The organism is Streptomyces sp. NPDC002787, assembly GCF_053592095.1.
Window position 1 is genome coordinate 183154 of sequence record NZ_JBSFVC010000009.1, and the last position, 115343, is coordinate 298496.

General features: G+C 69.8%; 96 protein-coding genes, 3 tRNA genes and 3 pseudogenes (1 of these 102 running past the window's edge). 49 read left to right on the forward strand and 53 right to left on the reverse strand.

The genetic code is table 11. From position 1 onward, the window contains the following. The 9 genes from ACWD26_RS14895 to ACWD26_RS14935 form a co-directional block, all read right to left on the reverse strand. On the reverse strand, positions 1 to 838 hold the 5' portion of the coding sequence (locus ACWD26_RS14895; RefSeq protein ID WP_451269910.1) for a DUF1932 domain-containing protein. The gene continues 20 nt to the left of window position 1, outside the view; only the first 838 of its 858 coding nucleotides appear in the window; the start codon lies at positions 836 to 838; its stop codon lies off the left edge, out of view. Continuing rightward, positions 835 to 1509, reverse strand: a complete 675-nt coding sequence (locus ACWD26_RS14900; RefSeq protein ID WP_451269912.1) for an HAD family hydrolase — start codon at positions 1507 to 1509, stop codon at positions 835 to 837. Before ACWD26_RS14900 ends, ACWD26_RS14895 begins: the two co-directional genes overlap by 4 nt. Before the next feature lie 357 nt (positions 1510 to 1866). Continuing rightward, a complete protein-coding gene (locus ACWD26_RS14905; RefSeq protein ID WP_451269914.1) occupies positions 1867 to 2349 on the reverse strand; it encodes a hypothetical protein in 483 nt (160 codons plus the stop codon). Positions 2350 to 2765: 416 nt separating this feature from the next. Continuing rightward, positions 2766 to 3575, reverse strand: coding sequence for an uL30 family ribosomal protein (locus ACWD26_RS14910; RefSeq protein WP_451269916.1), 810 nt, complete (start codon positions 3573 to 3575; stop codon positions 2766 to 2768). 2806 nt (positions 3576 to 6381) lie between these two features. After that, positions 6382 to 6690, reverse strand: a complete 309-nt coding sequence (locus tag ACWD26_RS14915) for a hypothetical protein (protein ID WP_451269918.1) — start codon at positions 6688 to 6690, stop codon at positions 6382 to 6384. A gap of 212 nt (positions 6691 to 6902) precedes the next feature. Beyond that, positions 6903 to 7988 carry an AAA family ATPase gene (locus tag ACWD26_RS14920; protein WP_451269920.1) on the reverse strand — a complete coding sequence of 362 codons (1086 nt, stop codon included), beginning with the start codon at positions 7986 to 7988 and terminating at the stop codon, positions 6903 to 6905. Continuing rightward, entirely contained in the window at positions 7985 to 8878 is an 894-nt protein-coding gene (locus ACWD26_RS14925; RefSeq protein WP_451269922.1) for a bifunctional DNA primase/polymerase, read from the reverse strand. Before ACWD26_RS14925 ends, ACWD26_RS14920 begins: the two co-directional genes overlap by 4 nt. 72 nt (positions 8879 to 8950) lie before the next feature. Then, positions 8951 to 9856 (reverse strand): hypothetical protein, encoded by a 906-nt coding sequence (locus ACWD26_RS14930; protein WP_451269924.1) that lies wholly within the window; start codon positions 9854 to 9856, stop codon positions 8951 to 8953. After that, the gene (locus tag ACWD26_RS14935) at positions 9819 to 10013 is read right to left on the reverse strand and encodes a helix-turn-helix transcriptional regulator (protein ID WP_451269926.1); all 195 of its coding nucleotides are present in this window, start codon (positions 10011 to 10013) and stop codon (positions 9819 to 9821) included. The genes ACWD26_RS14930 and ACWD26_RS14935 overlap by 38 nt, the downstream gene beginning before the upstream one ends. Positions 10014 to 10158: 145 nt before the next feature. Here ACWD26_RS14935 and ACWD26_RS14940 point away from each other — a divergent pair, with 145 nt between their 5' ends. The 3 genes from ACWD26_RS14940 (at position 10159) to ACWD26_RS14950 (ending at position 12872) form a co-directional block, all read left to right on the forward strand. Continuing rightward, a complete protein-coding gene (locus tag ACWD26_RS14940; protein WP_451269928.1) occupies positions 10159 to 10656 on the forward strand; it encodes a helix-turn-helix domain-containing protein in 498 nt (165 codons plus the stop codon). Beyond that, the gene (locus tag ACWD26_RS14945) at positions 10640 to 11794 is read left to right on the forward strand and encodes a tyrosine-type recombinase/integrase (protein WP_451269930.1); all 1155 of its coding nucleotides are present in this window, start codon (positions 10640 to 10642) and stop codon (positions 11792 to 11794) included. Before ACWD26_RS14940 ends, ACWD26_RS14945 begins: the two co-directional genes overlap by 17 nt. A 325-nt stretch (positions 11795 to 12119) precedes the next feature. Then, the gene (locus ACWD26_RS14950; RefSeq protein WP_451269932.1) at positions 12120 to 12872 is read left to right on the forward strand and encodes an MBL fold metallo-hydrolase; all 753 of its coding nucleotides are present in this window, start codon (positions 12120 to 12122) and stop codon (positions 12870 to 12872) included. A gap of 94 nt (positions 12873 to 12966) precedes the next feature. Here the strand turns inward: ACWD26_RS14950 and ACWD26_RS14955 are convergent, their stop codons facing one another. The 12 genes from ACWD26_RS14955 to ACWD26_RS15010 all read right to left on the reverse strand — a co-directional run bounded on the left by ACWD26_RS14955 (position 12967) and on the right by ACWD26_RS15010 (position 28855). Beyond that, entirely contained in the window at positions 12967 to 14220 is a 1254-nt protein-coding gene (locus ACWD26_RS14955) for a PTS transporter subunit EIIC (RefSeq protein WP_451269934.1), read from the reverse strand. Positions 14221 to 14350: 130 nt separating this feature from the next. Then, complete coding sequence (locus ACWD26_RS14960; RefSeq protein WP_451269936.1) at positions 14351 to 15838, reverse strand: leucyl aminopeptidase family protein; 1488 nt, start codon at positions 15836 to 15838, stop codon at positions 14351 to 14353. 4 nt (positions 15839 to 15842) lie between these two features. Next, positions 15843 to 16397 carry a DUF2087 domain-containing protein gene (locus tag ACWD26_RS14965; RefSeq protein ID WP_451269938.1) on the reverse strand — a complete coding sequence of 185 codons (555 nt, stop codon included), beginning with the start codon at positions 16395 to 16397 and terminating at the stop codon, positions 15843 to 15845. A 143-nt stretch (positions 16398 to 16540) separates the two neighbouring features. Further along, the gene (locus ACWD26_RS14970; protein ID WP_451269940.1) at positions 16541 to 18547 is read right to left on the reverse strand and encodes a RiPP maturation radical SAM C-methyltransferase; all 2007 of its coding nucleotides are present in this window, start codon (positions 18545 to 18547) and stop codon (positions 16541 to 16543) included. 7 nt (positions 18548 to 18554) lie between these two features. Then, positions 18555 to 19790: a cytochrome P450 gene (locus ACWD26_RS14975; protein ID WP_451269942.1), complete on the reverse strand. Its 1236-nt coding sequence runs from the start codon at positions 19788 to 19790 to the stop codon at positions 18555 to 18557. Then, positions 19780 to 21198, reverse strand: coding sequence for an amidohydrolase family protein (locus tag ACWD26_RS14980; RefSeq protein WP_451269944.1), 1419 nt, complete (start codon positions 21196 to 21198; stop codon positions 19780 to 19782). The genes ACWD26_RS14975 and ACWD26_RS14980 overlap by 11 nt, the downstream gene beginning before the upstream one ends. Next, on the reverse strand, positions 21195 to 22130 hold the full coding sequence (locus ACWD26_RS14985; protein ID WP_451269946.1) for an alpha/beta fold hydrolase: 936 nt from the start codon (positions 22128 to 22130) through the stop codon (positions 21195 to 21197). The genes ACWD26_RS14980 and ACWD26_RS14985 overlap by 4 nt, the downstream gene beginning before the upstream one ends. After that, the gene (locus ACWD26_RS14990; RefSeq protein ID WP_451269950.1) at positions 22117 to 24099 is read right to left on the reverse strand and encodes a RiPP maturation radical SAM C-methyltransferase; all 1983 of its coding nucleotides are present in this window, start codon (positions 24097 to 24099) and stop codon (positions 22117 to 22119) included. The genes ACWD26_RS14985 and ACWD26_RS14990 overlap by 14 nt, the downstream gene beginning before the upstream one ends. Beyond that, positions 24096 to 25424: a YcaO-like family protein gene (locus tag ACWD26_RS14995; RefSeq protein ID WP_451270103.1), complete on the reverse strand. Its 1329-nt coding sequence runs from the start codon at positions 25422 to 25424 to the stop codon at positions 24096 to 24098. The genes ACWD26_RS14990 and ACWD26_RS14995 overlap by 4 nt, the downstream gene beginning before the upstream one ends. Beyond that, positions 25381 to 26610 carry a YcaO-like family protein gene (locus ACWD26_RS15000; protein ID WP_451269952.1) on the reverse strand — a complete coding sequence of 410 codons (1230 nt, stop codon included), beginning with the start codon at positions 26608 to 26610 and terminating at the stop codon, positions 25381 to 25383. The genes ACWD26_RS14995 and ACWD26_RS15000 overlap by 44 nt, the downstream gene beginning before the upstream one ends. A gap of 63 nt (positions 26611 to 26673) precedes the next feature. Next, positions 26674 to 26808, reverse strand: coding sequence for a bottromycin family RiPP peptide (gene botA / locus ACWD26_RS15005; RefSeq protein WP_005486703.1), 135 nt, complete (start codon positions 26806 to 26808; stop codon positions 26674 to 26676). A 97-nt stretch (positions 26809 to 26905) separates the two neighbouring features. Further along, a complete protein-coding gene (locus ACWD26_RS15010) occupies positions 26906 to 28855 on the reverse strand; it encodes a RiPP maturation radical SAM C-methyltransferase (protein ID WP_451269954.1) in 1950 nt (649 codons plus the stop codon). A 373-nt stretch (positions 28856 to 29228) separates the two neighbouring features. On the opposite strand from ACWD26_RS15010, the gene ACWD26_RS15015 reads away from it, so the two are divergent. The 6 genes from ACWD26_RS15015 (at position 29229) to rdgB (ending at position 35022) form a co-directional block, all read left to right on the forward strand. Next, positions 29229 to 30068 (forward strand): class I SAM-dependent methyltransferase, encoded by an 840-nt coding sequence (locus ACWD26_RS15015; RefSeq protein WP_451269956.1) that lies wholly within the window; start codon positions 29229 to 29231, stop codon positions 30066 to 30068. A gap of 1148 nt (positions 30069 to 31216) precedes the next feature. Continuing rightward, complete coding sequence (locus ACWD26_RS15020) at positions 31217 to 32569, forward strand: MFS transporter (protein WP_451269958.1); 1353 nt, start codon at positions 31217 to 31219, stop codon at positions 32567 to 32569. A gap of 117 nt (positions 32570 to 32686) precedes the next feature. Next, positions 32687 to 32944, forward strand: coding sequence for a glucose PTS transporter subunit EIIB (locus tag ACWD26_RS15025; RefSeq protein WP_451270105.1), 258 nt, complete (start codon positions 32687 to 32689; stop codon positions 32942 to 32944). A 139-nt stretch (positions 32945 to 33083) separates the two neighbouring features. After that, a complete protein-coding gene (rph, locus tag ACWD26_RS15030) occupies positions 33084 to 33821 on the forward strand; it encodes a ribonuclease PH (protein WP_451269960.1) in 738 nt (245 codons plus the stop codon). 158 nt (positions 33822 to 33979) lie between these two features. Continuing rightward, entirely contained in the window at positions 33980 to 34378 is a 399-nt protein-coding gene (locus tag ACWD26_RS15035) for a hypothetical protein (protein ID WP_451270107.1), read from the forward strand. 41 nt (positions 34379 to 34419) lie between these two features. Further along, on the forward strand, positions 34420 to 35022 hold the full coding sequence (rdgB, locus tag ACWD26_RS15040; RefSeq protein WP_451269962.1) for an RdgB/HAM1 family non-canonical purine NTP pyrophosphatase: 603 nt from the start codon (positions 34420 to 34422) through the stop codon (positions 35020 to 35022). A 55-nt stretch (positions 35023 to 35077) separates the two neighbouring features. Here rdgB and ACWD26_RS15045 read toward each other — a convergent pair. From ACWD26_RS15045 to bcp, 4 genes are all read right to left on the reverse strand, one after another. Further along, positions 35078 to 35150, reverse strand: a tRNA-Leu gene (locus ACWD26_RS15045). A gap of 17 nt (positions 35151 to 35167) precedes the next feature. Then, positions 35168 to 35836, reverse strand: coding sequence for an HNH endonuclease (locus ACWD26_RS15050; protein ID WP_451269964.1), 669 nt, complete (start codon positions 35834 to 35836; stop codon positions 35168 to 35170). Next, entirely contained in the window at positions 35833 to 36474 is a 642-nt protein-coding gene (locus ACWD26_RS15055; protein WP_451269966.1) for an HNH endonuclease signature motif containing protein, read from the reverse strand. The genes ACWD26_RS15050 and ACWD26_RS15055 overlap by 4 nt, the downstream gene beginning before the upstream one ends. A gap of 140 nt (positions 36475 to 36614) precedes the next feature. Next, positions 36615 to 37082 carry a thioredoxin-dependent thiol peroxidase gene (bcp, locus tag ACWD26_RS15060; protein WP_451269968.1) on the reverse strand — a complete coding sequence of 156 codons (468 nt, stop codon included), beginning with the start codon at positions 37080 to 37082 and terminating at the stop codon, positions 36615 to 36617. 97 nt (positions 37083 to 37179) lie between these two features. Here bcp and ACWD26_RS15065 point away from each other — a divergent pair, with 97 nt between their 5' ends. Both ACWD26_RS15065 and ACWD26_RS15070 read left to right on the forward strand, forming a co-directional pair. Next, entirely contained in the window at positions 37180 to 37509 is a 330-nt protein-coding gene (locus ACWD26_RS15065; RefSeq protein WP_451269970.1) for a DUF3618 domain-containing protein, read from the forward strand. 35 nt (positions 37510 to 37544) lie between these two features. Further along, positions 37545 to 37886, forward strand: coding sequence for a GroES family chaperonin (locus ACWD26_RS15070; RefSeq protein ID WP_033525031.1), 342 nt, complete (start codon positions 37545 to 37547; stop codon positions 37884 to 37886). 118 nt (positions 37887 to 38004) lie between these two features. Here ACWD26_RS15070 and ACWD26_RS15075 read toward each other — a convergent pair whose 3' ends face one another. After that, positions 38005 to 40500, reverse strand: a complete 2496-nt coding sequence (locus ACWD26_RS15075; protein WP_451269973.1) for a transglycosylase domain-containing protein — start codon at positions 40498 to 40500, stop codon at positions 38005 to 38007. A 1447-nt stretch (positions 40501 to 41947) separates the two neighbouring features. Between ACWD26_RS15075 and ACWD26_RS15080 the strand changes: the two genes are divergently transcribed. From ACWD26_RS15080 to ACWD26_RS15095, 4 genes and pseudogenes are all read left to right on the forward strand, one after another. Next, complete coding sequence (locus tag ACWD26_RS15080) at positions 41948 to 42748, forward strand: ABC transporter permease (protein WP_451269975.1); 801 nt, start codon at positions 41948 to 41950, stop codon at positions 42746 to 42748. Next, positions 42741 to 43649, forward strand: coding sequence for an ABC transporter permease (locus tag ACWD26_RS15085; RefSeq protein WP_451269977.1), 909 nt, complete (start codon positions 42741 to 42743; stop codon positions 43647 to 43649). Before ACWD26_RS15080 ends, ACWD26_RS15085 begins: the two co-directional genes overlap by 8 nt. Before the next feature lie 2 nt (positions 43650 to 43651). Continuing rightward, positions 43652 to 44716, forward strand: coding sequence for an ABC transporter ATP-binding protein (locus ACWD26_RS15090; protein ID WP_451269979.1), 1065 nt, complete (start codon positions 43652 to 43654; stop codon positions 44714 to 44716). A 34-nt stretch (positions 44717 to 44750) separates the two neighbouring features. Continuing rightward, positions 44751 to 45598 (forward strand): annotated as a pseudogene (locus ACWD26_RS15095) (DUF1707 SHOCT-like domain-containing protein). Positions 45599 to 45772: 174 nt separating this feature from the next. Here the strand turns inward: ACWD26_RS15095 and ACWD26_RS15100 are convergent. Beyond that, positions 45773 to 47098 carry an SGNH/GDSL hydrolase family protein gene (locus ACWD26_RS15100; RefSeq protein WP_451269981.1) on the reverse strand — a complete coding sequence of 442 codons (1326 nt, stop codon included), beginning with the start codon at positions 47096 to 47098 and terminating at the stop codon, positions 45773 to 45775. A gap of 236 nt (positions 47099 to 47334) precedes the next feature. Here ACWD26_RS15100 and ACWD26_RS15105 point away from each other — a divergent pair, with 236 nt between their 5' ends. The 4 genes from ACWD26_RS15105 to ACWD26_RS15120 all read left to right on the forward strand — a co-directional run bounded on the left by ACWD26_RS15105 (position 47335) and on the right by ACWD26_RS15120 (position 51434). Next, a complete protein-coding gene (locus ACWD26_RS15105; protein WP_451269983.1) occupies positions 47335 to 48678 on the forward strand; it encodes a DUF445 domain-containing protein in 1344 nt (447 codons plus the stop codon). A gap of 212 nt (positions 48679 to 48890) precedes the next feature. Beyond that, entirely contained in the window at positions 48891 to 50321 is a 1431-nt protein-coding gene (locus ACWD26_RS15110; RefSeq protein ID WP_451269985.1) for an MFS transporter, read from the forward strand. Between the two features lie 228 nt (positions 50322 to 50549). Further along, positions 50550 to 51005, forward strand: a complete 456-nt coding sequence (locus ACWD26_RS15115; RefSeq protein ID WP_451269986.1) for a hypothetical protein — start codon at positions 50550 to 50552, stop codon at positions 51003 to 51005. Between the two features lie 60 nt (positions 51006 to 51065). Beyond that, positions 51066 to 51434, forward strand: coding sequence for an Mth938-like domain-containing protein (locus ACWD26_RS15120; RefSeq protein WP_451269988.1), 369 nt, complete (start codon positions 51066 to 51068; stop codon positions 51432 to 51434). A 43-nt stretch (positions 51435 to 51477) separates the two neighbouring features. Here ACWD26_RS15120 and ACWD26_RS15125 read toward each other — a convergent pair whose 3' ends face one another. Both ACWD26_RS15125 and ACWD26_RS15130 read right to left on the reverse strand, forming a co-directional pair. Further along, on the reverse strand, positions 51478 to 51978 hold the full coding sequence (locus ACWD26_RS15125; RefSeq protein WP_451269990.1) for a levansucrase: 501 nt from the start codon (positions 51976 to 51978) through the stop codon (positions 51478 to 51480). 37 nt (positions 51979 to 52015) lie between these two features. After that, positions 52016 to 52507: a DUF2269 family protein gene (locus tag ACWD26_RS15130; RefSeq protein WP_451269992.1), complete on the reverse strand. Its 492-nt coding sequence runs from the start codon at positions 52505 to 52507 to the stop codon at positions 52016 to 52018. A 287-nt stretch (positions 52508 to 52794) separates the two neighbouring features. On the opposite strand from ACWD26_RS15130, the gene ACWD26_RS15135 reads away from it, so the two are divergent. Next, positions 52795 to 53760, forward strand: a complete 966-nt coding sequence (locus ACWD26_RS15135) for a GlxA family transcriptional regulator (RefSeq protein WP_451269994.1) — start codon at positions 52795 to 52797, stop codon at positions 53758 to 53760. A gap of 100 nt (positions 53761 to 53860) precedes the next feature. On the opposite strand, the gene ACWD26_RS15140 is transcribed toward ACWD26_RS15135, so the two are convergent. Continuing rightward, on the reverse strand, positions 53861 to 54163 hold the full coding sequence (locus ACWD26_RS15140; protein ID WP_451269996.1) for a hypothetical protein: 303 nt from the start codon (positions 54161 to 54163) through the stop codon (positions 53861 to 53863). Positions 54164 to 54329: 166 nt separating this feature from the next. On the opposite strand from ACWD26_RS15140, the gene ACWD26_RS15145 reads away from it, so the two are divergent. The 6 genes and pseudogenes from ACWD26_RS15145 to ACWD26_RS15170 form a co-directional block, all read left to right on the forward strand. Continuing rightward, positions 54330 to 54752: an Hsp20/alpha crystallin family protein gene (locus tag ACWD26_RS15145; RefSeq protein WP_451270109.1), complete on the forward strand. Its 423-nt coding sequence runs from the start codon at positions 54330 to 54332 to the stop codon at positions 54750 to 54752. 278 nt (positions 54753 to 55030) lie between these two features. Next, a complete protein-coding gene (locus ACWD26_RS15150) occupies positions 55031 to 55861 on the forward strand; it encodes an alpha/beta fold hydrolase (protein WP_451269998.1) in 831 nt (276 codons plus the stop codon). 250 nt (positions 55862 to 56111) lie between these two features. Beyond that, positions 56112 to 57668 (forward strand): hypothetical protein, encoded by a 1557-nt coding sequence (locus ACWD26_RS15155; RefSeq protein ID WP_451270000.1) that lies wholly within the window; start codon positions 56112 to 56114, stop codon positions 57666 to 57668. A 116-nt stretch (positions 57669 to 57784) separates the two neighbouring features. Next, positions 57785 to 58960, forward strand: coding sequence for a winged helix DNA-binding domain-containing protein (locus ACWD26_RS15160; protein ID WP_451270002.1), 1176 nt, complete (start codon positions 57785 to 57787; stop codon positions 58958 to 58960). Between the two features lie 99 nt (positions 58961 to 59059). Then, positions 59060 to 59344, forward strand: coding sequence for a putative quinol monooxygenase (locus ACWD26_RS15165; RefSeq protein WP_451270004.1), 285 nt, complete (start codon positions 59060 to 59062; stop codon positions 59342 to 59344). Between the two features lie 44 nt (positions 59345 to 59388). After that, positions 59389 to 59919, forward strand: a pseudogene (locus ACWD26_RS15170) (ATP-binding protein); the annotation flags it as partial. Positions 59920 to 59998: 79 nt separating this feature from the next. On the opposite strand, the gene drmB reads toward ACWD26_RS15170, so the two are convergent. The 5 genes from drmB to ACWD26_RS15195 form a co-directional block, all read right to left on the reverse strand. Next, a complete protein-coding gene (gene drmB, locus ACWD26_RS15175) occupies positions 59999 to 61864 on the reverse strand; it encodes a DrmB family protein (protein WP_451270006.1) in 1866 nt (621 codons plus the stop codon). Further along, positions 61861 to 65115, reverse strand: a complete 3255-nt coding sequence (locus ACWD26_RS15180; protein WP_451270008.1) for a helicase-related protein — start codon at positions 65113 to 65115, stop codon at positions 61861 to 61863. The genes drmB and ACWD26_RS15180 overlap by 4 nt, the downstream gene beginning before the upstream one ends. Continuing rightward, positions 65112 to 67016, reverse strand: coding sequence for a UvrD-helicase domain-containing protein (locus tag ACWD26_RS15185; RefSeq protein WP_451270010.1), 1905 nt, complete (start codon positions 67014 to 67016; stop codon positions 65112 to 65114). The genes ACWD26_RS15180 and ACWD26_RS15185 overlap by 4 nt, the downstream gene beginning before the upstream one ends. Then, on the reverse strand, positions 67013 to 71776 hold the full coding sequence (locus ACWD26_RS15190) for a DEAD/DEAH box helicase (protein WP_451270012.1): 4764 nt from the start codon (positions 71774 to 71776) through the stop codon (positions 67013 to 67015). The genes ACWD26_RS15185 and ACWD26_RS15190 overlap by 4 nt, the downstream gene beginning before the upstream one ends. 207 nt (positions 71777 to 71983) lie before the next feature. Further along, on the reverse strand, positions 71984 to 72187 hold the full coding sequence (locus tag ACWD26_RS15195; protein ID WP_451270014.1) for a hypothetical protein: 204 nt from the start codon (positions 72185 to 72187) through the stop codon (positions 71984 to 71986). A 537-nt stretch (positions 72188 to 72724) separates the two neighbouring features. On the opposite strand from ACWD26_RS15195, the gene ACWD26_RS15200 reads away from it, so the two are divergent. Genes ACWD26_RS15200 through ACWD26_RS15210 form a run of 3 tightly spaced genes read left to right on the forward strand, consistent with a single transcriptional unit; the run spans position 72725 to position 76752 of the window. After that, positions 72725 to 74878 carry a helix-turn-helix domain-containing protein gene (locus ACWD26_RS15200; RefSeq protein WP_451270111.1) on the forward strand — a complete coding sequence of 718 codons (2154 nt, stop codon included), beginning with the start codon at positions 72725 to 72727 and terminating at the stop codon, positions 74876 to 74878. A 3-nt stretch (positions 74879 to 74881) separates the two neighbouring features. After that, positions 74882 to 75877, forward strand: a complete 996-nt coding sequence (locus tag ACWD26_RS15205) for a hypothetical protein (RefSeq protein ID WP_451270016.1) — start codon at positions 74882 to 74884, stop codon at positions 75875 to 75877. Continuing rightward, positions 75874 to 76752, forward strand: a complete 879-nt coding sequence (locus ACWD26_RS15210; RefSeq protein ID WP_451270018.1) for a DUF6339 family protein — start codon at positions 75874 to 75876, stop codon at positions 76750 to 76752. The genes ACWD26_RS15205 and ACWD26_RS15210 overlap by 4 nt, the downstream gene beginning before the upstream one ends. 24 nt (positions 76753 to 76776) lie before the next feature. Here ACWD26_RS15210 and ACWD26_RS15215 read toward each other — a convergent pair whose 3' ends face one another. The 5 genes from ACWD26_RS15215 to ACWD26_RS15235 form a co-directional block, all read right to left on the reverse strand. Beyond that, positions 76777 to 78318 (reverse strand): DNA cytosine methyltransferase, encoded by a 1542-nt coding sequence (locus ACWD26_RS15215; protein ID WP_451270020.1) that lies wholly within the window; start codon positions 78316 to 78318, stop codon positions 76777 to 76779. Beyond that, positions 78315 to 79322 carry a DNA cytosine methyltransferase gene (locus tag ACWD26_RS15220; RefSeq protein WP_451270022.1) on the reverse strand — a complete coding sequence of 336 codons (1008 nt, stop codon included), beginning with the start codon at positions 79320 to 79322 and terminating at the stop codon, positions 78315 to 78317. Before ACWD26_RS15220 ends, ACWD26_RS15215 begins: the two co-directional genes overlap by 4 nt. Further along, the gene (locus ACWD26_RS15225) at positions 79319 to 79732 is read right to left on the reverse strand and encodes a very short patch repair endonuclease (protein ID WP_451270024.1); all 414 of its coding nucleotides are present in this window, start codon (positions 79730 to 79732) and stop codon (positions 79319 to 79321) included. Before ACWD26_RS15225 ends, ACWD26_RS15220 begins: the two co-directional genes overlap by 4 nt. A gap of 506 nt (positions 79733 to 80238) precedes the next feature. After that, positions 80239 to 81249, reverse strand: coding sequence for a hypothetical protein (locus ACWD26_RS15230; RefSeq protein WP_451270026.1), 1011 nt, complete (start codon positions 81247 to 81249; stop codon positions 80239 to 80241). Positions 81250 to 81491: 242 nt separating this feature from the next. Then, positions 81492 to 83063: a beta-1,6-galactanase gene (locus ACWD26_RS15235; protein WP_451270028.1), complete on the reverse strand. Its 1572-nt coding sequence runs from the start codon at positions 83061 to 83063 to the stop codon at positions 81492 to 81494. A gap of 190 nt (positions 83064 to 83253) precedes the next feature. Here ACWD26_RS15235 and ACWD26_RS15240 point away from each other — a divergent pair, with 190 nt between their 5' ends. From ACWD26_RS15240 to ACWD26_RS15255, 4 genes are all read left to right on the forward strand, one after another. Further along, positions 83254 to 83988 carry a class E sortase gene (locus ACWD26_RS15240; RefSeq protein ID WP_451270030.1) on the forward strand — a complete coding sequence of 245 codons (735 nt, stop codon included), beginning with the start codon at positions 83254 to 83256 and terminating at the stop codon, positions 83986 to 83988. 68 nt (positions 83989 to 84056) lie between these two features. After that, on the forward strand, positions 84057 to 84368 hold the full coding sequence (locus ACWD26_RS15245; RefSeq protein WP_451270032.1) for a DUF6412 domain-containing protein: 312 nt from the start codon (positions 84057 to 84059) through the stop codon (positions 84366 to 84368). A 120-nt stretch (positions 84369 to 84488) separates the two neighbouring features. Further along, positions 84489 to 85271 carry a YidC/Oxa1 family membrane protein insertase gene (locus ACWD26_RS15250; RefSeq protein ID WP_451270034.1) on the forward strand — a complete coding sequence of 261 codons (783 nt, stop codon included), beginning with the start codon at positions 84489 to 84491 and terminating at the stop codon, positions 85269 to 85271. A 141-nt stretch (positions 85272 to 85412) separates the two neighbouring features. Beyond that, entirely contained in the window at positions 85413 to 86270 is an 858-nt protein-coding gene (locus ACWD26_RS15255; protein WP_451270036.1) for a fumarylacetoacetate hydrolase family protein, read from the forward strand. Between the two features lie 90 nt (positions 86271 to 86360). Here the strand turns inward: ACWD26_RS15255 and ACWD26_RS15260 are convergent, their stop codons facing one another. Both ACWD26_RS15260 and ACWD26_RS15265 read right to left on the reverse strand, forming a co-directional pair. Continuing rightward, complete coding sequence (locus ACWD26_RS15260; RefSeq protein WP_451270038.1) at positions 86361 to 86831, reverse strand: heme-degrading domain-containing protein; 471 nt, start codon at positions 86829 to 86831, stop codon at positions 86361 to 86363. Further along, complete coding sequence (locus ACWD26_RS15265; protein ID WP_451270040.1) at positions 86831 to 87916, reverse strand: Gfo/Idh/MocA family oxidoreductase; 1086 nt, start codon at positions 87914 to 87916, stop codon at positions 86831 to 86833. Before ACWD26_RS15265 ends, ACWD26_RS15260 begins: the two co-directional genes overlap by 1 nt. A gap of 190 nt (positions 87917 to 88106) precedes the next feature. Between ACWD26_RS15265 and ACWD26_RS15270 the strand changes: the two genes are divergently transcribed. From ACWD26_RS15270 to ACWD26_RS15295, 6 genes are all read left to right on the forward strand, one after another. Further along, entirely contained in the window at positions 88107 to 89258 is a 1152-nt protein-coding gene (locus tag ACWD26_RS15270; protein ID WP_451270113.1) for an ROK family transcriptional regulator, read from the forward strand. 246 nt (positions 89259 to 89504) lie between these two features. Beyond that, positions 89505 to 90338: a cell wall protein gene (locus tag ACWD26_RS15275; RefSeq protein WP_451270042.1), complete on the forward strand. Its 834-nt coding sequence runs from the start codon at positions 89505 to 89507 to the stop codon at positions 90336 to 90338. A gap of 176 nt (positions 90339 to 90514) precedes the next feature. Then, the gene (locus ACWD26_RS15280) at positions 90515 to 91294 is read left to right on the forward strand and encodes an HAD-IIA family hydrolase (protein WP_451270044.1); all 780 of its coding nucleotides are present in this window, start codon (positions 90515 to 90517) and stop codon (positions 91292 to 91294) included. Between the two features lie 133 nt (positions 91295 to 91427). Next, positions 91428 to 92153, forward strand: a complete 726-nt coding sequence (locus ACWD26_RS15285) for a hypothetical protein (RefSeq protein WP_451270046.1) — start codon at positions 91428 to 91430, stop codon at positions 92151 to 92153. 9 nt (positions 92154 to 92162) lie between these two features. Next, positions 92163 to 92861, forward strand: coding sequence for a class F sortase (locus ACWD26_RS15290; protein WP_451270048.1), 699 nt, complete (start codon positions 92163 to 92165; stop codon positions 92859 to 92861). Between the two features lie 148 nt (positions 92862 to 93009). Continuing rightward, a complete protein-coding gene (locus tag ACWD26_RS15295; protein ID WP_451270050.1) occupies positions 93010 to 94041 on the forward strand; it encodes a glycoside hydrolase family 6 protein in 1032 nt (343 codons plus the stop codon). Positions 94042 to 94234: 193 nt separating this feature from the next. Here the strand turns inward: ACWD26_RS15295 and ACWD26_RS15300 are convergent, their stop codons facing one another. The 3 genes from ACWD26_RS15300 to ACWD26_RS15310 all read right to left on the reverse strand — a co-directional run bounded on the left by ACWD26_RS15300 (position 94235) and on the right by ACWD26_RS15310 (position 98716). Then, on the reverse strand, positions 94235 to 96172 hold the full coding sequence (locus tag ACWD26_RS15300) for a galactose oxidase-like domain-containing protein (protein ID WP_451270052.1): 1938 nt from the start codon (positions 96170 to 96172) through the stop codon (positions 94235 to 94237). Further along, the gene (locus ACWD26_RS15305; protein WP_451270054.1) at positions 96169 to 98166 is read right to left on the reverse strand and encodes a glycosyltransferase family 2 protein; all 1998 of its coding nucleotides are present in this window, start codon (positions 98164 to 98166) and stop codon (positions 96169 to 96171) included. Before ACWD26_RS15305 ends, ACWD26_RS15300 begins: the two co-directional genes overlap by 4 nt. A gap of 473 nt (positions 98167 to 98639) precedes the next feature. Then, positions 98640 to 98716: transfer RNA gene (locus ACWD26_RS15310), tRNA-Lys, on the reverse strand. A gap of 376 nt (positions 98717 to 99092) precedes the next feature. Here ACWD26_RS15310 and ACWD26_RS15315 point away from each other — a divergent pair. The 7 genes and pseudogenes from ACWD26_RS15315 to ACWD26_RS15345 form a co-directional block, all read left to right on the forward strand. Continuing rightward, positions 99093 to 99350, forward strand: a pseudogene (locus ACWD26_RS15315) (peptidoglycan-binding protein); the annotation flags it as partial. Between the two features lie 215 nt (positions 99351 to 99565). Continuing rightward, positions 99566 to 100711 (forward strand): SPFH domain-containing protein, encoded by a 1146-nt coding sequence (locus ACWD26_RS15320; RefSeq protein WP_451270056.1) that lies wholly within the window; start codon positions 99566 to 99568, stop codon positions 100709 to 100711. A 96-nt stretch (positions 100712 to 100807) separates the two neighbouring features. After that, positions 100808 to 101425 carry a lytic polysaccharide monooxygenase auxiliary activity family 9 protein gene (locus ACWD26_RS15325; protein ID WP_451270058.1) on the forward strand — a complete coding sequence of 206 codons (618 nt, stop codon included), beginning with the start codon at positions 100808 to 100810 and terminating at the stop codon, positions 101423 to 101425. A gap of 199 nt (positions 101426 to 101624) precedes the next feature. Then, complete coding sequence (locus tag ACWD26_RS15330; protein ID WP_451270060.1) at positions 101625 to 102095, forward strand: hypothetical protein; 471 nt, start codon at positions 101625 to 101627, stop codon at positions 102093 to 102095. 40 nt (positions 102096 to 102135) lie between these two features. Beyond that, positions 102136 to 103782: a long-chain-fatty-acid--CoA ligase gene (locus ACWD26_RS15335; protein ID WP_451270062.1), complete on the forward strand. Its 1647-nt coding sequence runs from the start codon at positions 102136 to 102138 to the stop codon at positions 103780 to 103782. 71 nt (positions 103783 to 103853) lie between these two features. Next, positions 103854 to 105092 (forward strand): sensor histidine kinase, encoded by a 1239-nt coding sequence (locus ACWD26_RS15340; RefSeq protein WP_451270064.1) that lies wholly within the window; start codon positions 103854 to 103856, stop codon positions 105090 to 105092. Then, the gene (locus tag ACWD26_RS15345) at positions 105077 to 105730 is read left to right on the forward strand and encodes a response regulator (protein WP_451270065.1); all 654 of its coding nucleotides are present in this window, start codon (positions 105077 to 105079) and stop codon (positions 105728 to 105730) included. Before ACWD26_RS15340 ends, ACWD26_RS15345 begins: the two co-directional genes overlap by 16 nt. 122 nt (positions 105731 to 105852) lie before the next feature. Here the strand turns inward: ACWD26_RS15345 and ACWD26_RS15350 are convergent. From ACWD26_RS15350 to ehuB, 6 genes are all read right to left on the reverse strand, one after another. Next, a tRNA-Lys gene (locus ACWD26_RS15350) sits at positions 105853 to 105926 on the reverse strand. Between the two features lie 114 nt (positions 105927 to 106040). Beyond that, positions 106041 to 106799, reverse strand: a complete 759-nt coding sequence (locus ACWD26_RS15355) for an IclR family transcriptional regulator (protein WP_451270067.1) — start codon at positions 106797 to 106799, stop codon at positions 106041 to 106043. Positions 106800 to 107013: 214 nt separating this feature from the next. Next, on the reverse strand, positions 107014 to 107790 hold the full coding sequence (ehuA, locus tag ACWD26_RS15360; RefSeq protein ID WP_451270115.1) for an ectoine/hydroxyectoine ABC transporter ATP-binding protein EhuA: 777 nt from the start codon (positions 107788 to 107790) through the stop codon (positions 107014 to 107016). Positions 107791 to 107800: 10 nt separating this feature from the next. Beyond that, complete coding sequence (gene ehuD / locus ACWD26_RS15365) at positions 107801 to 108451, reverse strand: ectoine/hydroxyectoine ABC transporter permease subunit EhuD (protein WP_451270069.1); 651 nt, start codon at positions 108449 to 108451, stop codon at positions 107801 to 107803. Beyond that, entirely contained in the window at positions 108451 to 109170 is a 720-nt protein-coding gene (gene ehuC, locus ACWD26_RS15370) for an ectoine/hydroxyectoine ABC transporter permease subunit EhuC (RefSeq protein ID WP_451270071.1), read from the reverse strand. Before ehuC ends, ehuD begins: the two co-directional genes overlap by 1 nt. Next, the gene (gene ehuB / locus ACWD26_RS15375; RefSeq protein WP_319110262.1) at positions 109167 to 110090 is read right to left on the reverse strand and encodes an ectoine/hydroxyectoine ABC transporter substrate-binding protein EhuB; all 924 of its coding nucleotides are present in this window, start codon (positions 110088 to 110090) and stop codon (positions 109167 to 109169) included. The genes ehuC and ehuB overlap by 4 nt, the downstream gene beginning before the upstream one ends. Positions 110091 to 110222: 132 nt before the next feature. On the opposite strand from ehuB, the gene ACWD26_RS15380 reads away from it, so the two are divergent. Then, entirely contained in the window at positions 110223 to 110717 is a 495-nt protein-coding gene (locus ACWD26_RS15380) for a DUF3830 family protein (protein WP_451270074.1), read from the forward strand. 324 nt (positions 110718 to 111041) lie between these two features. On the opposite strand, the gene ACWD26_RS15385 is transcribed toward ACWD26_RS15380, so the two are convergent. Beyond that, the gene (locus ACWD26_RS15385; RefSeq protein ID WP_451270076.1) at positions 111042 to 112466 is read right to left on the reverse strand and encodes an amidase; all 1425 of its coding nucleotides are present in this window, start codon (positions 112464 to 112466) and stop codon (positions 111042 to 111044) included. An 18-nt stretch (positions 112467 to 112484) separates the two neighbouring features. Next, positions 112485 to 113444: a D-2-hydroxyacid dehydrogenase gene (locus tag ACWD26_RS15390; RefSeq protein ID WP_451270078.1), complete on the reverse strand. Its 960-nt coding sequence runs from the start codon at positions 113442 to 113444 to the stop codon at positions 112485 to 112487. A 164-nt stretch (positions 113445 to 113608) separates the two neighbouring features. Between ACWD26_RS15390 and ACWD26_RS15395 the strand changes: the two genes are divergently transcribed. Continuing rightward, entirely contained in the window at positions 113609 to 114418 is an 810-nt protein-coding gene (locus tag ACWD26_RS15395; RefSeq protein ID WP_451270080.1) for a maleate cis-trans isomerase family protein, read from the forward strand. Further along, the gene (locus ACWD26_RS15400; protein ID WP_451270082.1) at positions 114415 to 115146 is read left to right on the forward strand and encodes a maleate cis-trans isomerase family protein; all 732 of its coding nucleotides are present in this window, start codon (positions 114415 to 114417) and stop codon (positions 115144 to 115146) included. Before ACWD26_RS15395 ends, ACWD26_RS15400 begins: the two co-directional genes overlap by 4 nt. The last annotated feature ends 197 nt before the right edge of the window (positions 115147 to 115343 follow it).

Genomic DNA, 115343 nt, shown 5'->3' on the forward strand with positions numbered 1-115343 from the left:
CCCTCTCGCCGCGCAGGGCTTCCAGCGCCTCGGCGATATCCAGTCGCTCGTCTCTACTGTCTTCCCACCGGGCGAGCGTCGCGGCAGCGGCGTGCATGAGGGAGTCCGGCAGCCTGGCGTCGGTGAGCAGAGCCGCTGCGTCTTCAAGCTCTGGGCCCCAACGCCAGGCCCGGGAAGCGGTCTTGGGGATGTAGTCGGTCTCCACGAGGTAGCTGCGGGTGCGCTTGGCTGCGATCTCCAGCAGCTCGTCCGCGACACCGTACGTTTCGGCCGCTCCATACGCCACGGCGGCCAGCACCCGGGAGACCTTCTGGTAGCTGGAGTACGCGAGCTTGAGTGCGGAGGCCTTGCCGATGCTGTCGCCCAAGAGGTAGATCCGCACATCGGTGCCCACGAAGAGTTCGGCGATCCGGTCGGCCTGCTCCCCGGGGCCTGACAGATAGAGCGTCGGGGACTTGCCAGCCACGGGAGGCGATCCGACCACCGCGGCATCGATGATCGGCATAGGGGCCACTTGGTCGGCGATACTCACAATGCGCGACGGCGCTACGGCGTTCGCTTCGACGTAGATGGTGCCCGCGCCGGCCATACCGAGCTCTGCTACCTGGGCGGCAGTCTCCTCTGCGGCGGCGGGAGGGCACAGGGAGAGCAACACGTCGGAGCGGGAGACGAGCGCGGGCAGTGCTTCGGGTTCGAGGCCCGCCTGCTCAGCCCTGAGGCGGGTTGTGTCGCTGCGTCCGTCGGGGCACCACAGCACGATGTGGCCGCGGCTGCGTAGTTGGGCGCCGAAGGCGGATCCCATACTGCCGGGGTGCAGCAGCCCGATGGTGTCCGTCATGCCGTGGTCCTCGTGTGGTCGGCCGAGTGCAGAAGCAGCAGGTCGATGGCGGCGCGTGCATTCGGCACCACGTGGTCCGGCGAGTGATCGTCCGCCAGCCAGGAGCGGCCGTTGCTGATCCAGATGGTGTGCAGCCCCGCGGAGCGTCCGCCGCCGATGTCGTTGGCAGGGTTGTCGCCGACCATCCACCCGCCGTCGCCCAGCACGGTGCCGCAGCGGGCCGCGGCCAGGGCGAAGTGCCGGGTCTGCGGCTTGCGCGCGTCGGCCTCCTCGGAGACGAAGACGCCGTCCACGCGCTCGGAGATACCGGTGGCCCGCAGCTTGGCGCGCTGGATGTCCGCCGCACCATTGGTTGCCACCCCCACGCGCCAGCCGGCCGCACGCAGCTCGTCGAAGCCGTCGAGGACCTCGGTTGGGCAGGACACCAAGCCCGCGATGTCGGTGCAGTACTCGTGCCACAAATCCGCCGTCGACATGGGCAGCCGGTACCGGGTGCGGATCGCATCAAAGCTGGACGGATAGGCCCGCTCGGCCACCACGCCCAGGACGTGCGCCTGCTCCTTGTCCTCCAGACCGTGCCGGGTGGTGAACTCGGCGGCCCAGTCGGCAAGCGTTCCCCGCCGGTCCACGAGCGTGTTGTCGAGATCGAAGAGAACCAAGAGGCGCTGCACATCCCGCACCTTAGTGCGCGCAGGTCAACTCTGTGACACTCCCCGATCTTCAGGCGGTCCCCCAGGTGGCCGTTGTCCTGTGGCATGGAACCTTGAGCGCGTGCCACCAAGCTTGAGTAGGTGACTGCCATGCGTGCCGTCGATGTCATCTGTGTCAGCCGTCGGCGGATGGTGCCACCGGAGCACCACCGTCCGGAGCGTCAGACACGCGCGATGCACGAGGTCAGCACACCCAGGGCGTCCCGGAGGCGGAGGCCGTCTCGGATGGTGTCAGTGCTGCGTCCCCAGCAGGAGGCTGCTCTGCGACCGGTGGCGGAGCAGCGGTCGGTGAGACCGAAGGAATCCCCTTATGCCCGGTCACCCCAGAAGGTAAATGAGTGAAACGACTGCCAATGCCAGAGCATTTACAGCGAAGCCAAGGACGGAGACAGGGCTATATTTTCCAATCTTCAGCCTTGACTCCTGAAAATACTTCTCAGGGTCGACAGCAGCAGCGTCTCTGAGCATACGAATGAAGCCGAAAAAGCCTACCAAAGCTACAGTTAGGTACGCCATAATCACCCACCAGTGCAGCCTGGCATCTGGGAATGCAGTGACCACCCCTGCCACGGGGGCCATGGTGAGAGCTACCCATTGATACGCATCCATTAGATACTGCGTTAATTCGGCGATACTCTCTTCGCTTGTCTCAGCGTCAACGTACTCGGCAAGATTGAGTTCCGCAAACTTTATCCTATAGTACGCGATTTCGAAGCCCTTGATCTTGTCGCTGACCAGTGGGCCGACAGCAATCAATCCGATAGCGAACACGAAAGGAAAAAGCAGAGCCAAAAGCTTCACTCTTAACCCTCCGCGCTATTGGATACGGAAATTGTAAATCAACGGGCTGCGAAGGAGGGTTGGGGCGCTGACGTGCCCAGGCGTCAGGACTTTATGCCACTTGACATTGACCGTCAGTTGCGAGGGGCCTGGGGTTGCACTCTGAGATTTTTTAAGTCTCCACTCGTGAGACGCCTCTACCGGTCCAGTCTCGCCGTTGAGTTCCAAAGTGATTGGATCGGCGTACGGTGGAATTCTTTCAGTGGAGCCATTATCGCATACCCAGTAAAGATAAACCCGAACCGGAAAGAAAAAGCTTGTGGACACGGTGATCTGGTGGATTACCTCAGTACTACCTACGACGCAGTGCGTGCCGTCAAGGTTCGAGCGCACCTTGATAGCGCGGCGCCGACCTTCAGGGGAGCAGAAGAGAGGCATCACGTTTCGCCTGCCGGACGCTTCAAAACCAGCAGGTTTCGTAGGAGGTTGCCAGCTTTAGCTTGTACCATCGGAGACCCAGTCTCTTCAAGAAGTTCCAGCAGGCGCTTCTGGTCAGGGTTTAGGAACATGAAGCTAAGCTGCGATAGGTGAGAAATACCGACTTCGCGCTCAAGTGGCTCTGTTAGCGACAACGCTTCAGGCCCGCCGTTGACGCGAACGAAATCAATGGTGGTGTCAGAGGTGAGTTGATTTTCGGCGATATCGAATTCCAGTTCCTGGTCTGGATCGACCGCGTCAGATCCAATGAAGACGCGCATGGTGCTGGCATTGATTAGGAATCGCCTTGAGACTTCCAATATTCCCGAATATTCAATCCCTGAAGTCCAGGCCAAGATCGAGTAGCCTTCGTAATGTTCAAGGGATGCATATTCTCCTGTAGTCTTGAAGGTGGCGATCCGTCCTGCATATCGGCCGTTCTCGTAGTTGCGAAATTGCATGACGCCCATCTTCTTCCTGTTCAGCTTGTCGGAAAAATCTGACGCTGAGGGGTCGATGATTGAGATGTTACCCTGCACGCGTCGGACCTTTCCGCGATTTCGCGCATTGTTAGCCAGGACGACGACATCTCCGACGCGCTTAAGACCCATGCTCATGAGTGTGGCTCGGATTGATTTAATTGAATGCTGCCCAGGCTTTCGCAACTCAACGACGATGGAGTCTCGTAGGTGTGCCGCATGCGACGCCCAATCGACCTCAGCATACGAGCGCGGGGGACGACTGTGTCGTGCTTTGCGTGCCGTCTCCAAAGCGCCTCCTGATTTGCTCGACTATATTTCGTCAGGTTACCCCGAGCTGCATCAGCTATAATCGCGGCACGTCTTCATGGCTTCGCGAGTGCACCCTATCGGGTCCAAACATCATCCGGATGGCTCAGGGTCCTGGGAAGGTGTAGGTCGGGAATTTAACTGGTCTGTAACCGGAAAATCGGCCCCATTTGGTCGTAGGTCGCTTCTTCAGTGAGTGAGCCGTTACTCACGTAGACCGAGGTATCTGTCCGAACACGGCTGCACCGGCGCAATAGCCGGGAAGGACGGACCGCCTCCCCGAAGCCGACCGCAAAGGCCCCAAGGTACGGATGCCCGTACGCCTCGTCGACGACGCCGGAGCTCCAGGGGCAGGGTGAGGCCGGCGATGACTGCATCGCGGTCACGGTCGATGTCTGCGGCGAGCGTGTGGAGGCCGGGGAGGTCGCCTCGCCGGACGGCACCAAGCCACTGCGGCAGCGGTTCGCCTTGGCGCTCGGTGAGCACTTGGACGAAGGAGCGTGGCCGGTGAGAGCGTCCAGTTCAGGGCAGTGGATCCGAACCGCCTTGAGGCGACAGTGCTCCGTCTCGGTGAGGGTCTCCGGCCAAGCGGAGGATCCATCCGGCGACGACCCGGGTGAAGGTGGCCGAGCGATGACAGGGCCCGGCGAGAGCCGCTTCTCCTGAAAATAGGCGCGAACCCGCTGGTAGCTGCCGTGATAGCCGAGCGGCACGATCTCCTCCCACACCGTCCAGGCGGCGTTCGTGCGGCCCTGGGGCCAGCGGTCATCCAGGTAGGGCTTGAAGGCGTCGAGTATGGATGGCCGACCCTGTCACTGCCCGTGGAACAGGTCCTCCGGGGTGGCTGCGTCGGCGAGGAGCTTGACGGCGCGGGAGGTCATAGAAGGGACCTGTAGTCATACCAAGGCCCACGGGCTCGGGGAGTACCCGGTTTTTGGCCTCCACCGACGGCATGCCCGCCGTTCACAGAGTCTATTAACGGGGTGCTCACTGCCTTTCCTTCGCTGGTGCCCCTTGGGCAGTGATGACTACGTCATCGCCCTCCCAGCCGGGCCACCACCAAGGGGCCGCATGACCGCCCACCGCGCAGGTGTCGAAGCTGCTCCCGTTTCGCTACCTAATTACGCTCGCCCGGCTTGGTGGCGGTGGTTCGTACCAATCGGTGGGCAGAAGAGATATCCGGAACCACTCGCGGAGAAAAGAACGCTGACGAAGAAAATCGCAACCTCTGGATCATAGGTCGCCCTCTGGGTGCTGCACGTCTGATGTCCGCCTTGGGGGGGAGGAGCAGGGATCCTCAGATTATTCGATCGAGGAAGAACCACGGTTTCCGGCTCACAGTTTTGGGCGTGCTGGAGCCCAAGGGGCGATGGGACACTCGTCCTACTATTCAACTGGTGTTTCCTTGCCTCGACCTCGGCCCTCTAGTCACCTCTCATGTGCGCCCACTCATTTCCATTATTCATACCTCGTATGGCATGTACGGATGATCGTGACTGCAACTAAAATATGAATCATCATATTCAGGTATCGGAGATACCCATGTCCGTGCCGGTCCTGTGCTGGTATGTCTCGCGAGAGCACCTATACTGTTACTCGATGAGAGACGTCACCACGCCGCAGTAAGCACATTTGCAACCGGTAAATTTTCGAAGCGAGTCGAACACCGAGCAACGGCGATCATGGGAGATTCCCTTCGCCTCGATTTTCCTGCAGGGCGTGATGCTCTAATTGCCTGGCATGGAAGCGGCATGCGTGCGTGAAGCGGAATGAGTGGCGACTTTTGGCGGGAGTCGGCAGGACTCCAGGCGTGCCGGGTATTCGGGCCCCCGGCTAGTGGGGGGGAGGGGGTGCGCGTAGATCTTGGACGGCTTGCGACTCCGCCACTCTGCTTTCGTTTCTCTCTGCGGCACGCCAGTGTAAAATGATCAAGGGGATTGAATGCCCGACCGTATATGCCAGGACTGCAGCGCGAGTTTCTACCAGAAGCTCGGTCGGCCGGCGAAACGCTGTGTCGAGTGCCGGGGCAAGCACGGCGACCCCGCATTTCGGCGCGCGTCATCGCCCGAGAATCGTGCGACGGCCGTCGGTGAGAACTGCCACCGCTGTGGGAAGCTCATGCTCGCGGGCCAGTCGCTGGACCTTGACCATCGCGACGATGGCGATGGGTGGGCGTGGAGTCATTCGAGCTGCAATCGCGCTGCGGGCGCCGCGAAGATCAATCGCGCTCGTGCTGCCGCGTGGAGGCGACAACAGCGTCTGCCTGACTCGCCGCAGCGGGCCGCAGAGGCCCCCTCACGTACCCAGGTGCCGCACCAGGTTGATGACGCGCCCATCATCGGGACGTTTCACCTCATCGACGAGGAGTAGGCGGCCGGCGGATCTGCCTCGTCAGGAAATGAGACCTTCCGTCTACTGGCTCAATCAGGCTTCGGCTCTGAGGTCCCGGCGCCGGCATGGCCGTCTGGCAGCGCAATGCCGGTTCATCGCGCGTCCCCCTTGCTTCGCCCGTACACCGCGCGGCGGCGGTCCTTGTGTGCCCTGCGTGCTTCGCCACCTTGCGCGGTGCGGCAGCGCCAGCCCGGCTGGGCATAGCAGTACGGGCAGGCGGCCCGCAAGGACCCACGGGCCCTGACGGGAGTCCGGGCGGGAGCCCTCTGGACGGTGCTGCGGGACTCCGGGAGTCCGTAGCGGGAGGGACTCTGGCAGGCTCCCAGCGCGTCAGCGAGGCGCTCGGCCGCAACGGCCAAGCGTTGGAGGGACACGACCAAAGTGTGGAGGTCCTCGCTCACGAAGTCCCCCCTTCGTCGGAGCCGAGATGGATCAGGCCGATGGCCCGGCCGGTGCTGGCATCTGTGATCACGGTGCCACCGGTCATGTCGGCCGCCCGGAGCATGTCGGGCACGTCGCTGAGGGTCGCGGCCAGCACGGGACAGCCAGAGTCGTGATGGATGTTGATGTGGCCGGTACCGTCCTCGTCGACCGACCAGCCGACGGCCGAGTGGCAGTGACCGCAGCGGTAGACGTCGGCCGCCTTCTCGGCCATCGAGCGGTCCGGCCTGTTGCGCCTCGGCTTGTTGTTCTTCTTGCGGCCCATGCTGATCTTTCTCCTTGAATCCTTGATCGAATTGCCTACACACACCCCCTGTCTCTAAAGAGACAGTGGGTTGCGTGATTTGTGTGTCAGGGCAGAGAGCGTGATTAGCCGTGATTACCTCTGACCTGGGCTTTTGCTGGTCGCGTGATTAGCCATGATTTCGTCGTGATTAGCAAGATCAACGTGATGGCCGTGATTTCGAGCGTGATTACTCATGCGGTGTACCACCGGCTCGGCCGGCCAGCGTTGCCCCGCTCCCCCGGCACCTTCGTGAGACCCCCCTCGGCAGTCAGCTTGTCGAGCTTCCTGGCCGCTCGTTCGAGCTGGCTCCTGGTCGGCTGGGTCGTGCCAAAGATCCGGCGTGCCACGTCGTGCTTGGTGAGACCGCCCACCCCGGTGGCGCTTGCCATCGCCCGCAGGTCGAGCTGATCCACGATGTACGAGGTGCCGTCCTGCCCGTGCTTGACCTCGAACGGGCCGACCGAGTCCACGACGGGCTTGAGGTGCTTCAGCCGCACCACCGGGTCACCGGCCTCCCCAGCCAGGAGGACGACGGAGCCCGCACCGGCCGTGAGGAACGCGGAACCGTACACGTCCTCGATGCCGTCGGGCCTGCCCCCAGTGGCCGACCGCTTCGTCTGGTGGTGCGCCTCGAAAATCTCGACACCCCCCGCGATGGCGAGCTGCCGTGACCGGTTATAGCCCGCCCCCACCTCGTCGCTAGTGAGCCCGATCGCGGCGTCCTTGAGCGAGTCCACGAACACCGTGTCGGCGTCGGCCTCCTCGCAGAGGGCGAGGAGGATCTCAGGGTGCTTGGCGAGGTCGTACGGCGGCGGCCCCTCGTACACCTTGAGCCGTTCGTCCAGCACCTCGCGGTCGCTCGGCCGGAACTGCCGGGCCAGCGACTGCCGGATCTGCGAGGGTCGGTCCATCGCGAGGTACAGGACGTTCCTGCGCCCTGAGGCGATGGGGTGATCGAGGACCTGGTCCACGAGCCCGAGGCGGCCCTTCAGCAGCTGCCCGCCCAGCGTCGTCTTGCCGACACCGTTGGAGCCGCACAGCATGACGGACTGCCCCTGCGCCCAGAGGATGTCGCCTCCCGCCCCCCAGACGACTGGGACGTTCTTCGGTGCGTCGAGGATGAACTTCCCTCCGCTGGTGAAGCGGCTCTCGGGCGCGGCTGCGGAGGAGGACGTGAACCCGTCGGGGCAACCAGGACGACGGCACTTCCCCTTGAGCTGGTCGTGCTCGCACAGGTCGGATGCGGCACCGCCCATGAACGCGTCGGGGGTAGTCATGCCGCCCCCTTGTACGCGGAGCGAAGGTGACGCTCGATGTCGCGTTCGGTCCACGGCTCCTCCTTCGAGCAGGGCCATCCGAGGACGACCGGCCGCAGAAGATCGCCTGCCGCCTCGCGGGACACCCCCTCGTCCCTGAGCGCCCGTACGGCCCAGCACAGCGCGTCGTCCTGGCCGTGCCCCGGCTGGACCTTGGCGAGCCACCCCAGGAGGCCGGCTGCACGCTCCTGGGGTGGCGACAGCCATGCGTTGGGTGGCATCGGCCGCACGGTCGGCCGCGGGGGCCGCAGACGGTCAATCAGCCACTTCGGGGCGGCAGCCACCGGGGCATCCACGAGCGCCACGTACGGCATCACGTGCTCCGGTTCGTCCACCCGCGACGGAGGTGCGACCACCTGACCGCCATCGGCGCGGATGTCGAGCCCGCTCCCCAACTTTCCGGCCGAGTTGCGGACGTCGAAGTCGATGCCGTCGTAGTTGAAGAAGTAGTGCACGCCCGTCGAACCAGTGCCGTGCGTGTACGTGTCCGGGAGGTCGCCATGTTGGCGCTCCAGGGCTGCGAGGGTGACTGAGCCTCCGACGCCGCCCTTGTCGTCCACATCGAGCACGAAGATGCCCGAGGCGCGGCCGGTAGCGATGCACACGTTCGCCGCAGGGTTCGCCGTCCACCACCGCACGACCGTGGCGATATCGGTCGTGGCGCGGTCCTGCCACGCCCTCACGGCCGGGTGCTTGCTGCCGCGCGGAGCCCAGATCACCCGCCAATCGCGCTCGGCGTAGCTGATGGCAGCCAGAGCCTCGGGTGTTACCGTGGGTACGGAAACATGATCGGTTCCTTCGGAAGGGCCCTCCGACTGGGCGATGGGGGGTCCTTCTGCTGTTTCTGCCATGTGTTCGGTCCTTCGTTATTCGCGAAGGAGAGTGGCGGTGCGGGCGCTCAACCTCCTTGGGGGTTGGGGGAATTAGAGTTCGGCGACGAGGTCCCACAGGTAGTCACGTTCGGATTCCTCGGCCGCCTCGGTCAGCTCCAGTGCATGTGTGTCGATGTGCTGCTCGATGGCCTCGCGAACGATCCGGCGCAAGGTGTCGGGTTCGATGGCGTCGACCTCTACGGACTCACCACCGGTCCACTTCTTGGATCGGGTGTCGGACCGCTTGGTGGGCCGTGTCGGCAGCGCCAACTCCTCGATCTGCTCCTCGGTGACCGCCAGCCGGTCGAACCTGATGTTGGCGTCCGGCGCGAACTCGGTCAGCTTCTCCCTGAAGCAGCGCCAGGCGTCCACGCCCGACGGGTCATGGTCACCGAGGTGGTACACGTGCACGGGCTTGCCATACCGGCGGATCGCCGAGGCGGTGGAGTGAGCGAAGGACAGTGACGAGTAGCCCCGGAGGATGCCGAGGGGTACCTGGTACTTCTTGGTCTCGCCGGATACGACGCCGGTGATGGCGTCCTTCTCGGTGAAGATCATGACCGCGACGGGCTGGTCGAGCCAAAGCATCTTCCGGTACGCCTCAGCCGTCGCTTCGAGGGCGGCTTCGGCATCGCGGTAGGACTGCGGCTCGACCAGCCAGCGGGTGCCGTCGGCTATCCACCTGTAAGGGACGCGGCCGTCCTCGCGCAGCTTCTTGAGCTGCCGCCCGACCTTGTTATACGCGGCCTCTGTCTTTTCGACGGCACCCGCTGACATCACGCGGTAGTACACGCCGCGCAGAGTGATCGGCTGGTTCTCCTGGCACACCTGGACGATCGCGTCATCGAGGGCGCTGAGCTGGGTGTTCGTGCTACGGACTCGCTTTACGTGGCTGGCCTCGTAAACGCCGGCCGTCTCCTCAGGCGGCATCGCGATCACCGCCGCGCGACTGCTCATCCAGCCACGCCTCCACGTCGGTCCAGCGGTAGCGGACGTACCGGCCGACCTTGATCGACCTGGGACCCCGGCGCAGGTACCTCCACTGACTGAGCGTCGCCACGGGGACACCCAGGTGTTCGGCGACTTCGGCCGGGGAGGCCAGCTTGATGGTCACGCGCTCACCTCCTTTTGATCCCAGACAACATCATCATCGATGCATTCGAATTCAAGAGTGCATGATCTCTAGGGAGGCGTCAAGAGCGAGCCATCAGGGATCAAGTCGTATTGCGATGCATCGATAATGATGCGATGGTGGGTGCATGACGGAGAAGCGGAACCCACTCGGCCCCATCGGCGAGAACGTCCGGGTCAACGTGCAGCGGCTCAGGGAAGAGCAACGCCTCTCGCTGGCGGAGCTGTCGCGACGGCTGGAAGACATCGGCAGAAAGATCCCGACACTCGGTCTCGGACGGATCGAGAACGGGGAGCGCCGCGTCGATGCCGATGACCTGGTCGCGCTCGCGGACGCATTGTCCGTCAGTCCGGCCAGGCTGCTGCTGCCTCCCGAGGATCCAGGCGAGCCGGTCAAGATCGCCGAGAAGCATTCGGTTCCGTGGGCAGCAGCTTGGCGGTGGGCGACCGGCGAGACCCCACTGGAGCTGCGTGACGACCCGGAGGAGCGGTGGGAACAGCTCTTGCCATGGAGGCGCGTCAACCGGCCCCACAAGAGGCTGCGTCCAGCCGCGACCCCGGACGAGTTCATGATCAGCGAATTCATCGAGGAAGACAGAGGTGAGGGCGGTGGCGGCAGTATGTGATCGTTGGCACCTGTCCCGGCCGGACAAGGACGGCCGGCCCTGCCGGGAGCACTCCACTAAGTCCAAGACGCTTTACCCGAGCAGCGTCCACGGCGACGGCAAGCGGTGGCAGGTCCGATACCGCGATCCGGACCGAAAGCAGGTGAAGGAGAACTTCACCACGAAGCCCCAGGCGGAGCGCAGGGCGGCCGAGATCGCCACTGATCTGGACAAGGGACGGTACGTCCATCCCAGCGAGCTGCGGACCACCTTCCGCGAGTACGCCGAGCAGTGGCGGAAGGCGCAACCGCATCGGGCGACCACGGCGCGCGACGTTGAGACTGTCCTTCGGCTCTACGCCTACCCGACCTTCGGCGACCGGCGGCTGACATCGATCCGGCCTAGTGAGCTGCAAGCCTGGCTGACCGCCCTGGTCCGCGTACACGGCCTCGCCCCTCGTACCGCTCGGAAGGTGCAGCAGAAGGTCTCCGCCGTGTTCAACGCGGCTGTACGCGACCAGCTGATACCGGCGTCACCCTGCGCCGGCCTGAAGGCTGTGGAGGTCCCTCACAGCGAGGTCACCCCGCTCACCTCCGCAGAGGTGCACAAGCTCGCCGGCGCCATGCCGGACCGGTACCGGGTGCTGGTCATCCTTGCGGTCGGAAGCGGGCTGCGGGCGGGAGAACTCTTCGGCCTCCAGGTCAGGCACATCGACTTCCTCCGTCGTACGGTGAAGGTCGAGCAGCAGGTTCAGCGGGCGTATCCCGGCGTGGTCGTATGCCCGCCCAAGACGAAGCGTTCGTATCGGACGGTGCCCGTGCCTCAGAACGTCATCGATGCCCTGGCCGCTCACCTGAAGGCGTACCCGGCCGACCAGGACGACTTCGTGTTCGCAGGCCCCGTCAACGCGGACCACTTCGCCGACAACGTGTGGCGTCCGGCGGTGAAGGCGGCCGGCCTGCCGAAGGGCACTCGGTTGCACGCCTTGAGGCACACGTACGCAAGCGTCCTGATCAAGCACGGTAAGGGGCCGAAGACCGTGGCAGCGCGGCTGGGCGACACCGTGACCGTGGCGATGGCCATCTACGCGCACCTGTTCCCCGACGAGGACGAGGACACCCGCGAGGCGGTGGAGGAGTTCCTATCCGAGGCCGCGTGATGTGCCCTCGATGTGCCCTCCGATCTTGGTCGAACGGCTGAACACCAGGTAGCTCGGATGGCGGCGCCGCACAGGTGAGTTCGCCCACAACGGCCCCTGGCGGAGGAGCGACCCACCCTTTTGCGCCTTACGCTCAACGGACCGCACAACCCTTGCCACACCCACGTCCGTCGTACGCAACCCCGCTGACTGCAAAACGCACTCCGCACCCGTAACGCGTCTCGCAGTCCGCAACCCGACAGCACGTCACGACCGACAGCACGACACGACTGACAACACGACACGACTGTCACGACTTCACGCCAGCGCGGAGGTTATAGCTCTCATGAAGCTCACCGTCGTCGGCTGCTCGGGGTCGTTCCCGTCCGCGGAATCGGCCTGTTCGAGCTACCTCGTAGAGGCCGACGGCTTCCGGCTGCTCCTCGACATGGGCAACGGTGCCCTCGGCGAGCTGCAGCGCCACTGCGGTCTCTACGACCTCGACGCGATCTTCCTCAGCCATCTGCACGCCGACCACTGCATCGACATGTGCGCGTACTTCGTCGCACGCTACTACCGCCATGACGGCGGCCGCTGCGACCCCCTCCCGGTCTACGGACCGGAGGGCACCGAGCAGCGCCTCACCACGGCCTACGCCGACACCCCGTCGGCCTCCTCCATGAGCGAGGTCTTCGACTTCCACACCGTCAAGCCGAGCACGTTCGAGATCGGCCCCTTCACCGTCCACACGGAGCGGGTCGCCCACCCCGTCGAGGCGTACGGCATCCGCATCGAACACGGTGGCCGGGTGCTGACCTACTCCGGGGACACCGGGGTCACCGACCACCTGGACGAACTGGCCCGCGACGCCGACCTGTTCCTCTGCGAGGCCGCCTTCACCCACGGCAAGGAGAACATCCCGGACCTCCACCTCAACGGCCGCGAGGCCGGGGAGACGGCCACCCGGGCGGGCGCCCGCCGTCTGGTCCTCACTCACATCCCGCCGTGGACCGACCCGCAGATCAACCTGGCCGACGCCCGCGAGGTGTACGACGGCCCGGTGGAGCTGGCGGTGCCCAGGACGTCGTACGAGATCTGAGCCCGTAGACACGAAGTGGGCCCCCGGGAGCCGTACGCTCCGGGGGCCCGACCTCGTTCGGTGCCGGCTTTCGCCTTCTGCTTACGTCTTCTGCTTACGCCTTCGTGATGTCCTCGATCTCCTCCTCGGGCTCGCGGCCCGGGGTGGGGAGGTTGAACTTGACGATGGCGAAGCGGAAGACGACGTAGTAGATGGCGCCGAACACCAGGCCGATGGGGACGATCAGCCAGGGTTTGGTGGCCAGGTTCCAGTTCAGGGCGTAGTCGATGAAGCCGGCGGAGAAGTTGAAGCCGGCGTGGACGCCCAGCCCCCAGGTGATGGCCATGGAGAGCGCGGTCAGCAGCGCGTGGATCACGTAGAGGAGCGGGGCGATGAACATGAACGAGAACTCGATCGGCTCGGTCACGCCCGTGAAGAAGGACGTCAGGGCGAGCGAGACCATCATGCCCGTGACGACCTTGCGGCGCTCGGGGCGGGCGGTGTGCGCGATGGCCAGGGCCGCGGCCGGGAGGCCGAACATCATGATCGGGAAGAAGCCGGACATGAACATCCCGGCGGTCGGGTCACCGGCCAGGTAGCGGCTCAGGTCGCCGTGCGAGACCACGCCGGCGGCGTCCTTGAACTCACCGAGCTGGAACCACGCCACGGTGTTGACGAACTGGTGCATGCCGATCGGGATGAGCGCCCGGTTGATCGCGCCGAACAGGGCCGCGCCGGCCGAACCGAGGCTGGTCATCCACTCGCCGAAGCTGCCGATGGCCTCACCGATCGGCTCCCAGACCAGGCCGAAGAAGACACCGACCGCGACACCGACGAAGGCCATGATGATCGGCACCAGACGGCGGCCGTTGAAGAAGCCGAGCCAGTCCGCCAGCTTCTTGCGGTGGTACCGCTGCCACAGGACCGCCGAGAGCAGACCCATGACGATGCCGCCGAGGACCCCGGGGTTGTTGTACGTCGCGGCGATGTCCGCGCCCTTGGCGATCTTGGCCTCGGTCACCGGGAACGCTTCCAGGACCTTGCTGTAGACCAGGAAGCCCACCAGCGCGGCGAGGGCGGTCGAGCCGTCGGCCTTCTTGGCGAAGCCGATCGCGACGCCGATGCAGAAGAGCATCGCGAGGTTGCCGGTGATGGCGCCGCCCGCCTTGTCGAAGACCGCGGCGACCTTGTCCCAGCCGAGGCCGTCGGCCCCGAAGACGTCCGGCTGGCCGAGCCGGACCAGCAGGCCGGCGGCCGGCAGTACGGCGATCGGCAGCTGCAGACTGCGGCCGACCTTCTGCAGGCCCTGCATCAGGCCTGATCCCCACTTCTTGGCGGGGGCCGCCGAGGGCGCGGTGGCGGTGCTCATAGACTTCCTCCATCGGGTGGTGGTCTACACCACTCAGTGGTGTAGACCTGTTGTAGCAGATGGGGAAGGGATCAGGAACCCTCGATTTCTACCCGGCCTCCGGACCGCTCGCGGAGCGGTCGGTGAGCGTTCAGGGGACGTCCGGTGAGCCTTCGGAGAGGGCGCGCAGCGTCTCGATCAGCGTGCGCACCGCGAACCCGGTACCGCCGTACGGCACTTCGGCGTACGGACCCTCGTCGTTGAACGCGGGCGCGGCGATGTCGAGGTGGGCCCAGGGGACACCGGCGGCGACGAAGTCCTGGAGGAAGAGGGCCGCCTGGACGGTGTCCCCGAACCGGTGCGAGCAGTTCACCCGGTCGGCCACGGCGGAGCGCAGATGCCGCCGCTCATGGGCGAGCAGCGGCAGCCGGCAGAACGACTCACCGGCCCGCTCCGAAGCGGCCAGCAGCGTCCGGGCCAGCCGGTCGTCCGGTGTGAACAGGGCCCCGGTGCGGGTGCCGAGCGCGTGGACGGCGGCGGAGGTGAGGGTGGCCACGTCGACCACGAGGTCGCTGCCGTGCGGGCCGGGGCCGGTCGCCCGGACCAGGACGTCGGCCAGCACCACCCGGCCCTCGTTGTCCGTGTGGGTGATCTCCGTCGTCGTACCGTCCAGATGCCGTACGACGTCACCCACCCGCAGGGCGCCGCCGTCCGGCATGTTCTCGGCGAGGGGCAGGTGGCCGCGTACCCGCAGGGGCAGGCCGAGACGGGGCAGGGCCGTCAGCGCGGCGACTACGGCCGCCGCGCCGCCCATGTCGGCCTTCATCGCGTGCCGCTCGCCGGACGGCTTCAGGGACAGCCCGCCGGAGTCGAAGGTGACGCCCTTGCCGACCAGCCCGACGGTGAGGGCCGGGCCGGCCTCCGGCGGGTCGTACGTCAGCTCCACGTACCGGGGCGGTTCCGCCGAGCCCCGGCCCACGGCGGTCAGGCCGGTGAGGCCCAGCTCCGTCAGGCCGGCGCCCTCGTACACCGCGCAGTCGAGGCCGGAGGTGTGCGCCAGCTCGCGGATCCGGTCGGCGAACGCCGGGGGAGTGAGGGTCCCGGCCGGGCAGTTGACGAGGTCGCGGGCCAGACAGGTGGCCTCGGCGGCCGCCAGGCCTTCGGCGACGGCCCGCCGCTCCGGGGTCGCCACGATCACCTCGGCCAGGGGGTTCGCGGCCCGCGTCGAGCGGTACTCGTCGTAGCGGTACAGGCCCAGCACCGCGCCCTCCGCCACGGCCCGGGCCCGGTCGGCGGCCGGGACCCCGCTGCCGTCGGCCAGCGCGAGCTCCAGCCGGAGCGAACGGGCGGGACCCGCGGCCCGTACCGAGGCGGCGGCCGCGGCGCGGAACGTGGCGGCCGTGGCCGAACCCGCCGGCCCCAGGCCCACGTTGAGCACCACCGCACGGCCGTCGGCGGACGGCTCGGCGACCACCTGCCCGGGCCGCGCCACGAAGCCCCGGCGGCGGCTGAAGACGCCGACGGCCGCGCCCGTGTGCCGGCCGTACGCGACGACGTCGGCCCCCCGGTCCGCCGCGCCCGCCGTATCCGCCGCGCCCGCCGTGTCCGTGCCGACGTCACCGGCGACGACCCGTGTCATGCGGTCATACGCGTTCGTACTGGGTGCCCGACTCGTCGCGGCGCAGCAGCTCCTCGTCCACGAGGGCCCGGCGCAGGGTCACCCAGTCGTCGAACCACTGGCCGCAGATCGCGTTGACCTTGGCCTCCGAGTAGGTGACACCGGCCTCGAAGGAGTCGGCCACGACGGCGAGCACCCGGCTGCGGACCTCCGCCTTGCCGGGGATCGAGGTCAGCCGCCCCTTGCGGAAGTACGCCCCCGCCCCGTCACCGCCGCCCCGGCCGGAGATCCTGACCTCCGCCTGGACGGCCAGCCGGAACGTGTCGTCGATCAGCCGGTAGGTGCGGGCCTCGGTGTCGTACGCGGCGATCCGTCCGTCGACGAGCTTTTGCAGCGCGACGGCGGCGGCGGCCGGGCGCAGGCCCGCCCGCTCCGCCACCTGCGCCACGGAGGTCGCGCCGAGCGCGAGGGCCGCGAAGGCGTCGCGCCGGTCGGTCTGGGCGAGGATGCCGATCAGGTCGCGGCAGGACGGCGGCAGGTCCTCGGCGCGGGTCTGGTCCTCGGTGGGGGCCGTGGTCATAGTGATCAACTTCCGGGTCGTGATGCGGCGTTGTGCTCGGGGCTGCGCTCGAAGCTGTGCACGGAGCTGTGCACGGTGATCCTCTACGAGTACCGCGCCGGTGGGCGGTCACCGCAAACGGGAAACGCCGTGCGGGACGGATTTCAGCCAGGCTGCCGCGAGGGAGGCGGACCGGTGAGCGTGAGGGGTACGGCGGTTCGGGACCTGCGCGGAGTTCCCTTGCGGGGCGGGGTGCGATAGGCGGAGGGTTTTTCGCGTACGGGGAGGGCGATGACCTTCGTGCCCTCGATGTAGACCCACCTTTTCTCCTGCCAGCTGTGGAGTTTTTCCAGGGGCTGCTCCAGCCCTTCCTGACTCTGGAGATCGCGGAACCGGGTTCCGCCGATGATCGCGCGGAAGAGCCGGGCGTCCGCGCCCCGCAGGACGGTGGTGTGGGCGGGCAGGCCGGGCCGGTGGTCGGTGAGGGTGACGGCGTCGAAGCCGAGGCGGTAGGTGAAACGGGCCCGGTGGTGCTGGGTGCGCCACTGGTGGACGGCCGTGGCGAGGCGTTCGCGGACGGCGGTGTTGCGGGGGTCCTCGGTGAAGTCGCCCTCGAAGTGGTAGGCGAGGTCCCACAGGTCGCCGGGCGAGAGACGGGGATAGGCGTACTGGTAGCCGGGCAGCGGGTGGGTGAGGGTGAGGCCGTAGTCCTGCGGGTGTTCCACGTACGGGCTGAACCGGTCGAAGTGCACGGCCAGGATGTCGTTGTCGGGTGGTTCGAGATGGGTCAGGGAAGGCAGCAGATCGATCTGGGTGAGCATCGACTCCGGGGTTTCGTGGGGAAATCCGGTGAGGATGTTCCACACCGGCAGGACACCGAATTCGGCGCAGCCGAGCAGGAACCGGATGTTCTGGAAGGCGGTCGCGCCTTTCTTCAGCAGCCGCAGTCCTTCGGTGCTGAGGCTTTCGATTCCGGGTTGTACGGAGCGGACTCCGGCGCGACGGGCGGCCTGGATGTCGGCCCATTCCATGTTGGCCTTGACCTCGAAGAACAGGGAGTGGTCGGTGTTGAGTTTCTCCACCAATGGCAGTGCTGTGTCGAGGTATTTGAGGTCGAGGATGTTGTCGACGGCGAAGAAGTCGAGGACGCCGTAGCGGTCCATGAGGTGGCGGAGTTCGTCGGCGACGGTGTCGGGGTTCTTGCTGCGGTATGTCATGGTCGCGCCGTTGAGGCCGCAGAAGGTGCAGTGGGTCTTGGCACCCCACCAGCAGCCGCGGGAGAACTCCACGGGCAGGGTGATCTCGGGTTCGAGGGTGTGCAGCCCGGCGGCGTGCAACTGCTCGAAGAAACCGTCGTAGTCGGGGGTGGGCACCTCAAGCGACTGACCGGCGGAGATACCGGCCGGAGCGCTGTCGGCGACGGCGGGCAGCCGGGTGACCAGACGGCCGTGCGAGCGCGGCGGGTCGTCGGCCTCGGCCTGGCGGAGCAGGGCGACGAAGGCGTCCTCGCCGGGGCCGTCCACGATGGCGTCCACCGCCGGGTAGTTGGCGAGGAGGGCGCGGCCCATCGAGCCCTCGCAGTTGCTGCCGCCCAGCACGATCACCCCGCCGTAGCCGAGCTCCCGCAGGCGCTCGGCGACCGCAAGCGTCGGGCCGTTCTGACTGAAGGTGCTGGTGAAACCGATGACATCGGGAGCCGAGGCCAGCAACTCGGCGGCCGTCCGCTCCACATGCCGGTCCGCCACCTCGCGCAACGCGTCGACCAGCTCGATCGTCGCGTCGTCGACACCCTTGGCGCGCAGCATCCGGAAGTACGCCTCGCGCGGCGCCGCCCCGCCGTCACGGCACGCGAAGATCCAGTCGCCGACGGACAGCTGGTACAGCCCCTCCGACACCGTCTCGTACGCGTGAGACCACTCGGCGTCCCGCATGCCGAGGGCCGTGCGGGCGAGGCCGTAGAAGGAGAGGTAGGCGTAGTGCGAGTCGACCCGCCACCCCTCGGCGCGGGCGACGGACCGCAGGGTGCCCACCTGGATGGAGGGGCGGCGCACGTTGTTCCAGGGCATGGACACGAGGGCCACTCGGCCGGCCCCGGAGGGCTCCGGCGGGCCGGTGGGCGCGGTCGTCCCGGTCGTGCCGGTCACCCCTGTCCTTTCGGTCGTCCCGGTCATGGCGCCCTCACCAGACGAGCCTCAGGTCGTAGGAGTTGCGCAGGAACGGCGGCTCGGCCGTGCGCCGCTCGGGAGGCGGCCCGTAGTCCGGGACCAGGGCGTGCCACTCCTCCAGGGCCACCAGGATCTGGGCGCGCGCGAAGGCCGCGCCGAGGCACTGGTGGGGGCCGGTGCCGAAGGCGATGTGCGGATTGCGCGCCCGGTCGAAGTCGATCCGGCCGGGCTCCGGGAACACCTCGGGGTCGTGGTTGGCGAGGGCCAGCGGAAGCAGCACCGTGTCGCCCCGGTCCGCGACCCCGCCCGCGCCGTCGGCCGCGGCCTGCCGGCCCGGGTACATGCACGAGTTGGCCCGCAGGAACTCCTCGACCGCGGGCGGCCGGACCTCGGGCCCGGCCAGGAACCGCCGCCGGTCCTCCTCGTGGTGGGCGAGATGCTGGACGGCGTTGGCCAGGTGGTTCACCGTCGAGTCGACGCCCGCCAGGAACAGCGTGCACAGCAGGGAGGCACGGTCGTCGTCGGTGACCCGGGCGCCGTCGATCTCCCAGTCGAAGCTGGCGGTGGTGAGATCGTCGGCGGGCTCCGCGCGGCGCCGGGCGATGTGCTCACGGGCGAACCGCTCCAGCGCCGGAAGCCCGAGTTCGCCGTACGCCGCCGCCCGGGGGTCCGGCGCCGAACGGGAGTCGATCATCGCCCGGTTGATGGCGATGAGCAGGTCGAACCCGTCCGGCGGCCAGCCCACCGCCGTCATCAGGTTCTCCAGGACGTACGGCCGGGCGAAGTCCTCGTTGAACGACACCTCGCCCTTCTCCAGGAACCCCTCGATACGCCGCCGGGCGCCCGCCCGCATGGACGGGGTCAGCTCCCGCACCCGCTGCGGGGTGAACCAGGCGCCCAGCCGCTGCCGCCACGCCGTGTGCTCGCGGCCCTCGACGGTCAGCGGGATCCAGCGCTCCTCCTCGGCGCCCTCCGCCGCGCTGACCCGGCCGACGGTGAAGGTGCCCTCGTCCTTGAACGCGCCCACGATTCCGTCGTACGTCGCCAGCACCCAGAAGCCTCGGTCGCTGTAGAAGGCGCCCTGCTCACCGGCGTGTTCGGCGGCGGCGTCGCGGTACCGCTGCGGGGCGGCGAAGAAGTCGAAGTCCACGGGGCATTTCGGCCGCTGGCCGGTGGGGTCGGTGGGGTCGGGGCCTGCGGGGCGTGTCGTCTCCCGTCCCGTACGGTCGGTTTCCCGGTCAGCCTGCATGGGCTGTCTCCTTCGTGGGTCGGCCGGTGGTGACCGGTGGGTCGAGGTCGCCGCGGGCCCAGCCGGACGCGTCGAGGCCGGACGAGGCCAGCCGGAGCGCCCACAGTCGGTCGAGGTCGGTGCCGTCGAGGAGGACACCGTCGACCAGCACCGCGTCGGGCCGGGCGAGGGCGGTCACGTCGCCGTCGGGCGGCCGCCGGTACAGGACCAGGTCCGCCGGATCACCGGGCACCGGGCCCGCCCGCCGCCCCATGGCCTCGTACCCGTGGGTGGTCGCCGCCCGCAGCACGGCGGCGAAGTGGAGCCCCGCGCGGGAGAGTTCGGCCAGCTCCTTGTGGAAGGAGGGGCCCGCGAGGACGAACGGGTTGCCGCAGTCCGTGCCGGCCAGCAGCCGGGTGCCCGTGTCCGTCAGGGCGCGGGCGATCCGGCCCAGCTCGTCGACGAGGCCGCCGCGCCGGTGCGCCTCGGCGGCGTCCAGCCGGAGGGCGTCGCGGGCCGCCGACTGCCAGGACCGGCGCCGGCCCTCGTCCACCGCCTGGAGGGCCACGCGGGAGGGGCGGGTGTACCGGCGCTCGCCGCTGCGGGCCCGCCAGCAGACGAGGGTGGGGCAGACGAAGTGACCGGGTTCGGCGCCGAGTGCCGGGTCGTCGCGAAGGGCCGCCGCCAGCGCGTCCCAGCGCCGCTCGGGCGGCAGCCGGAACACATTCGGCACGATGCCGTACAGATGCTCGGACGACCGCATCGAGCGACGGGCCAGGTCCAGGGGCACCGCCTCGGGGACATGGCCCACGACCGGCAGACCGGCCCGTTCCGCCTCCCGGACCAGGGTCTCGAACACCGGGCGCTCGACGTCGTCGTACACCTTGACCCCGTCGAAACCGAACGCCAGCGCGTCCTCGATCACCCGCCGGACCGACCGGACCCCGTCCACCACGGTGACCCCCTGCGGGATCCGCGACCGGGGGCCGTCGACCACCCCGGCGGTGACCCAGGGCCGGGGCAGGACGGCGTGCCGGGCGCGGTGCACACCGGCGGCGTACAGGTGCGCCGGCTCGCCCCACAGCTGCCGGAAGCCGGTCACGCCGTGGACGAGGAGGCCGGCCAGGTCGGCGGCGGACGAGACATGTGCGTGGGAGTCGACGAAGCCCGGCACGGCGTACGCGGCGTACGGGGCCGGACGCCCGTCGGCGGCGGGCGGGGTCGGGGTCCAGGCGGTGACCGTGCCGTCGGTCACCGTCAGGTCGTGCGGGGGGCCGTGCCGCCCGGTGGCGGGGTCGACGAGACCGACGGCCCGCAGCCGGTGCCCGCGCCCGCGCTCCGCCAGCTCCTCCAGGGCCCGCACCAGCGGGTCCCCGTCGGGCAGCAGTCCCCGGCGCCGGCGCCACATGGTGTCCTCGGTCGCTGTCATACGACCTCCGTCCCGGTCGTGCGGGCCTCGGCCGGTGCGGCTTTGATCGTGCCGGCCCGGGCCGGTGCGTCGCCGGACGCGCGGTCCGTGCGGTCCGTGCGGTCCGTGTGGTTCGTGCGGTTCGTGTGATCCGTAGGGGCGCCCTCCGTCAGTACCGCCGCCACCCGCCGCCCGGTCTCCGCGAGACGGCCGGCGGCCTTGATCCGGGTCGGAGCGTCGACGAGCCACAGGCGGGCGCCGAGCCGTCGCTCCCCAGCGTGGAAGGGCGCCAGGTCCGCGTCGCCGTCGGCGGTGATCAGCACCAACTCCTGGTCGGGGTGGCCGCGTTCGGTCCGCCGGTCCGAGCCGTGCAGCAGACCTCGGGTGGCCGCCCCCAGCTCGCCGGGGTCGACGCGGGAGCATGCCTCGACCATCCACGGCGGGGCGCCTCGGCCGGTGAAGTGGTCACGCAGATAGGCGTGCCCGCCGGGGCCCTCGACGGCCACCGCCTCCTCCTCGACGGCGTCCCCGGGGATCTCCACCTGCTCGGCGTGCGCGCAGAAGGAGAACGCTCGGACCACCCGGGTGTCCACGGCGGCGACCTGGAGGGCGATCCGCCCTCCGAAGTACGTGCCGAACAGGCTGTACCGCGCGCGGCCGAACCCGTCGAGGACCGCGCGGACGTCCTCGACGTACCGGCGCAGGGCATGGCCCTCCGGCGTGCCGACGCGCCCGCTCTCCCCGCGTCCCCGCAGGTCGAGCGCGAGGACATGGGCGTCCGGGAGCGTGTCGAGGAACCCCGACTCCGCCCAGATCCGCCGGTCCATGGCCACCCCGTGGACGAGGACGAGGGTCTCGCCCGGCCCGGGCCTGCTGAAGCCCCGGATCGGCGTGCCGTCGCGGGAGAACACCTCGAAGACGTCCTGACGGCTCGTGCCGTTACCGTCCCGCACCGACCCTCCCCGACTCGACGGCGGCCCGCCCCGACTCGGCCGCGGCCCGCTCCGACTCGGCCGCGGCCTCCCGCAGCTCGGCCGCCCGGCCCAGCTCGTCCCGCATGCCGTCGCGCACCGCGAGGACGAGACCGCGCCGGCCCTCCAGATGGATCCAGCCGCGCCGCGCCCATTCCCGTACCGTCGCGTGCACCTCGTCCTCCGGCCGGCCCGTCATCGCGGCGACCTGGCCGACGGCCTGGTGCAGCCGCCCGCCGTGCACGAGACAGCGGAACAACTGGTCGTCGCCTCCCCGCAGGACATGCCGCCCGGTGCCCACATGCGGCCGGCCGTCATGCAGCACGGTCATGTTCGGCCCGAACCGGAACGAGAACCGCGACTGTTCGTGCAGCTTCTTCCACAGGCCCACCCGGGCCCCGAGGCGCCGCCGCAGCGCGAGCATCTCCGCGGCCAGGGCTGTGTCGTCCCGCCCCGCCAGCTCCACATGGTCGAACGAGTAGGCCATCTCGGCGCGTTCGGCGGCCGTGCGGCCCGCGTGCACGAAGCGGTACTTCGGCTCGGGCCCGTCCAGCGCGATACCGAACTCGTCGGGCTTCTCGAAGTACGGGCTGTAGCGGTCGACCCGGACCTTGCTCACCGTCGACGGCGGCGCGAGATGCGTGATGAACGGGATCAGCCGCAGCTGCTCCTGAAGCATCGCCGCCGTCTCGTCGGGCATCGCCGACAGCAGGTTCCACTGGGCGTCGATGCCCAACTCCTGGCACAGCACCAGGAAACGCAGGTTGTGGAAGGCGGTCGCCCCCTTGCGCAGCAGCTTCAGCGCACCGCTGCTCAGGCTCTCGATGCCCGGCTGCACCATGGTGACGCCCGCCGCCCGCATCTCGCCCACCTCCCGCGGCCCCAGATTGGCCTTCACCTCGAAGAACGTGGTGATGTCGACCTCCGCCGCGGCGAGTTCGGCGAGACCGTTGTCGTTCCTGGCGAGGATCGTGTCGACCGCGTACGTGTCGAACACACCGTGCTCCTCGGTCAGCCGGCGCAGGGTCTCGGTCAGCTGCCCGCCCGGCTTGCTGCGGTAGACCATCCCGCTGCCGTTCTCCCCGCAGAAGGTGCACTGGAGCTTCTCGCCCCACCAGCAGCCCCGCGACATCTGGAACGGAAGCGCCACGTGCGGGGCGATCAGCTCACGGTGCGGCAGTGCCCGCAGCCGCTCGAAGTACTCCGCGTACCGGGGCACCGGCGCCGACTCGGCCGGCTGCACCGTCGGCGACGACACCCGCAACCCGCCCTCGTGCCGCAGGACCAGACCGGGGGCCGCCGTAAGGTCGCCGGCGCCGCGCGCGGCCCGGACCGCTGCCACCGCCGCCTCGCCCTCGCCCTGCACGACCGCGTCGACGAACGGGTACGCCCGCATCACGGCCTGCCCCATGGGCCGGTCGCAGTTGGCCCCGCCGAGCAGCACCATTCGCTCGGGCGCCTGGTCCTTGACGGCCCGGGCGACGGCCAGCGCGGGCATCAGCTGACTGAACGACGTGGTGAACCCGAAGCACTCGGCGCCGGTCGCCACCAGCCGCCCGGCGAGCCCCGCCGCGAACCCGGGCGCCACTGCGCGCAGCGCCAGCACCCGCGCCACCAGCTCCTCGGCCACCCCGTGCTCGGTGAGGAAGGCGGCGTACCGGGCGCGGACGTCCGCCTCCTCCTCGGGACCAGGGGCGTCCAGGACCCCGCCGAAGATCCAGTCCCCGACGCCGAGCCCGTACAACTCCTCGCCGATCGTGTCGTAGACGGTGACGAACTCCGCCGGATCGCACTCCAGCGCGTCGACGGCGTACTCGAACCAGTCCAGGTACGCGTACACCGGCGTGATCGGATCACCGTCCCCCGCGCCCTCCAGCGCCGCGAGGGTGGCGATCTGGATGGACGGGCGGTACAGGCTGTTCCAGGGCGGTGCCACGAGCGCGAGCCTCACCGGGGCGCACCTCCGTGCTCCTCGCGCGGCCGCGGCCCCAGCCGTTCGCCGAGGCGCCCGGTCGGCAGCACCGGATAGCCCGCCCGCGCCTTGTCGAACATCTCCAGGCCCGGCGCGACGACGTCGACGACCGTGACGGACCCCGGCGGCGTCAGCACCCGGTGGTGGACGTCGACGCCCAGCTCCCGCAGCCGGTCCACGAGATGCCGCAGCAACCGCTCGGGGCTCGCGGACGCGGGCAGCCCGTCGTCCGCCTCGAACGCCCGCCGCTCGTGCGGCAGCTGGGCGACGTCGAACCGGGCGGCGGCGAGATGGCGGGGGTAGCGGGCCAGCGCGGTGGCGATCTGCCCGGCCTCGGTGTCCGCGTCCACCGGCCCGTGCTCGAACATCGTGCGCACCTGGAGGTATTCGAGCAGGGCCCGCTGCAACGCGTACGTCCGCACCGGCGAGGCCCCGCTGCCGATCAGCCGCACGTCCTCCCGGCTCCGCGCGTCGCACACCACATAGGCCGGTACGCCGGTGTCGCAGGTGATGTCGACGATCAGCACCGGCGCCCCGCGGACCTCCTCGACCGTGCCGGTCAGCTCCCGCAGTTCCGTGGGCAGCGTGTCGTGGTCGACCACCCGCAGCTCGGGCCCCTCGCCGGGCAGGCCGAAGTACGACCGGGCCAGCTGGTACGACCAGGCGTCCCGCTCGATCAGCTCGTTGACGGCGTGCACCAGCGCCTCGTGCGGGGTGGCGCCCGCCGCGTAACCGGCGCTGGAGGTGTAGTGCCACAGCGGCTGGAACGACCGGTCGTCGTCCGGGTGGGGCCAGTTGCGGTAGCCGCCGTCGCGCAGGAACACGGGGTGCCGGTGCGGCCGCCCGGCCGGGGCACCGTCCGCCCGCCCGGTGAGGACCTCGTCCACCGGCCGGTACGTACGGGTCAGCACGGGCGCGTCCGGCATGATGCCGCCGAGCCGGCGCAGCAGCGCGGACCGCCGGGCGGTGGCCTGCCCCGCGATCTCCCGCCCCGGCAGGAACTCCGCCTCCGACGCCCGTGGATCACGGCGCCAGTCCAGGTGGTAGTGCTCGGCGCTCTCGAACAGCGCGCTCGCCATGCTCCGGTGCCCCAGCCCCTTGCCGGAGCTGCGGGAACAGAGCGCGCCCTGCGCGTCCGTCAGCCGCACCTCGTACGTGGGCGCGGACTCGATGCCGTACTTGCGGATGTCGGCCGTGAGCCGCTCCGCGGCCAGCCAGTCCCCGACGGCGGACAGCGCCTGCTGGATGGCCGTCTCACGCTCAGGCGGAACGTCGTCCTTGGCGGCCCCGTCCAGCAGGGCCACGGTCAGCAGATCGGTCTCGGCGGGCGTCTCGGCCCGCGTCTCGGCCGGAGTCTTGATGGGCGTCTTGATGGGCGTCTCGGCGGGACGGGTCAAGGGTCCTCCTCACTTCTCCCGTGTCGAACACGGGGATGCCTGCGCGGACAAGGCCCAGGAGAGGCTGCGGATCCGACACCACATGGGCGAAGCAGAGACGGGTCCTGGGGATGTCCGGGCCTGAGATGTCGACGGCACCGGAGTCGGCCCACACGGTGATGCCGCCGGCCTCCAGCTCTTCCAGGGGGGACGCCGGGTGCGGCCCGTCGTCGTACGGCGTCCGACCGCCGGCCGGACCGCTCAGCTCGAAGTCCAAGGTCGCGCACCGTGTGAGCAGCGGCCACCGCTCGAAGCGGCGCAGAAAGAAACGCTCGGCCGGCTCGGCGGTGGGGTTCGACCGCCACATCGTCCGGGCCTGCGCGAGCTCCAGCAGTGCCCGGTCGGTCGCCTCGGCCCGGGTCGCGCCGCACCCCAGCCCGGTGGCCGGCATCAGCCGCCCGCGGCCGTACTCCACGGCGAGCACGGCCGGCGTACGGACCGCGCCGCCCAGCGGCAGCACCAGCGTCTCGTCACCCGCCGACCGGGGCCGCGCCGGACCCGCCAGACAACGGTGCAGGAAGACCCCGTAACCGATCAGCTCCGTCAGCTCCAGCAGCGCCCCACGCAGGGCCGCCTCCGGCGTCGGAGCGACGGCCCAGCCGACCGTGCTCGACAGCCGCGCCTCCGGTGCCGTCAGCGTGCCCGCGCGCAACTCCTCGCCGGCGACCCACGGCGAGGACCAGTACAGCGGCACCCGGCGCGGCCGGTCCCCGGTCAGCGGCCGGTACGTCCGGCTCGCGCAGCCCTCCGGGGCGGTGCGCACCCCGCCCGCCGGGAAGGGCGGGACCGGGCCGGAGCCCGTGCCGGGGTCCGCTGAAGCCGTCGGCGGACGGGCGACCGTTGCGTAGGGAGTGCACGCCACCAGCCGCTCCACGGCTTCGGACAGGGCCTTCGCCCGTGCCACGGCCTCGGTCGTGGCGGTGCCGTAGCCATCGGCCTGCGCCGTGCCCTCGGCGGGGCGCACGGTGCACCGCACGGTCACCGTTCGATCCGACGGATACGAACGGTGGACGATCTCGCGCAGCTCACACTCCGTCGCCGTCGCTTCGAGCATGCTCCCTCTCCCGGTGGTCCGTCTCGCCGACTTCACACCCGCCGGCTACTCACCGGCCGGCGCTCAAGAGGTGGCTTCGCCGTCCCAGGCACCCCAGGACTCCAGCTCCTCCATCTCCAGAGCGCTCAGTTCGGCGTTGTTGGGGTCGTCGTTGAGGAAATCCGCTGTCATGCAGTCGAATACGACTACGGGTCCCATGTCTCGATCCTTTCGTCGGTCTGGGTTGCCGTTCGATTTCGGTTCCAGTGCCTCATGGGGTACGCGGTGGCCCGCATCCGCGCGATGGGCGGCCTCCTTACGGTCGAGCGGTGAGCGTGAGGGGTACGGGGGTACGAGCCCGCCGGGGAGTGCCCTTGGGCGGTGGGGTGCGATAGGCCGAGGGCTGCTCGCGTACCGCCAGTGCGATGACCTTCGTGCCTTCGATGTAGACCCACCGCTTGCGCTGCCAGGTGCGCAGCGTTTCCAGGGCCTGGTCCCAGCGTTCCCCCTGCCACTCCTGCCCTTGGAGGTCGCGGAACCGGGTGCCGCCGACGACGGCGCGGAACAGCCGCGCCTCCTCGCCCCGCAGGGTGGTGGTGTGCGGCGGCAGACCGGGTCGTTCGTCGGTGAGGGTGAGCGAGTCGAAACCGAGCCGGTAGGTGAAGCGGGCGGACTCGTGGTGCGCGCGCCACAGCCGGACGCGCGCGGCGAGCCGGCGCCGTACGGGCCCGTTGTCGGGATCGTCCGTGAAGTCGCCCTCGAAGTGGTACGCGATGTCCCACAGATCCTCCGGGGACAGGCGGGGATAGGCGTACTGGTAGCCCGGCAACGGGCTGGTCAGGGTGAGCCCGTAGCTCTCGGGCGCCTCGACGTACGGGCTGAACCGGTCGAAGCGGATCAATGTGATGTGCGGCGGCGTCAGATGCGTCAGCGACGCGACGACGTCGAGCTGCGCCTTGAGGGAGTCGGGCGTCTCGTGCGGATACCCGGTGAGGATGTTCCAGTCCGCCCGCACGCCGTACTCGGCGCAGCCCAGCAGGAACCGGATGTTCTGGTACGCCGTGGCGCCCTTCCTGAGATGCCGCAGCCCCTCCGTGCTGAGGCTCTCGATCCCCGGCTGCACGGAACGGACCCCCGCGCGGCGCACGGCCCGGATGTCGGCCCATTCCATGTTGGCCTTGACCTCGAAGAACAGCGAGTGGTCGGTGTTGAGTTTCTCCACCAACGGCAGTGCTGTGTCGAGGTATTTGAGGTCGAGGATGTTGTCGACGGCGAAGAAGTCGAGGACGCCGTAGCGGTCCATCAGATGCCGCAGCTCGTCGGCGACGGTGTCGGGGTTCTTGCTGCGGTACGCCATGGTCGCGCCGTTGAGGCCGCAGAAGGTGCAGTGGGTCTTGGCGCCCCACCAGCAGCCGCGGGAGAACTCCACGGGCAGGGTGATCTCGGGTTCGAGGGTGTGCAGCCCGGCGGCGTGCAACTGCTCGAAGAAACCGTCGTAGTTGGGGGTGGGTACGTCCAGGTCGGAGGCGGTGAGCGGCGCGGCCCGCGCGTCGTCGTCGGCGGGCAGCCGGGTGACGAGGCGGCCTCGCGTACGGAGCGGGCCGCCGGCCTCGGTCTGGCGGAGCAGGGCGACGAAGGCGTCCTCGCCGGGGCCGTCCACGATGGCGTCCACCGCCGGGTAGTTGGCGAGGAGGGCGCGGCCCATCGAGCCCTCGCAGTTGCTGCCGCCCAGCACGATCACCCCGCCGTAGCCGAGCTCCCGCAGGCGCTCGGCCACCGCCAGCGACGGGCCGTTCTGACTGAACATCGAGGTGAAGCCGACGACGTCCGGCGCGGACTGAAGCAGTGCCTCGGCCGTCCGCTCCACATGCCGGTCCGCCACCTCGCGCAACGCGTCGACCAGCTCGATCGACGCGTCGTCGACCCGCCTCGCCCGTAACTGGGCGAAGTACGCCTCCCGCCGCTCGGCATCGCCCCGGCGGCACGAGAAGATCCAGTCGCCCACCGAGAGGTGGTAGAGCTTTTCGGAGACCAGCTCATAGGCTTCCGACCATTTCTCGTCGGAGAACCCGAGCATTCTCTGGGCCAGTCCGTAGAAATCCAGATAGGAATAGCGTGCGTCTGCTTGCCAGCCTTCGCTCTCGGCAAGTGAGCGCAGAATACCGACCTGAATCGAGGGTCGGATGACGCTGTTCCAAGGCATTGATACAAGGGAAACGTTTTTGGCGGCAGGCACGAAAACAACCCCCGGAGCCGGTTGCGGCAACTCGAATCACCGTAGGAGGGGTGGATTCCACGAGTCAACAGTGCCTAAAGCATTGGTATAGGTTGGCTGGAAACATTCGTCCAGCATGCACTCATGGGTGCGCGCGGCCACGTATTCGTGATCAACTTTGCGATCGGCGGGGGAGGTTCGCAGGTCGCCTGCATATGTGCAGGTGGGAGGCGTGGTGGACAGTGGCATCGATCGGGTTGTACGGTGTATGGTGCTCCTGCGTCATGATGCGACAGGAGTTGACGCGAGCTGGCCCTGCGGATCGGAAAATATCCGACGAGGGCTTTATCATGCGCTCGCCGAACCAAATTTCCCGCCGACCCTATTTCTGTGCGCAGAGATGCGCAGAGAGGCGAGAAGTCGCGTGAAGATTTCCCTGACGGGTGCGGCGGAGACACTCCTCGCCCCCCTCTACGCCCGCGCGCTCGACGCCCGATCCGCCCACCCCCTGCTGGGTGACCGCATCGCGGCCGATCTGCTGGACCGCATCGACTACGACTTCGGCCGGCTCGGCATGGGAGAGACCTCCGCCGTCGGCGTGGCCCTGCGCGCCCGCTATTTCGACCGGCGGGTCCGCGCATTCCTCGACGCCCACCCCGAATCCACCGTGGTCCATCTCGGCTGCGGCCTGGACAGCAGGTTCGAGCGTCTCGCCCCCGGCCCCGGCGTGCGCTGGTTCGACCTCGACCAGCCCGACGTCATCGAACTGCGCAAGCGGCTCTACCCGGCCCGCCCCGGCCACGAGACCCTCGCCGCCTCCGTCACCGAAACGGACTGGCCGGCCCAGGTCCCCACCGACCGCCCCGTCCTCGTGGTCGCCGAGGGCCTCAGCATGTACCTCTCCGCCGACGAGGGGCCCCACCTGCTGCGCACCCTCGTCGCCCGCTTCCCGCACGGCGAGCTGCTGTTCGACACGTACTCCCGGTTCGCCGTACGGTCCACCCGCTCCCTGACCCTCTTCCGCAAGACGGGCGCCCGGCTGGCCTGGGGCGTGGACGACCCACGCGAACTGGAGCGCGGGATACCCGGGTTGCGGCTGATCGAGGCCGACAGCGCGTACGCCACCGCGGCCGGGGTCGATGTGCGCCACCTGCCCCGCAAACTGCGGCTACGCATGCGGATCGACACCCACGTCCTGTCCCGGCTCCCGGTACTGCGCGGCATCGGCCACATCTCCCGCTACGCCTTCGACACACCTGACTGACGGAGCCGGGGGTCTCCGGCCGGCCGGAAGCCCTCGGTTACGGGGAGCCCGGTCGCTGCGAGGCCCGGCTGGCCGGAGGCTTCCGGTCACGGGGCCCCCGGCCGGCCGGGAGCCTCCGGTCGCTGGGAGCCCTCGGCTAGCCGGAGGCTTCCGGTTGCTGGGGCACCGGTTACTGGGAGCCCTCGGCTAGCCAGAAGCTTCCGGTCAGCTGGGGGCTCCCGGTCACTGGGAGCCCTCGGCCAGCCGGACGCCTCCGGTCGCTGGGAGCCCCCGGCCGGTCGACAGCTTCCGGTTGCTGGGAGCCCTCGGTCGGCCGACAGCCCCCGGTCACTGGGAACCCTCGGTCGGCCGGAAGCCCTCCGCTAGCCGGAAGCCTCCGGTCTCTGCGGGGCCCGGCTAGCCGGAAGCTTCCGGTCACCTGGGAACCCCCGGTCACTGGGAGCCCTCGGCTAGCCGACAGCCCCCGGTTGCTGGGAGCCCTCGGCTAGCCGAAGTTCCCGGTCACTGGGAGCCCTCGGCTAGCCGGAAGCCTCCGGTCTCTGCGGGGCCCCGGCTAGTCGGAGGCTTTCGGTTGCTGGGGCCCCGGTTGCTGGGAGCACCTGGCTAGCCGGAAGTCTCCGGTCACCTGGGAGCCCCCGGTCACTGGGAGCCCTCGGCCGGCCGGAAGCTTCCGGCCGCTGGGAGCCCTCGGCTAGCCGGAGCCTCCGGTCGCTGCGAGGCCCCGGCTAGCAAGAAGCTTCCGGTTGTTGGGAGCCCTCGGCTACCCGGGAGCTTCCGGTCGCTGGGAGCTGTCGGCCAGCCGGACGCCTCCGGTCGCCTGGGAGCTGCCGGTCGGCCGATAGCCCCCGGTCGCCTGGGAGCCCCCGGTCACCCTGGGGCCCTCGGCAAGCCGGGACCCGGGCCGACGGTGCCCCGAACGGCCGGGGGTCCCGGCCGTTCGGGAAGTCCCGACAGTTGGGGGCCGGGATCATCCCGGAATCCGAGCTGCCGGGGGCCCCGGCAGCTCGGGAAGTCTCGACAGTTGGGGCCCCGGACCACCCGGGAACTCCGACTGCCGGGGACCCCGGCCGCTCTGAACCCCCGGCCACCCGGCGGCGACGCCGGTCAACCATCCGACGGGCCACCGGCCCCCGACCCAGAATGCCCCGATGCTGCCGCTCTACCTCATCTCCCACGGCCTGTCCCTGCTGGGCAACACCGTGGCCTCCATCGCCCTCCCCTGGCTGGTGCTGCTGCGCACCGGCGACGCCACCGCGGTCGGCCTCGTCGCCGCCGCGAGCGCCCTGCCGATGCTCCTGTCGGCCGTCGCCGGAGGCGTACTCATCGACCGCGTCGGCCGCCGCCGCCTCTCCATCGGCGCCGACCTCGCCTCCGCCGCCTGCGTCGCCGCACTCCCCGTCGTCGACGGCCTCCTCGGCCTCACCGTCGTCTGGTTCGTCGTCCTCGGAGTCGCCGGCGCCGTCTTCGACGTACCCGGCATGACCGCCCGGGAGGCCCTCGCACCGGACATCGCCGAAGCCACCGGCATCGGCATGGAACGCCTCGCCGGACTCCGCGAGAGCATCGCCGGCGGCGTCGTGATCCTCGCCCCGGCCGCCGCCGGCGGACTCATCATGCTCGTCGACCCGGCGACCGTCCTCTGGCTCACCGCCGGCTGCTCGGCCCTCGCCGCGCTCGTCACCCTCGCCCTCCCCAAGACCATCGGCGCCCAGCCCACCGCCACGGCCCAGGGCGCCGGCCTGCGCAGCGACCTCAAGCGCGGACTCGGCGTCCTGCGCGGCGACCGCGTCCTCACCGCCGTCACCCTGGTCTCGGCCGGCAGCGTCGCCGTCCTCGCCCCGCTCCAGAACCTGGTGCTCCCCGTCCACCTCGTGGGCAAGGACTCACCCGGCGGCTTCGGCGTCGTGGTCTCCCTCCTCGCCGTCGGCGGCATCGCCGGCGCCGGCCTGTACGCGGCCATCGGCACCCGCTGGACACGCCGCACCGTCTTCGTCGCCGCCCAGCTCACCTCCACCATCGGCATCGCCGGGCTCGCGCTCCTGCCCCCGGTGCCCGTCATGTGGGCGGCCGCCGTCCTGGCCGGCGCCGGCGCGGGCCCGCTGCCCGCACTCTTCCTGGTCCTCGTCACCGAACGGATCCCGGAGGAGGTACGCGGCCGAGTCCTCGGACTCCAGAACGCCGTATCGATGACCGCCGTCCCGCTGGGCACCCTCGTCGCCGGTCTGGCCGTCGACTGGATCGGCCTCCGCCAGACCGGCGCACTCCTCGCCGTCGCCTGGTGCGTGGTCACCCTCGCGATCGTGGCCCTGCCCGCACTCCGGGGCCTCGACGCCGGCCGCGGCAAGTCCGAGACCCCCAACGAGGATCAGACGACTCCCAACGAGGATCAGACGACCCCCGACGAGGGGCAGACGACCCCCAACGCGGATCAGGCGCCCCACCACGGCGGATCGCCCATCCCCGGCCAGGGCACGGAAAACGCGGACACCCCCACGACCTGACCGCCGGGGCGGGTCATTTGGCACCCACTCCCTCAGTGGTGTAGACCAGTCGCGGGGCGGTCCCGCAAGCTGTCCCGCGTACGGTCAACCGTGGGTCACTGAGACAAAGCGGCTCGGATCAGGGAAACAGGGAGAGTAGCCATGGCCAGTAAGGCTGAGAAGATCGTCGCCGGACTCGGCGGCCTCGACAACATCGAAGAGGTCGAAGGCTGCATCACGCGCCTGCGCACCGAGGTCAACGACCCCTCCCTCGTCGACGAGGCCGCCCTCAAGGCCGCCGGAGCCCACGGCGTCGTCAAGATGGGCACCGCGATCCAGGTCGTCATCGGCACGGACGCCGACCCCATCGCCGCGGAGATCGAAGACATGATGTGAACCGCGCCCGCTCGCCCCGAGGCTGAACCGCGCCCGCCCGCCCCGAGGCGGTGGGCCGGACGCACCGCCACGGCCGTCGCAGGGGCTCCTTCCCGCTGGGGGAGGAGCCCCTTCCGTATGTGCCGCTAGGCTCAGCGCCATGTCTCGTATCGACGGCCGCACGCCCGAACAGCTCCGCCCCATCACCATCGAACGCGGGTGGAGCAAGCACGCCGAGGGCTCCGTCCTCGTCTCCTTCGGCGACACGAAGGTCTTCTGCACCGCCTCCGTCACCGAGGGCGTCCCCCGCTGGCGCAAGGGCAGCGGCGAGGGCTGGGTGACCGCCGAGTACTCCATGCTCCCCCGCGCCACCAACACCCGCGGCGACCGCGAATCCGTACGCGGCAAGATCGGCGGCCGCACCCACGAGATCTCCCGCCTCATCGGCCGCTCCCTGCGCGCCGTCATCGACTACAAGGCGCTCGGCGAGAACACCATCGTCCTGGACTGCGACGTCCTCCAGGCCGACGGCGGCACCCGCACGGCGGCCATCACCGGCGCGTACGTGGCCCTGGCCGACGCCGTGTCCTGGGCCCAGGGCAAGAAGCTGATCAGGGCCAACCGCCAGCCCCTGACGGGCACCGTCTCGGCGGTCTCCGTCGGCATCGTCGGCGGCGTCCCCCTCCTCGACCTCTGCTACGAGGAGGACGTCAAGGCCGACACCGACATGAACGTCGTCTGCACCGGCGACGGCCGCTTCGTCGAGGTCCAGGGCACCGCCGAGGCCGAGCCGTTCGCCCGCGAGGAACTCAACTCGCTGCTCGACCTGGCCGTTTCCGGCTGCACGGAGCTGGCGCTCCTGCAGCGCAAGGCCCTTGATACGGTCCTCGAAAGGTAAAGAGCACCCCAAGAGCGGTGGCCGCCGACAGCAACCACGACGGCCTCGCCCGCGTCCTTGCACATACGGGCGCACGGCACACCACCGTGCGCCCGGCCATATCGGCAGTTGCCGTACCCAGGGGCCGTCAGGCCTGCATCCACCAGGAGGACCGTTCCATGGCCGCGAGCCGCCGACGTCGTATGACCGCCATCGCCGGAGCCGTAGCTGCCGTCGCCCTCACGGCCGGGCTCACCACCGGCTGTGACGCCGTGAGCAAGGCCCTGGACTGCGTCCAGACCGCCGAGGCCATCGCCCAGAGCGTGGGCGACCTCCAGCAGGCCGTCGAGAGCGCCGCGAACGACCCGACGCAGCTGGAGGAGTCCCTCGACTCCATCGACAAGAACCTCGACGAGATCGGCGACAAGACCGACAACACCGACGTCAACAAGGCCGTCGACGACCTCCAGAAGGCCGTCACCGACACGCGTACGGCCGTGGAGAACGGGGACGCCACCCCCGACATCAGCGGCATCACGGATGCGGCGGGCGAGCTGACGAAGGTCTGCACGTCGTAACTCGCGGGAGGCGGCCGGCGGGGATCGCGATACTGGTGGGCATGACCCGCCTGATCCTCGCCACCCGCAACGCCGGCAAGCTCACCGAGCTGAAGGCCATCCTCGCCGACGCAGGCCTCTCCCACGACCTCGTCGGCGCGGACGCCTACCCCGACGTCCCCGACGTCAGGGAAACCGGCGTCACCTTCGCCGAGAACGCCCTGCTGAAGGCCCACGCCCTCGCCCGGGCCACGGGCTTCCCCGCCATCGCCGACGACTCCGGCCTCTGCGTCGACGTCCTGAACGGTGCCCCGGGCATCTTCTCCGCCCGCTGGGCCGGCCGCCACGGCGACGACAAGGCCAACCTGGACCTGCTCCTGGCCCAGCTCGGCGACATCGCCGACGAACACCGGGGCGCCCACTTCGCCTGCGCCGCCGCCCTCGCCCTGCCGGACGGCACGGAGCGGGTCGTCGAGGGCCGCCTGAGGGGCACCCTCCGCCACACCCCCGTCGGCACGAACGGCTTCGGCTACGACCCGATCCTCCAGCCGGAGGGAGAGTCCCGAACGTGCGCGGAGCTGTCGCCGGAGGAGAAGAACGCGATCAGCCACCGGGGCAAGGCGTTCCGAGGGCTGGTGCCGGTGTTGCGGGAGCTGTTGGGCTGACTTCACGAAGGAGCCCCGCGCCTTCGAATCGAAGGCGCGGGGCTCCTTCTTTCTGTACGCCCGGTCGGATTCGAACCGACAAACACAACCACCTAAAGATTGCCGCTCAGCCCTTGGCGTACGGGCGCCTGTGCATTCCCCTACGTTACAGGGTTCGCCGTCGACCGCCTCGACACCAGGTACTGGTGACTGCGTGGCAGTTCGGGCACAACAGCCGCAGATTCTGCCGCCGATCATCCCGCCAATCCCCGTTGATGTGGTCGACCTCCAAGGTCATGGGCTTGCCGAGCCACTCGGGGCCGATACCGCACTCTGCGCACTCCTCGACTTCGCCCACCTCCGAGAGCGCCCTGCGCAGCAGGTGCGTTCTCGTCCGACGCGCGCCGTCGTGCCGGATCAGGAGGTCTTCGGCGCTCCTGAGGGGTGTGGTGCCCGGCCCGCCACGCTGATGCGCCTGGCCCAAGAAGTGGGATGTGTCGACACCGGCCTCGGTCACCCAGCAGCGGAGCTGGGCGCGCAGCCTGCTGTTGTAGGGCTCCATCCCCAGAGCGCGGAGTGCGCCTGCCAGGGAGGTTGCTTCCTCGACGGCTCGGCGCAGCTCGTCGGCGGCTGGTCTGTCGGGTGTTGCTCTCGCTCGCCTTTGGCGGGGCATGTGGGACACGTCGATCCCGAAACGATCGAAGCGGCGAAAGAGATGGCGGCGCAGTTGCCCATAAGGCCGTGTGCCGAAGAAGGCGATGACCTCCTCGATGTCGGAACACTGTGCCGCTGCCTGCGCCAACCGCTCCCGGGTGTACCGCACACCGCTGCTCACGAGGAACGTCCTTTGCCGCGCCCTCGGTAAGTGTCCGTCGTCGAGTGGCAGTTGGGGCACAGGAACCGCAGGTTCCCGATGCGGTTGTCGCGCCAATTGCCGTCGATGTGGTCGACCTCCAAGGGGAGCGCGTACCCCCGCCACACCGCGTCCGTCCCGCACAGGGCACATTGCTCCGGCACACCGGACGCCCTTATCGCCCACCTGAGCCGGTCGCTCGGGATACGCCGAGCCTGGCCGACCGGCTGCTCGACGAGCAGTGCTTCCGGAGTTCGGGGACGCCATGTCCTGCCCCGCTGCGTCGGCAACCGGAAGTGCGAGATGTCGATGCCGTACGCCTTGATCCGGCGGCTGATGTGCGTGTGGTGTCCACCGACGACCTCGAGTCCGAGACGCCGCAGGACTTCGCACATGTTCGTCGACGCCGTAACGGCCTCCTGAAGGATCTCCCGCGTCCACTTCACGCCCTCCTGCTCGAAGTGCGAGACATCCACTCCCAGTTTCTTCATCCGCTCGAAGACGTACCGTCGCGTCGAGCTCTTCGGATCCACCCCGAGCCTCCCCAGCGCCTCCGACAGCGTCCATGCCCCCCGAGCCGCCTCCTCCAGTCGCTCCTTGGTGTATGCGCTTGCCGCCATCGAACCCCTCCATCCCGGCCACGTGTTCGTGGTCTCGTACGGAGTAACGAACCGTTAATCGGACAGTCGCGCCTGAAATGCGGACGGCCCGTACCGGGGGTGATCCGGTACGGGCCGTTCTCAGTCGGCGGGGCGGGGGCTCAGATGCCGATGTCCTTGATGATCTTCGCCACGTGGCCCGTCGCGCGGACGTTGTAGAGGGCCCGTTCGACCTTGCCCTCCTCGTCGACGACGATCGTGGAGCGGATGACGCCCATGTACGTCTTGCCGTAGTTCTTCTTCTCGCCGAACGCGCCGTACGCGTCGAGGACCGTCTTGTCGGGGTCGCCGAGAAGGGTGACCTTCAGGGACTCCTTCTCGCGGAACTTGGCGAGTTTCTCGGGGGCGTCGGGGGAGATGCCGAGGACGTCGTACCCGGCGTCCGCGAGGAGCTCCAGGTTGTCGGTGAAGTCGCAGGCCTGCTTGGTGCAGCCGGGTGTCAGGGCCGCCGGGTAGAAGTAGACGATGACCTTGCGGCCCTTGTGGTCGGACAGGGACACCTCGTTGCCGTCGGCGTCCGGGAGGGTGAAGGCGGGGGCCACGTCCCCGGGCTGGAGTCGCTCGCTCATCGGTCCAGCGTAATGGCGGGCCCTGAGGGTCCGGGGCCGGGTGGAGCTGACAGACTGTCCGGAACAAAAGACTTTTAGCGACAACGGAGGCAGCGCGGTGGCGGATACCTCGGACCCCAGGACGCCGGTCGAGATCGAGGCGGACATCAAGCGCCGCCGCGCCGATCTCGCCGAGACGCTCGACGAGATCGGCGTCCGGGTGCATCCCAAGACCATCGTGGGCGACGCCAAAGCCAAGGTCGTCTCCAACATCGACCACACCCTCGGCAAGGCGTACGTATCGGTCAATCGTGTGGTCAGCGACGTCAGGGGTCAGTTCGTCGACGCGGACGGGGCGCCGCGCGTCGAGCGCATCGTGCCGGTCGCCCTCGTGGTCGTCGGCGTCGTGGGGCTGCTCGCCCTCGGGACCCGGCGTCGTAGGGCCTGACGGAGACGGGTCGGGAAGACAGGTAGGTTCGGGGCGTGAGCGAGAAGACCCAGCACGACAAGTTGCCCATCCGGATGCTGCACGACCGTGTGCTCGTGCGGCAGGACACCGCCGAGGGCGAGCGGCGTTCCGGCGGCGGCATCCTGATCCCCGCGACGGCGGCCGTGGGCCGGCGGCTCGCCTGGGCCGAGGTCGTCGCGGTCGGCCAGAACGTCCGCACCGTCGAGCCCGGCGACCGCGTCCTCTACGACCCCGAGGACCGGGCCGAGGTCGAGGTCCGGGGCGTCGCGTACGTCCTGATGCGTGAGCGTGACCTGCACGCCGTGGCCGCGGACCGGTTCGAGGGGTCGGAGGACTCCACGGGCCTGTATCTCTGATCGCGTCTCGCGCGGGGACATCGCGGGGGTTCAGTGGACAGAAGGGGCTGGTGACCATCGTCACCAGCCCCTTCTGTCGTCCGGATAAGGCCGCTCAGGCCGTCAGGCCGTCAGGGCGCTAGGGGAACGTCCCCTCCGTCGTCCCGCCCCCTGTCGTCCCTCCGCCGTCCGTCGTGCCTCCGTCGGTGGTGGTGCCTCCGTCGGTGGTCGTTCCGCCGTCCGTTGTGGGGCCGCCGGTGGACGTCGTTCCGCCGTCCGTTGTGGGGCCGCCGGTGGACGTCGTTCCGCCGTCGGTCGCGGGGGTGCCGCCGGTGGTGGTGCCGCCGTCGGTCGCGGGGGTGCCGCCGGTGGCCGTGCCCCCGTCGGTGCCGTCGTCCGGCCGGCCGGTCTCCTCCTCGCCCGTGGCGCCGCCGGTCTCCTCCTCGCCCGTGGCGCCGGGCTCGTCGGCGGGGGTGCTGGGCGGGGTGATGACGACGTCGGCGCCGATCTGGAGGTCGAGGTCGAAGTCCTTGACCTTCTTGCCCTTCAGGGCGGCCTTGGTGAACTGTGCCCAGATCTCCGTTGGCGCCCCACCGCCGTTGATACGGGGCAGGCCCATGGCGCCGTACAGCGGCTTGTGGACGCCCGTCTTGGGGTCCTGGCCCATGACGGAGACGACCGTGGCGAGGTCGGGGGTGTAGCCGGCGAACCAGGCCGCCTTGTCCTCCTCGGCCGTACCGGTCTTGCCGGCCACCGGGTGGCCGGAGGCCTGCGCGGCGGTGGCGGTGCCGCTCTGGACGACGCTCTGCAGCACGGCGGTGGTGGTGTCGGCGGCCTTGCGGCTGACGGCCTGCGTGGACTCCGTGGAGGGGAGCTTGATCGCCTCGCCGTCCTTGGAGATCTTCTCGATCATCGTGTACGTGCCGTGCTTGCCGTGGTTGGCGAGCGTGGCGTACGCCTCCGTCATGTCGAGGACGCTCGCGGTGGCGGTGCCCAGGGCGATGGACGGGTACGGGTTCATGTCCGGGGTGTTCTTGGGCAGTCCGAGGTCGATCGCGGTCTTCCTGACCTTCTCGGGGCCGACGTCCACGGCCATCTGCGCGTACACCGAGTTCACGGAGCTCTGGGTGGCCTGGCGGACGGTGATGTTGCCGTAGTTGACGAAGTCCTCGTTCTCGGGGTCGTAGACCGGGCCGGGCCAGCCCCTCACGGGCCGCTTGTTGGTGCCGTCGTAGATCGTGTTCGGGGTGATCGCCTGGCCGCTCTGGGTGTTGGAGGCGTTCTCCACGGCGGCGGTGAACACGAACGGCTTGAAGGTCGAGCCGACCTGGAAGTCGCGGCGGGTCGCGTTGTTCACGTACTGCTTGGTGTAGTCGATGCCGCCGTACATCGCGATGACCTTGCCGGACTTCGGGTCGATGGAGACGCCGCCGGCGCGGACGTAGTTGTCGACCTTGCGGTTCTTCTTGTCGAGCTTGTCCATGAGCTGGTCGTCGACGGCCTTGATGAAGGCGTTCTGCATCTTGGGCTGGATGGTGGTGGTGATGCGGTAGCCACCGCCGTTCTCCAGCGCCTCCTCGTCGATGATCTTGTTGGTGACGAGGTACGACTTGATGGCCTCGACGAGGTAGCCGCGCTGGCCGGAGAAGGCGGTGGACGTGGTGGTCTGCTTCGGCGTCGGGAACTTCATGCCGGAGCGCTCGGACTGCTTGAGCCAGCCCTCCTTGACCATGCCGTCGAGGACGTAGTTCCAGCGGGCGACGGCCGCCTTGGTGTTCTCGGGGTGGGCGACGACGTCGTACATGCTGGGCGCGTTGACCAGCGCGGCGAGGTAGGCGCCCTGTCCGGCGGTGAGTTCGTCGGCGTCGACGCCGTAGTAGGCCTGGGCGGCGGCCTGGATGCCGTAGGCGTTGCGGCCGAAGAAGCTGGTGTTGAGGTAGCCCTCGAGGATCTCGTCCTTGGTGACCTCGCGGTCCAGCTTGATGGCGATGAAGAACTCCTTCACCTTGCGGGTGACGGTCTGGTCCTGGGCCAGGTAGTAGTTCTTCACGTACTGCTGGGTGATCGTCGAGCCGGACTGCTTGCCCTTGCCGGTCGCGGTGTTCCAGGCGGCGCGGACCATGGCCTTGGCGTCGATGGCCGGCTCGGTGTAGAAGTCGCGGTCCTCGGCGGCCAGTACGGCGTGCTGCGCGGCCTTGGAGACCTTCGACAGCGGGACGTTCTCGCGGTTGACCTCGCCGTCGCGGGCGATCTGGGTGCCGTCCGCGTACAGGTAGACGTTGGACTGCTTGGTCGCGGCGTCCTGGGGCTTCGGGATGTGGACCATGTTGTAGCCCAGCACGAAGGCGCCCATGATCAGCATGAGGCCGAGCACGAAGGTGCCGAGCACCATGCGCCAGGTGGGGATCAGTCGCTTGAAGCCGGTGCGCTTGGGCCGCTTGCGCTTCTTCGCCTTGCCCTTCGCGGGCTCGGGCGTGATGTCGGGCACGTCGGTGGACACGACGGAGGCAGCGGCGGCGGCCTTCCCGGAGGGGATGACACCGAGAGCCTGAGTGGGCGTGTCCTCGCCGGGCGTCCGCGCGGGCGTGATACCGAGCGTGGTGGTGGGAGTATCGCCCCCCTCCCCACCGCCCACCGCCCCGACCGCGGGCCCGGTCCCGCGACCGGGAACTCCGCCGGGCCTGCGACCAGGGTCTCCGCCGGGCTTCCCGCCGGGGATTCCGCCGGGCCTCACACCAGGGGTACCGGTGGACTTGGCGTCAGGCGCTCCGCCGGGCCTGTTGTCACGGGCTCCGATGGGCATACCGGCAGAGGGGCGAGTCGGCTTCCCGTCAGAGGGACGCGTCGGCTTCCCGTCGGCCGTACGGGCGGCTGCCGCGCCGGACTGGCCACCGGCTGCCGCGCCGGGCCTGCCGCCGGGCGTCGTGCCGGGCTTGGCGGCAGATGCCTGACCGGAGTTCCCGCCGGAGGCGGTGCCGGGCCTGCCGTCCGGCTTTCCGCCGAGTGCCGAGCCGGGCTTTCCGGCGGACGTCCCGTCGGGCCTTCCGCCGGGTGCCGCGCTGGAGTTACTGCCGGACGCCGCGCCGGGCCTGCCGTCCGGCTTCCCGCCGGGCGCCGCACCGGGCGTCCCGTCGGGCCGGCCACCGGCCGCCGTCCCGCCCCGGCCGCCGCCAAGCGTCCCGCCGGACGCCGAACCGGCACCCCCGCTGGACGTCGCGCCAGGATTCGCACCGGGATGCCTGTCGGGCTTCCCGCCAGGCGTCGCCCCGGGCTGCCCGCCGAGTGCCGTGCCGGGCTTCCCGCCGGGCGCCGCGTCGGGCCTGCCGCCGGCTGCCCCAGCGGTCCGTCCGCCGGATGCCGCGTCGGGCCTGCCGCCGGGCGCCCTGTCAGGCCTCCCGCCGGACGCCGCGCCAGGATTCGCACCGGGCGTCGCACCGGAGCGCCTTTCGGGCCTGCCGCCAGGATTCGCACCGGCCGCCGCCCCGCCCCGGCCGCCGCCAAGCGCCTCGCCGGACCCCGAGCCGGCGCCCCTGCCGGACCCCGAACCGGCGCCCCCGCTGGACCCCGCCCCGGCGCCCTTGCCGGAGGCCGAACCGGCGCCCCCGCTGGACCCCGCCCCGGCGCCCCCGCTGGACCCCGAACCGGCGCCCCCCTCGGGCGGCGTGTCGGCCCTGCCGTCGGTTGTTTCCTCGGCGGCGTTGTCGCCGGACCCCGGAGTTGTGCCCGGAGCTCGGGGCTCCGGGTCTCTCGGTGCCCAGCCCGGGCCGTTCCGCTTCGGCTGCGGCTCGTCGCTCATCGTGCTGCCGTGCTCCTGTTTTCGCGTCGTACGTTCATTTCTGTACGGCCTCGTACGCTTTGCGCCCGCTCCGGGCCGGTTCTGCACCCCTGAGTAAAGACTCTCGTACCGTTCGATCCGTTCCCGGATCCCGGCACGCGCCCCGCACACCCCACAAGCACCACCATCCGCCCCGAAAACGCCTGGCAGGCCGATTCGGCCGCGGACTAGGCTTCTTCGCTTCGGCCCGAATCGGTCTCGGCCTCGGCCTTTCGCCTAACTCTTCGCAGCGGATGGGGGTTTCCTCGTGGGCACAGGGCGGTTGTACGCCGCCGTCGCCGCCGGTGGTTTCAGGCGGTACGCGACATATCGGGTGGCCACCGCGGCTGGGGTGTTCACCAACACCGTCTTCGGCTTCATCCTCGCATACACCTACATGGCCCTCTGGCACGAGAAGCCCCACCTCGGCGGCTACGACCAGGCGCAGGCCCTCACCTATGTCTGGGTCGGCCAGGCCATGTTCGCCGTGATGGTGCTGGGCAGCGTGGGGTTCGAGGAGGAGTTGATCGAGCGGATCCGCACCGGGGACATCGCCGTCGACCTGTACCGCCCCGTCGACCTCCAGCTGTGGTGGCTCGCCGCGGACATGGGCCGCGCTCTGTTCCAGCTGCTCGGACGCGGTGTCGTCCCCATGGTGTGCGGCGCCCTCTTCTTCGACCTGGCCCTGCCCTCCGGCCCACTGCACTGGCTCGCCTGTCTCGTCGCGGTCGCCCTCGGCGCCCTCGTCAGCTTCGCGATCCGTTACATCGTCGCCCTGTGGGCCTTCTGGCTCCTCGACGGCGCGGGAGCGATGCAGATCACCTGGCTCACCGGTGTCTTCTTCTCCGGGATGCTCCTCCCCCTCAACGTCTTCCCCGGCGCACTCGGCGACCTCGCCCGCGTCCTGCCCTGGTCCGCGCTGCTCCAGGCCCCCGCGGACGTCCTGTTGGGCGAGGCCGACCCCTGGGGGACGTACGCCTTCCAGCTCGCCTGGGCGGTGGTGCTGCTCGCGGTCGGGCGGCTGATCCAGTCGGCGGCGACACGGAAGGTGGTGGTCCAGGGTGGCTGACCTCGACGAGCGCGCGACCACGAGAGCCAAGGACGAGACCCCGTTCGGCGAGTACGAGGACGAGAACCCGTTCGGCGAGTACGGCGTGGTCGACCGCGTGCGGGACGGTCTGCGCGCCTACCGCATGATCGCCGCCATGTGGATCCGCTCCACGATGGCCTACCGCGCCTCCTTCGCCATGACGACCTTCGGGAACTTCGCGGCGACCTCCTTCGACTTCGTCGCGATCCTGCTGATGTTCTCCCAGGTCGACGAACTCGGCGGCTTCTCCCTGCCCGAGATCGCCCTCCTGTACGGCACCTCAGCCGTCGCCTTCGGCCTCGCCGACCTGATGATCGGCTCGATGGACCGGCTCGGGCGGCGCGTGCGCGACGGCACGCTCGACACCCTCCTCGTGCGTCCGGTGCCTGTCCTCGCCCAGGTCGCCGCCGACAAGTTCGCGCTGCGCCGCCTCGGCCGCGTCACCCAGGGCCTGTTCGTCCTCGGATACGCCCTCGCCACGCTCGACATCACCTGGACACCGGCCAAGGTGCTGATGATCCCGCTGATGGTCGGCAGCGGCGGGCTGATCTTCGCGGCGGTGTTCGTCGGGGGCGCGGCCTTCCAGTTCGTCGCGCAGGACGCCTCCGAGGTGCAGAACGCCTTCACGTACGGCGGCGCGACCCTCCTGCAGTACCCGCCCGCCCTCTTCGCCAAGGACCTGTTGCGCGGTGTGACCTTCGTCCTGCCGCTCGCCTTCGTCAACTGGGTGCCCGGGTTGTACGTCCTGGGCCGCCCCTACCCGCTCGACCTGCCGGTCTGGCTGGCCTTCGCACCCCCGCTGGTCGGCGTGGCCTGCTGTGCGCTGGCGGGGGTCGCTTGGCGGGCGGGGCTGCGTTCGTATCGGAGTACAGGGAGTTAAACGTGGCAGACAGTGCGTCCAGCTCGTCCGGTGCACCCAATTCGTCCGGTGCATCCAGTGCGTTCATCGAACTCGACCGGCTCGAGAAGGTTTTCGACGTCCGCAAGAAGACCGGGTTCCTGCGCCGGGAACGGCGCGAGGTGCGGGCGGTCGACTCGATCTCCTTCACCGTGGCGAGAGGAGAGATGGTCGGGTACATCGGCCCGAACGGCGCCGGGAAGTCGACCACGATCAAGATGCTGACGGGCATCCTGACCCCGAGCGGGGGCCGGCTGCGGGTCGCCGGCATCGACCCGTCCCGTGAACGGACGCGCCTCGCCCGCCGCATCGGGGTGGTGTTCGGGCAGCGCACGACGCTCTGGTGGGACCTCCCCCTCATCGACTCCTACCGGCTGATGCACCGTATGTACCGCATCCCCGACGCCCGTTACCGCGAGAACCTCGACCGCTGTGTCGAACTACTCGAACTGGGCGACCTGTTGGACGTGCCCGTACGGCAGCTCTCGCTCGGCCAGCGCATGCGCGGGGACATCGCGGCGGCGCTGCTGCACGACCCCGAGGTGCTGTACCTGGACGAGCCGACGATCGGACTCGACGTCATCAGCAAGGCGAAGGTCCGTGAGTTCCTCAAGGACCTCAACACCGAGCAGGGCACGACCGTGCTTCTCACCACGCACGACCTCCAGGACATCGAGCAGCTGTGCCGCCGGGTGATGGTCATCGACCACGGGCGCCTGATGTACGACGGGCCGCTGACCGGGCTGCACGAGGTCGGCGAGAGCGAGCGCACCCTCGTGGTCGACCTGGAGCGCGAGCTGCCGCCGATCGAGGCCGCGCCCGCCCGGGTCGTACGGGTCGAGGGGCCCCGGCAGTGGCTGGCGTTCCCGGCGGGGGAGTCGGCGGCCCCGCTGGTGGCGCGGATCGCGTCCGAGTATCCGCTGGTGGACCTCTCCGTGCGGGAGCCGGACATCGAGGCAGTGATCGCCCAGATGTACGCGCAGCAGGCGGAGCGTGTGGGGGAGAGAGCGGGGGAGGGGATGGGGGAGCCGGGGCAGGCCGTGTCGTAGCACGGCGCGGGGGGTTCCTCGTAGGCTGATTCGTATGACGGACGACCTGCCGGATCTTCCGGCCGCCGCGGATCTTCGGGCTTCCGACGCCGATCGTGAACGAGTCTCCGAGCAGTTGCGGGACGCCCTCGCGGAGAGGGGCGGCTCGACATGGAGGAGTTCGAGGAGCGGCTGGACGCGACGTACAAGGCGCGGACGTACAGGGAGTTGGCGCCGATCACCCGTGATCTGCCGGGTGCCGGGACCGTGGCGCCGCCGACCGTCGTGCCGCCCTCGCCCGTCTCGCTGGTCAAGGGGCCTGCGCTGGGCGCGAGTTGGCCCGAGCGGATCGTCGGCGGTGACGGTACGTCCACGTGGGGCGTGGCGGTCATGTCCGGGTTCGAGCGCAAGGGGCACTGGACCGTGCCCAAGCGGTTCGACTGCTTCGCGTTCTGGGGCGGCGGGGAACTGGACCTGCGGGGCGCGAACTTCGCGGAGCGCGAGGTCACCATCAACTGCGTGGCGATCATGGGCGGGATCAATGTGATCGTGCCGCCCGGGGTCGAGGTCGTCGTCCGGGGCATCGGCGTCATGGGCGGCTTCGACCACAGCGAGGAGGGCGTGCCGGGTGACCCCGTGGCACCACGCGTGATCATCACCGGCTTCGCCTTCTGGGGCGGCGTCGGCGTCGAACGCAAGGTGCCGAAGGCGGAACGCCAGCGGTTGAAGGAGGTCCGGCGGCAGGAGCGGCTGGAACGGCGGGAGGCGCGGCGGGAGCTGCACGCGTCCCATCGCGATCACATGCACGAGATGCATGACGCGCATCGCGACGCGATGGAACAGGTGCGGGATGCGATGCGGTCGGAGCGGGAGCGGGAGCGGCGGCGGAAGCGGGAGCACTAGGCCGGGGTGCGATGCCGGGTGCGGGTGCGTCGTGGTTGCTCGCGCAGTTCCCCGCGCCCCTTAAAAGATGCGCCGTTCCCCGCGCCCCTGAAGGATGCGCAGTTCCCCGCGCCCCTAAAAGATGCGCTGTTCCCCGCGCCCAAAAAGTGCGCAGCTCCCCGCGCCCCCGAAGGGCTACAGCTCCGCCGGTGCCGCGCCCTTCAGTTTCTCCAGGTCGAAGACCTCGGCCATGCGTTCGTAGCCCTTGTCGCTCGGGTGGAGGTGGTCGCCCGAGTCGTAGTCGGGGCGGAGGCGGCGGGGGGCGTAGGGGTCGCGCAGGGCTTTGTCGAAGTCGACGTAGGCGTCGAAGACGTCGCCGGAGCGGATCTGGGCGTTGACGGCCTGGCGGACGGATTCCCGCTGGTCGGAGTAGCCCCGGTGGCCGTGGAAGGGCATGAGGGTGGCGCCGACGACGCGCAGGCCCCGGGCGTGGGCGCGGTCGACGAGCTGGCGGAGGCCCGCGGTGATGGCGTCGGGGTCGGCCCGGCCGGGGTTCCTGAGGATGTCGTTGACGCCGAGGTCGATGACGACGGCCTTGACGCCCGTACGGCCGAGGACGTCGCGCTGGAAGCGGGCGAGGCCGCTGGGGTTCTCGGCGGGGCGGCCGTTGCCGTCGGTGAGGACCCGGTTTCCGCTGATGCCCTCGTTGACGACGCTGTAGCGGGGCGCCTCGGAGGTGCCGGCGGCGGCGCGGAGACGGTCGGAGAGGACGTCCGTCCAGCGCCGGTTCTCGCCGACGGTGGAGGTGACCCCGTCGGTGAGCGAGTCGCCGAGGGCCACGACCGTGCCCTCCGACTCGTTGCTCAGCACATCCAGCGCGGTGACGTACCGCCAGTGCAGTGACTGGGTGGTGTACGGCTCCCCGGTGACGTCCGCCGCCTGGTCGCCCTCGGCGGTGTACGAGATCTGCCGGGCGTGCGCGTGGTAGGTCGCGGGGCCGGAGGCGGTGGGGGAGTACGTGGTGATGAGGACGTCGCTGTCGTGCGGGATCGCCACCCGTACGGCGTCACTCACCACCTGCTGGCCTGCCGCGACGACGACCGTCGGGTTGCCGGCGAAGGTGAGGCGGCGCATGGTGTCGGCCGCGGCGGCCGGGGTGTTCGTGGCGGCGGCGACCGCGAGCGAGGCGTGGGTGATGGTCAGCGGCTGATGGCCGTAGAGGTTGGACAGCGTGACGCGGGCACTCGTACCGGCGGCGGCGGTGTGGACGACGTTGCGGACCGAGCGGCCGGCGAAGCCGTTCGTCTCGGTGCCCGGCTCCGCCCCGCTCGGCGAGGTCGCCCAGGCGCCGACCCAGACGCCCGTGGAGGCGGGGGCGGCGCTGTTGCGGGGCGCGCGGGCGAAGGTCTCCTGCTGCTGGGCACTGTCGTCGATGCCGACGCCGACGTATATGGCGGCGGAGATCGCCACGATCAGGGCGGCCATGGCAGCCAGAAGTGCATAACCGTGATGCCTGGTCATGCGGTGTGTTACTCCTCGGGCAAGGGAGCCCGAGGCTCCGATGTGATCACCCCATGATGCGCCATGGGATGGGGGCGGCTTGTGAGAACCCCCATCGGTTCCCCCGCCCGGACAGACGCGGGGAACTCCTGTTCCGTTCCAGGAGTAGGTCTGAGTAGATCTATGGAGTACGTCACCAAGTGTTCGAGAGCCGAAGAACGGACAATGTGTACGGGGGACAGGAACGGGTGGAGTGAATGGACCGTACGAAAGCGGAAGAGGCGGCGGACGCGGCGGACGCGGCAGGGGCCGCCGAGCCGCGCGTCTCGCACCGCACCATGACCACCTTCAGCGCCGCCGACGAGGAGAAACAGCGGGGCGTCCGGCAGATGAAGCTCATCGCCGCCGGGCTGCTGCTCTTCGTGGCGGTGGTGTACGTGCTGGCCAAGTGGGCCTCGCACGAGGGTGCGGGCGCCTGGGCCGGCTATGTCGCGGCGGCGGCCGAGGCGGGCATGGTGGGTGCGCTGGCGGACTGGTTCGCCGTGACCGCGCTGTTCCGGCATCCGCTGGGGCTGCCCATCCCGCACACCGCGATCATCCCCACCAAGAAGGATCAACTAGGCGTCTCGCTCGGTGAGTTCGTCGGCGAGAACTTCCTCTCCCAGGACGTCGTACGGCAGCGGCTGCGGGCCGTCGGCATCGGCAGCCGGCTCGGCGCGTGGCTCGCCGAGCCGCAGAACGCCGACCGGGTGACGGCCGAGCTGGCGACCGCGCTGCGGGGCGCGCTGACCGTCCTGCGCGACTCGGACGTCCAGGCCGTGGTCGGGGAGGCGATCACCCGGCGGGCGAACGCCCAGGAGATAGCGCCCGGCATCGGCAAGATGCTGGAGAGGGTCGTCGCCGACGGCGGTCACCGGCGGGCCGTCGACCTGATCTGTGCCCGCGCCCAGAACTGGCTGATCCTCCACGACGAGCAGGTCATGGACGCGGTCGAGGGCGGCGCCCCCGGCTGGACCCCCCGGTTCGTCGACCGGCGGATCGGCGAGCGGGTCTACAAGGAGCTGCTCCGTTTCGTCACCGAGATGCGCGACTCGCCCACCCATCCGGCCCGCGGCGCCCTCGACCGCTTCCTCACCGACTTCGCCGTCGACCTCCAGTCCGACACGGACACCCGGGCGAGGGTGGAGCGGCTGAAGGGCGAGGTGCTCGGCCGGGGCGAGGTCCAGGACCTCATCGCCTCCGCCTGGACGGCCGTACGGTCGATGATCGTGTCCGCCGCCGAGGACGAGCGCAGTGAGCTGCGGCTGCGGGTGCGGGCCTCCCTGCTGTCGCTGGGCACGCGGCTGGCGACCGAGCCGAGCGCGCAGGCCAAGGTGGACAAGTGGCTGGAGGGCGCGGCCGTGCATGTCGTCACCACCTACCGCGCGGAGATCACCTCCCTCATCACCGAGACCGTCGCGAGCTGGGACCCCGAGCACACCACGAAGAAGATCGAGGCGAACATCGGCCGTGACCTGCAGTTCATCCGGATCAACGGCACGGTCGTCGGTTCGCTGGCGGGGCTGCTGATCTACACGGTCTCCCGGGCGCTGGGAGCGTAGGCGCCACGGGTGCCCTTCTGACCGCGGGGCGTGATCCCTGCTCGGGAGGGCACTCGGGTCCGGTTCGCTCGAAGTGGAGGGAGCCGCAGCCCATGTCCGCCAGCACCTCGAAGTCCTCGGAATCCCCTGGATCTCCGGAATCCCCTGGATCTCCGGGAGCCCTTGGATCCCCGCGATCCCCGGAAGCCCCTGGATCTCCGGGATCATCCAACGTGATCACCACCGCCGTTCCGGCGCGCCTGGACCGTCTGCCCTGGTCGCGCTGGCACTGGACGATCGTGATCGGCCTCGGCACCGTGTGGATCCTCGACGGTCTGGAGGTGACCGTCGTCGGCAACATCGCGGGACGGCTCTCCGAGGAAGGCAGCGGTCTGCCGATCACCTCCGCGCAGGTCACGGGCATAGCGGCCGCTCTGTACGTCGCGGGCGCCTGTACGGGCGCCCTCTTCTTCGGCCGGATGACCGACCGGTTCGGCCGCAAGAAGCTGTTCATGGTGACGCTGGCGGTCTATCTGGCGGCGACCGCGCTGACGGCCGTCTCCTTCTCCTCCTGGTGGTTCTTCCTCTTCCGCTTCCTCACCGGCTTCGGCATCGGCGGCGAGTACGCGGCCATCAACTCCGCGATCGACGAGCTGATCCCCTCCAAGTACCGGGGCCGCGTCGACATCGTCATCAACGGCAGTTTCTGGCTCGGCGCGATCGGCGGTTCGCTGCTGTCGATCGTCGCGCTGAACACGGACCTCTTCCCGGCGAACGTCGGCTGGCGGCTGACCTTCGCCCTCGGTGTGGTGCTGGGCCTGGTGATCCTGCTGGTCCGCCGCAACGTCCCCGAGAGCCCCCGCTGGCTGCTGATCCACGGGAAGGAACAGGAGGCGGAACGGCTGGTGGGGGAGGTGGAGGAGCAGGTCGAGGCCGAGCAGGGCCGCCCCCTGCCGGCGGCCGGCCGCGAGATGACCATCCACCAGCGCAAGAGCGTCGGCTTCGGCATGATCGCCCGTACGGTCTTCTCCCAGTACCGCCGCCGCGCCGTCCTCGGCTTCTCCCTCTTCATCGGCCAGGCCTTCCTCTACAACGCGATCACCTTCGGCTTCGGCGCGATCCTGACCACGTTCTACGACGTCCCGACCTCCGACACCGGCTACTACTTCGCCGTCATCGCCGCCGGCAACCTCCTCGGCCCGCTCCTGCTGGGCAAGCTGTTCGACACGGTCGGCCGCAAGATCATGATCTCGTCGACCTATCTGCTGTCGGGTGTGCTGCTTTTCGGCACGGCCTGGCTGTTCGACCGGGGTTCGCTGGACGAGGTGACGCTGACGGCCTGCTGGTGCGTGGTGCTGTTCTTCGCGTCGGCCGGAGCGAGCAGCGCCTACCTGACCGTCTCGGAGGTCTTCCCCATGGAGACCCGGGCCATGGCCATCGCCTTCTTCTACGCCATCGGCACCGCCGCCGGCGGTATCAGCGGCCCGCTGATCTTCGCCGAGCTGACGAAGTCCGGCGTCGTCGCCGACACCGTCCTCGCCTTCCAGATCGGCGCGGGCCTGATGTGCGCGGCGGGCCTCGTCGCGGCCTTCCTCGCGGTACGCGCGGAGCGCCGCTCCCTGGAGGACATCGCGGAGCCGCTGTCGGCGAGGGCGACGCCCTGAAGGGGCGCGGGGAACCGCGCGACCAGCCACGACGGCGCCGCGGACGATCGAGGGTGTCGGCACCGACGGGCACCGGGGGCACTGATGGGCGCCGGGTGGCCGGGGGCGCCGCGGAGAGCGGTCGTTTCGACCGCCACACCACGCGGCGCCCCCGCGTGAGTACGCGTACCGCCCGTTGAGTACGCGTACTCATGGTGGCCCGCCGCCGCCCCCGGAACCCTCGTACGCATGACCGAGAAGCTGCTCCGCCCCCTGCGCACGCGCCCCTGGCCGGAACGCTGGCTGACCCGCCTGCTCGGCGCCGCCCTCGCCGCGGCCGCGTACCGCCTCTGTCTCCCGTGGGACCTGCGCAACCGCCCCGAGCTGGAGGGCTCCCTCACGGAGACGACCCCCGTGACCGTCACCGGCGTAGTGATCCTGGCCCTCGTCCTGCTGCTCCTCGCCGCGTACTTCGGACACCGGGACGCCCTCGCCTGGCCCCTGCTCCTCGTCGCCGTCCCGCCCTCCGCCCTGATGTACGTCTCCTTCCACACACACCCCGAGCCCCTGGACGCCTCCGTCTGGCCCCTGTCCTGGGCCTTCTTCACCCTGGTACTCGGCGCGTGGGTGCTGGTGACGGCGTCGGTGGCGCGGGGCTTCAGGACGGAGACGGCTGACGAGGAGTGGCTGATCAAGAGCGGTTGAACGGGGGCTGGTGGGGCCTGGCAGACTGATCGCCTTCGCGCGACGACGACGGGGGACCCGATGGAGACATCGCCGCTGATCAGACACGTCTCATGGGGGCGTATGGAGGTCGAAGGGCTCACGGCCGGCAAGGATTTCGTGCTGTACCCCGGGGGAGGGCACGCCTGGGACTGGGACCAGCACGGCACCCGGCACGATCCGGGTATCCAGCCGGCGGACGTACGCGAACTCCTCGACCGCGGCTGCGCGGTCGTCGTCCTCAGCCAGGGCATGGACCGGCGGCTGAAGACCATGCCGGAGACGCTGCGGCTGCTCGAGGAGGCGGGCGTCCCCGTGCACGTCGAGGAGACGAGGGAGGCCGTCGACCTCTACAACCGGCTGGCCACCGAGGGCGAGCCCGTCGGCGGCCTGTTCCACTCGACGTGCTGAGCGCTTCCCGCCGTGCCCGGTCGGCTCGGCACCCGGCCACCGCTCAGCCGTAGAAGTACCGCCGGGCCTTGTCCTCGAAGTACGAGGAGTAGGCGAGGCCGATGGCCGGGGTGCCGCGGTACGAGCCGACGTACTGCTGGGTGCTGTCGACCACGACGGGCCGGGCCATGCAGGCCCACTTGTTGCGCTGCTGGGCCTCGGCCCACCGTACGGCCGCCGGGTCCACCCGGTCGCTCACCAGCACGGGGAACGCGGCGATGCCCGTCTGGATCCCGACCGGCAGACCCCCCTTCGTCTTCTTCGCGTACGTCAGCACCTGGTCGGTGAAGGTCTCGATGGTCGGGATGGTTATCTCCTGGACCGCCGCCGCCACCGTGAACAGGTGCAGCTTCGTCGCCATCCAGCTCCACCTGAAGTCCGCCCGGCGCCCGACGAGCACCGGCACCCCGGCCCACTCCTCCCACCACGTACGGCATTCGTCGGCGGCGAGACGTGCGGCCACGGAGGCGAGGTAGGCCTGGGAAGGCGACTGCTGTGCGTACATGGCCGGATCATGCACCCGCGCGGGCGCCGCTGGGAAGTCAGGCCCCCGTGGTCGAACCGGGCCGGACGATCATCAGGACCGTGACCGTCGCCCACAGCAGGTTGAACACACCGGTGAACATGGCGAGTCGGGCCGTGACCCTGGGGCTGACGGCCGTGGTCCTCAGGTCGGTTCCGCCCGTGCCGCCGGCGCCGAGCCCCTCCAGGATCTCCTCCTGCCGGGGCAGTACGAGGGCCAGCAGGACCATCGCCGCGAGGGCGGTCAGCAGCATCGACACGATCAGCCAGGCGTCCTTGAGCACGCCCATGCTCATCGCCGTGGCGAACCCGAGCACGGGCACGGCGATGCCGACGCCGCCGTAGACCCGGCAGATCCGGTGCAGCAGCCGTACGGCCGACACCGCCTGCTCGCTCTCGGGTTCGGCCAGCGCCTTGCGCGCGCTCGGCGGGAACATGCTGGCCGCGACGGTGATGGGCCCGACGGCGATGATCGCGGCGAGGACGTGGAGGGAGAGGAGAAACTTGCTCACGGTGGGACGGTAGGGCGCGGAGCGATCGCGAAGAAGTGGCGGGATTGCCACACTCCAACGGATTCTCGCCAGCATTCTCGTCGGCCTTCTCACCAGCCCGCTGGCCAGGCTTTCTCACCGGCCCGATCACCAGGCCTTCTGCTCAGCCCTCGCGGGGCCTTCGCCGAGCTCCAGCCCGGCCTGGACCGGCGGAAGGCCGGGCCGAGCGGCAGCCGGGTCGGGCCGGGAGCGTCCGCCGTCCCCCTCCGCCGCTTGGCGGGAACCCGGCGCAGCCCTACGCTCCCGCCATGCACACCGTGGCCGTACTGGCGCTCGACGACGTGATCCCCTTCGACATGTCCGCCCCCATCGACACCTTCGGCTGGGCGCGGCTGCCGGACGGGCGGGAGGCGTACCGGGTGCGGGTCTGCTCGCCGGCGGGGGACGGGGAGGTGAAGGCGGGGCCGTTCAGCGTGCGGGCGCCGTACGGGCTGGAGGCGCTGGCCGAGGCGGACACGATCATCCTGCCGGGGACGGCCGACCCGACGGTCCCGCTGCCGCCCGGGGTGACGGAGGCACTCCACGCGGCGGCGGCGAGCGGCACCCGGATCGCCTCGATCTGTGTCGGCGCGTTCATCTTCGCGGCGACGGGCCTGCTGGACGGCCTGCGCGCCACGACCCACTGGATCGCGGCCCCCGACCTGGCGGCCCTCCACCCGAAGGTGACCGTCGACCCGAACGTCCTCTACGTCGACAACGGCCAGTTCCTGACCTCGGCGGGCGCCGCCGCGGCCATGGACATGTGCCTGCACATGATCCGCAAGGACCACGGCTCGGCGGTCGCCGCGTTCACCGCCCGGATGTGTGTCATGCCCCTCGAACGCGAGGGCGGCCAGTCCCAGTTCATCGTCCAGGACCAGCCCCCGGCCCCCGCCGGCGCCACCATGGAACCCCTCCTGCGCTGGCTGGAGGAGAACGTGGAGAACGACCTGACCCTGGACGACATCGCCCTCCAGGCCGGCACCAGCACCCGCACTTTGAACCGCCGCTTCCGCGAGCAGACGGGCACGACCCCGCTGCAGTGGCTCCACCGCGCCAGGGTCCGCCGAGCCCAGTACCTCCTGGAGTCCACGGACCACACGGTCGAACGCATCGCCACCCAGGCGGGCTTCGGCTCCCCCACGGCCTTCCGGGACCGCTTCAAGAGGGTGGTGGGGACCAGCCCGTACGCCTACCGGCGCGCTTTCAGGGGGGACCAGGTGCCGCAGCCCTAGGGGCGCGGGGACCTGTGCGGGGACCTGCACGGGGAACTGCGCGAGCAACCACCGACGCCCGCACGACGACCCGCACTCCCCGACCGGACGACGGAACCTCCTATCCCTTCCGGTCGGCCACCACCCAGGACGCCACCGCGACGACCCCCGCCACCCCGAACACCGCAGGCCAGGCCCCCACCTTCTTCGCCAAGGGATGCGATCCCGCGAACGCTGCCACATACCCCGCGGTCAGCGCCCCCGCGGCCCTGCCCCCGGCGTCCTTCTGCCACCGCTGAGCCGCCACGGCCCCGGCGGCGGCCAGCACCGCCCCGCCCAACGGCCGCTTCTTCGTCCAGCGAGCCACCCCGTACCCACCGATGAGCCCGCTCGCGGCCACTGCCGCGGTAGGAACCTTCACCATCGTCGCCTCCTGACCGTGCCGATCGATGATCGAGGCTAACCCCCGAGCAGGGCGAACGACCGAACCTGAGTCTGGGGTTGTCAAGTTTCCTCCTCCGAGCTATATAAGAAGCCGTAGGAATTCACAGGGCATCGCACCCAGTGCCACACGAGAGGAGTGACCCGTGATGCTCATGCGTACCGACCCCTTCCGCGAATTCGACCGACTCGCGCAGCAGGTGTTCGGTTCCGACAGCCGCCCCGCCGCCATGCCGATGGACGCCTACCGGTCCGGGGACGACTTCATCGTCCACTTCGACCTCCCGGGCGTGGACCCGGAGACCATCGACCTGGACGTCGAGCGCAACGTCCTGAACGTCCGCGCCGAGCGCCGCTCCCCGGCCCCCGAGAGTGCCGAACTGGTCGCCGCCGAGCGCCCCACGGGCGTGTTCAGCCGCCAGCTGTTCCTCGGCGACACCCTCGACGCCGAGCGCGTCGACGCCTCGTACGAGTCCGGTGTCCTGACCCTGCGCATCCCGATCGCGGAGAAGGCCAAGCCGCGCAAGATCCAGATCAGCGGCGGTGCCACGCGGAGGCAGATCGACCGCTGACCCGGGCTATCAGCTCCTGGTCAGCCCCGGACCAGGAGCTGATCAGAAGCTGATCAGGAACTGATCAGGAGCCGACCGGAGAGCGAACTGTTCGGGGCGCCCACGAGCCCGTCACCCTGGGGCATTTGGCGGCCAGGGAGGCGGGCTCGTGGGCAACTTCAACGGCCGGTTCAACACGTCGAGCGGGCGAGGGATGTTGCTGGAGGAGTCCGACCTGCCGGCCGGCCAGATCGCCGCGCACTGGGGAGCGATGGGCGACCGGCTGACACCATCGGCGGATGGCCTCCTCCTCCACGACCACCGGCGTTCTCACGACTCCGGACGGCGTCCGCCTCGCCTACCGCGACCATGCCGGGGAGCAGGGCTCCGCTCACACGCTCCTCCTCCTGCACGGCCTCGCCGGCCACATGGGGGAGTGGGACCACCTGCTGCCGCTGCTCTTGGCGGACGGCCACCGCGTGGTGACGTACGACGCCCGGGGTCACGGCGCGAGCACCCGCCGCCCGCCGGACATGAGCCGGGCGGCCTGTGTACGGGACGCGGTGACGGTGATCCAGAGCCTTGGGTCGGGCGCCGATCAGAGGCAGGTGCCGCTGACCCTCGTCGGCCAGTCCCTGGGCGGCCACACGGCCTTCCTCGCCGGGGCCGCCCACCCGGAACTGTTCCACTCCCTGATCCTGATCGAGGCGGGCCCGGGCACCCCCGACCCCACGCTCCCCACCCAGATCGCGGCCTGGATTGACAGCTGGCCCACCCCCTTCCCCTTTCCCTCCCGGGCAGCCGACTTCTTCGGTCACCCGAGCTGGTCCCACAACCTCGAACGCCGCCCCGACGGCTGGCACCCCCGGGCGGACCGCGCCACGATGCTCGCCGCGATCGAGGAGTTGGCCGAGACGTCGTACGAGGCCGAGTGGGCCGTCACCACCTGCCCCGCCCTGGTCGTACGCGGCGCGCGCGGCACCATGCCGGCGGCCGACGCTGCCAGGATGCCGAGCTGCCGGGCGCCAGAACCGATCTCGCCGTCATCGAGGACGCGGCCCACGACGTACACCTCGACCAGCCGCAGGATCTGCACGCGGCGATGGTCGACTTCATCAACTCCCTTGTGACCAACGGTAGTTGAACCACTAGTAGATGTGACCCGCGTCACTGGCGGGGCGTGAGGGAAGTGGTCCGCCGTACCCCCGTAGGCCTGGCATGCTCATGCATGGCTACTGGGGGGTAACTGCTGTGCGCGCGCTGTCATGGGGACAGCTGTGTCGCCATGGCCTGCCCTCCTCCGCCGGATGACATCCGCCAGGTGTCATCTCTCAACCCTCCTGAAGCGCACCCCCATTCACCGCTCCCGAGGACTCACGCGTGCACAAGCTCAGAAGAAACGCCCTGGTTTCGGCCCTGTCGGCGATCACCGTCGCGACCCTGCTGGCCACCGGCTGCTCCACCAACTCCTCCACCGACTCCTCCTCCACCGCCGACAAGGCTGCGGCCACGACGGCCGAGACCCCCGGGGCGGTCGAGGAACAACTCGCCGTCGTGTCCGCCCCGACCGGCGGAGCCACCCCCACCGCCGTGGCCGACGCGGACGCGGCCGACCAGGGGAAGGCCAGGAAGTCCACGCTCAAGGTCGCGTCGTACGACAAGGAGAGCGGCCGGGCGGTCATCACCGCACCGTCGTCCGTTCCGGGCGCCGAGCCGTCGGCGACCGAGTCGAAGACGGCCTCCCCGGACCCGGACCCGGACTCAGACCCGACCCCGACCCCGGACTCGGACGGGAACGGGAACGGGAACGGGAACGGGGACAAGGACGAGGACGGGGGTGGGAACGCGCGTGGTGACAAGAAGGCCGCCGTGGCCGTCGGCGACGTCATAGCCAGCGCCCCCGCCCCCGGCGCCCCCGACGGCGTGCTGGCCAAGGTGACGGAGGTCGTCGGCACCGCGGAGGACGGCGGTACGACGGTCCAGACGGAGCCCGCCAAGCTCAACTCGGTCCTGGGCGAGAGCGAGGCCGACGGTACGGTCCCCGTCGACCCGTCCACCACGGAGGTCGACCCGCTCGTCCAGGGCGTGAAGGTCTCCTGGGCGAAGACCGGTGACCTCACCTTCGGCCCCGAGGGCGCGAAGCTCCCGCTCGGCAGCCTGCGGATCGACGTGGGCGCCGCCGTGGAGACCGCCCCGGGCGCCCCCGCCTCGGCCGCCGCGTCGGTCGAGGGCTTCGTGCAACTCGCCCCCGAGGTCGCCTTCTCGTACGACGGTTCCGGGGCCGGGACGGGCTCCTCGCCCGGCGGCGCGTTCCTGGGCCTGACCGGCGACTGGGCCTCGCAGTGGTCGCTGAAGGGCCGCGCGGCCGGCTCGACCGACGGCAAGCCGGTCCGAATCCCCTTCGCCGAGCTGCACGCCGACCCCGTGATCCAGGTCGGCCCGGTCCCGATCGTCGTCAACCTGGACCTCGTCTGCTACTTCCAGGTGGACGCCGACGGCCGCGTCACGGTCGACGTAGAGCAGGACCTCAAGGGCGACTTCCGCGTCGGCGGCAACTTCACCTGGGCCAAGGGCTGGACCGGCGTGAGCGAGTCCGACATGACGGGCGAGCCCCTGAAGACGGCCGTCACGGCTGTCGGCGACGTCAAGGCCGCGATGGGCGCGGAGGCGACGGTCGGCCTCTACGGCACGGTCGGCGTCACCGCCGACGTCGCCCCGTACCTGCGGGCGGAGGCCGACGCGTCGGCCGAGGGCTCGGCGGACGGCACGGGTTCGGCGAAGGGCTCCTGGGCCCTGTACGGCGGCATCGACCTCACCGGCACGCTCAACCTCCAGCTCTCCATCTTCGGCACCCCGATCTTCCAGACGAAGATCCCGCTGGGCGCCCTGCACGAGGAGTGGCTGCTGACGAAGGGCGAGGCGGCGACGACGACGTAGCAAGCCACGCCCCGCACCGAACAGGCCTTGCCCCACCGCGCGTGGGGCGGGGCCTGTGTCCGTCCCCGACCGAGGCCTCCGCGACGGTCGGCCCACCGAGCCGAGAGAATCGCGTCATGGGGACCCAGAAGCTCACCGCCCGCGCTCTCAACCGCGCCACTCTCGCCCGCCAACTCCTCCTCGCCCGCGAGCCGTTGGACGTGACCGAGGCGATACGACGCGTCGTGGCCCTGCAGGCGCAGCAGCCGGCCTCCCCGTACATCGCCCTGTGGAACCGCGTAGCCCCCTTCGACCCGACGACCCTGGACGCGGCGCTGACCGACCACCGCCTGGTCAGAGCGACCCTGATGCGGATCACCGTCCACACCGTGCACGCCGACGACTACACCCCCTTCCGCGAGGCGATGGAGCCCACGCTCCGAGGCTCCCGCCTCGGCGACCCCCGCTTCCGGGCCTCCGGCCTGACCGCGTCCGACGCCGACGCCTTCCTCCCGCCCCTGCTGAAGTACGCCGACGGCCACCCGCGCACGGCCGCCGAACTCAGGACCTGGCTGGAGGAACACCTCAGCACCACCACCCCGGACGCCGCCGCACACCGCATGCTCCGCCACTACGCGCCCCTGTGGCACGCCCCCACCGGCGGCCCCTGGTCCTTCGACACCCGCCAGTCGTACGTGGCGGCCTCCCCCCGACCGGCCCTCACCGACCCGGACGCGGCCGACAACGGCCTGAGCACTCTGCTCCGCCGCTACCTCCAGGGCTTCGGCCCGGCGACGGTGGCGGACATGGCCCAGTTCGCGCTGATCCAGCAGGGCCGGATCAAGGCGGCACTGAAGCCCCTGTCCCTGTCCGAAGAACTCGAAACACTCCGGGCCCCCGACGGCAAGCAGCTCCTGTACGACCTCCCGGGCGCCCCCCGCCCACCGGAGGACGCCCCCGCCCCACCCCGCCTGATGGCCATGTGGGACAGCACCCTCCTCGCCTACGCCGACCGCGGCCGCTTCCTCCCTCCCGAGTACCGCAAGTACGTGACCCGCATGAACGGCGACGTACTCCCGACGATCCTGGTGGACGGCTACGTGGCGGGCGTATGGCGCCCTGTCGCCGACGCGATCGAGGCCACGGCCTTCCATCCCCTGCCCGAGGAGACCTGGACCGCCCTGGCGGCGGAGGCGGCGGCCCTCGTGACCTTCCTGGCCACCCGCGACCCGGCCCCCTACCGCCGCTACGACCACTGGTGGACCAAGCCCCTGCCACCCACGTCGGAAACCCGCCTGCTGCCAGGTGCGTGACCTGTTGCCGGCCGGCCCGATGAGTCTCGGCCCCCGTACGGGTCTCAGGTGGGGAGAGCAGTTCGACCATGCCCACTGGGGCCCTTGAGGAGGACAACCGTGATCATCGTGGCCGGCAAGCTGTACGTCGATCCCGACACCCGCGACGCCTATCTGGCCGGATGCGCCCACGTGGTCGAGCAGGCGAGGGCCACCGCGGGCTGCCTCGACTTCGCACTGACCGCGGACCCGATCGAGCCGGACCGCATCAACGTGTACGAGCGCTGGCAGTCGGACACCGAGCTCACGAACTTCCGCGACGCGGGCCCCGAGCCGGAGCAGACGGCCGCGATCCGGAACGCGGACGTGAGCAAGTACCGCATCTCAGCGGTGGAAGCGCCGTAGGAGGCCAGGACGTAAAGGATCTCGATCCGCCAGATCCGCTAGCCATTACACACGTCGGTCATGGCACTCCGGCCACACTCGCGGTCTCGATGAGTGGCACGCACCTGCGCATCGAGGTCCACGACCCTGACACGCGTGCCCTACCCACGCTCATGGCCGCGGATTCCGACTCGGAGAGCGGGCGCGGCATGACCCTCGTCGATGCCGTGGCCGACCGCTGGGGCGTTCAATTCCGCAGTGGTCGGAAGGTCACCTGGTGTGAGTTGGCCACGGGGGTCATGTCACCGATCGGTCATGCGGATGGCCCTGGCGTTTCGCGCGCCGAGACGCTGCTCGACGTCTACGCCACGACGAAGTCGCCGCCCGGTTCGACCCTCGACAACAGGCTGAGCACGACCACGGCCGAAGAATCGGTGATCGGCGTGATCACAGACTTCCTGCACTGGCTTCGGGCACACGGCAGAGATCCGGACGAGGTTCTGGACCACGCCCAGACCCGGTTCGAGTCGCAGGTCCGGGAAACCGCAGCGACACCGCGCTCAGCCCGGAACCGGCCGGCAAAGCGGCGGAACTGACGGATGGGGCGCGGCGCTGCGTCGCGGGACCGGCAAAAGCGTCAGCTCTCTTGTCGGTCCCGTGCAGACTCTGCTGACTTCACTGGTCCAACAGATGGGCGAAGAACCCCAGACTCGGGTTCTCCGGTGTGCCGACGAGCAGCGCGCGGTCGAGCAGGATGTTGTTCTGCTCGCAGCTCGTCTCGGGGAGCATCACGCAGGCGTGGCACGCGGCGAGATTGGTGCCCCCCGTGCCGGACGCCTCGGATTCGACACAGAGCGGGTCGGACGAGCACCACTCGGCACGGTGGACGGCCGAACGGATCGCCTGGTCGAGACGCTCCGGCTCGCCCTGGGCGACGAGCCCGCCGAGGCTGCCCGCCGAGTCGCTCGTCGCGGTGTAGATGAGCACTCCCGCCATGTCGTCGGCGGCGTACAGACGCTCGCGCAGGGAAGCGGCCGGATAGCCCGCGTCCAGACTCCACTCGTTGATGAGGACGTGGGCCAGGGTGTGCAGCAGCACCATGCGAGGGGTGGCAGGGGAGGGGACGACACGGCTGGGGTCTCCGGCTCGCTGCTCCAGCACCCGTTGGTGTGCGGTGCGCATCCGCTCGACCCGTGCGGCCACCGACGCGGCCTTCTCCCAGGTGCCCAGTCGGTCCTCGTCGAGGCGAAGGAACACTCCCTCGCCTCGCACCTCCATGGCCGGGAGCCAGCGCAAGGGGGAATCGGACAGCGGCATCTCCTTCGACTCGGTCGTCGAGTCGGGGTCGGCGAGCCGGGTGAACGCTTTGAGGGCGCGTACCTCACGGAGCTTCTTGACCAGCATCGGACCTGTGACGCCGAGCGGACCGAGCACGCTCTGGTCGCCCAGCGGTGTCTCGCAGACGAACTGTTCGTCGTGGGAATGCTCGCTCTCGTCGTTGCCCGAGCGGAGCCGCTCGTACTCCTTGTTGCGCAGGGCGCGGTAGCGATGGTCGAAAGTGGGGCCCGCCTCGCCGTCGGAGTCCTCCTCGCGCTCCGCGTTGAGCAGATCCATCACCTCGTCCAGCGATACAGGACACTTCCCCTTGAACACGCCTTTGAGGTAGATCTCGACGTGCTCGCGCTCGTCGTACTCGCGGAGCGCGTCCCAGTGTTCGGCCAGCGGATCCGCGCGGCCGTCGCTCCACGGCGGGATGGAGAGCGCCGACTTCAGCACCGGCTGCCACACCGCCGAGGAACCGCGCTGAAGCGTGCGCAGAGGGAGCCCGCACTCCTGGGCGGGGGCGGAGGTGCCGAGCCACGGGCGAGGGCCGCGGCACTTGAGGCCCAGGTCCTTGAGCGCGTTCCTGCGGAAGGAGCCCTCCATCGAGACCTCGGGAGCCTTTCCACAGGTGCAGGAGACGAGGATCGAGCGGAGCGAGGACGTGCGTCCGGACGTGCGCATCTTGAGCTTTCCGCCGCACTGCCCGGCCGTCACGGAACCACGGTCGGTGGAACGGTGCACCCACTGCCAGTACGGGAACTCGCCGAGATGACCGGCCTCGCAGGCGACGACGAAACGGGAGGGGACGAGGTCGGCCTCGCACGTGCCGCAGACACTACGACCGGCCGGCGGATTGAAGTCGCGGTGTCGCTGCAGTTCGGCGCACTCGGGGCAGGAATGCATCAGTGGGAAGCGCCGAACCCTGAGGCCGTCCCTGCTGGTGTCGTCGGACGCGGGCGGCAGCCGGAAGTAGTCGACGTCCAGCAGGCGGGCCAGGCGCCGTTCGTGGATCCGCGGGGACTCGTGGGCGCTCCAGCTCTGGTCGGCTTCGTCCAGGCCGGAGACGACGAAGGACTCGTGGTCGACAGCGATGAGCGATCCGACGCCGTACGTGGTGATCGCCTGCGCGCGGCGAACCGTACCGCGCCGCGGGAGGTTGTGGGCGGGAGTGGAACTTTTCGCGCCGGTCCGGCGACGGCGGGCAGGGGGCGGGGTCATCGGGTTCCCTCCATGAACAGGGCGGACTCGGCGTCGACATCGCGCAGGCTCCACAGCGTGGCCCACGCCTCGGCGTCCTCGGACACGTCGTCGTACGCCTTCAGGAGCGAGGGCGCGCGACTGCCCCTGCGGGGCTCGAAGAGCAGGCCGCTGTCGATGTCGGCCTCCGTGCACCACCACTCGACGAACTCGTCGAATGCATGGGACGCGGCCTCGGCCTCCTCCGGCGTGACTGCTTCCACGCGATCCAAGAGCACGGATTTGATACGGCCCCGGAGAATGTGCTCGTAGGACTCGACCGTGCCGGCTCCCTCGTTGGGGCGCGCCGCCGGGATCAGAATACGGGCGAGCGCGACGATGACCGCGTGCAGGCCACGTTCGCGGGCGCGGGCGGAGAACGGTGTCACGGAGGTGGACTCGACCTCACGGTAGAGGGCCGAGTGGAAGTGCTGGAAGCTCTCGTAGTGGGAGCGGTCCCGTGACCTGGTCGAGTTGAGCATGACTGTGACCAGGCCGGGGTGTGCGCGGCCGACACGGCTCGTCGCCTGGATGTACTCGGCGGTCGTCTGCGGCTGGCCCATCACGGCCATGAGACCGAGACGGTCCACGTCCACACCCACCGCGATCATGTTGGTGGCCAGGAGGACATCCACCGTGTCCTCGTCGGGGAGCCTCTTCTCGATGCCCTTGAGTCGGGCCGGGATCTCGCTGGCGTCGACGCGACTCGTCAGTTCCGAGTAGTTGGTGACCGAGCGGACCGTCACCCCCTCACGCTCGGCGAGCAGCTCCAGATAGGCCACCACGTCGTCGTGGACCTGGAGTTCGGCTGCGGAGAGCAGCCGGAGGCTGTTGAAGTAGCCGACGAGACTCCAGTACGCGTCGCGTATCTCGTCGGCGGTCTCCGCGTGCTTGGCCCGGTGCAGCAGGGTGGCGTACGTGCGGATCAGCAGGGTGGACTGGCTGGTGCCGGGTGCCAGGAGGCCGACGTAGCGCCGGCTCGCCTTCTCCTCGCGCGGTGTCTCGACGGCGAACCACGAGTCGCGGGCGTCCAGGCCCGCGGGCGGGAACTGGCGCACACGCCGTGCGAAGAGGTGACGACCCTGGTCGGCGGCGCGACGGATGGTCGCTGTGGACGCGATCACCTTGGGGCGGTCCGCGAGCGCGTCCACGGCGGTTTCGTAGAGGCCGGTCAGGGTGCCCAACGGCCCGGAGATCAGGTGGAGTTCGTCCTGAATGATCAGCTCCGGCGGAGGAGTCCCGTCGTCCAGGTCGTCGAGATTGAAGAGCGCCGAGGTCGCCGGGCGCCACGGCATAGACGCGAATTTGTCTACGGTGGCGATCACCAGTGTCGGCCGTGCGTCGTACACAGCCTCGTCGATCAGATGGACGGGCAGGCCGTCGGTGAACTCGCAGTCCGCGCCGGGGCAACGGACGTGCATCCGCTTGGCGTCCTCTTCGGCCTCGTAGTTGCGGGCGTCGAGGCGGCTTCCGCACCAGGGGCAGGCGTGCAACTGGACGGGGTTCTCGGTGGCGAGGCGCTTGTCGAGGCTCCTGCGCAGCTCGTCCAGCTTCCGGTCGGCCTCGGCCAGTGTGTTGGGAGTGGCCGAACGTCCCACCCACATGCCGATGGAGAACTCCTCGCGCCCCAACTCGGGCGTGCGGCGCCGCATGTGTTCCATGGCGCAGAGCAGGATGGCCGCGCGCTCGAACTGCTGGAGGGTGAGCAGCCGCAGCGTGTAGCGCATGAGGACGGTGACACCACCGCCGGCGGCACCCTTGCGGATGCGGCGCAGGAACGACGTGACAGCGATGAGTCCCAGGTACGCCTCTGTCTTGCCACCACCCGTGGGGAACCACAGCAGATCGGAGACCTCCCGGTCGCGGTGGGCGGGGTCGTCGATGCCGGCCAGACACAGCAGCACGAACGCGATCTGGAAGGGGCGCCAGCGACCGGCGGCCGGGTCGGGGGCGCCGACACGTCCGCTCTTCACCCAGACGCTGCGGGCGCGCTGGTCGGCCATGGCGCGGTTGGCGAGGCGGAACGCCCTCATCAGATCGGGCTTGGTCCGCAGCAGCTCGATGCCCTCGCGGATCCGGTCGAGTGCCTCACGACAGGCTTTCACCTGCTCCCGCGCGGGCTTCGCGTGGGCATCGCCCGTCAGGGCCTCCGCTTCCGCCGCCGTGCGGTCGACCCAGCGCTCGTACCCGGTGGTGAGATCCTCCAGAGCGGCCAGCACCTCGATGTCGGATTTCTCCGCCAGCCCCAGCATGGACAGCGCCGAGCTGTCGATCTCCGGATTGGAGTCGGTGAGCAGTACTTCCACGGTGGGTACGAACTCGCTCCGCACCTCGGCGACGGCGGCCCTTCGGGCGTCGGTCATGCCGATCGGCGGCGGAGTCCAGTCCCATTCGGCGGCGCAGCCATGGCCGACCGCGAACGTCGGGGCGTGGCGGTGCAGCAGCCTGCTGGTGGCGACATCGTCGTCATGGGAGGGAGCCGGGGCGACGCGCTCTACGAAGGCGGTGGCCCCATCGACCGCGCGGACGGTGAGACCACACTGGAAGAGGGAGAAAGCGTCTTGAAGTTCGCGTTCGCCGACCTGGTGGGTGTTGACGAGCGTGACCGTGATCGTGACCGTACCGGTGGTCGGATGGGGGCGCCGGACGTTGACGCGCAGTGCGGCCCCCGCACCGAGGTCGAACCGCCTGTCGGGAGCGGGTGTGGTCACGTCGACCGGGGTGTCCGGAAGGACGAGTTCCTTGCGTCGCCACCTCTCCCGCTGTTCGGAGGTGGTGCGCGCCTCGGCACGGCGGGCCGGGATCGGCTTGCCTTCCGGATCGGTGGGCTCGTAGACGGCGGCGCGTGCCGAGACCACGATCGAGTCGCTTATGGCCGGGTCGACCGCGAAGGTGAGACCCATCGACGAGGGGCGGCGGGACCCAGCGGCGCCCACCTCCTGCGCGGTACCGGACTCCTCGACGCTGTCACCCGTGCGCATCGGGGCGACGTCCAGACCTTCGTGCTCGGCCTCGTCCTCACGCATCCGCTGCTCCGCCGTCGCGTCTGCCGATCGCGGGTAGAGGACGCCGGTCAGATAGCGGTCGATCGGCGCGTCCTCGGTCAGGACTTCGTCCCGGTCCTCCGGCGCGGCGTTCGGAGCGGGACCGAGAAGCTCGCGGCGCAGGCCCGCCAGCAACTCCTCGTCCCGGACCCGATAGTGCTCGGAGTGCCGACCTGCCACCTGTGTCATGCGCGCTGCTCCTCGTCCTCATCGGCCCGTCGGTACCTTCCGATGCCGGTGATCCGGGGGACGATCCACGTCCCACGGTCACCGAGACCGGCGTTGGCCCCGGCGGCGGTGCTGCCTGTCACCGTCTCCAGGGTGTCGATCCGAGTGCCGTGGATCTCGTCGGGCCACCAGGGGTCCCACGCCCTGTTCACCTTCTGCACCTGGAACAGCTCCTCCCGGAACCGCTCCGACGTCTCCCCGATCTCCCGGCCGTCGTGCATCAGAGCGTACGGCGGGCTCTGGTACTCACCCATCGGCAGATCGTGGCGCTTGCGCAGCACGACTTCCTGCCCGGGGACGACCTGCGCCAAGAGGTACGCCTGGGTCACCACGGCGTCGGTGTCGTGGCCGGGCGGGTTGTCCCGGCAGACGTCCCCCGCCTCGGCCACGAGGCCGTATCTGTCGTACGACCGCCATCCGCCGACGTAGCGGCGGCCGTTCTTTCGTCCGCCGGCGCGCTTGAGGATCGGCAACTCGGGTGACTGCGCGTGGTACAGGTCCTCGCGGGCGCGGGTCATCGCCACGTACAAGGCCCGGGCCTCGGCGGGGAGGTCCAAGTCGTCCTTGTGCTGCTTGTGCAGCTCGGCGACGGTCGGCGGGGTCAAGACGATCACCCGGTCGAACTCGAGGCCCTTGGCCCGATGCACCGTGGAGACGACGATGGGAGCGGTCTCCGGGTCGGCGGCCTCGTCGGGGAACCTGCCGTCGACGACCGTGCGACGCAGCCGCTCCAGATCGAGCACACCGCGTCCGCCCGAGCGCGCGGCCCTCCGCAGCACCGTCCACAGGACGGTCGCGTCCGGCTCGTACGGCAGGGGGATCTCCGCGAGCAGCGAGCGGAACCGGTCCTCTGTGAGGCCGGTCGCCTCGGTGCGGCGCAAGAGCTCGGCAACCCAGTACGGCACCGGCCGCTCTTCGAGAGGGCGCCGCAGCAGGTGCTCGACGCCGTGCTCATGGAGCAGGTCGGAGACCACCAGGGCCTGTCGGTTGTCGCGGGTGAGGATCGCGCAGGTGTCGGGGAAGGCCCGCAACCCGTCCAAGGCGAATGGATCGGTTAGGTCGCCCAGGTCGTTCGCCGGATCCAGGAGCAGTTCGCGCAGTTCCTCGTACGCGGTCGCCGCCTCCTCCGCGTCGGTGACCTGCTGGAGTCGGGGGCCCTGAGCCAACGCGATCCGGGCCTCGGGGGTGACGGCCCGGAAGTTCCGTGTGAGGTGCAATTCCACGAGTTCGTCGGGGTACGAGCCGCGCAGCCAGTCGAAGAACCGCCCGGTCTCGTCGGCACGTTCGGCCGGGTCCTCGACCTGGAAGCCGTAGACGGACTGGGCGGCGTCACCGACGACGGTGAAGCCGCAGCTGTCCTGATACCGGTCGAGCAGCGTCTCCACCAGCTCTCGACGCCCGCCCACCAGGTCCTGTACCTCGTCGATCACGACATGAGCGGGCGGGACGGCGTCGCCGGCCTCCAGCGCACCCTCCTCGACCGCCCGCGCGGCGGCAGCGATCCGCTCGTCGAAGCCGACCGCACCCCACTCGCCGTCCGGGCGCGCCTGAAGGAGCACCCCGTAGGCCCAGGCGTCGAAGGTCTGGGCCCGCACCCGCCCAGCCCGCTCCCCGTGCCGGGCGATCCGCTCCCGCAACTCGCGGGCGGCGGCCCGGGAGAAGGTGAGCACAAGGATCTCGGCGGCCTCCAACGCCTCGTCGGGGTCCTCGTGACCGCACAGCGCGTCGAGCCGGCGCACCAAGGTGTGCGTCTTTCCCGCCCCCGCTCCCGCGGTGACCAGGACACGTGCGTCCCAGGGCTGCTCGACCACGGCCCGCTGTTCCTCGGTGAGCGGTGGGCTGTCGAGGTAGGCGTCGGTCACTTTCTGCTCCACAGGTGCTCGAACTGGGTGAAGGCGAGTCGGGTGTCGAAGTTCGCGATGTTGTCGCTGACGTTGAGGATCAGGCACGTGGGCTTACCGCCGTTGAGAGGACCACGCAGACCACGACCGATCATCTGCTGGTAGACGTTGGTGCTGTAGACGGGCCGGGCCACGACCACGGCACGAGTGGCCGGAGCGTCGAATCCCTGGGCGAGCACGCCGTAGTTGGTGAGCACCCGGATGCGTCCCTCGCGGAACTGCTCGACGCGTGTGCGGCGGTCCTGCTGGCTGGTCGTCGAGTCCACGGCCGCGGATCGGACCCCCCGGTCGTTGAGCATTGCCGACAGGTACTTGGCATGGTCGACCGAGGTGGCGAAGAGCAGCGTCGGCCCGTCGTCGGCCAGACTGGCCACCGAGTCGACGATGCGCCTGCTACGAGCGTGGTCGTCGGCGAGCCGTTGCTCGGCCGCACGGGACAGCACCGCCATCCGTTCGGCCTGTGCCTTCTCGTCACGGGTCAGTTCGATCCGACCGCCTTCCAGGGTGCGGTGCTCCACCTGCGCGAGCATCCCCCACTCCTGGAGGTCCCGGTACGGATCACCGGACGGGAAGACACCCTCGTCGAGCCGCCGGTTCCCGAAGCGGCCGACCAGACGGCGGGTCTCCTCCTCGTTGGTGTTGCGGAAGGGCGTGGCCGTCAGGCCGAGCAGGTGCCTACCGGTCTCGTACTGGGTGAGGCCCAACTGCCGCAGGATCGCCGTGTATCGCGGGGAGACGGCGGTATGGGCCTCGTCCACGATCACCAGCGCGGCCTGACGCAGCCACGTGTACGGTTCGGTGTCCAGGCAGCGCTCCAGCTTGGCGTCGATGGCGACCACCAGGTGGGGGTGGTCGACGACGTTCCCGACCTCGTTGCCGCCCCAGAGTCGGCTGATGGTGAGCGGACGCTCTGCACCCACCTTGCTCCACACGAACTTCCAGCTCTGCACGGCCTGTTCGCACAGTTCCTCGGTCTGGGCGATCCACAGCAGCGGTCCGTTCAGATCACCGACGCGCTTGACCCAGCGAATGACGGCCTCGGCGGTGACTCGGGTCTTGCCTGCGCCGGTCGGCAGCGACAGCATGCCGCGCTGGGGAGCGAGGCGGTCGAGCATGGTGGTGATATTACGGACCAGATCCTCCTGGTATGCGTGGAGGCGCGGGAAGTCCCGAGGGCCCTCGATGATCTCGAACGCCGGCCGGGTCGGGGTCCGAGAGCCCGCGAAGGACACCGGCAGCTTCAGGTCTGACACGAAGGAGACAGCGGACGAGGAGCCGGTGTAGGAGACAGGAGCGTCGGGGAACCGTGCCTGGATGTCGCGGGCGTGCTGATGGAGGACACCGTCGCCGTGGGCGTTGAAAGCCATCTGCGCGATCCGCCGCCCCGAGGGCTGTGCGCCGTCGGTCGCCTGCAGTTCCGCCTCCATCAACCCTTCGGGGAGACCGACCCGGAGTGCTTCTGCCCCGATCAACAGCTCGATTTTGGTGACCACGTCCTCGGCGTCGCGAACGGCCTTCCGAGCCGCCTGCATCGCACTGTCCCGAGCCATCCGTTCCTGGTGTTCGAGCACGGCCCGGCATCCGGATGCGCCCAGGCCCAGCCCGAGTTCGCGGTCGATCAGGCGGAGCATCGGCTCGGGATCCAGCGGGACACGGACCTTGACGACGCTGTCCTGGCGGACAGCGTCCAGGGGAGTGGCGTGGATGCCGTTGGGCGTGCGGGTGACCTCCTCCAGCTCGGTGCACCGCTGCACCTGGCTGTTCCGGTTGGAGCTGTTGAGGTGCCGACGCAGGCCGGGATACAGCTCGATCAGTGGTACTGGATCGCCCTCTACCACTTCACGGGTCTCGCGGCTGATCATGTCGGAGTAGCGGTGCATTCCCCACTTCTCGACCATCAGCTCGGCGTCCTCGACGGTCGGCACGAGCAACGCGGGCACCTGCTCGGCGCGGAGCACCCCGTATTCGGCGAGCCCGACCGCGAGCGTGATCTCGTCGTCGGGACGGGTCCCCCAAGTGTCGCCGATCCGGCAGCGAGTGAGAGCGTCCTCGGGGAAGTCCGCGCCGAACCGGGTCAACATCACGTAGGTGGCGCCCACGAAGGAGTCGTCCTCGCTCCGGGACACCGCGTCGAGGAGCGTGGCCCAGCGATCTGCCGGAACCTCGTCGACCGTCGCCGGCAGGCGCAGCTTGCGGGCCTTCTCGGCCGACAGGTCGGCGACCGGCAGCACATCGCGATAGGCGGCGAGCTGGGGACCGACGGCTTCGTTGAGCGGCTTGATGCCCTGAGAGGTGGCGACCGTGCCGTATGTCCGCAACATCCAGCGGATCGGTGAGGCCACAGCCTGCCGAGTGCTGCTCTGCGCACCGATCTGGAGCGTCCAGTTGTCCACCACGGCGTCGTCGGGAAGGGCCTTCAGGAACGCGGCACGGGACTCTTCGGAGAGCGCTCGGAACAGGTGGAGCGGCCCTCCGATCGCGGCCCCTTCGACCTTCACCCGGCTCAGAGCGGGGCGCTGCACGTCGCTCTTCAACTTGCGTAGATAAGCCGAGTGGACCGTCTGTCGGTACTCCTCGAACCATGCTTCGCCGCCCGTCGGCCGCACTCCGGTGCTGGGCCGGTCCCGCAGGCCGACCTGGGCGAAGAAGGCGACATCGTCGGAGTGGAACGTCATGTCGACGGCGACGGACGGATCGCGCCGAGCGTCGACCACCTTGCCCGGAAGCATGCAGTCCTCGATGGGCCGGAACCTTCCGTCGGCGGTACGCACGCGCAGAGTGGAGCCCGGCGCGGCGACCCGCTCCAACACCCTGTGCGCCAGGTGACGGATTCCGGCCTTGCGGAACAGCTCCCAGAAGCGTTGCCACTCGGCGTCCCCGTAGCCGTCGAAGCCCTGGTCGAGGACGCTGACGAAGCGTCCTTCGAGGTCCGCCTCGCGGATGCCGAGAACGTTGAGCGCGTGGGCCAACGACAGGTCCTGGGCGAGTGCGCCGTCCACGTACACGAGGGACTCACGCAGCCCACCCTGATCGGCACGACGGAACACCCGGCCGGGCACGGGCGCGACGAGTCCGTGCTCCTCCGTGAGCACGATGTGTGCCTTGCGGGCCTCCTCCGCGTACGGTGAGCCGACCTCGATCATGTTCGCGAGGATCCGGATCGCCACGGCCGAGGCCTCGGCGGTACCGCTCTCGACCAAGGCCTCCAACCAAGTGCGGACATCCGCTCGTTCGTGCCGGGCCGCGTCGAGGATGTGCTCGACCTTTCCGGAACGCAGGGAATCGGTTTCGACGCTCGGGTGCAGCCAGTTCGAGGGGCGACCGGGGCACTCGTGCCACATCCGCAGCCACCCGGCCAACCTCTTCAGGTCCTTCTTGTCGAAGCGGGGGTGGACGCGCAGTTCGGCGGGGGCGCGCAGCACACCGTCCTGGTCGGGCAGCGACGGACGGGTCGCGGCACGGGCCCAGATCTCCCGGGTCAGGAACTCGTCGGCCCAGCTGATCGCCTCCTTGACTCGTCCGGGAAGCAAGGGGAGGTAGGCGGCCGGGTCCTCGGCGGGCGACAGAGCGGGAAGCGAGTCGACGACCAACGCCGCCGACACCCTGATCATCTCCTGGTTGAAGGGTGAGGAGTCGAGCAGGTTCTGGCGGTCCTCGTTGGTCTTCCACGCGCCGTTGAGGATGCCGCTCAATGACATTTCGTACTTGGTCGGGAAGAAGGACCAGAACCTACCGCGTCCACGGATCCGCGAATTGACGTACAGGCCGCTCTCCGGGTCCTTCCGGAGGGCGGGAACACCCCAGGAGAGGTCGAGGGAGAGGCGGTCGTGGAGTTCACCGGCGTCCGCCTGGGCCGCTGGGCCGGGTGTGTGGGTGGTGGTGAACACCCGCCAGTGGATGGTGGTGGCCTTCCTGTTCCTCTCCTCGGTCACGGTGTGCAGATCACCTGCCTGGCGCGTGGTCAGGACCCGGCGGGCTGCAGGAAGGTGACGACGGTCCTCAAGAACGACCTTCGCGACGTGTGGTGAGAAGAGCTGGAAGCCCACTGGGAACTCGTCGCGAGGCTCGCCGTGCTCCTTGGCGCTCCCACCGTGCATGTCCAGTCCTAGCCGGCGGTCCGCCTTCGGCAGCAAGGGCAGGCGTACGACAGTGGTCGCCCAGCTCAGCAGCTCGTGCAGGACGGGGTCGGCGGCGCGCTCGGCCTGCACGTCGAGAGGGCGGGCCATCCGCAGCACGGGGGCGTCGAATTCCGGACCGTATCGAGCAGACACGCCGGGCACGTTCTTGATTTGTTCGTACGACCAGCCGCGGTCGAATCCGAAACTTCCGGTGCTGCTGAAGAATTCCGGTGCGTCCGTCACGACCAGGACTGATTTCACCCCCACACCGAACCTTCCGATCTGCCCTCCGCGCTTCTTCGACATGCTCATTCGGAGAATGGTTTCCGCGCCTTCGGGAGTGACAGGGTTTCCTTCGTTCGCGCAGTACAGATGGGATCCGGTGAGGACGACGTGAATTCTCCCTCCGGGCTCATCGGCGATTTCGTCGGCTGCGTTCTGGACGAGTTCGAAAAGCTGGCGATCGCCATATCCGCCCTGGGTGATGCGGCGCTCTCCGTTAGCGTGCTCGGCTACGAGGCCGGGGTCCACGGCATATGTTTTAAGGACACGGGAAGACTGCTCGATGACGGTTTCGATTACCGGAGAGAACGATGACGACACTGGTCCTGCACTCCTGAGGGTGTCAAGGATTCGAGCGGAAGTATGCGTGGGGCCGGCTGTCGACTTCATACAGCCGGCCCATGGACGTTCGAGTGGTGCCAGCGGGTGCGCAATCGCCCCCTTCGCACTGTTTGTGCAGGCCAAGGTGGTGGGAGTGAGTTCCCAAAGGTCTCCGCCTGCATGAGGGGCGGAGTTATGTGGAGGAGCTCAGGTCGCAGGGGAGGTGTCGTCGTCGGGCGGTTCCGTATAGTCCTTCAGCTCGGGAAACCGCGCCAAAAATTCATCTTCACACGGGTGTCCCCTCAGCAGGTCCGCTGCTTCCTTGGGCTCGATGCTTCCCATTGCAATGGCTGAGTTGAATGCACTCAGGCCACGCTCAGAATCCAAGTCGTGACTGTAGTACTCGTCCATAGCAGGTCCCCCTGTCGCATCGGTCGCACAGGGGTGCATAAAGGCACAATTGACCCCTCGTGAGAAAATGGGTGTAAAAATCTCGGGTAAACGTTTCGCCGAAAATCAGCCTAGCGGTCCGTAGGCCGTCTGACTAGTCGTTAGGTTTGAACGAGGAGGTGCGTGTGGAGGTTTGCTCTGCAGTTGAGTATTTACCCTCGGTGCCGATTTTGGACATAATTCTGACAGGCCGCCCGATTCCCTCGACTTGCGTTCGAGTTCGCGAGCAGGGTGAACCTGGCACCGTGTTAATCATATCGGATGTTGATCGAGCTGGTCAACCCAACTGCCTCCCGCTGATGGGGAATTGACCGCTCCGCATATCGAGTTCGACCCAAAACGCCATAAAATCGGGCCAATCTAACCCATCGGTCTCAGTGGCCCTGGTGTCCAGGTCCGATCAACTGTTGGTTGACAGTGTTTGCCGCGTCAAATTAACCTCCTGGTCAGTCGCCTGCGAGTCGCAGGCGACTCCGAGGGGAAGAGCAGGTGGCACGGTTGGACACAGGTGAGGAGTTCGGGCCCTGGTTGGCCCGTCAGCTCAAGCTCGCGGGGAAGACGCAGGCCGAACTGGCCCAGGAACTCAAGCTGACGCGGGCCGCCATTTCCGCGTGGATCACCGGGCGGTCGACCCCCCGCCCTACCGTCATGGCGGACATCGCCAAGGCGCTCGGCACGGACGTCGGCACGGTGCACACCCGTACCACCGACACCCAGGCCGGTCTGCCGATCACCTGGTACCACCGTCCCGGCTATCCCGACGGTGGTCGTGACCTGGGCAACGCCGCGGCCTTCGCGTTCGACGCCGACGTGCAGGTACTCGCCCGAGAGACCTGCCAGAACAGCCTCGACGAACGTCTCACCGAGAACGGCCGACCCGTCAGGGTCCGCTACACCCTGCACGAGCTGACCGGAGAGACGCTCGATGCGTTCCGTGAGGCGATCCTGTGGAACGACCTCTTCCCCCACTACTCCGCTGTCTCCGAGGGAGCGGGGAGTCAGAAGGTCGGCCGGGTCGTCGACGCCGGAGTGCGCGACATGTATGAGAAGGGCCGACTGGTCCTGCTGCGGGTCGACGACTACAACGCGTCCGGGCTCATCGGAGACGACTACGCGGACGGCAAGTTCGCCGCCGTGGTCAGGCGGCAACTGGAGAGTCTCAAGTCGGGGCATGGTGCGGGCGGTTCGTACGGCCTGGGCAAGGCGACCCTGTGGGCGACGAGCGCCCTGGGGCTCGTGCTCATCAACTCCACTCTGTCCGTGCCCCACGAGGGACGTACGGAGCGACGGGTCATCGGACGCCTCGAACTGCCATGGCGCGAGGTCGACGGCGAGCCGTACGCGGGCCCCGCCTGGTTCGGGCGCCCCGATCCCGACTCTCCCGGCGCGATGGTCGCCCGTTCCTGGTGGGCGGACGAAGAGACCGTCGCTCGTCTGCATCTCGCCCGGGAGAGCGACGAACCCGGCACATCCTTCCTCATCGTCGGCGCGCACGACGTGGCCAGCCTTGAGGAGAGCGGGTCCGATCTCGACGACGAGACCATGGACGACGAGGGCGCCGAGGACACGCGCGACATCCGCCGGATGCACCGGCGTCTGGTCGAGGCGCTGGGGCGCGACTTCTGGGCCGCGATGACCGGCGGGGGCGCCAGACTTCCCCTACTGGAGGTCTCCGTCCGTGCCCTTCGCAACGGCGAAGTGGTCGTACCGGAGAAGCAGGTGGATCCGTCCGCCGAGCAGCCCGCCCGAACCCGTGCCCTGCGGGCCCACTACGAAGGCACCACCGTGGATCGGCTCCTTGAGGCCGGCCAGGTGGCGGCGCGCAGTGTTCCGCTGAAACTGCCGCTGTCAGGTGGAGCCCGGGGGACCTTGGGGACACACCAAGCGGTCTTGTTGGTCACCGACCTGGCCACCGACGCCGAGAACGGGGACGGAGCGAAGAACCAGGTGCATTCGCTACGGGGCAACCGTATGACCGTCAAGACGGCCGGAGTCCCGAACCTGCCGCTCGGCACGAACCCGTTCCAGGCCGTTCTCCTGGTGGGCGAGGCCGCCGGGGAATCGGTCCCGTTCGCGAAGGAGGCCGAGGAATTCCTGCGCGCGGCGGAACCGCCCGAGCACGACCGCTGGGGGCAGACCGAGGAGTTGACCCTGCGCTGGTCGCCTTCCGCGTACCGGCGGATCAACGCGCTGACCGCCGAGGTCAACAGCGCGGTGAGAGAACTCGTCGCGCGGCCGAAGCGGCGCAACCGTGAAGGCGGTGAGGCTCTGCGCAAGGCGTTGACCGTGAAGGCCAAGCCCAAGGCCAAGGCACCTTCCGGGCCAGTGGTTCCGGTCCTGGACGGACTCGAGGCGACGGTCGGCAACGAGGGGGAGTGGAGGATCACCGCGGAGGTGAGCATCCCGCGTGGTGACGAGATCGTTCCGATGATGCCGGTCGCCCAACTCGACGTGCGTTCGGGCGGACGCCCGAAACTGGACTGGGCCGAGCTGGTGGCTGTCGAAGGCTGTGAGGTGGAGGACGGCATCCTGCGTTTCGCGCCCGGCACCCGTCGCGCGAAGTTCCGAGGATCCACCGACGTAACCAGCCACCCGGTCAGGACCACGCTCACGCGTCTCGTTCTCGAACTCCGCGCCGGCAAGGGGGAATGAGGCGTGAAGATCTACCCGTACAAGCGGCTCAACAGGCCGATCGTCCTCAGAGTGACCTCGGTTTCCCTCAAGCTCCTCGACGGTACCCGCGACCAACTGGAGACCACGGCGTACTCCACCCAGCAACAGACGGTCGCACTCGGCATCGCGGGTCACACCGACTGGATGAGTGCCACGATCGGCCTCTCGGTGACGCTGCCGCCCGGGGCGAACGCGCCGGACGCTGCCTGGTCCGACCTGCGGGTCCTCGCCGTTCTGACAGACGGCGAGACCAATGTCCGCACCTCTGTGGACCTCACCCGTGACGCGGAGGACGCCCGTGACTGGTCGGGCTTCCTGGAGGTGCTCCGGGACGATCACGTGGGCCGGGCCTCCCTCGCCGTGTACGCCGTCGGGACGGTGGACGGAGTGCACGGACGGTCGATCGCGGAGATCGATCGTCCGTGGATCGTCGACACGGTCTCCGAAGAGCCGGTCCGTGGGCTTCAACTCGACGTCCAGAAAGCTTCGTTCAGGAAGAGTTCGCGAGAGTGGCTGCAGGCGTACGCGGACGCTCCCTGGATCGTGGACACCTCGGCCCGGGTCCCCACCGTGTTCGTCAACACGGACATCGAGGGAATCATCGGGCTGTTGGACAGCAACGGCTCCGGAGTGGACAGCAAGGTACGTGACCTCCTGGTCGCCCAGATGGCCACCGACGTCTGGACGGCGGTGTTCCACGGAGCCATCGGTGACCTGGAGGTGGAACCCGGTGGCGGCCCGGTCTTCCCGACCGACTGGCAGGGCGAGGTTCTGCGGGAGATGCTCCCGGACGTGATTCCTGGTGTGCATGTCGAGGAGGCCCTACGACAGGTGCATCGCCGACGCACCGGCGAATCGGGCTGGGTGGAGCTCCAGACCCGCATCCATTACGCGGCGGTCCGCCGCGCCGATGCCTCCAAGGCGCTTGCCTATGCCATCCGAAGTCTGGAACAGATGAACAGGGAGCGCGAGACGTGATCACCCAACCGAGCCACGTACCGGAGCGCTTGGCGCTGCTCGCCACCTCGGCCGTCGATCCGTTCCTCACCGAGGAACTGCTCAGAGGCGAACAGGTGCACGGCGGCATCGATCTCGCCAAGGTCGTCGAGCCGCTGCCCGAGGACGACGCCAGGTGGTCGGTCGAGCCGATCCGAAGTCTGGTGGAAGACGCCATGTTCGAGTTCCGGGAGGACCGTACCCGAGCCGACGCGTGGCTGGCGCCACGGCTCCATGCCACGCTTCGCCTGACACGGCGGGAGGCGGCGGACAAGCGTCTGTGGAACCACCTCGCTCTGGCGGTGGCCCCCGAGTATGTCGCTTGGCGGCACCTTTCGGAGGCTACAGCGAACAGGCCGGACAGGCGCATCGCTGCGGAGCGCTTCCGAGGCCCCGCAGACCGTCAGTGCTTCTCCCGCCTCTGGTGGGCAGCTGAGCTCTTCCGGAACGGGCCGGACTACGAGCCGGTCGTGGCCGCCTGCGGGAACCAAGACCTCATCCACACGGTTCTCCGGATGGAGCTGATCGACCACCGCGCTACCGCCCAGGCTCTCGTCCGCCTTCTGAGGAGCGGGCAGATCACCACTGGGCGAGAGATTTTCGGCCTCAGCGTCGCGATCAATGCGGCCGGAGCGACGCTGGTCTACGACGTCCTCGCACCGGACGAGCCCAGGGACCCCGCTCGATTGCGAGAGTGGATCGCGGAGGCGGGATCGGCGCTGCCGGTCGGGCGGTACGAACTCCCGACGGGACCCGATGAGGATCCCGTCCCGGAGGAATCCGTGGCCACGCTCACCAGCTACTTTGCCGATCTCTTCGAGACGGCGCCGGTCAGAGGCAGGAAGCCTCAAGGCTGAACACGAGGGGTCACCTGTCTGGGGTCACCTGTCTGTGAGCGGGTGACCCTTCAGACCGCGGTGCCGGCGGATCTCCACTGGTTCGGCGGGTCGTTTCCAGGTCAGGAGCTCCTCGACGGCCCGCTTCATCCTGTCCTCGATCTCGCCAGGGCTGAGTTCGGGTTCGAGCACGTGTCGGAGGACGTGCAGGGCGAGCCTGGGCGGTACGGCGTTGCCGATCTGCTGCGACACATCGTTGCCTCGCCAAGGGTACTCAGCGGGGAACGTCTGGAGTACCCCCGCTTCGGCAGGGGTGAAACGGTCGAACTCGGCAAGGTCGTCGTCGGTTCCCTTGTGGACCAGGCGGTTGCGGGACACCTTCCCGGTGATCGTGGCGGAAGGGGCGTCGTGGTCACGTCGGCCGCGCGCCTCGGGGTCTCCGCCGGTCCCGTAGTTCGAGACGACGGTGAATGCGGGGCGTGCCGGCAGATCCGTCTTGATACCTCGCGCCGCCTCCAGGGCCTTCTCCATGGAGATGCAAGAGTCCTTCACGTCGCCCAAAGGGAGGGTGTCCGCGTGACCTGTCTTCGGTGACTGGACGAAGAGGGCCCCCGGCCGGTAGCGCTCGTGGGTCGTGGGTACCTTCGTGAGGACGTCGGTGGGGAGCGTGTTCGGGGCAGCGGTCGGGTCGAAACGGGCCATCAGCACCGCGCGCCGTCGCGTCTGCGGTACGCCGAACTCCTCGGTGTGCATCAGTTGTCGCCCGGTCCTGTATCCGAGGGACGCCAGTACCTTGGCGTACTCCTTCCACACCGGCATCACCGCGGGCACCTGCTCCAGGACGACGGCTTCATACGGAACCAGCCCGGGCCGCCTGCTCCGCTCGATCACCCACCACAGAGGTTGCAGGACCAAGCCGGTCCGCTCGTCGCCCAACTCCTCGAGTCGGAGCTTGAGCTTCTTGATCTCTTCGCTCAGATCGCTGAACTCTTTGAGCAGGCCCTTGAGTTCGGCATCCGAGAAATCGAGGATCTGCGGGGTCTTGAGTTGCTTCAGGAGGCTCTTGATCTCGCTCGCCGAGTGTCCGAGCTGTTCCAGCCTGGTCCTCAGAACCTTGCGCTTCGTGGTCCTGAGCTCCTCGACCTCACGCTTCGCAGCCCTGACCTCCTTGGCCTCGATCTCCTTCCGCCGGAGTTCCTCCGTGATCTTCCGCCAGGTTCGGAAGATCACCAGCCAGTCCGGTTTCTCGGGACGCACGACCTCGTGCAACTGCTCGATGTATCGCACCACTTGGTCCAGCGCCCTACGGCCCGCTCCATGCCCGGCGACGGTGAAGGTCTGGCAAGGAGGCCCACCGGTCAGGACCTGGGCATGAGGGAAGAAGGCCGCACGATACTCCCGGACATCGCCCCGGAAAGTGTCCATTCCTGCCGCGCTACGGGTGGCGCATGCTCCGGCGTCCCATTCGATGCCGGTGATCTGATGCCCCAGAACATCTGCCGCCACATCCAGCCCGCCAGGACCCGCAAATAGGTCCAAAATGCGGAAACGCGCAGGTGAGGAGTGTTCCTCTTCGATGTGGCTCATGGGTGGGAAGTGTAGCCGGCGTTCTCGAGTGGTGCCTTCAGCAATGCCTCGGCCACCGCTCGTCCCAGTGCCTCGCCCACCGCCGGCGGTGCGGCGTTGCCCACCTGGCGGTAACGGGCGGTCTTGCCACCGGCGAAGTGCCAGCTCTCGGGAAAGCCTTGGAGGAGGGCGGTCTGGTCCACAGTGATCCGCACCAGCCCGTCGTCGCCGAGCGACGGATCCCATTCGAAGTCGGGACCGGGAGGTTCGTTCCCGAACGACTTCGTGTAGACCCCCATACGCTGCCACTTGGCCTTCGTGCCGCTGGGTCCGAAGTCCGGTCCTCCATGTGTCTTGGACCCGCCCACCAAGGTCGGCGCCACGCTCGTCGCTTGGGCCGCCCAGTGGTCGGCGCCTTGCCAGCCGCGGGAGCGCATCGACGACGCCAACGCCTCGCCGACCGACACGTGCTCCAGGACGGTGGGCTGAGGAGGACGGAAAACGCTCGCCCACTCCTGCCTGAGGGCCACCAGGACGCCTTGTTTGCGGTCCTGGGGGACTCCGAAATCGGAGGCATTCAGGATGAACCACGTCAGTTCGTAGCCGAGGTGCTCCAACTCCTTGTGGAGGAAGTCACGTATCGACGCGAAGGACTCCTCGTCGACCAGGGTGGGGACATTCTCGATGATCAACGCACGTGGTTGGACTGCGTGGAGCAGATAAGCGGTCGCCTCGATGAGGCGGAGCTCGGTGTCCGACGATCGGCGCGTCACTGTCGCGCTGGACTTCACCCTGGGGAGGCCGGCCGTCAGCAGGTCGACGTCGTACACCTCCGGGTGGTCGACGGGGTCGAATTCGAGGAGATCGGCCTCCAGCACGTTCCACTGCGGCCGGTTGGCCCTGAGCGTGTCGCAGGCGTACGGCTCCACGTCCAGCAGGAGTCGAGGCATGAAGCCGGCCTGTTCCAGCCCCAGGGCCAAGCCGCCCGCTCCCGAGCACACATCGACGAACGTCAGCCCGTTCATTGACTCTTCCCCCCGGCATGTCTTCTCTTGACGGCCGCACGTCGTCGTTGCACCGCCCCTACGATGCTCACGGCCACGGCCTCGGGAGCCTCATGTTCCCAGAACCGCAGGACTTCCCACCCGGCGGCCACCAAGTGCTCGGTGGTCTCCGCGTCACGAGCCATGTTCCGGTCCAGCTTCTGCCGCCACCACTCAGCGTTGGACTTCGGCTGCGTCGCGTGTTCGGGGCAGCCGTGCCAGAAGCAGCCGTCGATCAGGACGGCCAGCTTGACCGAGGTGAAGGCCACGTCGATGCGGCGTCGGGCCATGCCCGGCACCGGGTACTCGACGCGGTAGCGCAGCCCGCCGGCGTGGAGCAGGCGACGGACCGCCAGCTCGGCGGCGGTGTCCTTGCTGGCTTGCCTGCTCATGCGTGCCGAGACGGCCGGCGACAACGGCTTCATGGTGCTCAAGGCGGCTGCGCCTCACGATCTTGGCTCGGACCGGTCGAACTCCGAGTCCGCAGGGCCCGATCTATCGAGCCGTTGGACTACGGCTGCGGTTCGATTTCATCACAGGGGCGGGGCCGACCGCACGGGTCCCGGTGACCGGGTGCACAGTGGATGGGTACCGGCGCTGCCGGGGCGCCGTAGGGCCACTCGCTTCTTGGCAGTGTCGTGCTTCCGCGGCCCGCGTCAAGGGCGCTTCGCGTCGCCTGCGGCGATGGCCCTGCGGGCCACCCTTGACCCGGGCCGCTCCAGCACGGGGGAGAAGCGAGCGAGCGGCCCGGAAGGGTGGGTGGCCCGGGTGGGGTGGTGGTGCGGTTGGGTGCGTTGTGGGGCGGGGTTTGGGGCGCGGTCTCCGCTCGCAAGCACGCCGGGTTTGCTTAGCGGCTTACGGTGAGTGGTGGGGCCCGCCCTGTCTGGAGGGTGGTGGGTTACGCGCCGTGGCAGGTTTCGTACGGCTTGGTCGAGGCGCACCAGCACGCGCTTCCCCGTTGCGGGGGCCAGGACACCGCCAGGCCTCGGGCGGCCAGGGTTGTTGCGTACTGGGGGAGGAGGGTCGCGTCCGCCGGGGACGAGCCCTCCGAGGCTGCGAAGGCCTCGTAGGAGGGGACCGTGCCTGTGACGATGCCCAGGTTCGGGGTGCCTGAGGACGACAGTTCTCGTAGGGAGGACTCTATGGTCGCCAGGTGGGTCTCGTGGGACGGGTACTCCGAGAGCAGGCCCGGATACGCCCCTACCAGTTCCGACAGCTCGGCTGCCGGCCAGTGCAGGACCGCTACCGGGAACGGGCGGGACAGGGCCTCGCGGTAGGCGCCCAACTCCGCTCGTAGGCGGGAGATTTCGGCCTGGAGCTCCGCCGGGTTGTCCGAGCCCAGGGACCACACCCGCTTCGGGTCGTGCAGCTCGTCCAATGACACCGAGGACGAGTGGAGGGTGTCGGCCACCGCGTCCCACTCGTCGTGGATCGCGCCCAGCATGCGGCGGACCCTGTGGCGGCCGAAGAGGAGGGGGCGGGTGGCGTACGGGGGTTCCGCCACGTCCGTCAGGAGCAGGGTCACGGCTGCCGTGAAGGTGTCCTGGGCCGCTTCGAGCTCGTCGTGGGCTTCCAGGGCCTCGGCGACGATCACCCAGGGGGCCGGGTCGCGCGGGGCCGCCGCGCGGACTCCGTCGATGATCGCGCGGGCCTCCGCCTCGTGGCCGTACTCCCAGAGGTTGGAGGCCTTGAGGGCGCGTACCAGGTGGGGGTTGTCGAGAGGGGTGGACGACGACAGCAGGCGGTCGTAGAGGGCCGTCGCGGTGGGGCGGTCGCCGGAGAGTTCCCGGTGGGCGGCGGCCTGCAGGAGCAGGTGCTCGGCGTCCTCCGGGTAGAGGTCGGCGGTCCGCTCCAGGCGTGCCGCTTCGGCGTTGTGGTCGACGTTCTCGGCAGGCGTGTCGGGGCGCATGGACGACACCGTACTGCCCGATGGGGGGCGTACGTGAGGTACCGCCTGAGGTGTGGACAGGGGTGAGGGAGGGGAGCGCGGGTGGTCTGCCCGGGGTGCCGGGCGGATACGGGCATCGGGTGCGCGGGGGCGCCTGTGAGGAGACGGGGCGTCTATGAGGAGACGGGGCGCCTATGAGAAGAGGGGCACGGGCCGGAGTGAGCCCCGGCCCGTGCACCTTCGTCGCATATCCGTCGCGTCGGCTAGATCGTCACCCCGTCGATCTGCAGCGTCTGCACCGCACCCGCCGCGAACGGGACCGCCACCGACTTGCCGTTCAGGCGGGTGTCCGAGTAGGCGCGGTAGCGGTCGCTGCCGCCCGAGGTGTGGGTGTTCCAGCGGGGGACCAGGCCGCCCGAGCCGCCCGTCACCGTGGTGAAGTTCGAGAGGTTGAAGGTGAAGGTCTGGGCCGTGGTCGCGGTGTTGATCGCCACGATCACCAGGCGGCGTGCCGCCGCGTCGTAGGCCGCCGCCGTGTAGCTGGAGCCCGCGTCCAGGATCGTCATTCCCGGGCGGATGTGGCGGCTGAACTGGGCCATCACGTAGTACTTGGTCTGGACCGTCGTCGGCTGGAGGGTGTTCGCGTCGTACGCGATCATCGCCCAGCCCGCCGTCGGGTCCATCACCTGCCAGTAGCACCAGGCCGTGGGGTGCAGCCAGCGGAAGTCGTAGCAGAGGTTGCGGGCGAGGGTCCAGCCGCTGCCGTCGCTGTCGCCCGTCTCCGAGTTCCAGAGCTTCTTGCCGGACGTCGTCACCACGTCCGTGTAGAGGAGGTCACGACGGCCGCCCGCGCCCTGGTAGCCGTGCACGTTCACCTGGCTGACCAGGGATTTCGTGGAGGAGTTGAAGGCGCCCCACGTCGAGCGGGCCGTGTCGTAGTTCGTCTCGTCGGAGGCGGCGATGCGGATGTTGTTCAGGCCGCGCTTGTCCAGCTCGCTGCGCATGTAGGGGAGTACGGCGGCCTGGACCGACGGGTCCATGTGGCAGCCCTCCTGGGTGCCGGTCGCGGTCCACCACGATGAGGCCGGCTCGTTGAAGGGGTCGACCGTCGCGAAGTTCACGCCCCAGTTGTTCTTGGCGCGCAGCGCCGTCGCCGCCAGGTGGGAGGCGTGCTGGCGGTAGTTCCAGGTCTGGAGGTTGTTGCCGCCGCCGGAGGCGCCCGAGGGGTTGTGGTTCTGGCACATCCACCACATCGGGGAGTTCGCGAAGAGTTCGGTGGTCGCGCCGCGCGCCACCGCCTTCGTCAGGGCCGCGCGCTGGTTGGAGTCCGCGTTCCAGTTCCAGGCCGAGGACGCCGGGTCCTCGTTGTTCCAGTCCTGCCAGAAGCCCTCGATCTGCTTGAAGGCCGGGATGTTCGGGGACTCGACCATGGTCGAGCCCTCCACCGTGTTCCAGCTGCACGCGCCGAGGTTGTAGCGGGCGATGTTCATGCCCAGCCCGGGGAGGGCCGTGCCGTTGTACGTCGTCGTCTTCGTGGTGAACCAGAGGTCGGCGAAGTCGTCCCGGGCGCCGAAGACGTTGGCCCACCAGGCGAGCGAGGTGCCCCAGCCCTCCCAGGTGCCGTACTTGGTCGCCGGGTTGATCGCGATGGTCGCGTCCGCCTGTGCGGTGCCGGTGCCGAGGGCGGTGCCCACCACCGCGCCGCCGGCCGCGGCCAGGAGGGCTCTGCGGCCGAAGGCGGCCGTGCGGTGGGCGGGCGCCGCGGACGGCGCCGCCTCCGAGGTCTGTGCCGCCGGTCTCGGTCGGTCGTCGTGCGGGCTGGGGGATGCGGTCATGTCAGCTCCGGGGGATGCGGGTGCCGAGGGGAGGGAAAGGTGGGGGTGGGGGAGCGGCCACCTTTCCGGACTGCCAGTAGGGACATCGGAAGAGTCAGGGGTGAGTGGTGGGGTTGTCGAGATGTGTGACAGCGCTTTCTCCGATTTCTTTCAACGGTTAGGAGAAGGGGGAGTGAAAGGGGGCGCGCGGGTGACGGACAGAGATGACCGGGAGCGGGGCGCCCACGCCCGCGCGCTCTGGGTCGCCGCCGAGTGCGCCGTCACCCTCGGTCTCGTCCTTCTCCTCTTCGTCGCCCACCAGCTGTGGTGGACCAACCGGCAGGCCCAGGAGGGGGCGGCACGGCAGGTCGCGGCGCTGGAGAGGGAGTGGGCTGCCACCAGTGGGGCCACCAGTGGGGCGCAACCGGTGCCGACGCAGGTGCCGACGCCGGCACCGGCGCCCGTCCCCCTCGCCGCCGCCTCGTCACCCGGCGAGGGCCAGGCCTACGCCGTCCTCGTCATCCCCCGCCTTCACCTCCGCGTCCCCGTCGCCGAGGGGGTCGGCCGGGCGGACGTCCTCGACAAGGGGTACGCCGGCCACTACCCGGGGACCGCCCAGCCGGGCCGGCCGGGGAACTTCGCCCTCGCCGGGCACCGCAACACCCACGGCGAACCCTTCCGCCACCTCGACCGGCTCGAACCCGGCGACGAGGTCCGCGTCGAGACCCGGGACGCCGTCCTCACGTACGCCGTCGACCGCACGCTCCCGCAGACCACGCCCGGCGACAGCGGGGTCCTGCGGCCCGTCCCGCGCAGCGATGTGCGACCGTCGTACGGGTACGGCGAGCGCGGCCACTACCTCACGCTCACCACCTGCACGCCCGAGTACACCTCCACGTACCGCCTCGTAGTCTGGGGGAAGCTGCGCTCGGTGCGGCTCAGATGAGAGCATGTGTGCGAACACGCCGAGCGAGCCAGGGCGAGCCGCGACCGAACGCGGGAGGAGGGGGAGCCGTGATCCGCAGCTGGGCCAGTCCGCGTCCCGCCGCGATGCTGCTGCTGTTCCTCTTCGAGGTCGCCCTCCTCGACACCGGCACGCTCTCCGCCGCCGTCGCCTTCGCCGCGACCGCCGCGGCCGGTTCCGCGCTCGCCGCCTGCGCGCTGATCGCCGCGCGCTGCGCGCCCGTCGTGCCCCGTACGCGCGTACGGACGGCCATACGGGACCGTGAGCGCCGTACGGCGTTCCTGCCTCAACGCGATCCCGACGCCCGTGGCCGTACGCGGCCCCGGGCGCCCGGCCGTGCCCTCCTGACGGCCACCGCGTAGGGCACGCTCCCCACCACCTGATCATCTCCGCGTGCCCTTTCCGCGGGCCGTCGCGCCGAGTCAGTCCGTCACCGGACGTCCGTTCCCTGGCACGACGAGACCCCTGGAGGGCTCCCACCCATGTCCGTTTTCGCCGACCTTGTCGCGCGCCTCGCCGATCTGCTCCAGCCGCTGTTCCACGCCTCCGCGACGGCCGTCGCGATCGTCCTGTTCACGGCGCTCGTACGCCTGCTCGTGCACCCCCTGTCCCGGGCGGCGGCGCGGGGGCAGCGCGCGCGGATCGCGTTGCAGCCGCAGATCGTGGAGCTGCGGAAGAAGCACGCGAAGAACCCGGAGAAGCTGCAGAAGGCACTGCTGGAGCTGCACACCAAGGAGAAGGTGTCGCCGCTGTCCGGCTGCCTGCCCAGCCTGTGCCAGCTGCCGGCCTTCTTCCTCCTCTACCACCTGTTCTCCAACAAGGAGATCGGCGGCGAGGCCAACGCCCTCCTCGCCCACCAGCTGTTCGCGGCCCCGCTCGGCGACCGCTGGTTCGACGCGCTGGGCGAGGGCGGTGTGTTCGGGGCGCAGGGGCTCGTCTACGTCGGGCTGTTCGTGATCGTCGCCGGGGTCGCGGCCTTCAACTTCCGGCGTACGAAGCTGATGATGGCGGCGGGTACGGCCGGGATGCCGGCCGTGTCGGACGAGCAGGTGCCCGGGATGGCGGCGAGCATGGCCACCGTCGGCAAATTCATGCCGTTCATGTCCTTCTTCACGCTGGTCACCGTGGCGGTGGTGCCGCTGGCGGCCGCGCTGTACGTGGTGACCAGTACGACGTGGAGCGCGGTGGAGCGGGCGGCGCTCTATCCCCTGCCTTCGCCGGCCGGGAACGCCGTCGGCACGTCGTCAGCGGCTACCGCCCAGTAGATCGGCTCGGGGCGGCGGCAGGGGCGGTCCACTCCGTGAACCGGGTCTTGCGGAGTGGACGGTGACCTTGGACGATCGACCAGTCCTCCGATGGCTGCACCCATCGGTCGGGCGGCGGACGATCGAGGGAGATGGACGGCCATGAAGCTGCTGCGAGTCGGTACGGCGGGTGCGGAGCGGCCCGCGCTGCTCGACGCCGAGGGGGTCCTGCGGGACCTGTCGGGGGTCGTGCCGGACATCGACGGGGCGCTCCTCGCGGACGACGCGGCGCTCGGGCGGGTCCGGGAGGCCGCCGAGAGCGGAGAGCTGCCCGTCCTGGACGCGGCCGGGCTGCGGATCGGGCCGCCGCTCGCCCGTATCGGCAAGATCGTCTGCATCGGGCTCAACTACCACGACCACGCGCGCGAGACGGGGGCCGAGCCGCCGTCCGAGCCGGTGATCTTCTTCAAGGCGGCGGACACGGTCGTCGGGCCGCACGACACGGTGCTGGTGCCGCGCGGGTCGGCCAAGACCGACTGGGAGGTCGAGCTCGCGGTCGTCATCGGGCGGACCGCGCGGTACGTCGAGTCGCGTGAGGCGGCGCTCTCGCATGTCGCCGGGTACGCCGTCTCGCACGACGTGTCCGAGCGGGAGTTCCAGCTGGAGCGGGGCGGGACGTGGGACAAGGGCAAGAACTGCGAGACGTTCAATCCGCTCGGGCCGTGGCTGGTGACCGCGGACGAGGTGCCGGATCCGCAGAAGCTCGGGCTGCGGCTGTGGGTCAACGGGGAGTTGAAGCAGGACGGGACGACGGCCGAGCAGATCTTCGCGGTGAGTGAGGTCGTGCGGTACGTCAGCCAGTTCATGACGCTCTACCCCGGGGACGTCATCAACACGGGGACGCCCGCGGGGGTGGCGCTGGGGGAGCCCGAGCCGAAGCCGTTCCTTCGAAGCGGGGATGTGGTCGAGCTGGAGATCGAGGGGCTGGGGCGGCAGCGGCAGGAGTTCAAGGACGCGTAAGGGGCGGGGGACCGCGGTTTGTCGGCGGCTGCGGGTTCGTTGGGGCTCGTCGGGCGCAGTTCCCCGCGCCCCTCAGGGGGCGGTCGGCGGTTACGAGGTGCCGTGGAAGCGCTCCAGTGCTTCCACCACCAAGGCGTGGTCGGCCAGTTGGGGGAGGCCCGAGACCGTTACCGTGCCGATCACTCCTGTGCCCATGACCGTCACCGGGAATGAGCCGCCGTGGGCCGCGTACCGGTCCGGGTCCAGGCGGGAGGAGTCCTCGAAGGTCGTGCCCTTGGCCCGGAAGCGGGCACCGACCAGGTAGGAGGAGGCGCCGTAGCGTTCCACGACCCGGCGTTTGCGGTCGATCCAGGCGTCGTTGTCCGGGGTCGAGCCCGGGAGGGCGGCGTGGAAGAGCTGTTGGGCGCCTCGGCGGATGTCGATGGCGACGGGGGCGTGGCGTTCGCGGGCCAGCTCGACCAGGAGGGAGCCGAGCGCCCAGGCGTCGTCATGGGTGAACTGGTCGAAGACCAGGCGGAGTTCCTGGGCTTCCAGTTCCTCGATGGTCGGGGTCTCGGTCATCACAGCTTCACCGCCACACCCTCGGCCGCCGACCGGCGCGCGGCTTCCAGTACGTCCAGCGCGGCGGCGGCCTCGTGTGCCGTCACCGGGTTGTCGCCGGTGCCGTGCAGGGCGGCGGCCACGGCGGCGTAGTACGCGGGGTAGTCGCCCGGGAGGGTCGGGACGGGGCGGCCGCCGCCGGTCAGCGGGGAGTCGCCGGCGCCGATACGGCCCCAGAGGTCCTCGGGCTCCACGCCCCAGGCTGTGCCGGGCGTCGGGCGTGCGCCCTCGCGGAGGTCCGCTTCCTGGGGGTCGAGGCCGTACTTTACGTAACCCGCCTCGGAGCCCAGCACCCGGAAGCGCGGGCCGAGTTGGGGGGTGACGGCGGAGGCGTAGAAGTGGGAGCGGACGCCGCTCGCGTGGGTGACGGCGATGAACGTGTCGTCGTCCGTCTCGGCGCCGGGGCGGCGGAGGTCGGACTCCGCGTAGACGAGGGTGGCGGGGCCGAAGAGGGTGAGGGCCTGGTCGACGACGTGGCTGCCCAGGTCGTAGAGGAGACCTCCGATCTCTGCGGGGTCGCCGGACTCGCGCCAGCCGCCCTTGAGTTCGGGGCGCCAGCGTTCGAAGCGGGACTCGAAGCGGCGGACCTCGCCCAGCTCGCCGGCGGTGAGCAGCCGGCGGAGGGTCAGGAAGTCGTTGTCCCAGCGGCGGTTCTGGAAGACGGAGAGGAACAGGCCGCGGGAGTCCGCGAGGCCGGCCAGCTCGCGCGCCTCGGCCGCCGTACCGGCCAGGGGCTTGTCGACGACGACCGCGAGGCCCGCCTCCAGGGCGGCGGTGGCCACGGGGACGTGCGTCTTGTTCGGGGAGGCGACGACGACCAGGTCCAGCTCGCCCGCCCGGGCCCACAGCTCGTCCGCCGTGTCCGCGAACCGCACCTCCGGGAACTCCGCGCGCGCCTGCGCCCGCCGCTCCGGGTTCGAGGTGACGACCGTGTCGAGAGCCAGGCCCTCGGTCGCGGCGATCAGGGGGGCGTGGAAGACGGAGCCGGCCAGGCCGTAGCCGACGAGGGCGACGCGGAGGGGCCTGTCTGCGCTGGTGCCTGTCATGCCTCCACTTAAGCAACGCTGTTGCCAAAGTGCAAGCGCGAGGGACAATGAGGGTGTGAACGGCAACGGGATCGGCAACGGCGGTGTGAACGGCGACGGCGACGGCGGCGCGCTCGACAACGGCGGCGGCAGCGGCGGCGGGTTCGGCAGCGGCTTCGGCAATGGCGGTGGGTTCGGCAACGGCGGCGGGATCGGTAACGGCGGTGGGCGGGCCGCCGGAGTGACCGGCGTGAATCTGCTCGCCCTGCGCAGCCACAACGGGGCGCTGGTGCTCGACCTGCTGCGCATCGCCGGGGCGGCCGGGATAAGCCGGCTGGAGCTTGCCGAGCGGACGGGACTCACCCCGCAGGCCGTCAGCAAGATCACCGCCCGGCTGCGGGCGGACGGGCTCGTGACGGAGGCCGGCTACCGGGCCTCCACCGGGGGCAAGCCGCGGACCGTACTGCGGCTCGTGCCCGACGCCGGGCACGCGGTCGGCCTCCACCTCGACCGCGACGAGCTGACCGCGGTGCTCTGCGATCTGACCGGCACGGTGGTCGGGGAGCGGCGCGCGCCCATGAACCTGGGCGCCGGGGCGGACGCGGTGATCGAGGGCGCGGCGTCCGAGGTGGAGGCGTTGCTGGCGGGGGCGAGCGAGGGGCGGGTGGCGCTCGACGCCGAGGCCGGTTCCGCTCTCCTGCCCGTCCTCGGCGTCGGGGTCGCCCTCCCCGGACCTCTCGACCATCTGCACGGCGTGCTGCACCGGGTCACCGGGTTCCCCGAGTGGGACGGGTTCCCGCTGCGGGCGGCGCTGGCGCGGAGGCTGGGGATGCCGGTGGTGGTGGACAAGGACACCAACGCGGCGGCCCTGGGGCTCGCGGCGGTCGCCGGGGCGCACGGGTCCTTCGCGTACCTCCACCTCGGTACGGGGCTGGGGGCGGGGCTCGTGATCGACGGGGCGGTGCACCGGGGGGCCCGGACCCGGGCCGGGGAGTTCGGGCATCAGGTCGTGCAGCTGGACGGGCCGCTGTGCGAGTGCGGGAACCGTGGGTGCATCGAGGCGCTGTGCCTCGCGGCCGTGGCGCGGGGGGATGTGGAGGAGGCGGCGCGGGTGCTGGGGGCGGGGGCCGCGAACCTCGTGGGGCTGCTGGATATCGAGCTGGTGCTGCTGGGCGGGCGGACTGTCGAGGCGCATCCCGACGCGTTCGTGCGGGGGGTGGGGGTCGTGCTCGACGAGTGGGCTCGGCGGCAGGGGGAGGATCCGGCGGTGCCTGTGAGGGTGGCCGGGGGTGGGGCGTCCGGGGTTGCGGAGGGGGCGGCTCAGTTGTTGTTGGCGCCGTTGTTCGGGCGGGAGGACGGGTAGGTCTTGGGGGCGGCGGTGGTGTGCCGGGGTGGGTGGGGGGTTGAGGTCGGGGGGCGGCTGAGGGTGAGTCGGGGTTGCTCGCGCAGTCCCCGCGCCCCTGAAAAGCACAGCGCCCGGCGCACCCCTGTTCGGTGTCTATGGGGCAGCCCCTCGCTCCGCTGATCGAGCGGACTTCCGCCCCTGGTCCCACGGCCCCCAGGCGTGGCGGCGCCCCCCGGCGCAGACCGATGGCATGGTCATGTGTTCATGCGACTGTGTACGTGCCTGACCCTTGCCCTCGCCACCGCAGCCGCTCTCGTCAGTGGTCCCGCGGCGGCGGATGAGCGGCGGCCCACCTGCGCCGGTGCCGACAGCGGTGACTTCCCGATCCGAACCCATATCCGTGGCGGGCCCGCCACCTACGTGGCCGGCGGTGGCTTCCACACCTGGGCGCTGGAGCTGACCAACACCACCTCGCGGACCTGCGGGAACATCCACCCGGTGGTCGTGCTGGTCGACACCGCCCGCACGCTGAGGCGGACGCAGCCGCAGCTGGAGTTCTACGAGGACGCCGAGGGCACCACGTCCCGGCCGGTGACCTTCGAACGGACCGACTCGGACGAGCTGGTCGGCGTCCTCGGCGGAGACGGGGCGGGCGGCGGTACCGGCTTCACCGTGCCGCCCGGCCGCACCCTCACCGTCAAGGTCCGCCTCTCCCTCACCTCCGACGCGGCCGCCCCGAACGAGGTCGTCGCGAACGCGGCCGTCGTCGAGCGACGGGGCGACGACAGCGAATGGGTGGGGGAATCGAACGACTACCGCTTCCGGATCACCGACGAGGAGGACGAAGGGGAGGAACAAGAGGACCAGGACCAGGGACGGGAACGGGACCAGGAACAACGGGACCAGGGCGGCAAGGCCGAGACGGACGGCGGCAAGGAAGATGCCGGTGACGAGGACGCCGTACGGGGCGACGAGCGGCCGCACGCCGACGAGCTGGCCGAAACGGGTATGCGCGCGGCGTTGCCGTACGTCACCGGGCTTCTCCTGCTGGCCGCCGGTGGGCTGCTGTTGGCGGCCGTCCGCAGAAGGGTGAGGTGACCACCGGGAGGCTTACGCGGTCGCCCGGCGGCCTGGTGGCGTCGCTCCCCTTCGTGCGCCTCGGCCACTGAGACCGCCCTGTTCAGCGCGGTCTCAGCGGCCAAGATCGGCCTCCTTTTTTCGGCCACGTCTCACTAGGGTGGGGGCGGACCCGGACGTACGGCAGGAGATCGCACATGGCAGAGCGCAAGCCCATCGAGTCGTGGCTCACCGACATGGATGGTGTGCTCATCCACGAGGGCGTGCCGATCCCCGGTGCCGACGCCTTCATAAAAAAGCTGCGGGAGTCCGGGCGCCCCTTCCTGGTGCTCACCAACAACTCGATCTACACGGCACGTGACCTGCACGCCCGCCTCTCCCGCATGGGTCTGGACGTGCCCGTGGAGAACATCTGGACCTCCGCCCTCGCGACCGCCCAGTTCCTGGACGACCAGCGTCCCGGCGGCACGGCGTACGTCATCGGCGAGGCGGGCCTGACGACCGCGCTGCACGACATCGGGTACGTGCTCACCGACCACCAGCCCGACTACGTGGTCCTCGGCGAGACCCGCACGTACTCCTTCGAGGCCATGACGAAGGCGGTACGGCTGATCAACGGCGGCGCCCGGTTCATCGCCACCAACCCCGACGAGACCGGCCCCTCCACCGAGGGCCCGCTGCCCGCGACCGGGGCCGTGGCCGCGCTGATCACCAAGGCGACCGGGCAGAAGCCGTACTTCGCGGGCAAGCCGAACCCGCTGATGATGCGCACCGGCCTCAACGCGATCGGCGCTCACTCCGAGACCAGCGCGATGATCGGCGACCGTATGGACACCGACGTCCTCGCGGGCATCGAGGCCGGCATGGAGACCTTCCTCGTCCTCACCGGTCTGACGACCCCCGAGCAGGTCGAGAAGTTCCCGTACCGCCCGTCGAAGGTCGTGAACTCGATCGCGGACCTGGTCGACCGCGTCTGACCCGCCGCGCGCACCGGGAGAGCCCCCGAGCCTCGCGGTAAACCCACAGACACCCGTACGGAGCAGTTTCGGCTCCTCCCCGGATGCGTCCCGGCGCCCGGCGGGGGAGTCTCAGGGTGTCTGGAGGTTCACCATGGGTTCACTGCGACTCACGCTCTGTTCCGGGACGGTGATCGCGACCGCGCTGACCGTGTCGGCATCCTCGGCACCTTCGGCTCACGCGGCCGACTCCGGGGACGTCTCGGTGGTGCCGGCCTCACCGGCGCCCGGCAGCGACATCCAGGTGCGGGCCAAGGGCTGCGGCGGGAAGTCGGGAACGGCCGCCTCGGCGGCGTTCGTGGCCGAGGCACAGCTCACCCCGCTCACCGGCCGGGCCGTCGACACGCTCGCCGGGGAGACCCGCGTTCGGTCCTCGCTCGAACCCGGCACGTACGGGGTGCGCGTCACCTGCGAGAGCAAGGGCGGCAAGGACGGCGAGGAAGGGAAGGACCGCAAGGCCAACGGCACGATCACGGTCGACGACGGGAAGCCCCCGGCGAGCAAGCTCTCAGCCGCCAAGCCCTCAGCCACCGAGCCGACAGCCACAGAGCCGGCCGCCTCCGCGCAACCTTCGTCCCCCGCTTCCCCCACCTCCCCCGCTTCCCCGGTCGCGCCCGTGCGCGCGGGCGGCGGCGGAGCGGCGGCCCTGGTCGCGGCGGCGGCAGCGGAGGGCTCGGAGGATCCGGCGAACTCGATGAACTCCCGCCACACCGGTCCCGGCATCCCGCACGCGGTGGTCGGACTGGTCCTGGTCGGGGTCGCGGCGGTGGCGGTCGTGGCGCGGGGCGCGCGCCGGGGCCGCGGCCGCCGCACGGAGTAGGGGGTCAGCGTGTCCGGACGGGACTACTCCGACGACGGAAGCGGGACCGCGACCAGGTCCGGCAGCGGAACCGGCCGCGTCATCACCGGTGTCGCCTGGGCCGTGCTGCTGCTCGGTCTGTGGCTGTGGGGCCGTGAGGTCACCGACGTACGGCTGGGCGTCTCCGCGCCGACCACCGGCGACGTGGCGGCGGTCGGGCGGCCCGCGCAGGCCGAACTGCCGCCCGCCGCCGAGCCGTTGGGAGGCGCGCGGCCGCAGCGGCTGGACATCCCCGCGATGGGGGTGCAGGCGCCGGTCGTGGCCCGCGGCCTCGACCGGGACGGCGCGATCGAACCGCCCGCCTACGACCAGCCGGGCGTCGTCGGCTGGTACGCCGGCGGCACACGGCCGGGGGCGCCCGGAACCGCGCTGTTCGTCGGGCACGTCGACACCGGGACCCGGCCCGCCGTCTTCTACAAGCTGAGCGCGCTGGGGATCGGCGAGAAGATCCGGGTTGCCCGCGCCGACGGCAGGATCGCCGAGTTCACCGTGGACGACGTCCAGGTCATCGGCCGCGACGACTTCGACGCCCGACAGGCCTACGGCGTACGGCAGTCGGGTCGCGCGGAACTCCGACTCGTCACCTGCGGCGGCACCTTCGACAAGGCGAGCCGCACCTACACGGCGAACGTCGTCGTCTCCGCGTACCTCAGCGGAACCGGACCCTGATCGGCCCGGGGCCCCGACCACATCCGCCCTGTTCCGCCCGGCCGTACGAGCAGCAGCTTCTCGGCCAACGCGGCGACGGCCGTGTGGGCGAGGCGGGACTTATGTCAGGATTGGGACTTACGACACGGTGCACCCAAGGGGGAGTTGGATGTACGGCAGTAGGGGGGCCGGGGTTCGGGCGTCCGTGGGGGTGGTGGGGGCCGCGTTACTGCTCGCCGGCTGTTTCGGGGGAGACAGTGGTGACGGCGGTGACGGCGAGAAGGGCCGGGCCTCCGGTTCCGACATCACCCAACAGCCAAGCGGCACGGACCCGTTCTGGGTCAATCCGAAGGGGAACGCGGCGACACAGGTCGCCGCCTACGAGAAGGCCGGCAAGGACGAGGACGCCGAGCTGATCCGCAAGATAGCCCAGCAGCCGACCGGTGAGTGGATCGGCCCGGAGAACCCGGAGCAGGAGACCAGGGGCTTCACCGAGGCCGCGGAGAAGGCCGACCGGGACGCCGTCCTCGTCCTCTACAACATCCCGCACCGCGACTGCGGCCAGTACTCAGGCGGCGGCGCGGCCGACGGGGACGCGTACCGGGCGTGGATCGACGGGGTGGCCAAGGGCATCGGGGACCGCCCGGCCACGATCGTCCTGGAGCCCGACGCGGTGCTCCACGTGGTGGACGGCTGCACGCCGGGCGAGTTCCACGAGGAGCGGTACGACCTGCTCACGGGCGCGATCGAGACGCTCGGCGGGCTGAAGAACACGAAGGTGTATCTGGACGCCGGGAACGCGGGGTGGAGCGAGGCCGACAAGATCGCCGAGCCGCTGAAGTGGGCGGGCGTGGAGCAGGCCGACGGCTTCGCCGTCAACGTCTCGAACTTCTACACCACCGAGGACTCCATCGAGTACGGCAAGGAACTCTCCGCGAAGATCGGCGACAAGCCGTTCGTCATCGACACCAGCCGTAACGGCAACGGCCCTTGGACCGAGGGCGACGAGGACGAACGCTGGTGCAACCCTCCGGGGCGGGCGCTCGGGGAGACCCCGACGACCAAGACGGCGGACGAGCTGGTGGACGCGTACCTGTGGGTGAAGCGTCCCGGTGAGTCGGACGGGGAGTGCAAGGGGGGCCCGAAGGCGGGGGAGTGGTGGCCGGAGTACGCGCTGGACTTGGCGAAGGCGTCTGACTGACCGCCGGCGCGCCCCATGGGGTGGGGGCTGCGGTTGTCGGGCGACTGCGGGTGGGTTGTGGTTGCTCGCGCAGTTCCCCGCGCCCCTAAAAGCGAAAAGCACGGGGCGCAGCCCCTGCTTTTCAGGGGCGCGGGGAACTGCGCGACCAGCCCCCACGCACCCGCACCCGAAGACGGCGAAGCCCAGCGGAGCGCTACGGCACCTTCACCCAGCGCGCAGCGCTCGGCACCCCCGCGTCATCCGTCACGAACAGCATGTACCACCCCGACTGCACCAGGTTCCGATTCTTCGGCACGGTCACGGTGACCTCGTCGCCCTCCGCCTTGAAGTCCACCTCGATCGACTTCTGATCCACATCCGTCACATGCGTCGACGCACTCGGCCGAACAAGCCGCGCCGACTTGATCGACGAGGCGTGCTTCGTCCCGAACGTCGCCTTCCCGCCGCGCGCGACCGTCTTCGGCCCACCCGTCAACGTCGGCTGCGCGCCCTGGAACAGATACGGCGGTGTGTAGATCTCGATCCGCTGCTCGAACTCCCCCGGCTTGGTGTTGGCCTTGTCGGAGTACAGCGAGTCCGACCCGAAGAAGACGACCCGCCCGTCCGGCAGCAGGATCGACCCGGAGTGGTAGTTCCGGCCCACCAGCGGGTCGGCGACCCGTCGCATCTCGCCCGTCTTCGCGTCGTACAGCCGCGCTTCCAGGATGTTGGAGTCGCCGCGCCCCCGATAGTCCTCCGAGCCGCCGGAGATGAGCACCGTGTCGTCGGGCAGGATCGAGGCCTGCGGATACCGCGTGCCCTTCGACAGCCGCGGCCCGTCCACGAACCGTGGCTCCTCCGCCAGCAGATCGATCACCCGGGTCCGCTTGCTGGACCGCTCCGACTCGCCGACCCCACCCCCGCCGATGACCATGTACTTCTCGTCCTGCGCCGGAGGCAGCAGCACGGTCCCGGCGGTCTCCAGCAGCTTGCTGTCGCTCATCCCGGGGACCTTGGTGAACTTGTTGGTCTTCAGGTCCCAGATGCCGGGGTCACGCCCGATGTCGTCGGGCCCGTACCCCGCGTTCGCGCCCGAGTAGAACAGCTTGCCGTTCTGCATCAGGGAGATCGCCGGGTAGGTCGGGAACTGCTGGATGTCCTTGGTGTACGTCCACTTCCTGGTCTCGGGGTCGTAGATCTCGTTCTTGCCCGGGACCAGCTGGCCGATCTCGTCGAGGCCGGACAACGACAGGACCGTACCGTCCGTGAGGGTCGTCAGCGTGGGATACCAGCGCGCCTCGTTCATCGGGTCGACCTTGATGTACTTCTCGGCGACCGGGTCGAACTCGTAGGCGTCCTTGATCCCTTGGAAGTCCTTCTTGTCGAGGGCGAGCTTCTGCGCGATGCCGTACGTGTTGCGCGCGTCCTCGCCCTCCAGGCCCACGACCCGGTAGTTGTCCTCCGTCCCCGTCTCGTACTTCTTGCCGCTCCTCTCGGCCTCGACATAGGCACGCGCGATCCCCGGCTTGTTGCCGGTGAACTTCCCCGTGTCCGGGTCGAAGGTCTTCGTGGCCTTCTTGAGGTCGACCGGGTCCTTCAGGACGAACGTCTTGCCGTTCGCCTTGCCGACGAACCTGGTCCCCGCCTTCAGCTCCATCCCCTTGTCGGGGTTCTCGTTGTGGATGATCATCAGGCCGCCGGCCTTGGTGACGTCACCCTTCAGCTTCTCGTAGCGCTTGGTGCCGCCCGCGATGAGCAGATTGCCGTTGGACAGCTGGGTGTGCCCCGTGCAGAACAGGTCGGCCGGGGTCGGCACACGCTTGATCGTCTGCTTGACCGGGTCCCAGACGCGGGTGTCGAACTTCTTGGCGTCGAAGTTGTCGGCGTCGTTGCCCGAGCCCGCGATCAACAGGATCTTGCCGGTGTGCAGCAGCGCGGCGTGGATCGTGTTCTGCCGGTACTCCTTCGGGAACTCGACGATCTTCCAGTGCCCGTTGTCGGCCTTGTACTCGGGTCTGTTGATCTTGTACTCGTGGTACTTCTCGGTGCTGAAGCGGTACACCCACGGCCCGTTCATCCCGGCGAGCGCGAGGACCACCGCCGCGCCGATCGCGAGGCGACGGGCACGGCGGCGGCCTGCACGGTCCTTCATTCCTTACGTCCCCCAAGTCCGCCCAGGGCGATCTGCATGGTCTGGTCGCTACCCCCGCTGCCCGACCCGGACGCTGCCCAGCTCGGCTTGTGCTGGGGAGTGTGCGGCGCGTGTGGGGCGTGCGGTGCGCGTGGCGGCGTGAAGGGTGCGGGAGCGTCCTCGGGCGGCGCCACCATGGAACCCTGCAGTTCGGCCGCGGCGGCGGCCTTCTTCCTGTCCTGTCGCAGCATGTAGCGCCAGGCGAAGATGGGGAGGGCGGTGATCATCATGGCGAACGTGGCCCAGATGATCATCGCGGGGTGCGCGTTGCCGAAGACGAAACCGGCGGCGATCGAGGCCCCGAAGATCACGATGAAGTACCAGTGGTACCGGAAGGTGCCGAACCACCTGTCGGGGCTGGCCGAGTCCCCCTTGGGCGTGACCACGAACTTGCTCTTGCGGCGCAGGGCCGAGTCGATCAGCGCCTTCGCGTAGAGCGGCGCGGACAGCGCGGACATCACCATGCCGGCCACCCCGCCGGAGCCCTCCGGCTCGTGCGGGGAGACGTTGTGCCGGCGGTTCCAGACGTACAGGCCTATCTGCAGCGCGGAGGCGTTGCCGTAGAGCATCAGCCACACCACCGGGTCGATGTTCACGCCCGAGGCGCCCAGGCCCAGGAACAGGGCACAACTAAGCGCCGCCAGAATCCAGTTGAGGGCGGACATCGGGTAGAAGATGATCATCATCGTGTAGTTGAAGAGCTTGGTCGGCGGCAGGGAGTACCAGCCCTTCCAGTACTGCTTGAGGATCGTCTCGTACGTGCCGCGCGACCAGCGCATCTGCTGGGTGAAGAAGTCCGTCCAGGCGCTGGGTCCTTCACCGACCGCGAGGACGTCCGGGGTGTACACCGAGCGCCACTTCTTGCCGGTGGCCGGGTTCTTGTGGCGGTGGATCTCGAAGCCGGTGGCCATGTCCTCGGTGATCGAGTCGTACAGCCCGCCGATCTGCTTGAGCGCCTTGATCCGTACGGCGTTGGAGGTGCCGACGAACATGGGGGCGCCGTACTTGTTGCCGGCGCGCTGGATCAGCGCGTGGAACAGGAACTGCTGGGACTCGGCGGCCTTGGTGACGAAGTTGTCGTAGTTGCCGTACACCTGCGGGCCGATGACGAACCCGATGTTCGGGTCACGGAAGAAACCGAGCATCCGCTCCAGGTAGTTGGGCAGCGGGATGTGGTCGGTGTCGACCGAGGCGAAGAAGTCGTAGTCGTCGCCGTGCGCGTCCAGCCAGGCGTTGTAGTTGCCGTGCTTGGTCTTGGCGCGGTGCGGGCCCTTGGGCTGGTTCCACTTCGCGATGCCCTTGCGGGAGAAGTGGTGCACGCCGAGGCGCGCGCAGACCGCCTTCACATCCGGGTCGTCGCCCTCGTCGAGGAGCCAGATGTGCAGAAGCCCGCGGTGGCGGAGCCTGACCGCGGCCTCCAGGGTCTTCGTCACCATCTCCAGCGGTTCCTTGCCGGGCACGAAGGAGGTGAGGAAGGCGACTCTGGTGCCGGTCTCGGGCACCACCGGGATCGGGTCGCGGGCGACCAGGGTGGCGTGCGCGTTCGACAGCACGTTCATGCAGCGGAAGAACTCGATCAGGCCGATCGAGACCAGCATGACCAGGTCGAGGGCGGGCAGGAACTCGTACTCGACGTAGTCGCGCTTGGTCCAGTGCTCCTGCTGCAGCAGCCAGGCGAGCAGGACCAGGGAGAGCAGCGGTGCGGCGGCCAGCATCAGGGCGACCCGCAGCCGGTGCGGTTCCTGGGAGATCAGGGACCGGTACTGCACCTTGTAGGGCTTGGTCGGGTCGGGCTGGGTGAGCGGTCCCGCGAGTCGGCTGTAGTGCTCGTAGTCGTATCTGGGAAGGGTCTTCTTGAGCTTTCGGAAGGCTCCGGTCCGGTGCGACGGCACCTTGAGCTGGGTGGTTTCGGACGGGTCGTGGTTGTGCCGGGCGCCCGTCGGCGTCGACGTCATGAGTTATTCCCCCCGCACACACGTCGAGTGTGTGTTCGTCGGTCTTCCGTCCGATTAGGTCCCCCTCGACCCTTACGGACGCATCAGTGGGTCATCGTCACCATGTGATCTACACCATGGAGACACGGGACGACGACCATCCGGTTGCATTGATGCCCCCTCGGCATCTTTTGTGCCTGAAGCGCGTGCGTCGCGTGGCTCAGTTGGGGGCCCAGATCCCCATCCCAGGGCGTAAACCGCCCAAGGGCCCCCCAACTGTCATGTATCCACAGTCTCTTACGGCCCAGGGTTCTATGGTGTTCATCTTGATCGCAAGATGCGAAACGCGGTGTTTACCGGTCATACGCGGTCAATGGGGCATCGGTGGAGGATCTGTGGGGAGTGAGAGGGGGGCGAGGGGGGAGTGCGCGGGGTGACGTGCACATGCGGAGAGGCCCCCTCGCGATGCGTTCTCGCGAGGGGGCCTCTCCAGGTGGTGCGCCGCCAGGGACTCGAACCCCGGACCCGCTGATTAAGAGTCAGCTGCTCTAACCAACTGAGCTAGCGGCGCGCGAGGAAAAGTTTAGCGGAGGGGCGGGGATGCTCCTGACCACGGGACGCGCGGGACGCGCGGGGGTGTGCGAGGTGCGCGGGGTGCGCGGGGGTGCGACGCGGGGGTGCGCGCCCGTTGCGAAACGGTGGGCCCGGCCGCCGCCGTGTACATCGTTTGGACCGTCAGCATGCGACACGAGGTGACAGTTGGGAAACTGACGGTCGTGCAGAAAAGTGGAATTCTTCGGTCGGTTCGCGAGGGGAATCGCATGGAGACTCCGGAATTCGAGGAGATCGATCCCGGGAAGTCTGCCTCGCCCGGCAGACCCGCCACGTTCGGCCGACCGGTCCCGCCCGGCAGACCCGCGCCGTCCAGCCGAGGCGTCTCGCCCGGGACGCCCGCCTCGCACGGCGTCCTCGGGTATCCCGGGCGTGGCATGTTCCGGCCGGGTGCGGACAACGTCCATGTCACCCGGCTGGGGAAGCAGCTGGTCAAGAAGGGGTTCGGCAAGTACTCCGCCTCGGGTCCCGGACCGCGCTGGGGCGAGGCGGACCGGCGGAGCGTGGAGGCGTTCCAGCGGTCCCAGGGGTGGCGCGGCGGCGCGGCGGACGGCTATCCGGGCCCGGAGACCTGGCGGCGCCTGTTCTCCTGACGGCGCCCGCTTGTTCCGACGCCCCGTTGTTCCCACGCGCCCGTTGTTCCGAGTTCCGGCGCCCCGTTTTTTCCGACGCGCCCGTTTCTTCCGACGCCTCATTGTTCCGACAGCGCCCGTTCTTCTCCCCGAACCGAATAGCTCTCACCCGAAAAGCCCTCACCCCCGAAAAACTCTCACCACGGTTCTTCCTGCGCGGAGGCATGGAGGCACGTATGCGTACGACCACGTCACACACGCCGGAGCCCGAGGGGGCCGCGCGGCCCGCCCGGCTCATCCAGAACGAGACGACCACCGAGATCCCCGTACATCTGCTGTTCCGGGACGACCCGGCCCCGGTCGCCGTACCGGTCACCCCCGCCGTCGTGGGCCGGCGGCGCGGCACCGGCGAACAGCCCCGAGTGCGGCGGGGGCCCGCCGCGGCGAAGGCGTGCCCCGCCGTCGAGGTGGACCCGGAGCTGGTCGAGCGGCCGGCGCGGGTGGTGCCCGGGGCGGTGGGAGTGCTGGGCGGGGCGTGCGGGATGGCCGGATGTGTCCTCACGTCGTGGTGGGCCGGGGTGTTGCCGGGGATCGCGGCGCGGGCGCTCGGACTGCCGGCGGCGTACGCGGGTGCCGGACTCGGGCCGGTGCAGTGGGCCGCGTACGCCGGTGCCCTGGCCCTGTCGCTGTTCGGGTTCGGCGGGCTGGCGCGGGGAAGGACCGGGCGGGCCTGGGTGCTCGGCCTGTTCGGACGGTACCGGGGCACCGTCCGCCGCACCGGCCTGCTCTGGGTGAACCCGCTCGTGCTGCGCCGCCGGATCGACGTACGGCTGCGGCACTGGCGCAGCGAGCCGATGGCGGCCGTCGACGTCAACGGCGTCGCGCTGCACGTCGTCGTCCTCGTGGCGTGGCGGGTCAAGGACACCGCGCGGGCGTTGCTCGGGACCGAGGACCACGAGCGGTACCTGCGTGAGTGCGTGGAGGCGGCGGTGTCCCGCGTGCTGTCACAGCTGCCCGCCGACGTGGCGCCGGGCGCGCTGGTCAGGGACGCGACGCTGCGCAACACGGAGGCGGTGGCCGAGGCCCTGACCCGGCTGGTGGTGGAGGACGCGGCGCCGGTCGGGCTGGAGGTGTTCTCCGCCCAGCCGATCCGGATCGAGTACGCGCCCGAGGTGGCCGCGGTGATGCTGCGCCGCCGGATCGCCGCGCTCGACGCCCAGCACCGCGACACCGTCCTCACCTCCGTCGTCGACTCGGTCGAGGACACGGTGACCCGGCTGACCATGCGCGGCCTGGTCGAACTGGACGACTACGAGCGCAAGGCGCTGGTGAAGGACCTGACGGTGGCGTTCTATACAGGGCGCCGCGAAGTGTCCTCGTGAACCCGTGGAATTGGTATGGACATGTTGAACAGCCGCTCATAATCTGTGACTTGGTCTAGACCTGGAACACCCCCACGTACTCCAGGGAGCGGCAGCATGCGCAGTCATACGCGTAGCAGGACCAAGTGGTACGCCGCCGCGGTCGGCTTCGCCACCACCGGAGCGCTCGTGCTCTCCAGCGGTGGCGCCACCGGCCACGGCTACACCGACCTCCCCGTCAGCCGGCAGAAGCTCTGCCAGAACGGCACCGTCACCAACTGCGGCGACATCCAGTGGGAACCGCAGAGCGTGGAGGGACCGAAGGGCTTCCCGGGCTCAGGGCCGGCTGACGGCCAGATCTGCTCCGCCGGACACAGCCGGTTCGCCCAGCTCAACTCACCCACCAAACCGGGCGGCGGCGCCTGGCCCACCACCAAGGTGACAGGAGGTCAGAACTACACGTTTCGCTGGCAGTTCACCGCCATGCACGCCACCACCGACTTCAAGTACTACGTCACCAAGGCGGGCTGGAACCAGAACCACGCCCTCGCCCGCTCCGACCTCAACCTCACCCCGTTCCTCACCGTCCCGTACAACGGCCAGCGTCCGCCGTCCACGCTCTCCCACACCGGGCGCCTGCCGTCCGGGCTGAGCGGCCACCACGTGATCCTCGCGGTGTGGACGGTCGCCGACACCACCAACGCGTTCTACGCCTGCTCGGACGTCACCTTCTGAGCCTTCTGAGCCTTCTGAGGCTCCTGAGGCTTGTGGGCCTTCTGAGGCTCCTGGGCCTTCTGCGCCTCTGCGCCTTCTGAGCAACGCCCCACCCGGCCCCGCGAGTTCTGAGGATCTCTTGAGCTGCGCGGGGCCCCCACGCGGGTACGTTCCCCACACGCCGCCGACCAGGGCGGTGACCGTACTCCGGGGGAACCTCATGGACGCCATCTTCTACCTCGTTCCCGCGGCCATGATGGCCGTCATCGCCTTCATGGGAGGCCGTGTGCTCCACCGCTGGCTCCTGCTCCGCAGCGCCTGGAACAGCGGGCTGACGGCCGAGGCGCGCTGTCTGAAGGCGTTCACGACGGTCAGCAGGAGCATGGGCGAGCACAGCAGCGTGCACACCACGCTCCACCACGTGTACGAGTTCACGACACGCGACGGCCGGTCCATCCGCTTCGAGGAGGAGGACGGCCCGATGACGACGATCGAGGGCGACTTCGTCACCGTCCACTACACCGACGGCCCGAAGGTGGTGGCCACGGCCCACGCACCCGGCCGACGGGTCAAGCAGGCCGCGGCGAGCTTCGGCATCCTGGCCTTCCTCGGGGTGGCCTTCGTGTTCTGCGTCGGCTTCGTGGTCACGTTCCACCAGTTCTCGACGGATGCCTCGTTCCCGTCGCCGTGACCCTCCTCAACTGACGGTACGTCAACTACCGTGCGCCGACATGGAGTCCACGAGGCGCACGGTCGCACAGCTCGTCGCCGACCGGTGGGGCGACCACCGGCCCGGGCTGTGGTTCGAGGAACAGGTCCTGACCCACCACGAGGTCGTGGCCGGAGCCGCCGCCCGCGCGGCACTGCTGGCCGACCTTCTGCCACCCGACGCCGAGCCCCACCTCGGCGTCCTCCTCGACAACACCCCTGAATTCCCCCTGTGGTTGAGCGCGGCGGCCCTCGCGGGAGCCGCCGTCGCCGGGATCAACCCCACCCGCCGGGGCCCCGAACTTGCCCGCGACATCCTCCACACCGAGTGCCGGGTACTGATCACCGAGCAGACCCACCTGCCCCTCCTCGACGGCCTCGAACTGCCCGGCGTACGCGTCCTGGTGACCGACACCCGGCCCTACGCCGACCTCCTCGCCGGGTACGCCACCGCCACACCGGACCCGACCCGGGCCACCCCCGCGCACCGCCTCCTCCTCTACTTCACCTCCGGCTCCACCGGCGCCCCCAAGGCCGCGATCTGCTCCCAGGGCAGGCTCGCGGCGGCCGGGCGGGCCCTGGTGGACCGCTTCGCGGTGCGGCCGGACGACGTGCACTACGTCTGCATGCCGATGTTCCACGGCAACGCGGTCATCGCCGACTGGGCCCCCGCCCTGGTCGCGGGCGCCGGGGTCGCCCTTCGCCGCCGCTTCTCGGCCTCCGGCTTCCTGGACGACGTACGGGCTTACGGGGCCACGTACTTCACCTATGTCGGCCGGGCCGTGCAGTACCTCCTCGCCACCGAACCCCGCCCCGACGACCGGGACAACCCGCTGCGCACGGGCTTCGGCACGGAGGCGGGGGCCGTGGACGCGGCGGCCTTCGAGGAGCGGTTCGGGGTGCGGCTCGTGGAGGGATACGGGTCGTCCGAGGGCGGGGCGGCGATCCAGCGGACGCCCGGGACACCGGCGGGCGCGATCGGCCGGGCGGCACCCGGCGACGACCTCGCGGTGGTCGACCCGGAGACCCGCAAGGAGTGCCCGCCGGCCCTCCTCCCCGAGGACGGACGCCTCCTCAACGGCACCGAGGCCATAGGGGAGTTGGTCAACCGGGGACCCAACCCCTTCGAGGGCTACTGGCGCAACCCCGAGGCGGACGCGGCCCGCCGCCACGACGGCTGGTACTGGACCGGCGACCTCTTCTACCGCGACCCGGACGGCTTCCTCTACTTCGCCGGCCGCACCGACGACCGCCTCCGCGTCGACAGCGAGAACCTCGCCGCCGCCGTCATCGAGAACATCCTCGCCCGCTACGAGGGGGCCGAGGCCGTCGCCGTCTACGCCGTCCCCGACCCCGTCGCCGGCGACCAGGTCATGGCGACCATCGCCGGCACCTTCGACCCCTGCCGCTTCGCCGCCTTCCTGCTGGACCAGCCGGACCTGGGCACCAAGATGGCCCCCCGCTTCGTCCGCGTCGTCCCCGCCCTGCCCGTCACCGCCACCAACAAGATCCAGCGCGCCACCCTCCGCCGCGAGGGCTTCCGCTGCCCGGACCCGGTGTGGTGGCGCCCGCCGGGGAAGTGGGCGTACCGGAAGTTCTCGGCGGTGGACCTGGCGCGACTGGTGACCGAGTACCGGGCGCGGGGGCGGGAGGAGCTGCTGGGGAGGTAGGCCCAGCCCTACCCGCGGAACGCCCCCTGTGCGTATGGCCGTTGCTCCTGGCCACCGCCTACCGTGTCTCCATGATCCGAACGGTCGTACGGGATGTGCCGCGCGCGGTGGCGTACCTGCTGAGCGGTGTGCTCGTCGGTGTGCCTCTCCTCGCGGTGCTCCTGGTGCTGGGCACCCTGGGCCTCGCCCTGGCCCCGGTCCTCGTGGGCCTGCCGCTGCTCGCCGTGTCCGTCCTGTCCGGCATCCCCGTCGGTGCGCTCGAACGACGGCGACTGGCCCTCACCCCCGTCCCGCCGCCGGCCGACCCGCACGCCACCCCGGCCGAACCCGGGCTCGCCGCCTGGGCACGGCTGCGGCTGACCGAGCGGGCGACCTGGCGGGAGCTGGCGTACACCGGTCTGCTCGGCTTCGTGCTGTGGCCGCTCGACGCGCTGGTGCTGTTCGGGGCGTTGGGTCTGCCCGGCGCGATGATCGGGGCGCCCGTGCAGCTGGCGACGACGAGCAGTACCAGCGGCGACGCGCGGATCGCCAAGCTGTGGCTGATCGACTCCTACGGCCAGGCGCTGCTGTGCACGGCCGCCGGTGTCGTCCTCCTCCTCGCCCTGCTCCGGCCCCTGGTCCTGTACGCACGCACTCGTGCCGCCCTCGCCCGGCTGCTGCTCGCGCCGGGCGAGGCGGAGGCGGAGCGGCGGCTGACCGAGGTGACGCGGTCGCGGGCCCGGCTGGTGGCGGCCTTCGAGGCGGAGCGGCGCCGGATCGAGCGGGATCTGCACGACGGAGCCCAGCAGCGCCTGGTGTCCTTGAGCATGACCCTGGGCCTGGCCCGTCTCGACGCCCCGCCCGAACTGGCCGACCGACTCGCCGCCGCCCACCGGGAGGCCGACCAAGTCCTCGGCGAGCTCCGGGAGTTGATCCACGGAATCCATCCCCAGGTCCTCGCCGACTACGGCCTCCCGGACGCCCTCGCCGACGCGGCCGACCGGTCCGCCGTACCGGTGGAGGTGGACGTGGATCTTCCCCGGTTCGCCGAGGCCGTGGAATCGGCGGCCTTCTTCGCGGTCCGCGAGGCGCTCGCCAACATCGCCAAGCACAGCGGGGCGGACCGGGCGTGGATCAGCGGGCGGTACGCGGGCGGGCGGCTGCGGGTGGAGGTGCGGGACGACGGCGCGGGCGGCGCCGACCCCGCACGGGGCACGGGCCTCACCGGACTCGCCGACCGGCTCGCCGTGCTCGATGGGACACTGTCCGTCCACAGCCCGGCCGGCGGCCCGACCGTCCTGTCCCTGGAGATCCCGTGCCCGAAGCGCTGAAGATCGTGCTCGCCGAGGACAGCGTGCTGCTGCGGGAGGGGCTCGTCGGTGTGCTCACCCGGTTCGGGCACGAGGTCGTCGCGGCGGTCGGGGACGCGGAGTCGCTGACGGCGGCCGTCCAGTCGTACGGCCCCGACCTCGTCGTCACCGACGTCCGTATGCCGCCCGGTCTCACCGACGAGGGCCTGCGCGCCGCCCTCGCACTACGCGCGGCGAACCCTTCCCTACCCGTCCTCGTCCTCAGCCAGTACGTCCAACGGGCCTACGCCGCCGAGCTGTTGGACACAGGCGACGGCACCGGCGTCGGCTATCTCCTCAAGGACCGCATCGGCCAGGTCGAGCAGTTCGCGGAGGCGGTGGAACGGGTCGCGGCCGGCGGCACGGTCGTCGACCCCGAGGTCGTACGGCAGCTGCTGCGGCGCCGGCGCGATCCGCTGGCCGCGCTGACCCCGCGTGAGCGGGAGGTGCTCGGGCTGGTCGCCGAGGGAAAGTCGAACGGGGCGATCGCCCGCGAGCTGGTCGTCACCGAGGCGGCCGTCGGCAAGCACATCGGCAACATCCTGGGGAAGCTGGACCTGCCGCCGGCGGAGGACACGCATCGACGGGTGCTGGCGGTCTTGGCGTACCTGCGAGGCTGAGGCCCGCACGGCGCGAGGGGGTGTGGGTGGCGGAGCCCCCACGACGCGCGGCGGAGCCGCGCAAAACGACGATGGCGAGACAGGTTCGCGCTTTCTGCGAACATGTCTCGCCATCGTCATCGTGCGCCGCCAGGGACTCGAACCCCGGACCCGCTGATTAAGAGTCAGCTGCTCTAACCAACTGAGCTAGCGGCGCAGACTCTGTTGCCTTCCGCCTTCGGCGGCTGGCGACAGAGAAAATACTACCTGGTCCGAGGGGGTGCCTTCGACCACGTAAACGTGAGCTGGATCTCGGAAGGCCCCCGGGTTTCTAGATCGCCAGCGACAGCAGAACAGGTGCCGCTCCCCGGTTCAACGTGTTCGCCGCCGAGCGCAGCCGGTGCGCGTGCTCCAGCGGGAGCGACAGCGCGAGGCAGCCGACGGCGGAGCCCGCCGTGAGGGGGACGGCCGCGCAGACCGTGCCCGGCGCGTACTCCTGGAGGTCGAGGACCGGGACCGTGGGCGTCTGGGCGTCGAGCTTGCTCAGCAGCACCTTCTCGTTGGTGATCGTGCGGGCGGTGAGCCGGGCCGGGCGGTGGCGCGCGAGGTGGTCGCGGCGGCCGTTGAGGTCGAGCTGGCCGAGCAGGCCCTTGCCGAAGGCGGTGGCATGGGCGGAGGAGCGGAAGTCGACCCACTCGTGGACGGCGGGTGTGGCCGGGCTGTCGGCCCAGCCGGTGACCTGGATCTCACCGTCCAGGTACCGGGTGATGTAGACGGCGGCGCCCAGCGAGTCGCGCAGCCGGTCGAGCGTGTGCTGGAGCTGCTCGCGCAGGGCCTGGTCATGACTTTGGGCGGAGCTCAGCCGGGCGAGTGCGACACCGGTGACGTAGGCGCCGTCGGTGGTCTGCTCCACGTACCCCTCGCGGCGCAGCATCCGCAGGAGCGCGGTCAACCGCTCGCTGTCGACACCGGTGCGACGGGCGATCTCGGCGTCGGTGACGCCACCTGCGTGCCGCGCCACCGTCTCCAGGACGCGCAGGGCGTCCTGGGCCGAGTGGTACGGCGCGGTCGGCTCGTGCTTGAGCGCCACGGTTTCCCCCTGCGCTTCTCGGGCCGTTTTTCGGACAGCTTGCCGTGTCCCACGATACGGCCCAAGAGCCGTACGTGGTGGGGTTGTTCACGAGAAAATCCGGGTGCCCCCGGGCCCCTCAACAGCCGGACCAGCACTCTGGCATATGCCAAAGTCATGGCCCGGCGGAGGGACCTCGGACGTTCCCACGCGTTCGCCCGTTCACGTGGTGTAGTCAGAGGACCGCACCGAGGAACTCGCGCGTACGTTCGTGCGCGGGGTCGCCGAAGATCTTCTCGGGGCTGCCCGACTCGATGACCTGGCCAGAATCGAACATCAGAACCTGATCCGAGATGTCACGGGCGAAGTTCATCTCGTGGGTCACACAGAGCATCGTGATGTCGGTGGTGCGGGCGATGTCCCTGAGCAGGTCGAGTACGCCCGCGACCAGCTCGGGGTCGAGCGCGGACGTCACCTCGTCGAGGAGCAGCACCTGCGGGCGCATCGCGAGGGCCCGCGCGATGGCCACCCGCTGCTGCTGCCCGCCGGAGAGCTGGGTCGGGTAGGCGTCGCACTTGTCGGCGAGCCCGACCATGTCGAGCAGCTCCCGGGCGCGCGCCTCGGCCTCGTCCTTGGAGAGCCCGAGGACGGTGACGGGCGCCTCGGTGATGTTCCGCAGCACCTTCATGTTCGGGAAGAGGTTGAACTGCTGGAACACCATCCCGATGTTCTTGCGGACCTCACGGCACTGCTTCTCGCTCGCCGGGAACAGCCGCTTCCCGCCGACGGTGATCGTGCCCTCGTCGGGCTTGGTCAGGGTCATCAGCAGGCGCAGGATCGTCGTCTTGCCGGAGCCGGACGGGCCGATCAGTGTGACGTGCTTGCCGGCGTCGACGGAGAAGTCCAGACCGTCCAGGACGGTGTTGCCGCCGAATCGTTTGGTCACGTTCTCGAAGCGGATCAGTTCACTCGTGTCCGCCACACGCTTGTCGGGCGACTCGGGTTCTTTCATCAGCGGGGTGTCAGCGGACAAGGCGTCGCTCCAGGGTTCGCAGAAGCAGGGAGGCCAGGTAGGAGATGAGGATGAAGGCCACCCCGATGACGGTCAGGGGCTCGGTGAAACGGAAGGTCTCCTGGGCGTAGAGCCGTGCCTCGCTCAGCATCTCCGGAACCGTGATCACCATCAGGATCGGAGTGTCCTTGAGCATCGAGATCACGTAGTTGCCCAGCGCGGGCACCACCCGGCGGACCGCCTGCGGCAGGATCACCACCGTCCAGGTGCGCCGCACCGGCAGGTTCAACGCCGTGGCCGCCTCCCACTGGCCCGCCGGCACCGCCTCGATACCGGCCCGGTAGACCTGCATCGTGTACGTCGAGTAGTGCAGTCCGATCGCGAAGACGCCCGTGGTCAGCGCCGAGAAGGTCAGCCCCCACTCCGGCAGCACGTAGAAGAGGAAGAACAGCTGGACCAGCAGGGGAGTGTTCCGGATGAACTCCGTGACCACGCCCACCGGCCAGCTCACCCAGCGGGTCGGCGTCCGCACCAGCAGCGCCCACACCAACCCGAGCAGGAAGGAGACGACCGAGCCCAGGGCCAGCGCCTGCAAGGTGACCAGCAGCCCGTCCCAGAAGTGCGGCAGGAAGTCGGTGACCGCGTTCCAGTCCCAGTTCATCAGGCACCACCTCCCGCGCCCGCGCCCTCGGGGACACGCGCCGACGGCACGGCCGCCTTCCGCCGCGCCGGGGCCTTGCCCACCCGGGCCTTCAGCCGCCGCTCCAGCACCCGCATGGCCCGGGTCAGCAGGAAGGCGATCACGAAGTAGATGACCAGCAGATACGCGTAGATCTCCACGCTCTCCTGGAGCGCCAGCCGCACCAGGCTGCCGCTGAACGCCAGGTCGCCCATGCCCATGACCGACACCAGCGCCGTGCCCTTGAGCAGTTCGACCACCAGGTTGGCGAAGGGCGGGATCATCTCCGGGACCGCCTGCGGCAGCAGGATCAGCCGCATCCGCTGCCACGGGGTGAAGCTCAGCGCGATACCGCCCTCGCGCTGCGCCGGGTCCACGGCGGTCAGGGCGCCGCGCACGATCTCGGCGCCGTACGCCCCGTACGTCAGTCCGAGTGCGAGGACGCCCGCCCACATCGGGACGAGCTGCCAGCCGAAGGCCAGCGGCAGTACGAAGTACACCCAAAAGATCATGATCAGCGCGGAGGTGCCGCGGAACACCTCGGTGTAGAGGCCCGCGACGAAGCGGACGATCCACCGCCGGTGGGTGCGCGCGACCCCGACCACGAAGGAGACGGCCGCGGCCAGCAGCGCGCCGAACACCAGCAGCTGGAGGGTGACCCAGACGCCGCGCAGTACGAGTTCCCAGAGTCCCGGTGTCATGCGCGACAGAGCTCCTTCGTGGTCAGGTCGGTCATCTCGACCTTGGTGAACCCGAAGGGCCGCAGGACGCGCAGCAGTTCGCCGCTCTCCTTCATCTTCCGCAGCTCGACGTTGAAGGCGTCACGCAGCCGCGTCTCGGCCGGCCGGAACGCGAAGCCCGCGCCGTCCACCCGCGGCTTGCCGTCGACGAGCGCGGCGAACGGCTTGGTCGCCTCCGTCGTACGGGACTTCTTGACCACCTCGCGGGTGGTCAGCGACGTCCCCGCGAACACGTCGACCCGGCCCGCCTCCACGGCGTTCAGCCCGGCCACCTGGTCGGGCACGATGACGATGTCGCTCTCCTTGTACCCCGCCTCGACGGCGTGCGCGATCTGCGCGTACCCCGACCCGGTGGCGAACCGGGCCTTGGCCCGGATCACGTCCGCGTAGTCGTTCAGCCCCTTCGGGTTGCCCTTCTTCACCACGAACGCGTCCAGCATCTGATGGTCGGGCTCGGAGAAAATGACCTCGGCGCAACGCTCGGGATTGATGTACATCCCGGCGGACACGACATCGAACTGCTGGGAGTTCAGCCCGGGTATGAGCGACCCGAACTCGGTGGGCACGGGCTGGACCCGTCCCACGCCCAGCCGCTTGAAGACGACCCGGGCCACTTCCGGCCCCTCGCCGGTCAGCTCACCATCGGTGTCGATGTAGCCGAACGGGATCTCGCCCGCGATACCGAGCCGTACGACGCCCTGCGCCCGCAGCCGGTCCAGCAGCTCACCCCCCTCCGTACCGGAGGCCGTGGCCACCCTGCTGCACCCGGCGGCGCCCAGCGCGCCCGCCGTGGCGAGCGCGGAGGCGCCGACGAGCAGGGACCGGCGGCTGGGGTCGCGTGTCTTCCCGGTTCTCCCGGAGGTCTTCGTTGCTGGAGCCATGGGCGCGCGGCTACCCGACCCGATGCGATGTATTCACGCCACCGCGGCGCCCTTCACGACCCCCGCACACCCCCGGCTCGGGCCCCGCCGTACCCGGGAGGCGCCCTTGACCCCGACGGCACCATGGAAGACATGACCGACCGCTACATAGAGATCTCCCTGCTCAAGCGCCAGGTCGTGTGCCGGGCGAAACTCCTCGACGACCGCGCGCCGCGCACCTGCGCCGCCGTCTGGGACGCCCTGCCGCTGTCCGGGGACGTCTACCACGCCAAGTACGCCCGCAACGAGATCTACGCCCTCTTCCCGCCCTTCGCCCCCCACGAGCCACCCCTGGAGAACCCCACCGTCACGCCCATCCCGGGCGACCTCTGCTACTTCTCCTTCGCCGGCACGGAACTCGCCACGAACGCGTACGGCTACGACGCGCAGGTCCGCCCCGACACCACCCTGGTGGACCTGGCCCTCTTCTACGAACGCAACAACCTCCTCCTCAACGGCGACGTGGGCTGGGTCCCGGGGATCGTCTGGGGCCAGGTGGTCGAGGGCCTGGAGGAGATGGCGAACGCGTGCAACGACCTGTGGAGGACGGGGGCGGCGGGGGAGACGCTGCGGTTCCGTAGGGCGTGAGGGGCGCCTAGTAGCTCGGGGGTGCCCATGCGTTGGCGGGTGCGGGCCCGGTGGGGCTTCTCGCGCAGTTCCCCGCGCCCCTGAAAAGCAGGGGCTGCGCCCCATGCTTTTCAACCCGCAGCCCCGTCGCCTTCCAGGCCCGCAGGACGTGGTCTTTTCAGGCCCGCAGGGCCTGGTCTTTTAGGGGCGCGGGGAACTGCGCGAGAAGCCCCACCGGACGCGCACCCGCCAACGGACCCCCCCAACACCCCACCCACCCAAGCCCTCGGGGTCGAAGGGGCAGCGCCCCTGGGGGATGGGACGGGTAGGGGCGGCGGGGGCGAATCAAACACGCGCAGAGCCGGCGGCGGGCGGCGCCACCCCCGCAATCCCCGCCTCATACAACACATGCCCCACCCGCAGCACCAGATCATCCCGATGCCGAGCCGCGACCACCTGAAGCCCCACCGGCAGCCCACCCTCGTCCACCCCCACCGGCACACTCGCCGCCGGCTGCTGCGTCAGGTTGAAGGGATACGTGAACGGCGTCCACCCCGTCCACCGCCGATGCCCGGAGCCCCCCGGCACCTCCACCCCCGCCTCGAACGCCGTCACGGGCAACGCGGGCGTGACAAGGACGTCGTACCGCTCATGGAACGCCCCCATCCGCCGCCCGAGATCCATCCGCACATCCACCGCCGCCAGATAGTCCAGCGCGGACAGCCGCGCCCCGACCTCCCGGATCTCCCGCAACCCGGGATCCAGCACCGCCCGCTGCTCCGCCCCCAGCCGCTGCGTCACCCGCGCCGCCCCGCTGAACCACAGCGCGTGGAACGCCTCGACGGGATCGGAGAAGTCGGGGTCGGCCTCGCTGACGTACGCCCCCAGCCCGGCGAGCCCCTCCACCGCCCGCCGCACCACGCGAGCGACACCCGCCTGTACGGCGACCTGCCCGCCCAGCGACGCCGAGTACGCGACCCGCAGCCCCCGCACCCCGCCCGCGAGCGCGTCCACGAAGGACCCGGAGACCGGACCCAGCCCCGACCAGTCCCGCGCGTCGGGCCCGGAGACCACGTCCAGCATCAGCGCGGCGTCCGCCGCGTCCCGGGTCAGCGGCCCCACATGCGCCAGCGTGCCGAACGCGCTCGCGGGATACAGCGGCACCCGCCCGTACGTCGGCTTCAGCCCGAACACCCCGCAGAAGGCCGCCGGAATCCGGACGCTGCCACCCCCGTCCGTGCCCAGCGCCAGCGGCCCCGCTCCGAGCGCGACGGCAGCCGCCGCACCCCCACTGGAACCCCCGGCCGTACGCGACAGGTCGTACGGATTGCGCGTCACCCCGCTGAGCGGCGAGTCGGTGACCCCCTTCCAGCCGAACTCGGGCGTCGTGGTCTTCCCCAGGAAGACGGCCCCCTGCTCCCGCAGCCGGGCCACGGAAGGCGCGTCCTCGTCCCAACTCCCCTTAATCGAAATGGTCTTGGAGCCCTTCAGGGTCGGCCCGCCCCGCATCAACAGGATGTCCTTCACCGTGACCGGCACCCCGTCGACCGCCCCGACCGGCTCCCCACGCCGCCAGCGCTCCTCCGACTCCCGCGCCTGGACGAGGGCCGTCTCGGCGTCGACGCGCACGAAAGCGTTGACGTCCAGCTGCACCCGCTCGGCCCGCTCCAGAGCCGCCCGCGCCACCTCCACCGGACTGAACTCGCCCTTGCGGTACCCCTCGACGAGTCGTACGGCGGACAGTTCCGTCAATCGCGTCGGCTCCGACATCCGGCCCCTCCTGGGGAGTTAGTGCCCGGGCACGTACCCGCGCTGCTTGTCCACCACGTTGGGCAGCGGCTTTCCCGCCTCCCACAGCTCGAACAACTCCACGAACTGGGCGCCGAGTTCGTCCCGCCACCCCACCGTGTCCCCGCTCATGTGCGGGGAGACGATCAGCCCGGGCACCTCCCACAGCGGGTCGTCCGGGCTCAGCGGCTCACGCTCGAAGACATCCAGCGCCGCCCCCGCGATCCACCGCTTCCGCAACGCCTCGACCAGCGCGTCCTCCACCACGAGCTGCCCACGCCCGACGTTGACGAACCGCGCGGACGGCTGCATGACCCCGAACCGCCGGGCGTCGAACATGCCGTACGTGGCCTCCGTCAGCGGCGCGGCCGCGATCACCCAGTCGGCGCGGGCCAGCAGCCGGTCGAGCTCCTCGGGGCCGTGCACCCCGGCGCGCGCGGTCCGCCCGACCAGGGCCGTGTGAAGGCCCAGGGTCTTCAGGCAGCGGGCGATCGCCCGCCCGATCGGCCCGGAGCCCACCACACAGGCCCGGCCGCCCGCCACCCGCAGCGACTCCCGATGCCGCCACTCCCGCCGCCCCTGCAACTCCCAGCTGCGCGGCAGGTCCTTGGCCATGGCGAGCACGAGCGCGGCGACGTACTCGGCGATCGGCGCCTCGAACACCCCACGGGCGTTGGTCACCACCGTGTCCTCGTCGGCGACGAGTTCGGGGCACAGCAGATGGTCGACGCCCGCGCTCGCCGTGTGCACCCAGCGCGGCCGGGGCCCGCCACCCGGCCAGGCCTCCCGCACCGCGCCGGAGGTGAAGTCCCACACCAGCAGTACATCGGCGTACGGCAGCCGCTCGGCCAGCGTCGAGGCGTCGGCGTACTCGATCGTGACCCGCCCGGTGAGCCGCCCGAGCCGGGGACGCGGTTCGGCGTCGAGGACGAGGAGGGTCGGTCGGGGAGTCGAGGTCATAGGCGAAAGCAACCCATCACAATCGGAAGCGGCTCTACCGGGCCCACGAGATGCGTGTGACATGCACTGATTGACCACGCTCGCACCCGAACCTACCTTCGTCAACACGGACTTGCGCACGGTCTGTCGTCCGCACATCTCTCTCCGTGAGGCCGGTGGCTGTCATGAACGTCTCCTTCCTCGGTGGACCCCAGCCGCAGCGCGGCGTCGGTGTCATCGCCCCGTTCGACTTCGCCCTCGACCGGGAGCTGTGGCGCTGGGTCCCGGACGACGTCTCCCTGCACCTCACCCGGACCCCGTACGTCCCGGTCGAGGTGAGCCTGGACCTGGCCCGCCTGGTCTCCGAGCACGAGACGCTCCACGAGGCGGTACGGGCCCTGAACGAGGTCGCGCCCGAGGTCGTGGCCTACGCCTGCACCAGCGGCAGCTTCGTCGGCGGGGTCGCGGGGGAGCGCGCGATGGGCGAGGCGATGACCCGCGCGGGCGCCGCGCACGCGGTCACCACCTCCGGCGCGATGCTCGCCGCCCTGGCCGAGCTGAACGCGCGCCGCATCGCCCTGGTCACCCCGTACACCGTCTCGGTCACCCAGTCCCTGGAGGAGTACCTCGCCGAGGCGGGCATCCTGGTCACCGGCCGCGCCTCGCTCGGCCTGGTCCGGCACATCTGGAAGGTCCCGTACCACGATGTGGTCGCCATGGCCCACCGCGCGGTCCGCAGCACGGCGCCGGACGCCCTCTTCATCTCCTGCACCAACCTGCCCACGTACGACGTCATCCCCCAGCTGGAAGCGGAACTGCGCATGCCCGTTATCTCGGCCAACCAGGTGACGATATGGGCGGCGCTGCGTCATCTGGGTACCCGGGCGGTGGGTCCGTACCAGGCTCTGCTCGACGAGTCGGCCAGGCAGACGTTCGGCGCGGGTCCCGTTCCGCCACCGCCGGTACTGCCGGAAGAACAGGAAGGTTGGGCATGACCGCACTCGGTTTCCTCTACCCGGGCCACTCCGCCGAGGACGACTATCCACGCATAGAGCAGCTGCTCGGCAGTGACATCCGGGTGGACGTGGTGCACACCGACATCGGCGAGGACGCCCACCGCGTGGACGCCCTGCGGGAGATGGGCGCCCCCGAACGGCTCGCCGCCGGCTGCGAGGCCCTGCGCCTGTCCGGCGCGGAGGCCGTCGTCTGGGCCTGCACCAGCGGCAGTTTCGTCCACGGCTACGAAGGCGCTCAGGACCAGATCCGCACCCTGGCCCGCGCCGCCGGTCTGCCCGCCTCCTCCACGTCCTTCGCCTTCGCCCACGCGGCCCGCGAGCTGGGCGCCACCCGGGTGGCGGTCGCGGCGACCTACCCCGACGACGTGGCCCAGCTGTTCGTGGACTTCCTGGCCGCGGCGGGGGTCGAGGTCCTCTCCGTACGAGGCGCCGGCATCATCACGGCGGCGGAGGTGGGCACCTGGGAACTGGACGAAGTCCTCACCCTCGCCCGCTCGGCCGACCACCCGGACGCCCAGGCCCTCCTGCTCCCGGACACCGCCCTCCACACCGCCTCCCACATCCCCACCCTGGAGAAGGAACTGGGCAAACCGGTCCTCACCGCCAACCAGGTCACGGTCTGGGAGGCCCTGAGGCTGGCGGACAGGAGGGTGAACGCCCCGGAGCTGGGGGCGTTGTTCACGCGAGAGCCAATCGTGCAGGTGTGACCACCGGCCGACACCCCGCGCCCTGAAGGGGCGCGGGGAACTGCGCGACAAGCCACGACGCACAGTCAGTCGGACACGCGCGACCGGACCGCGCTCTGGGGGTCGAAGGGGTGCAGCCCCTGGGGATGGGAACGGGTAGGGGCGGCGGGGGCGAGGGAATAACCGGAGCCACCCTCCTGTTGACCCACCCCGTACCC

Excerpts from the sequence above, each read along its gene's own strand:
- botA (WP_005486703.1), bottom strand. The coding sequence starts at position 26,808 with ATGGGACCCGTAGTCGTATTCGACTGCATGACAGCGGATTTCCTCAAC.
- ACWD26_RS15280 (WP_451270044.1), top strand. The coding sequence starts at position 90,515 with ATGGCAGAGCGCAAGCCCATCGAGTCGTGGCTCACCGACATGGATGGT.
- ACWD26_RS14930 (WP_451269924.1), bottom strand. The coding sequence starts at position 9,856 with ATGAGCAGTCGCGCGGCGGTGATCGCGATGCCGCCTGAGGAGACGGCC.
- ACWD26_RS15335 (WP_451270062.1), top strand. The coding sequence starts at position 102,136 with ATGGAGTCCACGAGGCGCACGGTCGCACAGCTCGTCGCCGACCGGTGG.
- ACWD26_RS15340 (WP_451270064.1), top strand. The coding sequence starts at position 103,854 with ATGATCCGAACGGTCGTACGGGATGTGCCGCGCGCGGTGGCGTACCTG.
- ACWD26_RS15220 (WP_451270022.1), bottom strand. The coding sequence starts at position 79,322 with ATGAACGGGCTGACGTTCGTCGATGTGTGCTCGGGAGCGGGCGGCTTG.
- ACWD26_RS15255 (WP_451270036.1), top strand. The coding sequence starts at position 85,413 with ATGAAGCTGCTGCGAGTCGGTACGGCGGGTGCGGAGCGGCCCGCGCTG.
- ACWD26_RS15390 (WP_451270078.1), bottom strand. The coding sequence starts at position 113,444 with ATGACCTCGACTCCCCGACCGACCCTCCTCGTCCTCGACGCCGAACCG.
- ACWD26_RS15000 (WP_451269952.1), bottom strand. The coding sequence starts at position 26,610 with ATGCTCGAAGCGACGGCGACGGAGTGTGAGCTGCGCGAGATCGTCCAC.
- ACWD26_RS15035 (WP_451270107.1), top strand. The coding sequence starts at position 33,980 with ATGGCCGCGAGCCGCCGACGTCGTATGACCGCCATCGCCGGAGCCGTA.
- ACWD26_RS15400 (WP_451270082.1), top strand. The coding sequence starts at position 114,415 with ATGACCGCACTCGGTTTCCTCTACCCGGGCCACTCCGCCGAGGACGAC.
- ACWD26_RS15100 (WP_451269981.1), bottom strand. The coding sequence starts at position 47,098 with ATGACCAGGCATCACGGTTATGCACTTCTGGCTGCCATGGCCGCCCTG.
- ACWD26_RS15275 (WP_451270042.1), top strand. The coding sequence starts at position 89,505 with ATGCGACTGTGTACGTGCCTGACCCTTGCCCTCGCCACCGCAGCCGCT.
- ehuA (WP_451270115.1), bottom strand. The coding sequence starts at position 107,790 with ATGAAAGAACCCGAGTCGCCCGACAAGCGTGTGGCGGACACGAGTGAA.
- ACWD26_RS15320 (WP_451270056.1), top strand. The coding sequence starts at position 99,566 with ATGCGTACGACCACGTCACACACGCCGGAGCCCGAGGGGGCCGCGCGG.
- ACWD26_RS15300 (WP_451270052.1), bottom strand. The coding sequence starts at position 96,172 with ATGAAGGACCGTGCAGGCCGCCGCCGTGCCCGTCGCCTCGCGATCGGC.
- ACWD26_RS15115 (WP_451269986.1), top strand. The coding sequence starts at position 50,550 with ATGACCGAGAAGCTGCTCCGCCCCCTGCGCACGCGCCCCTGGCCGGAA.
- ACWD26_RS15150 (WP_451269998.1), top strand. The coding sequence starts at position 55,031 with ATGGCCTCCTCCTCCACGACCACCGGCGTTCTCACGACTCCGGACGGC.
- ACWD26_RS15235 (WP_451270028.1), bottom strand. The coding sequence starts at position 83,063 with ATGACCGCATCCCCCAGCCCGCACGACGACCGACCGAGACCGGCGGCA.
- ACWD26_RS15260 (WP_451270038.1), bottom strand. The coding sequence starts at position 86,831 with ATGACCGAGACCCCGACCATCGAGGAACTGGAAGCCCAGGAACTCCGC.
- drmB (WP_451270006.1), bottom strand. The coding sequence starts at position 61,864 with ATGACCCCGCCCCCTGCCCGCCGTCGCCGGACCGGCGCGAAAAGTTCC.
- ACWD26_RS14975 (WP_451269942.1), bottom strand. The coding sequence starts at position 19,790 with ATGCAGGCTGACCGGGAAACCGACCGTACGGGACGGGAGACGACACGC.
- ACWD26_RS14920 (WP_451269920.1), bottom strand. The coding sequence starts at position 7,988 with ATGACTACCCCCGACGCGTTCATGGGCGGTGCCGCATCCGACCTGTGC.
- ACWD26_RS15250 (WP_451270034.1), top strand. The coding sequence starts at position 84,489 with ATGTCCGTTTTCGCCGACCTTGTCGCGCGCCTCGCCGATCTGCTCCAG.
- ACWD26_RS15265 (WP_451270040.1), bottom strand. The coding sequence starts at position 87,916 with ATGACAGGCACCAGCGCAGACAGGCCCCTCCGCGTCGCCCTCGTCGGC.
- ACWD26_RS15330 (WP_451270060.1), top strand. The coding sequence starts at position 101,625 with ATGGACGCCATCTTCTACCTCGTTCCCGCGGCCATGATGGCCGTCATC.
- ACWD26_RS15020 (WP_451269958.1), top strand. The coding sequence starts at position 31,217 with ATGCTGCCGCTCTACCTCATCTCCCACGGCCTGTCCCTGCTGGGCAAC.
- ACWD26_RS15305 (WP_451270054.1), bottom strand. The coding sequence starts at position 98,166 with ATGACGTCGACGCCGACGGGCGCCCGGCACAACCACGACCCGTCCGAA.
- bcp (WP_451269968.1), bottom strand. The coding sequence starts at position 37,082 with ATGAGCGAGCGACTCCAGCCCGGGGACGTGGCCCCCGCCTTCACCCTC.
- ACWD26_RS14955 (WP_451269934.1), bottom strand. The coding sequence starts at position 14,220 with ATGAGCACCGCCACCGCGCCCTCGGCGGCCCCCGCCAAGAAGTGGGGA.
- ACWD26_RS14940 (WP_451269928.1), top strand. The coding sequence starts at position 10,159 with ATGACGGAGAAGCGGAACCCACTCGGCCCCATCGGCGAGAACGTCCGG.
- ACWD26_RS14980 (WP_451269944.1), bottom strand. The coding sequence starts at position 21,198 with ATGACAGCGACCGAGGACACCATGTGGCGCCGGCGCCGGGGACTGCTG.
- rdgB (WP_451269962.1), top strand. The coding sequence starts at position 34,420 with ATGACCCGCCTGATCCTCGCCACCCGCAACGCCGGCAAGCTCACCGAG.
- ACWD26_RS15135 (WP_451269994.1), top strand. The coding sequence starts at position 52,795 with ATGCACACCGTGGCCGTACTGGCGCTCGACGACGTGATCCCCTTCGAC.
- ACWD26_RS15225 (WP_451270024.1), bottom strand. The coding sequence starts at position 79,732 with ATGAGCAGGCAAGCCAGCAAGGACACCGCCGCCGAGCTGGCGGTCCGT.
- ACWD26_RS14960 (WP_451269936.1), bottom strand. The coding sequence starts at position 15,838 with ATGACACGGGTCGTCGCCGGTGACGTCGGCACGGACACGGCGGGCGCG.
- ACWD26_RS15180 (WP_451270008.1), bottom strand. The coding sequence starts at position 65,115 with ATGACACAGGTGGCAGGTCGGCACTCCGAGCACTATCGGGTCCGGGAC.
- ACWD26_RS15195 (WP_451270014.1), bottom strand. The coding sequence starts at position 72,187 with ATGGACGAGTACTACAGTCACGACTTGGATTCTGAGCGTGGCCTGAGT.
- ACWD26_RS15230 (WP_451270026.1), bottom strand. The coding sequence starts at position 81,249 with ATGCGCCCCGACACGCCTGCCGAGAACGTCGACCACAACGCCGAAGCG.
- ACWD26_RS14950 (WP_451269932.1), top strand. The coding sequence starts at position 12,120 with ATGAAGCTCACCGTCGTCGGCTGCTCGGGGTCGTTCCCGTCCGCGGAA.
- ACWD26_RS15145 (WP_451270109.1), top strand. The coding sequence starts at position 54,330 with ATGCTCATGCGTACCGACCCCTTCCGCGAATTCGACCGACTCGCGCAG.
- ACWD26_RS15285 (WP_451270046.1), top strand. The coding sequence starts at position 91,428 with ATGGGTTCACTGCGACTCACGCTCTGTTCCGGGACGGTGATCGCGACC.
- ACWD26_RS14915 (WP_451269918.1), bottom strand. The coding sequence starts at position 6,690 with ATGGGCCGCAAGAAGAACAACAAGCCGAGGCGCAACAGGCCGGACCGC.
- ehuB (WP_319110262.1), bottom strand. The coding sequence starts at position 110,090 with ATGGCTCCAGCAACGAAGACCTCCGGGAGAACCGGGAAGACACGCGAC.
- ACWD26_RS14925 (WP_451269922.1), bottom strand. The coding sequence starts at position 8,878 with ATGGCAGAAACAGCAGAAGGACCCCCCATCGCCCAGTCGGAGGGCCCT.
- ACWD26_RS15160 (WP_451270002.1), top strand. The coding sequence starts at position 57,785 with ATGGGGACCCAGAAGCTCACCGCCCGCGCTCTCAACCGCGCCACTCTC.
- ACWD26_RS15055 (WP_451269966.1), bottom strand. The coding sequence starts at position 36,474 with ATGGCGGCAAGCGCATACACCAAGGAGCGACTGGAGGAGGCGGCTCGG.
- rph (WP_451269960.1), top strand. The coding sequence starts at position 33,084 with ATGTCTCGTATCGACGGCCGCACGCCCGAACAGCTCCGCCCCATCACC.
- ACWD26_RS15295 (WP_451270050.1), top strand. The coding sequence starts at position 93,010 with ATGTACGGCAGTAGGGGGGCCGGGGTTCGGGCGTCCGTGGGGGTGGTG.
- ACWD26_RS14965 (WP_451269938.1), bottom strand. The coding sequence starts at position 16,397 with ATGACCACGGCCCCCACCGAGGACCAGACCCGCGCCGAGGACCTGCCG.
- ACWD26_RS15140 (WP_451269996.1), bottom strand. The coding sequence starts at position 54,163 with ATGGTGAAGGTTCCTACCGCGGCAGTGGCCGCGAGCGGGCTCATCGGT.
- ACWD26_RS15325 (WP_451270058.1), top strand. The coding sequence starts at position 100,808 with ATGCGCAGTCATACGCGTAGCAGGACCAAGTGGTACGCCGCCGCGGTC.
- ACWD26_RS14970 (WP_451269940.1), bottom strand. The coding sequence starts at position 18,547 with ATGACCGGGACGACCGAAAGGACAGGGGTGACCGGCACGACCGGGACG.
- ACWD26_RS15105 (WP_451269983.1), top strand. The coding sequence starts at position 47,335 with ATGGACCGTACGAAAGCGGAAGAGGCGGCGGACGCGGCGGACGCGGCA.
- ACWD26_RS15395 (WP_451270080.1), top strand. The coding sequence starts at position 113,609 with ATGAACGTCTCCTTCCTCGGTGGACCCCAGCCGCAGCGCGGCGTCGGT.
- ehuC (WP_451270071.1), bottom strand. The coding sequence starts at position 109,170 with ATGACACCGGGACTCTGGGAACTCGTACTGCGCGGCGTCTGGGTCACC.
- ACWD26_RS15120 (WP_451269988.1), top strand. The coding sequence starts at position 51,066 with ATGGAGACATCGCCGCTGATCAGACACGTCTCATGGGGGCGTATGGAG.
- ACWD26_RS15215 (WP_451270020.1), bottom strand. The coding sequence starts at position 78,318 with ATGAGCCACATCGAAGAGGAACACTCCTCACCTGCGCGTTTCCGCATT.
- ACWD26_RS15380 (WP_451270074.1), top strand. The coding sequence starts at position 110,223 with ATGACCGACCGCTACATAGAGATCTCCCTGCTCAAGCGCCAGGTCGTG.
- ACWD26_RS15385 (WP_451270076.1), bottom strand. The coding sequence starts at position 112,466 with ATGTCGGAGCCGACGCGATTGACGGAACTGTCCGCCGTACGACTCGTC.
- ACWD26_RS15125 (WP_451269990.1), bottom strand. The coding sequence starts at position 51,978 with ATGTACGCACAGCAGTCGCCTTCCCAGGCCTACCTCGCCTCCGTGGCC.
- ehuD (WP_451270069.1), bottom strand. The coding sequence starts at position 108,451 with ATGAACTGGGACTGGAACGCGGTCACCGACTTCCTGCCGCACTTCTGG.